Annotated in this window: 100 protein-coding genes and 1 tRNA gene (2 of these 101 cut by a window edge); 54 read left to right on the forward strand and 47 right to left on the reverse strand. The window is 69.3% G+C overall.

What is annotated here, in order from left to right; all coding sequences use genetic code 11:
- The 9 genes from VES41_RS09635 to VES41_RS09675 form a co-directional block, all read right to left on the reverse strand.
- Positions 1–200: the start of a histidine phosphatase family protein gene (locus VES41_RS09635; RefSeq protein WP_324816072.1), read on the reverse strand. The gene continues 430 nt to the left of window position 1, outside the view; the window shows 200 of its 630 coding nt (coding positions 1–200); its start codon is at positions 198–200; its stop codon lies off the left edge, out of view.
- Positions 201–203: 3 nt separating this feature from the next.
- Entirely contained in the window at positions 204–842 is a 639-nt protein-coding gene (locus VES41_RS09640; protein WP_324816075.1) for a CDP-alcohol phosphatidyltransferase family protein, read from the reverse strand.
- 467 nt (positions 843–1,309) lie between these two features.
- Positions 1,310–2,773, reverse strand: a complete 1,464-nt coding sequence (locus VES41_RS09645; protein WP_324816078.1) for a GTPase/DUF3482 domain-containing protein — start codon at positions 2,771–2,773, stop codon at positions 1,310–1,312.
- A complete protein-coding gene (locus VES41_RS09650; RefSeq protein ID WP_324816080.1) occupies positions 2,770–4,122 on the reverse strand; it encodes a DUF2868 domain-containing protein in 1,353 nt (450 codons plus the stop codon). The genes VES41_RS09645 and VES41_RS09650 overlap by 4 nt, the downstream gene beginning before the upstream one ends.
- Positions 4,123–4,151: 29 nt before the next feature.
- On the reverse strand, positions 4,152–5,492 hold the full coding sequence (gene argG / locus VES41_RS09655) for an argininosuccinate synthase (RefSeq protein ID WP_324816083.1): 1,341 nt from the start codon (positions 5,490–5,492) through the stop codon (positions 4,152–4,154).
- Between the two features lie 147 nt (positions 5,493–5,639).
- The gene (locus tag VES41_RS09660; RefSeq protein WP_324816086.1) at positions 5,640–6,641 is read right to left on the reverse strand and encodes a Bug family tripartite tricarboxylate transporter substrate binding protein; all 1,002 of its coding nucleotides are present in this window, start codon (positions 6,639–6,641) and stop codon (positions 5,640–5,642) included.
- Between the two features lie 50 nt (positions 6,642–6,691).
- On the reverse strand, positions 6,692–7,846 hold the full coding sequence (locus VES41_RS09665; protein WP_324816089.1) for a mandelate racemase/muconate lactonizing enzyme family protein: 1,155 nt from the start codon (positions 7,844–7,846) through the stop codon (positions 6,692–6,694).
- A gap of 114 nt (positions 7,847–7,960) precedes the next feature.
- The gene (locus VES41_RS09670; RefSeq protein WP_324816091.1) at positions 7,961–8,848 is read right to left on the reverse strand and encodes a LysR family transcriptional regulator; all 888 of its coding nucleotides are present in this window, start codon (positions 8,846–8,848) and stop codon (positions 7,961–7,963) included.
- Between the two features lie 7 nt (positions 8,849–8,855).
- A complete protein-coding gene (locus VES41_RS09675; RefSeq protein ID WP_324816093.1) occupies positions 8,856–10,718 on the reverse strand; it encodes an ABC transporter ATP-binding protein in 1,863 nt (620 codons plus the stop codon).
- Between the two features lie 509 nt (positions 10,719–11,227).
- Here VES41_RS09675 and VES41_RS09680 point away from each other — a divergent pair.
- From VES41_RS09680 to VES41_RS09705, 6 genes are all read left to right on the forward strand, one after another.
- On the forward strand, positions 11,228–13,111 hold the full coding sequence (locus VES41_RS09680; protein WP_324816470.1) for a nucleoside-diphosphate sugar epimerase/dehydratase: 1,884 nt from the start codon (positions 11,228–11,230) through the stop codon (positions 13,109–13,111).
- Between the two features lie 79 nt (positions 13,112–13,190).
- Positions 13,191–13,997, forward strand: coding sequence for a translesion DNA synthesis-associated protein ImuA (imuA, locus tag VES41_RS09685; RefSeq protein ID WP_324816096.1), 807 nt, complete (start codon positions 13,191–13,193; stop codon positions 13,995–13,997).
- Positions 13,966–15,387: a DNA polymerase Y family protein gene (locus VES41_RS09690; RefSeq protein ID WP_324816098.1), complete on the forward strand. Its 1,422-nt coding sequence runs from the start codon at positions 13,966–13,968 to the stop codon at positions 15,385–15,387. Before imuA ends, VES41_RS09690 begins: the two co-directional genes overlap by 32 nt.
- Positions 15,380–18,736, forward strand: a complete 3,357-nt coding sequence (locus VES41_RS09695; protein WP_324816100.1) for an error-prone DNA polymerase — start codon at positions 15,380–15,382, stop codon at positions 18,734–18,736. Before VES41_RS09690 ends, VES41_RS09695 begins: the two co-directional genes overlap by 8 nt.
- 21 nt (positions 18,737–18,757) lie before the next feature.
- Positions 18,758–19,531: a hypothetical protein gene (locus tag VES41_RS09700; protein ID WP_324816103.1), complete on the forward strand. Its 774-nt coding sequence runs from the start codon at positions 18,758–18,760 to the stop codon at positions 19,529–19,531.
- Between the two features lie 45 nt (positions 19,532–19,576).
- Positions 19,577–19,771 (forward strand): hypothetical protein, encoded by a 195-nt coding sequence (locus tag VES41_RS09705; RefSeq protein WP_324816105.1) that lies wholly within the window; start codon positions 19,577–19,579, stop codon positions 19,769–19,771.
- A gap of 25 nt (positions 19,772–19,796) precedes the next feature.
- Here VES41_RS09705 and VES41_RS09710 read toward each other — a convergent pair whose 3' ends face one another.
- From VES41_RS09710 to VES41_RS09730, 5 genes are all read right to left on the reverse strand, one after another.
- Positions 19,797–20,288, reverse strand: a complete 492-nt coding sequence (locus VES41_RS09710; RefSeq protein ID WP_324816108.1) for a hypothetical protein — start codon at positions 20,286–20,288, stop codon at positions 19,797–19,799.
- Positions 20,289–20,475: 187 nt separating this feature from the next.
- Positions 20,476–21,648, reverse strand: coding sequence for a non-hydrolyzing UDP-N-acetylglucosamine 2-epimerase (gene wecB / locus VES41_RS09715; RefSeq protein WP_324816111.1), 1,173 nt, complete (start codon positions 21,646–21,648; stop codon positions 20,476–20,478).
- Positions 21,649–21,972: 324 nt separating this feature from the next.
- On the reverse strand, positions 21,973–24,027 hold the full coding sequence (gene fusA, locus VES41_RS09720) for an elongation factor G (protein ID WP_324816113.1): 2,055 nt from the start codon (positions 24,025–24,027) through the stop codon (positions 21,973–21,975).
- A gap of 76 nt (positions 24,028–24,103) precedes the next feature.
- The gene (locus VES41_RS09725; RefSeq protein ID WP_324816115.1) at positions 24,104–24,727 is read right to left on the reverse strand and encodes a class I SAM-dependent methyltransferase; all 624 of its coding nucleotides are present in this window, start codon (positions 24,725–24,727) and stop codon (positions 24,104–24,106) included.
- Positions 24,728–24,756: 29 nt separating this feature from the next.
- Entirely contained in the window at positions 24,757–25,638 is an 882-nt protein-coding gene (locus tag VES41_RS09730; RefSeq protein WP_324816117.1) for a LysR family transcriptional regulator, read from the reverse strand.
- A gap of 102 nt (positions 25,639–25,740) precedes the next feature.
- On the opposite strand from VES41_RS09730, the gene VES41_RS09735 reads away from it, so the two are divergent.
- Entirely contained in the window at positions 25,741–26,985 is a 1,245-nt protein-coding gene (locus VES41_RS09735) for an SGNH/GDSL hydrolase family protein (protein WP_324816121.1), read from the forward strand.
- A 37-nt stretch (positions 26,986–27,022) separates the two neighbouring features.
- On the opposite strand, the gene VES41_RS09740 is transcribed toward VES41_RS09735, so the two are convergent.
- Positions 27,023–28,078, reverse strand: a complete 1,056-nt coding sequence (locus VES41_RS09740) for a glycosyltransferase family 2 protein (RefSeq protein WP_324816124.1) — start codon at positions 28,076–28,078, stop codon at positions 27,023–27,025.
- A gap of 259 nt (positions 28,079–28,337) precedes the next feature.
- Here VES41_RS09740 and VES41_RS09745 point away from each other — a divergent pair, with 259 nt between their 5' ends.
- Positions 28,338–28,751: a GtrA family protein gene (locus tag VES41_RS09745; protein WP_324816126.1), complete on the forward strand. Its 414-nt coding sequence runs from the start codon at positions 28,338–28,340 to the stop codon at positions 28,749–28,751.
- Positions 28,752–28,790: 39 nt separating this feature from the next.
- Here the strand turns inward: VES41_RS09745 and VES41_RS09750 are convergent.
- Positions 28,791–28,864, reverse strand: a tRNA-Gly gene (locus VES41_RS09750).
- A 208-nt stretch (positions 28,865–29,072) separates the two neighbouring features.
- On the opposite strand from VES41_RS09750, the gene VES41_RS09755 reads away from it, so the two are divergent.
- Positions 29,073–29,762 (forward strand): AroM family protein, encoded by a 690-nt coding sequence (locus tag VES41_RS09755; RefSeq protein WP_324816128.1) that lies wholly within the window; start codon positions 29,073–29,075, stop codon positions 29,760–29,762.
- Positions 29,763–29,775: 13 nt separating this feature from the next.
- Here VES41_RS09755 and VES41_RS09760 read toward each other — a convergent pair whose 3' ends face one another.
- Positions 29,776–30,576 carry an IclR family transcriptional regulator gene (locus tag VES41_RS09760; protein ID WP_324816131.1) on the reverse strand — a complete coding sequence of 267 codons (801 nt, stop codon included), beginning with the start codon at positions 30,574–30,576 and terminating at the stop codon, positions 29,776–29,778.
- A 186-nt stretch (positions 30,577–30,762) separates the two neighbouring features.
- Here VES41_RS09760 and VES41_RS09765 point away from each other — a divergent pair, with 186 nt between their 5' ends.
- The 4 genes from VES41_RS09765 (at position 30,763) to VES41_RS09780 (ending at position 36,660) form a co-directional block, all read left to right on the forward strand.
- Complete coding sequence (locus VES41_RS09765) at positions 30,763–32,382, forward strand: OPT/YSL family transporter (RefSeq protein WP_324816133.1); 1,620 nt, start codon at positions 30,763–30,765, stop codon at positions 32,380–32,382.
- 29 nt (positions 32,383–32,411) lie between these two features.
- Positions 32,412–33,485: a DUF917 family protein gene (locus VES41_RS09770; protein ID WP_324816136.1), complete on the forward strand. Its 1,074-nt coding sequence runs from the start codon at positions 32,412–32,414 to the stop codon at positions 33,483–33,485.
- A complete protein-coding gene (locus VES41_RS09775) occupies positions 33,478–34,986 on the forward strand; it encodes a M20/M25/M40 family metallo-hydrolase (RefSeq protein ID WP_324816139.1) in 1,509 nt (502 codons plus the stop codon). Before VES41_RS09770 ends, VES41_RS09775 begins: the two co-directional genes overlap by 8 nt.
- Before the next feature lie 138 nt (positions 34,987–35,124).
- Complete coding sequence (locus tag VES41_RS09780; RefSeq protein WP_324816142.1) at positions 35,125–36,660, forward strand: hypothetical protein; 1,536 nt, start codon at positions 35,125–35,127, stop codon at positions 36,658–36,660.
- A 30-nt stretch (positions 36,661–36,690) separates the two neighbouring features.
- Here the strand turns inward: VES41_RS09780 and VES41_RS09785 are convergent, their stop codons facing one another.
- Together VES41_RS09785 and VES41_RS09790 are read right to left on the reverse strand one after the other, a co-directional pair.
- Positions 36,691–38,502, reverse strand: coding sequence for a hybrid sensor histidine kinase/response regulator (locus tag VES41_RS09785; protein WP_324816143.1), 1,812 nt, complete (start codon positions 38,500–38,502; stop codon positions 36,691–36,693).
- Positions 38,502–39,104: a response regulator transcription factor gene (locus VES41_RS09790; RefSeq protein ID WP_324816146.1), complete on the reverse strand. Its 603-nt coding sequence runs from the start codon at positions 39,102–39,104 to the stop codon at positions 38,502–38,504. Before VES41_RS09790 ends, VES41_RS09785 begins: the two co-directional genes overlap by 1 nt.
- Positions 39,105–39,259: 155 nt before the next feature.
- On the opposite strand from VES41_RS09790, the gene VES41_RS09795 reads away from it, so the two are divergent.
- Together VES41_RS09795 and VES41_RS09800 are read left to right on the forward strand one after the other, a co-directional pair.
- On the forward strand, positions 39,260–39,526 hold the full coding sequence (locus VES41_RS09795) for a hypothetical protein (protein WP_324816148.1): 267 nt from the start codon (positions 39,260–39,262) through the stop codon (positions 39,524–39,526).
- Between the two features lie 203 nt (positions 39,527–39,729).
- Positions 39,730–40,812, forward strand: coding sequence for an acyltransferase (locus VES41_RS09800; protein WP_324816151.1), 1,083 nt, complete (start codon positions 39,730–39,732; stop codon positions 40,810–40,812).
- A gap of 21 nt (positions 40,813–40,833) precedes the next feature.
- Here VES41_RS09800 and VES41_RS09805 read toward each other — a convergent pair whose 3' ends face one another.
- Positions 40,834–41,895: an acyltransferase gene (locus tag VES41_RS09805; RefSeq protein ID WP_324816154.1), complete on the reverse strand. Its 1,062-nt coding sequence runs from the start codon at positions 41,893–41,895 to the stop codon at positions 40,834–40,836.
- A gap of 196 nt (positions 41,896–42,091) precedes the next feature.
- Between VES41_RS09805 and VES41_RS09810 the strand changes: the two genes are divergently transcribed.
- Positions 42,092–42,550, forward strand: coding sequence for a response regulator (locus VES41_RS09810; protein ID WP_324816157.1), 459 nt, complete (start codon positions 42,092–42,094; stop codon positions 42,548–42,550).
- Between the two features lie 25 nt (positions 42,551–42,575).
- Here the strand turns inward: VES41_RS09810 and VES41_RS09815 are convergent, their stop codons facing one another.
- A complete protein-coding gene (locus VES41_RS09815; RefSeq protein ID WP_324816159.1) occupies positions 42,576–44,402 on the reverse strand; it encodes a histidine kinase in 1,827 nt (608 codons plus the stop codon).
- Between the two features lie 234 nt (positions 44,403–44,636).
- Between VES41_RS09815 and oxlT the strand changes: the two genes are divergently transcribed.
- A complete protein-coding gene (gene oxlT / locus VES41_RS09820; protein ID WP_324816161.1) occupies positions 44,637–45,977 on the forward strand; it encodes an oxalate/formate MFS antiporter in 1,341 nt (446 codons plus the stop codon).
- An 85-nt stretch (positions 45,978–46,062) separates the two neighbouring features.
- Here the strand turns inward: oxlT and VES41_RS09825 are convergent, their stop codons facing one another.
- The 8 genes from VES41_RS09825 to VES41_RS09860 form a co-directional block, all read right to left on the reverse strand.
- Positions 46,063–46,818: a response regulator transcription factor gene (locus VES41_RS09825; RefSeq protein WP_324816163.1), complete on the reverse strand. Its 756-nt coding sequence runs from the start codon at positions 46,816–46,818 to the stop codon at positions 46,063–46,065.
- A gap of 66 nt (positions 46,819–46,884) precedes the next feature.
- Complete coding sequence (locus VES41_RS09830; protein ID WP_324816165.1) at positions 46,885–47,853, reverse strand: hypothetical protein; 969 nt, start codon at positions 47,851–47,853, stop codon at positions 46,885–46,887.
- A 194-nt stretch (positions 47,854–48,047) separates the two neighbouring features.
- The gene (locus tag VES41_RS09835; RefSeq protein ID WP_324816167.1) at positions 48,048–49,592 is read right to left on the reverse strand and encodes a tripartite tricarboxylate transporter permease; all 1,545 of its coding nucleotides are present in this window, start codon (positions 49,590–49,592) and stop codon (positions 48,048–48,050) included.
- A 3-nt stretch (positions 49,593–49,595) separates the two neighbouring features.
- Positions 49,596–50,096 (reverse strand): tripartite tricarboxylate transporter TctB family protein, encoded by a 501-nt coding sequence (locus VES41_RS09840; protein WP_324816169.1) that lies wholly within the window; start codon positions 50,094–50,096, stop codon positions 49,596–49,598.
- A gap of 180 nt (positions 50,097–50,276) precedes the next feature.
- Complete coding sequence (locus VES41_RS09845; protein WP_324816171.1) at positions 50,277–51,833, reverse strand: sensor histidine kinase; 1,557 nt, start codon at positions 51,831–51,833, stop codon at positions 50,277–50,279.
- The gene (locus VES41_RS09850) at positions 51,826–52,560 is read right to left on the reverse strand and encodes a response regulator (RefSeq protein ID WP_324816174.1); all 735 of its coding nucleotides are present in this window, start codon (positions 52,558–52,560) and stop codon (positions 51,826–51,828) included. Before VES41_RS09850 ends, VES41_RS09845 begins: the two co-directional genes overlap by 8 nt.
- 141 nt (positions 52,561–52,701) lie before the next feature.
- The gene (locus VES41_RS09855; protein WP_324816176.1) at positions 52,702–52,914 is read right to left on the reverse strand and encodes a DUF1059 domain-containing protein; all 213 of its coding nucleotides are present in this window, start codon (positions 52,912–52,914) and stop codon (positions 52,702–52,704) included.
- Between the two features lie 20 nt (positions 52,915–52,934).
- Entirely contained in the window at positions 52,935–53,993 is a 1,059-nt protein-coding gene (locus tag VES41_RS09860) for a class I SAM-dependent methyltransferase (RefSeq protein WP_324816178.1), read from the reverse strand.
- 185 nt (positions 53,994–54,178) lie between these two features.
- On the opposite strand from VES41_RS09860, the gene VES41_RS09865 reads away from it, so the two are divergent.
- The 6 genes from VES41_RS09865 to VES41_RS09890 all read left to right on the forward strand — a co-directional run bounded on the left by VES41_RS09865 (position 54,179) and on the right by VES41_RS09890 (position 61,305).
- Positions 54,179–54,418: a response regulator transcription factor gene (locus VES41_RS09865; RefSeq protein ID WP_414719085.1), complete on the forward strand. Its 240-nt coding sequence runs from the start codon at positions 54,179–54,181 to the stop codon at positions 54,416–54,418.
- Positions 54,419–54,543: 125 nt separating this feature from the next.
- Complete coding sequence (gene alaS, locus VES41_RS09870) at positions 54,544–57,168, forward strand: alanine--tRNA ligase (protein WP_324816180.1); 2,625 nt, start codon at positions 54,544–54,546, stop codon at positions 57,166–57,168.
- A gap of 13 nt (positions 57,169–57,181) precedes the next feature.
- Positions 57,182–58,204 (forward strand): 2-dehydropantoate 2-reductase, encoded by a 1,023-nt coding sequence (locus VES41_RS09875; protein WP_324816182.1) that lies wholly within the window; start codon positions 57,182–57,184, stop codon positions 58,202–58,204.
- Positions 58,205–58,243: 39 nt separating this feature from the next.
- Positions 58,244–59,191, forward strand: coding sequence for a LysR family transcriptional regulator (locus VES41_RS09880; protein WP_324816185.1), 948 nt, complete (start codon positions 58,244–58,246; stop codon positions 59,189–59,191).
- 90 nt (positions 59,192–59,281) lie between these two features.
- The gene (locus VES41_RS09885; protein ID WP_324816187.1) at positions 59,282–60,334 is read left to right on the forward strand and encodes an ABC transporter substrate-binding protein; all 1,053 of its coding nucleotides are present in this window, start codon (positions 59,282–59,284) and stop codon (positions 60,332–60,334) included.
- Positions 60,331–61,305, forward strand: coding sequence for an isopenicillin N synthase family dioxygenase (locus tag VES41_RS09890; protein WP_324816190.1), 975 nt, complete (start codon positions 60,331–60,333; stop codon positions 61,303–61,305). The genes VES41_RS09885 and VES41_RS09890 overlap by 4 nt, the downstream gene beginning before the upstream one ends.
- A 16-nt stretch (positions 61,306–61,321) precedes the next feature.
- On the opposite strand, the gene VES41_RS09895 is transcribed toward VES41_RS09890, so the two are convergent.
- The 3 genes from VES41_RS09895 to VES41_RS09905 form a co-directional block, all read right to left on the reverse strand.
- Entirely contained in the window at positions 61,322–62,308 is a 987-nt protein-coding gene (locus tag VES41_RS09895; RefSeq protein ID WP_324816193.1) for a tripartite tricarboxylate transporter substrate binding protein, read from the reverse strand.
- A 72-nt stretch (positions 62,309–62,380) separates the two neighbouring features.
- Positions 62,381–63,526, reverse strand: coding sequence for a CaiB/BaiF CoA-transferase family protein (locus VES41_RS09900; protein ID WP_324816196.1), 1,146 nt, complete (start codon positions 63,524–63,526; stop codon positions 62,381–62,383).
- A gap of 31 nt (positions 63,527–63,557) precedes the next feature.
- A complete protein-coding gene (locus VES41_RS09905; protein ID WP_324816198.1) occupies positions 63,558–64,496 on the reverse strand; it encodes a hydroxymethylglutaryl-CoA lyase in 939 nt (312 codons plus the stop codon).
- A 111-nt stretch (positions 64,497–64,607) separates the two neighbouring features.
- Between VES41_RS09905 and VES41_RS09910 the strand changes: the two genes are divergently transcribed.
- Together VES41_RS09910 and VES41_RS09915 are read left to right on the forward strand one after the other, a co-directional pair.
- Positions 64,608–65,513 carry a LysR family transcriptional regulator gene (locus VES41_RS09910; protein WP_324816200.1) on the forward strand — a complete coding sequence of 302 codons (906 nt, stop codon included), beginning with the start codon at positions 64,608–64,610 and terminating at the stop codon, positions 65,511–65,513.
- A gap of 146 nt (positions 65,514–65,659) precedes the next feature.
- The gene (locus VES41_RS09915) at positions 65,660–65,953 is read left to right on the forward strand and encodes a hypothetical protein (RefSeq protein WP_324816202.1); all 294 of its coding nucleotides are present in this window, start codon (positions 65,660–65,662) and stop codon (positions 65,951–65,953) included.
- Positions 65,954–65,997: 44 nt separating this feature from the next.
- Here the strand turns inward: VES41_RS09915 and VES41_RS09920 are convergent, their stop codons facing one another.
- Complete coding sequence (locus VES41_RS09920) at positions 65,998–67,245, reverse strand: MFS transporter (RefSeq protein ID WP_324816204.1); 1,248 nt, start codon at positions 67,243–67,245, stop codon at positions 65,998–66,000.
- Between the two features lie 234 nt (positions 67,246–67,479).
- Between VES41_RS09920 and VES41_RS09925 the strand changes: the two genes are divergently transcribed.
- Positions 67,480–70,908: a GAF domain-containing protein gene (locus tag VES41_RS09925; protein ID WP_324816206.1), complete on the forward strand. Its 3,429-nt coding sequence runs from the start codon at positions 67,480–67,482 to the stop codon at positions 70,906–70,908.
- Positions 70,909–70,929: 21 nt separating this feature from the next.
- On the opposite strand, the gene VES41_RS09930 is transcribed toward VES41_RS09925, so the two are convergent.
- On the reverse strand, positions 70,930–71,826 hold the full coding sequence (locus VES41_RS09930; RefSeq protein WP_324816208.1) for a LysR family transcriptional regulator ArgP: 897 nt from the start codon (positions 71,824–71,826) through the stop codon (positions 70,930–70,932).
- Positions 71,827–71,894: 68 nt separating this feature from the next.
- Between VES41_RS09930 and VES41_RS09935 the strand changes: the two genes are divergently transcribed.
- Both VES41_RS09935 and VES41_RS09940 read left to right on the forward strand, forming a co-directional pair.
- Positions 71,895–72,545, forward strand: coding sequence for a LysE/ArgO family amino acid transporter (locus VES41_RS09935; protein WP_324816210.1), 651 nt, complete (start codon positions 71,895–71,897; stop codon positions 72,543–72,545).
- 92 nt (positions 72,546–72,637) lie between these two features.
- A complete protein-coding gene (locus VES41_RS09940) occupies positions 72,638–73,507 on the forward strand; it encodes a transporter (protein WP_324816212.1) in 870 nt (289 codons plus the stop codon).
- Between the two features lie 27 nt (positions 73,508–73,534).
- Here the strand turns inward: VES41_RS09940 and VES41_RS09945 are convergent, their stop codons facing one another.
- Together VES41_RS09945 and VES41_RS09950 are read right to left on the reverse strand one after the other, a co-directional pair.
- Complete coding sequence (locus VES41_RS09945; RefSeq protein WP_324816214.1) at positions 73,535–74,449, reverse strand: response regulator transcription factor; 915 nt, start codon at positions 74,447–74,449, stop codon at positions 73,535–73,537.
- Complete coding sequence (locus VES41_RS09950; RefSeq protein ID WP_324816216.1) at positions 74,442–77,825, reverse strand: hybrid sensor histidine kinase/response regulator; 3,384 nt, start codon at positions 77,823–77,825, stop codon at positions 74,442–74,444. Before VES41_RS09950 ends, VES41_RS09945 begins: the two co-directional genes overlap by 8 nt.
- A 272-nt stretch (positions 77,826–78,097) precedes the next feature.
- Here VES41_RS09950 and urtA point away from each other — a divergent pair, with 272 nt between their 5' ends.
- From urtA to VES41_RS09985, 7 genes are all read left to right on the forward strand, one after another.
- Positions 78,098–79,360 (forward strand): urea ABC transporter substrate-binding protein, encoded by a 1,263-nt coding sequence (urtA, locus tag VES41_RS09955; protein ID WP_324816219.1) that lies wholly within the window; start codon positions 78,098–78,100, stop codon positions 79,358–79,360.
- A 161-nt stretch (positions 79,361–79,521) separates the two neighbouring features.
- On the forward strand, positions 79,522–80,436 hold the full coding sequence (gene urtB / locus VES41_RS09960) for an urea ABC transporter permease subunit UrtB (protein WP_324816222.1): 915 nt from the start codon (positions 79,522–79,524) through the stop codon (positions 80,434–80,436).
- 25 nt (positions 80,437–80,461) lie between these two features.
- Entirely contained in the window at positions 80,462–81,691 is a 1,230-nt protein-coding gene (gene urtC / locus VES41_RS09965) for an urea ABC transporter permease subunit UrtC (protein ID WP_324816224.1), read from the forward strand.
- Positions 81,692–81,709: 18 nt separating this feature from the next.
- On the forward strand, positions 81,710–82,453 hold the full coding sequence (gene urtD / locus VES41_RS09970; protein ID WP_324816226.1) for an urea ABC transporter ATP-binding protein UrtD: 744 nt from the start codon (positions 81,710–81,712) through the stop codon (positions 82,451–82,453).
- A gap of 1 nt (position 82,454) precedes the next feature.
- On the forward strand, positions 82,455–83,156 hold the full coding sequence (gene urtE / locus VES41_RS09975; RefSeq protein WP_324816229.1) for an urea ABC transporter ATP-binding subunit UrtE: 702 nt from the start codon (positions 82,455–82,457) through the stop codon (positions 83,154–83,156).
- 34 nt (positions 83,157–83,190) lie between these two features.
- Entirely contained in the window at positions 83,191–84,420 is a 1,230-nt protein-coding gene (fmdA, locus tag VES41_RS09980; RefSeq protein ID WP_324816232.1) for a formamidase, read from the forward strand.
- A 16-nt stretch (positions 84,421–84,436) separates the two neighbouring features.
- Positions 84,437–84,784, forward strand: a complete 348-nt coding sequence (locus tag VES41_RS09985) for a zinc ribbon domain-containing protein (protein ID WP_324816235.1) — start codon at positions 84,437–84,439, stop codon at positions 84,782–84,784.
- Here VES41_RS09985 and VES41_RS09990 read toward each other — a convergent pair.
- Entirely contained in the window at positions 84,774–85,250 is a 477-nt protein-coding gene (locus VES41_RS09990) for a hypothetical protein (RefSeq protein ID WP_324816238.1), read from the reverse strand. The genes VES41_RS09985 and VES41_RS09990 overlap by 11 nt on opposite strands.
- Positions 85,251–85,363: 113 nt before the next feature.
- On the opposite strand from VES41_RS09990, the gene VES41_RS09995 reads away from it, so the two are divergent.
- A complete protein-coding gene (locus VES41_RS09995) occupies positions 85,364–85,561 on the forward strand; it encodes a hypothetical protein (RefSeq protein ID WP_324816241.1) in 198 nt (65 codons plus the stop codon).
- Positions 85,562–85,574: 13 nt separating this feature from the next.
- Positions 85,575–85,808, forward strand: coding sequence for a hypothetical protein (locus VES41_RS10000; RefSeq protein ID WP_324816244.1), 234 nt, complete (start codon positions 85,575–85,577; stop codon positions 85,806–85,808).
- Positions 85,809–85,846: 38 nt separating this feature from the next.
- On the opposite strand, the gene VES41_RS10005 is transcribed toward VES41_RS10000, so the two are convergent.
- Entirely contained in the window at positions 85,847–86,506 is a 660-nt protein-coding gene (locus tag VES41_RS10005; protein WP_324816246.1) for a glutathione S-transferase family protein, read from the reverse strand.
- A 95-nt stretch (positions 86,507–86,601) separates the two neighbouring features.
- Here VES41_RS10005 and VES41_RS10010 point away from each other — a divergent pair, with 95 nt between their 5' ends.
- The 7 genes from VES41_RS10010 to VES41_RS10040 all read left to right on the forward strand — a co-directional run bounded on the left by VES41_RS10010 (position 86,602) and on the right by VES41_RS10040 (position 93,846).
- A complete protein-coding gene (locus tag VES41_RS10010) occupies positions 86,602–87,114 on the forward strand; it encodes a helix-turn-helix domain-containing protein (RefSeq protein ID WP_324816249.1) in 513 nt (170 codons plus the stop codon).
- A gap of 115 nt (positions 87,115–87,229) precedes the next feature.
- Entirely contained in the window at positions 87,230–88,192 is a 963-nt protein-coding gene (locus tag VES41_RS10015) for a TauD/TfdA family dioxygenase (RefSeq protein ID WP_324816252.1), read from the forward strand.
- A 17-nt stretch (positions 88,193–88,209) separates the two neighbouring features.
- Positions 88,210–89,559 carry an ABC transporter substrate-binding protein gene (locus VES41_RS10020; RefSeq protein ID WP_324816254.1) on the forward strand — a complete coding sequence of 450 codons (1,350 nt, stop codon included), beginning with the start codon at positions 88,210–88,212 and terminating at the stop codon, positions 89,557–89,559.
- Positions 89,560–89,562: 3 nt separating this feature from the next.
- A complete protein-coding gene (locus VES41_RS10025) occupies positions 89,563–90,486 on the forward strand; it encodes a sugar ABC transporter permease (RefSeq protein ID WP_324816257.1) in 924 nt (307 codons plus the stop codon).
- Between the two features lie 112 nt (positions 90,487–90,598).
- Entirely contained in the window at positions 90,599–91,378 is a 780-nt protein-coding gene (locus tag VES41_RS10030) for a carbohydrate ABC transporter permease (protein WP_324816472.1), read from the forward strand.
- Between the two features lie 45 nt (positions 91,379–91,423).
- A complete protein-coding gene (locus VES41_RS10035; RefSeq protein WP_324816260.1) occupies positions 91,424–92,512 on the forward strand; it encodes a sn-glycerol-3-phosphate ABC transporter ATP-binding protein UgpC in 1,089 nt (362 codons plus the stop codon).
- A 188-nt stretch (positions 92,513–92,700) separates the two neighbouring features.
- Positions 92,701–93,846 (forward strand): GAF domain-containing sensor histidine kinase, encoded by a 1,146-nt coding sequence (locus tag VES41_RS10040; protein ID WP_324816474.1) that lies wholly within the window; start codon positions 92,701–92,703, stop codon positions 93,844–93,846.
- A gap of 54 nt (positions 93,847–93,900) precedes the next feature.
- Here the strand turns inward: VES41_RS10040 and VES41_RS10045 are convergent, their stop codons facing one another.
- From VES41_RS10045 to VES41_RS10065, 5 genes are all read right to left on the reverse strand, one after another.
- Positions 93,901–94,974, reverse strand: coding sequence for an aromatic ring-hydroxylating dioxygenase subunit alpha (locus VES41_RS10045; RefSeq protein WP_324816262.1), 1,074 nt, complete (start codon positions 94,972–94,974; stop codon positions 93,901–93,903).
- 74 nt (positions 94,975–95,048) lie between these two features.
- The gene (locus tag VES41_RS10050; protein WP_324816265.1) at positions 95,049–96,098 is read right to left on the reverse strand and encodes a porin; all 1,050 of its coding nucleotides are present in this window, start codon (positions 96,096–96,098) and stop codon (positions 95,049–95,051) included.
- Positions 96,099–96,120: 22 nt separating this feature from the next.
- The gene (locus tag VES41_RS10055) at positions 96,121–97,788 is read right to left on the reverse strand and encodes an FAD-dependent oxidoreductase (RefSeq protein ID WP_324816268.1); all 1,668 of its coding nucleotides are present in this window, start codon (positions 97,786–97,788) and stop codon (positions 96,121–96,123) included.
- Positions 97,785–98,729 (reverse strand): VOC family protein, encoded by a 945-nt coding sequence (locus tag VES41_RS10060; RefSeq protein WP_324816270.1) that lies wholly within the window; start codon positions 98,727–98,729, stop codon positions 97,785–97,787. Before VES41_RS10060 ends, VES41_RS10055 begins: the two co-directional genes overlap by 4 nt.
- Before the next feature lie 16 nt (positions 98,730–98,745).
- Entirely contained in the window at positions 98,746–99,585 is an 840-nt protein-coding gene (locus tag VES41_RS10065; protein ID WP_324816273.1) for a fumarylacetoacetate hydrolase family protein, read from the reverse strand.
- Positions 99,586–99,713: 128 nt separating this feature from the next.
- Between VES41_RS10065 and VES41_RS10070 the strand changes: the two genes are divergently transcribed.
- Entirely contained in the window at positions 99,714–100,640 is a 927-nt protein-coding gene (locus VES41_RS10070) for a LysR substrate-binding domain-containing protein (RefSeq protein WP_324816275.1), read from the forward strand.
- Between the two features lie 70 nt (positions 100,641–100,710).
- Positions 100,711–101,682, forward strand: coding sequence for a tripartite tricarboxylate transporter substrate binding protein (locus tag VES41_RS10075; RefSeq protein WP_324816278.1), 972 nt, complete (start codon positions 100,711–100,713; stop codon positions 101,680–101,682).
- A gap of 73 nt (positions 101,683–101,755) precedes the next feature.
- Here the strand turns inward: VES41_RS10075 and VES41_RS10080 are convergent, their stop codons facing one another.
- Positions 101,756–102,781, reverse strand: a complete 1,026-nt coding sequence (locus tag VES41_RS10080) for a CysB family HTH-type transcriptional regulator (RefSeq protein WP_324816280.1) — start codon at positions 102,779–102,781, stop codon at positions 101,756–101,758.
- A gap of 276 nt (positions 102,782–103,057) precedes the next feature.
- Between VES41_RS10080 and VES41_RS10085 the strand changes: the two genes are divergently transcribed.
- Complete coding sequence (locus VES41_RS10085; RefSeq protein ID WP_324816281.1) at positions 103,058–104,104, forward strand: sulfate ABC transporter substrate-binding protein; 1,047 nt, start codon at positions 103,058–103,060, stop codon at positions 104,102–104,104.
- 28 nt (positions 104,105–104,132) lie between these two features.
- On the opposite strand, the gene VES41_RS10090 is transcribed toward VES41_RS10085, so the two are convergent.
- The 3 genes from VES41_RS10090 to VES41_RS10100 form a co-directional block, all read right to left on the reverse strand.
- Positions 104,133–105,917 carry a chloride channel protein gene (locus VES41_RS10090; RefSeq protein WP_324816282.1) on the reverse strand — a complete coding sequence of 595 codons (1,785 nt, stop codon included), beginning with the start codon at positions 105,915–105,917 and terminating at the stop codon, positions 104,133–104,135.
- Positions 105,914–106,333 carry a MarR family winged helix-turn-helix transcriptional regulator gene (locus tag VES41_RS10095; protein WP_324816283.1) on the reverse strand — a complete coding sequence of 140 codons (420 nt, stop codon included), beginning with the start codon at positions 106,331–106,333 and terminating at the stop codon, positions 105,914–105,916. The genes VES41_RS10090 and VES41_RS10095 overlap by 4 nt, the downstream gene beginning before the upstream one ends.
- A 69-nt stretch (positions 106,334–106,402) precedes the next feature.
- Positions 106,403–107,152 carry a transporter substrate-binding domain-containing protein gene (locus tag VES41_RS10100; RefSeq protein WP_324816284.1) on the reverse strand — a complete coding sequence of 250 codons (750 nt, stop codon included), beginning with the start codon at positions 107,150–107,152 and terminating at the stop codon, positions 106,403–106,405.
- A 200-nt stretch (positions 107,153–107,352) separates the two neighbouring features.
- On the opposite strand from VES41_RS10100, the gene VES41_RS10105 reads away from it, so the two are divergent.
- The 7 genes in view from VES41_RS10105 to VES41_RS10135 are tightly spaced (at most 37 nt apart) and all read left to right on the forward strand, a layout consistent with a single transcriptional unit that may run on beyond the window.
- The gene (locus VES41_RS10105) at positions 107,353–108,345 is read left to right on the forward strand and encodes a tripartite tricarboxylate transporter substrate binding protein (RefSeq protein ID WP_324816285.1); all 993 of its coding nucleotides are present in this window, start codon (positions 107,353–107,355) and stop codon (positions 108,343–108,345) included.
- A gap of 19 nt (positions 108,346–108,364) precedes the next feature.
- Positions 108,365–109,180 (forward strand): SDR family oxidoreductase, encoded by an 816-nt coding sequence (locus VES41_RS10110; RefSeq protein ID WP_324816286.1) that lies wholly within the window; start codon positions 108,365–108,367, stop codon positions 109,178–109,180.
- A gap of 35 nt (positions 109,181–109,215) precedes the next feature.
- Positions 109,216–109,764: a cupin domain-containing protein gene (locus VES41_RS10115; RefSeq protein WP_324816288.1), complete on the forward strand. Its 549-nt coding sequence runs from the start codon at positions 109,216–109,218 to the stop codon at positions 109,762–109,764.
- Positions 109,765–109,796: 32 nt separating this feature from the next.
- Positions 109,797–110,672 carry an alpha/beta hydrolase gene (locus tag VES41_RS10120; RefSeq protein WP_324816289.1) on the forward strand — a complete coding sequence of 292 codons (876 nt, stop codon included), beginning with the start codon at positions 109,797–109,799 and terminating at the stop codon, positions 110,670–110,672.
- A 27-nt stretch (positions 110,673–110,699) separates the two neighbouring features.
- Positions 110,700–111,536 carry an IclR family transcriptional regulator gene (locus tag VES41_RS10125; RefSeq protein WP_324816291.1) on the forward strand — a complete coding sequence of 279 codons (837 nt, stop codon included), beginning with the start codon at positions 110,700–110,702 and terminating at the stop codon, positions 111,534–111,536.
- A 22-nt stretch (positions 111,537–111,558) separates the two neighbouring features.
- Positions 111,559–112,395, forward strand: coding sequence for an SDR family oxidoreductase (locus VES41_RS10130; protein WP_324816293.1), 837 nt, complete (start codon positions 111,559–111,561; stop codon positions 112,393–112,395).
- Between the two features lie 37 nt (positions 112,396–112,432).
- Positions 112,433–113,044 carry the start of a thiamine pyrophosphate-binding protein gene (locus VES41_RS10135; protein WP_324816294.1) on the forward strand. It continues 1,092 nt past the right edge of the window, so the window shows 612 of its 1,704 coding nt (coding positions 1–612); its start codon is at positions 112,433–112,435; its stop codon lies beyond the right edge, outside the window.

Raw genomic sequence — 113,044 nt, forward strand, 5'->3', positions numbered from 1 at the left:
AGAGGCTCATCGGCCAGCCGTTCGGCAGCGGCGCGCGCCTGGGCCAGGCCGGTGGCATTGAGCGGTTCGTCAACCGCCTGGAAGATGCGCGCCAGGTTGCGCGCGGTCTGGCCGTGGCGAAGAAAGTAGAAGTGGTCGCATGGCACCGCCAGGGGCAGGCCGGCGCCGAGCTTGAGCAGCTGGTCGAGTCCGTTCGTCATGGTTCACAGCTTCGGGATGCGCAGGGTCTTGCTGACCATGAGTGTGCCCGAGAGCGCGAACAGAAGCACCAGCGGGTGGAGCAGCCACGGACCGAGCTGCCAGGCGCCGCCCCAGATGGCGTCGCCCAGCCGTTGCTGCCAGGCGGCCAGCGCGAGGACGCCGACGAGCACCACGCTGGTAGGAATGGGAGTGCCTTCGAAGTACTTGACCTTGTCGCCGCCTTCCGAGAGCGACTCAGCCGTCACGTTGTAACGCGCCAGGCGGCTGACGCCGCAGCAGACGAAGTACGCCAGCACCACGCAATCCCAGCCACCGTCGAGGCCGGCGGCAAAGGCGAGCGCGGCCGGCATCACGCCGAAGGAGATGACGTCGGCCAGCGAATCGAGTTCGCGCCCGAGCGCCGAATGCGTCTGGCGCCAGCGCGCGATGCGCCCGTCGAAAACGTCGAAGATGAAGGCCGCAGGGGCGAGTGCGGCCGCCCAATAGAACTGCGCCAGCGACTGGCTTCGCATGAAGGCCATCGCCAGCAGCACGCCCCCGACGCCGCAGGCGGCGTTGCCGAGCGTGAAGACGTCCGCCAGATGGAACCCGCGGATCATCGAGAAGTGGCGCGGCCGGGGGGAAGTGCTGGGTGTAGCCATGTATTGCGTTGGTTGGCGCGCGGCAATCACGGCACTGCGGTCAGCCCCCGAACAGAGCCCGCCGCAGGCCAGCGCTGGCAATCGCCCCAATCATGGAACGACGCGGCATCCGTGTCGCGCACCCCGAGTATCAGCGAATGAGGGATGCCGTTCCCGGAAAAGCATACGAAAAAACGACCGGGAGGCCGAGCACGGCGGGGTCCATGGTTGCCGCTGCTGCATCGGCTCTGCCGGCCCTGCCGTGCGCCAGATCAGCGCAGGCCGAAGAAGGACAGCACGGCGACGATGACGACGACCAGACCGACGACGTAGATGATGGTGTTCACGTTCAAACTCCTGCGTGTTGTTGTGAGACCGCAGTGTCGATCCGCCGGCGCTTTCGCATCGTCGGAGAGCGTAGGCGCCGGCTGTAGGACACCCGGCGCGCCAGGCGCCGAAAAAAGACCTGCGTCCCTGTGACAGGGCCTTCAGACGGGGTCGGCCGGGGCCGCGAACGCATCCGCCGCCGCGGCGAGCGAGTGCGCGACCTGGTCGACCACTTCGGCGCGCTCGCCGGACGAGCCAGCCAGCCGCTCGCGCAGCGAAGGGGCCTTGGCCCAATGGGGATGCGCGCGCGCCGTACGGGTGGCCCGCACGGCTTCGGCCAGGGCGCCGAACGCCGGATCCGAGGCCGCGGTGCGGCCCGCGGATGTTACGCCTGCCGCCGCCGCAGCGGTCGACGCGGCGCCGTGGCCCCGCCGTTCGAGCGCAAGCACCAGCCGCAGCTGGTCCTCGGCCATGGCGTAGAGGGCAGCCTCCTCGACCGACAACTCGCGCACGCCGCGCAGCAGGCCCAGCATCCGGCGGCCGAAAGGTCCCCAGCCCTGCGAGACGGCGCCACCGAGCGCGCCGCCCAGGGCCGCCCCCGCGCCAAGCGAGGCGCCTCCGACCGCGAGGTCGGCCACCACGCCCAGGGCGGCACCGACCGCAGCCCCGCCACCCAGGCGCAGGCCAGCCTGCCTGAGCACCTCGGGGTTGAACAGGTCGAGCGAATCGCGCCCGTCCAGCTGCGGCAGCGGTGCCTCGGCGGCGTCGCCGGGCCGAAAGCCGTACAGCGCCAGCAATGCATCGACGCCGCGCTGGGCGCGCGCACGAGCGCGCTGTCGCAGCCCTTCGATGGCCGACGAGCGCTGTGCCTCGTCGCCCCACGCGGCGCTGTCGACCGGCTCGCGCAAGGCCGCGTTGTCGACCAGCACTTCGGCGATGAGGCGGCAGGCCTCGGTCCGGCGTTCCGCCGCTTCGCGCTCGAGGTGGCGCACGATCGCGCGCAGATCGTCGCGCCGCTGCGGCAGCAGGGTGCCCAGGTCGTTGTACAGGTCGGCCTCGGCGCCGGTGAAGGGCGCGGCGGCGTCGAATCGCACCACCGCATGCAAGCCGGCTTCGGCCAGCATGGCGCGCCATTCGGACTCGCGGCCGGCGCCGCCGCGCACGAAGTTGAGCACCGGCATCAGCGGCCGGCCGCAGGCCGCGAGCAGTTCGATCTCGTCGCGGTACTTGGGAAGCACGGCCTCGCGCGTGTCGATCACCACGAAGGCGGCGTCGGCCTGTTCGAGCAGCGTGCGCAGCACCTTGGCCTCCTGCTCGAAGGCGCCCCGCGCCTCCGGGCCGGCGAGGAACTGGCGCACGCGTTCGAGGCGCGTCTCGCCGGGCAGGGTGGCCGCGTGCGCCAGCAGTGCCACTGCGTCCTCCAGCCCGGGCGTGTCGAGAAAGCGCACGGCCCCGTGGCCGTCGACGCGCAGGTCGATCGCCTCGACGTGGCGCGTGGTGCCGGGGCGGTCCGACACTTCGCCGAAGTCGACGCGGCGAGTCAGCGTGCGCAGCAGTGAAGTCTTGCCGGCGTTGGTGTGTCCGACGACCGCGATGCGCAGGGGCGTGTGGCCATCGCGGGTCATGGCGTACGCGCGGCGGTCGGCACCTGCAGCGCCTGTGCGTCCGTGAAGCAGGGCAGGTCGGACAGACCGATGTCGCCGAGCCAGCGCTGCCAGCGCGCCGCGCCGCGACCGGCGTCGTCGCCGAGCAGCCAGAGGCGGCAGGCACCGGCCAGCGGCAGGGCGTCGCGCAGCAGCCGCTCGGTCCCACGGTCCGGGCTGGCGGCGGCGTTGACTGCCAGCACCAGCAGGCGCGGATTGCGCTGCGACGCGGCGTCGAGGAAGGCCTGGCGCTGCGCCTGGCTGCCATCGATCGGCGCCAGCGCCTCCACGCCATGCGGCACCGGCGCCGGCGGCCAGGGCAGTTCGGGCGGCAATTCGAAACCGGCCAGCAGCACCGCATCGCTCGTGTGGCCTGCAGCGGGTGGGTGCGGCGGGCGGCCGGCCGCGCCGTGGCTGTCGGGATCGATCACCGTGGCCGGCACCAGGGCGTCCAGGCGCGCGGCCAGCCGGTGGTAGTAGGGCAGGCCGTAGTCCGGCTGCAGGCGTGCCGAACGCACACGCCACACGACGGCGCACAGGACGGCCAGCGCGACGCGTGGCAGCAGGCCGTAGACGACGACGCAGCCGACCAGCCAGATGGCCAGCGTGCGGTCCGTGGGGGCCTGCGGATCGGGCACCGGGAAGCCGAGCCACCCGGGTGCAATGGCCAGTGCCTGCACGGCGCGGCCGAAGGCGGCCGGGTCGAGCAGCGTGGTTTCCCAGCCGAGCGTGTAGGCGCGGAACGAGAGTGCAAACAACATCGCGCCCAGCGCAGCGCCCAGCGCCAGCGCCCAGACGACGTGGCTGGCCAGGCCTGCAAGCCACGGCAGCAGGCGGGCGCGCTGGAGCAGGGCCAGCGCGCCTTGCGCGACCGCGGCGGCTTCGCCGCCCCGTCCGAGGGCCAGCCGTGCCGTGGCGGAGAGCCACAGCCGGCCGAGCAGGCTGCCGCCGGAGCCGTGAGATCCGGGCCAGAGCAACGCCACGAGCCAGACCAGCAGGCTGAGCAGGTGCGCGCCCAGCAGCGCCACCAGCGCGGCCATGACGTTGATCCGGCGCTCCTGCGCATCGACCACTGCCCCGGCAAGCCCCAGGCCCGCCAGGGTCACCAGGAGCGCCAGGGCCGCCAGCACCCAGGGCGCCAGCCGGCGGGCGCGCGCCAGTCCGTCGACCAGGCCCAGCCGGGCCGCCAGCAGGCCGGCGCGGTGCGCGATGCGGGCCTCGTCGCTCGACGCCGCGCGCGCTGCAGTCCGCGCGGCCTGCGCGTCCTCGAGCGGACCGCCGGCCTCCAGCGCGCGGATCGCTTCGGTCAGCAGCGGCGAGCGGGTGGTCAAAGGTCTCGGTGTCGCGGCGCGCGTGCGCGTCAGGACTTGCGGTCGTCCTTGAGCTGCGGCAGCTCGGTGCCGGTGGACGGCAGCAGCAGCCCGGCCTTGACGTACGTCATGAGCTTGTCGCGCGTGTCGACGATGTCGAGGTTGCGCATGGTCAGCTGCCCGATGCGGTCGGCCGGGCTGAACGGTGCGTCTTCCACCTTTTCCATCGACAGGCGCTCGGGCTTGTACGTGAGGTTGGGCGACTCGGTGTTCAGCAGCGAGTAGTCGTTGCCGCGGCGCAGCTCGAGCGTCACTTCACCGGTGATGGCGCGCGCCACCCAGCGCTGGGCCGTCTCGCGCAGCATGATGGCCTGCGGGTCGAACCAGCGGCCCTGGTAGAGCAGGCGGCCCAGGCGCAGGCCGTTGATGCGGTACTGCTCGATGGTGTCCTCGTTGTGGATGCCGGTGACGAGCCGTTCGTAGGCGATGTGCAGCAGCGCCATGCCCGGGGCCTCGTAGATGCCGCGGCTCTTGGCCTCGATGATGCGGTTCTCGATCTGGTCGCTCATGCCCAGGCCGTGGCGCCCGCCGATGCGGTTGGCTTCCTCCATCAGCTCGACGGCGCTGGCGAAGGTCCTGCCGTTCAGGGCGACCGGCTGGCCTTCCTCGAAGCGCACCGTGACTTCCTCGGCCTTGACGGCGACGTCTTCCTTCCAGAAGGCCACGCCCATGATCGGGTTGACGATGCGGATGCCCGAGCCGAGCAGTTCCAGGTCCTTGGCCTCGTGGGTGGCGCCGAGCATGTTGGAGTCGGTGCTGTAGGCCTTCTCCACGCTCATCTTGTAGTCGAAGCCGTTGGCGATGAGGAACTCGCTCATTTCCTTGCGCCCGCCCAGCTCGTCGATGAACTTCTGGTCGAGCCAGGGCTTGTAGATCTTCAGCGACGGGTTGGTCAGCAGCCCGTAGCGGTAGAAGCGCTCGATGTCGTTGCCCTTGAAGGTGCTGCCGTCGCCCCAGATGTTGACGTCGTCCTCCTTCATGGCGGCCACCAGCATGGTGCCGGTCACGGCGCGGCCCAGGGGCGTGGTGTTGAAATACGTGACGCCACCGGTGGAGACGTGGAAGGCGCTGGCCTGCAGCGCGGCGATGCCCTCGGCCACCAGTTGCGCGCGGCAGTCCACCAGCCGGGCCTTGACGGCGCCGTAGGCCATGGCCTTGCGCGGAATCTCTTCGTAGTCGGGCTCGTCCGGCTGGCCCAGGTTGGCGGTATAGGCGTAGGGCTCGGCGCCCTTCTTCTTCATCCACAGCAGGGCGGCGCTGGTGTCCAGGCCGCCGGAGAAGGCGATGCCGACCTTCTGGCCGGTGGGAAGGTTTTGGAGGATGGTGCTCATGGTTCGCGACTTCGGTTGGGTGCCCCCGGGCGGCGACCTGCGCGTCACCCGGAAAGCCGAAATTGGACCACAAGCCGGGCCGGGCGGGCGAACCGGTGGTGCAGGACCCTCGGGCGGCACTCGCGCGTCCCGAGGTCCGGCAGCGCGTCAGCCCCCGTCGGGCGAGAGTTTGCGCTCGCGCACCAGCTGGCTCCAGCGCCTGTTCTCGGCCTGCATCGCCTGCTGGAGCTGGCCCGGGTCGAGGAAGGCCCGCACGGTGCCCTGCGCCTCGGCCGCCTTCGCCGTTTCCGGCTGGTCCAGCGCGATTTTCACTGCGGCGGAAAGCCTGGCCGCGACCGGCGCGGGCGTGCCGGCCGGCGCCAGCACGAACAGCCGCGGCGCCACGTCGAACCCGGGCAGGGCGTCGGCCAGCGGGCGTACGCTTTCGGCGCCCGCCACCGGGTCGCGGCTCATGACCGCCAGCGCCCGTACGCGCCCGACCTTGGCCTGCGCCACCGCCGCGGTCACGCTGACGACGCCCAGCGGCACCTGGCCGCTGATGACGTCCGGCACGATCTGCGCCGCGCCGCGATAGGGCACGTGCAGCACGAAGGTGCCGGTTTCCTGCTTGAGCATCTCGAAGCCGAGGTGGTGCACGGTGCCGACGCCCGACGTCGCGTAAGACAGCTTGCCCGGATTGCGCTTGAGCTCCTGGATGAGCTCGGCCGGCGTGCGCGCCGGGAAGTCGTTGCCGGCGATGATGACCAGCGGCGAGACGAAAGCGCCGGCGACCGGCGTGAAGGCGGTCAGCGGATCGACCGATTGCGCAGGCAGCAACGCCCGGGCGATCATCAGGGCGCTCTCGCCCAGCAGGAGCGTGTAGCCGTCCGGCGCGGCCTTGGCGACCGCGTCGGCCGCGATCTGCCCTGCCGCGCCGGCGCGGTTCTCCACGACCACCGGCTGGCCCAGTTGCTGCGAAAGCTGGTTGGCCAGCAGGCGTGCGGCACCGTCCACGCCGCCGCCGGCGGAGTAGCCCACCAGCAGCCGGATCGGCCGGGTCGGATAGTCGTCGGCCGCAGCCGCGCCGGGCGCGGACGCCACGGCGGCCAGGGCCAGCGCGGGCAGGAACGTGAGCAGGCGGCGCCGCCGGTTCAGGGGGGTCGTTGTCATCGTGTTGTCTCCATTGCCGTCGTTTCTTCCGTGCCGGCCCACGCGGCTCGTCAGGCCTTGCCCTTGCCGCCGGACAGGGGCCTGCGAGCCAGGTCCCTCACCCGTGCAGGATCGGGCGCGAAGCCCAGCCCCGCGCGCTCCGGGAGCGTGAGCCAGCCGTCCTTGGGCTCCGGCAGCCCGTCGAAGATCTGGCGCAGCATCTGCACCGCCACGTAGTGGTACTCGACCATGCCGCCGTTGGCCACGCCGGCGTGCAGGTGCATGTTGTGGAACGGCCAGGCCCCGCCGTTGTCGATGGGCACGTTGAATGCGTGCGCCATGCCGGCGATCTTGAGGCATTGCGAATAGCCGCCGGAGATGGCCACGTTCGGCTGCAGCACGTCGGCGGCCTGCGCCATCAGCAGGTCGCGAAAGCGGAACGCCAGGCCTTCGTTCTGGCCGCAGGCCAGCGGGATGCTCGTGCGGCTGCGCAACTGCGCCATCTGGCGCACGTCGTTCTGGGTCAGCGGCTCCTCGAAGAAGCTGATTCCGTAGGGCTCGATGCGCCGCGCCAGCTCGGTCGCATGGAAGAGGTCGAGCCCGCAGTTGGCATCGACGTAGAGCTTCACGTCCGGCCCCACGGCCTCGCGCACGGCCGCCACGCGCCGCACGTCCTCGGCGATCACCTCGTCGATCGGGCGCGGCTCGTCGCGGCGCGCCAGGGCGTGTCCGCCGACGGTCATCTTCAACCGCTCGAAGCCCTGCTGCACCCACAGGCGCGCGGCCGCGGCCAGCTCGTCGCGCTCGAAGAAGCCGAACCCGAACGTCGCATACACCGGCACCCGCTGGCGCGCCCCGCCCAGCAGGCGCCACAGCGGCAGGTCGAGGGCCTGCGCCTTCAGGTCCCACAGCGCGATGTCCAGCGCGGCGATGGCGTGGCTCGCGTAGCCGGTCTGACCGCGCGGCGACAGCAGCCAGTACAGGCGCTCCCACAGGCGCTCGGTGGCCATCGGGTCTTCGCCCATCAGCGCCGGGGCGGCCACGTCGCGCACGATGGTGGCCACGACTTCCTCTTCGGTGATGGCGGTCATGCCGTGGCCCACCAGGCCGTTGTCCGCTTCGACTTCGGTCAGGCACAGCGAAAGCGACGTGCTCTTGTTCAGGCCGAGCACGTCGATGGACACGGGGATGTGCAGCGGCGTGGCGCTGACGCGGACGATCTTCAAGCGTTGTCTCCTGGGATGCCTTCGCGCAAATTCTTCCATCGCGCCCGCACCGGGACAATTCGCGATTCGACCACCGAGGCTTCGCGCGTGGCGAAGGGTCCGGCCAGCGTGACGTCAGGCGGGCCGGCCCAGGTCGTCCAGCACCGAACGCGCGGCCACCGTCAGGTCGGCCACGCGGCGCACGCACAGCACGTGCTTGCGCCGCGCCCACGGCGCGTCGAGGCGCAGGCAGCGCAGGCGCATGGTCTGCAGTTGCGGACCGATCGCCGCGCGCGGCAGCAGGCCGATGCCCACGCCTTCCTCGACCATGCGGCAGACGATGTCGAAGCTGCCCACCTGCATGCGCACCTTCAGCGGAACGCGCAACTCGTCGGCCACCGTATGCAGGACGCGGTAGAGGGCCGTGCCTTCGCGCACCACGATGTGGTCGTGGCGCAGCATCTCCGCAACGTCCACCCGACGGCGGCGCGCCAGCGGATGGCGCAGGCCGACCACCACCGCGAGTTCGTCCTCGCGGTAGGGCAGACATTCGAGGCCGTCGACCGGCGTATTGCCTTCGAGCACGCCGATGTCGGCCAGGCCGCTGCCCACCGTCTTGGCCACCTCGGCGCTGGTGCGTTCCTGCAGGTCGATCTTCAGGCCCGGGTGCCGCCGCAGGAAGGAGCCGATCTGCGCCGGCAGGAACTGCGCGATGGCCGAGGCATTGGCGGTGATGCGCACCACGCCGGTGATGCCGTGCCGGAAGTCGTCCAGCTCCGCACTCATCCTGTCCATCGCCGTGAGCACCGTGCGGGCGTGGGCCAGCAGCGCATGGCCGGCCGGCGTGAGCAGCACGCCGCGCGCATGGCGCACGAGAAGCGGCAGGCGCGCCCGCGCTTCGAGCTCGGTGATGCGCTTGCTGGCGGCGGCCAGCGCGAGGTGGCAGCGCTTGGCGCCCTCGCTGATGCTGCCGCGGTCTGCCACGGCAACGAACAGGCGCAGCGATTTCAGCTCGTCGGACATGATGACGTCAGGCGGTGGCCCATTCCTCGGCCTCCTCGCCAAGGAAGCCGCCGCTCTGGTGCGCCCACAGGCGCGCGTACAGGCCGCCCTTGGCCAGCAGGGCGGCGTGGTCGCCTTCTTCCACGACGCGGCCTTCGTCGAGCACGATCAGCCGGTCCATTGCGGCGATGGTCGACAGCCGGTGCGCGATGGCGATCACCGTCTTGCCTTCCATGAGCGTGTAGAGGCTTTCCTGGATGGCGTGCTCGACCTCGGAGTCGAGCGCGCTGGTGGCCTCGTCGAGCAGGAGGATCGGTGCATCCTTGAGCATGACCCGCGCGATGGCGATGCGCTGGCGCTGCCCGCCCGAAAGCTTGACGCCGCGCTCGCCGACCTGCGCCGCATAGCCGCGGTGGCCGGCCGGATCGGTCAGCGTCTGGATGAATTCATGCGCCTCGGCGCGCCGGGCAGCCGCCTCGATCTGCGCCGGCGTGGCGTCGTCCGGGCGGCCATAGCCGATGTTGTCGGCCACCGAGCGATGCAGCAGCGACGTGTCCTGGGTCACCATGCCGATGTGCTGGCGAAGCGAGTCCTGCGTGACATGCGCGATGTCCTGGCCGTCGATCAGGATGCGGCCCGACGCCAGGTCGTGGAAGCGCAGCAGCAGGTTCACCAGCGTGGATTTGCCGGCGCCGGACCGTCCGACCAGCCCGATCTTCTCGCCGGGGCGCACGGTGAGCGTCAGGTCGTCGATCACCAGGCGGCCTTCTTCGCCATCCGCACCGTAGCGAAAGCTCACGTGGTCGAAACGCACCTCGCCGCGCGGCACCGACAGGCGGGTGGCATCCGGCGCATCCACCACCGTGCGCGGACGCGACAGTGTCTTCATGCCGTCCTGCACGGTGCCGATGTTCTCGAACAGCCCGGTCATCTCCCACATGATCCAGTGCGACATGCCCTGCAGCCGCAGCGCCATCGCCGTGGAGGCGGCCACCGCGCCAACTCCCACCGTGCCTTCGGACCACAGCCACAGCGCCATGCCGGCCATGCCGGCGGTCAGGCCCATGCTGAGCGTGTGGTTGACGATCTCGAAGGCGCTGACCAGGCGCATCTGGCCATAGCCGGTGACGATGAAATCCTGCATTGCCGAGCGTGCGAAGGCCGCCTCGCGCTGCGTGTGCGAGAACAGCTTGACGGTGGCGATGTTGGTGTAGGCGTCGGTCACGCGGCCCGTCATGAGCGAGCGCGCGTCGGCCTGCGCCTTGCCGATGTGGCCCAGGCGCGGCACGAAATAGACCATGGCGCCCACGTACAGCACCAGCCAGATCAGGAAGGGCCAGATCATCGCGCCGGCGAACACGCCGGCCAGGATGACCATGGTGGCCACGTAGACCACCATCGCCACCAGCACGTCGGCCAGCACGAACACCGTGTCGCGCACCGCCAGCGCGGTCTGCATCACCTTGGTCGTGATGCGACCGGCGAACTCGTCCTGGTAGAAGGCCATGCTCTGGCCGAGCATCAGGCGGTGGAAGTTCCAGCGCAGGCGCATCGGCAAGTTCACCGCCAGCGTCTGGTGCTTGACGATGGTCTGCAGCGCCACCACGACGATGCTGCCCACCAGCGCCAGGCCGAGCCACATCAGCGTATGGCCGCGTTGCGCCCACAAGCCCTCCGGCGACACGCCGGACAGCCAGTCCACCACGCGCCCGAGGATGGCGAACAGCAAGGCCTCGAAGCTCGACATCCCGGCGGTGAGCAGCGCCATGGCCAGGATCTTGCCGCGCACGCCGTCGGTGCAGTTCCAGAGAAAGGCAAAGAACCGTCCCGGCGGTGGCGGCGGTTCGTCGGCGGGGTAGGGGTGCAGCAGTTTTTCGAAGAATCGGAACACGTCGGGGACTCCAGGGCGTGGCGACTCTAGCGCATGGCACGGCACGGCATGGTGTCCAGGGGAATAGTCAATTCGGCAATTGAGTGACTGCTATTCGCGTCATTCAACGATTGTTTGTTCTTCTTTTCGGGATAAACGGAGCCTGAAATCCGCATTACTTCACGGCGAATTTTCTGCGCATAGAAATGCACCCTTCAAGACGAGGTGCGGCGCTAAACTGCTTGGTGGTCGCGCATTCGCAGGGCGCGATCCGATTTCTGGTCAGAGTTTTGTCGGGGAATTGTTGCTTAATTGTCTCTTTGCGGAATTGGGGTTTCTTCCGTCCGGCAATGAGCGGCACTGCTCGTCGACGTCGGGGGCGAGGCGCTTCCAGAATTTGCGTCGCCCGTTGAAGGGAGTGGGAGTTGTCAACAAGAAAAGGCCCCGAAAAGGGCCTCGGTTTTCGTCGGCGGTGCGCATTGCGAATCGTCGCCCTGCCGCGCCTGGCCAAGAGCCTGCTGGCGCTCGGAATGGATGCCCTGTTGTGCGCATTGACCGTGTGGCTGGCGATGTCGGTGCGCCTCGAGCAATGGGTGCCCTTGCACGGCCGCCCTTATCTATCGAGCGCGGGTACGGCCCTGGCCCTGGCCTTGCCGATCTTCGCGGCCTTCGGGTTGTACCGCACCATCCTTCGCTACGGCGGCTCGATGGTGCTGCGCATCACGGGGCGGGCTTGCCTGGCGTACGGCGTGCTGTTCTGCGCGGTTCTTGCGCTGGTGGGTGTGAACGGGGTGCCGCGCAGCGTCGGCCTGACGCAGCCGCTGCTGCTGTGGGCGGCCGTCAGCCTCTCGCGCGTGGCCGCCCGCCGTTGGCTGGGGCGGCCGGCGACCGGGCCGGGCGCGGGCGGCGAACGCGCCGTCACCCTGATCTATGGCGCGGGCTCCGCCGGACAGCAACTGGCGCAGGCCCTGGCCGTGCATCCCGAATGGCATGTGGCCGGCTTCCTGGACGACGACCGCCGCCTGCATGGCGGCACCATCAACGGCCTGCGCGTACATGGCACGCATGACATGGCCGCGCTGGTTCGCCGGCTGAACGTGAGCATGGTGCTGCTGGCCGTTCCGTCGGTGCCGCGCAAGCGCCGCAACGAGATCCTGCAGGCCCTCGTGTCGGCGCAGGTTCCGGTACGTACGTTGCCCGGCCTGATGGACCTGGCCCACGGCCGCATCCACACCAGCGACCTGCGCGAGCCGGACATCGACGACCTGCTCGGGCGCGACGCCGTCGCGCCGCAGCCTGAACTGCTGGCCCGCAACACCCGCGGCAAGGTGGTGCTGGTCACCGGCGCGGGCGGATCCATCGGCAGCGAGTTGTGCCGGCAGATCCTCAGGGGCGAGCCGCAGACGGTGCTGCTGGTGGAGTCGAGCGAATACGCGCTCTACGCTATCCATGCCGAGTTGCAGCAGTGGCTGGCCGTGCACGGCGGGCCCGGACCGGGCGCGCGCCTGGTGCCGCTGCTGGCGTCGGTGCGCGAGGCGCCGCGCATGCGCGAGATCATGCGCGCCTGGCGTCCGCAGACGGTCTACCACGCGGCAGCCTACAAGCACGTGCCGCTGGTCGAGCACAACGTCGCGGAAGGCGTGAAGAACAACATCTTCGGCACGCTGGTCACGGCGCAGGTGGCGAGCGAGTGCGGCGTCGACGATTTCGTGCTCGTCAGCACCGACAAGGCGGTGCGTCCCACCAACGTCATGGGCACCAGCAAGCGCGTGGCGGAAATGGCGCTGCAGGCACTGGCGGCGCATACGGACGGCTTCGGCACGTGCTTTTGCATGGTCCGCTTCGGCAACGTGCTGGGCTCGTCGGGCTCGGTGGTGCCGCTGTTCAGGCGCCAGATTCGCGAAGGCGGCCCCATCACGCTCACGCACGACGAGATGACGCGCTATTTCATGACCATCCCGGAGGCCGCACAACTGGTGATCCAGGCCGGCGCCATGGCCAGCGGCGGAGATGTGTTCGTGCTGGACATGGGCGAGCCCGTGCGCATCGGCGACCTGGCGCGCCGCATGGTGGAGCTGTCGGGCCTCACGGTGTGCGACGAGCACCATCCCGAAGGCGACATCGCGATCCGGGTCACCGGCCTGCGCCCGGGCGAGAAGCTCTACGAGGAACTGCTGATCGGCGACGACCCGCTGCCGACGCAGCATCCGCGCATCATGAAGGCGCACGAGGACTTCCTCTCGTGGGAAGAACTGGAGCGGCGCCTGGCGCGCCTGGAACATGCCCTGGCGGTCAACGACGTGTCGCGCATCCGCGAGTTGCTGCGCCAGATGGTGCACGGCTATCGGCCGGAGGGCCGGGTGGTGGACTGGGTCCACGAGGAGCAGCGCCTGAACGGGTTGCGGGCGGCTTGAACCCGGGTAAAAAGAACATTTCGAAGGGGCTTGGCGTCGGCAGCAATACTGTATAAAAATACAGTTTTGTGGTCTGCCCATGAGCCTTTCATCCTTCGACGATTCTCCGCTCGCGGCGCACCACGGCATCTGGCGCGGGGATGAACTGGGCACCGCCGAGGCGGCGGTGCTGCCCACCGGCCATGCCCCGCTCGACGCGCAGTTGCCCGGTGGTGGCTGGCCCCTGGGAGCATTGACCGAATTGCTGCAGGCACGCCCCTCGGCCCACGCCTGGCAGTTGCTGCTGCCGGGGCTGGTGCTGGCGGTGCAGCGACGGCCGGGGCCGGTGGTGCTGCTGGGCGCTCCCTGCGAGCCCTTTGCCCCGGCGCTGGCCGCCGCCGGCCTGGCACCCGAGGCATTGATGTGGGTCCGCAGCGAGGCACCGGCGGCGCGCCTGTGGGCCTGCGAACAGGCATTGCGCTGCGCCGACGTGGCGGCGGTGCTGGCCTGGCTGCCGGCCGCGCGCGTGGGCGAACTGCGCCGGCTGCAGGTGGTGGCGGCGCAGCACGAGGCGCTGCTGTTCGTCTGCCGGCCCGAGGCGCTGGCGGCATCGGCCTCGCCGGCGCGCCTGCGCCTGCGCCTGGCCGCCGCCGGGCCGCAGCAGATGGACGTCCACATTCTCAAGCGCCGTGGCCCGCCGCTGGCGGCGCCGGTCGTGCTGCCGGCGCGCAGCCAGCGCATGGCCGCGTTGCTGGCCGCCAGCCAGTTGCGGCGCAAGGCGCGCCAGCAGCAGGCCGGCGGTTCGCCCCTGGCCGGCGCGCCGGTGGTGCGCATCGCCGTACCGGCGCTGGCCGGACTACAGGAGGAGCATGGTCATGCTGTGGATCGCCTTGCAATGGCGGCCTGAACTGGTCGACGGGGCGCCGCCCGAATCCGGCACGCCGGATGCCGACCCGTTGCCCGACCGCGAGACGCTGGGTTGGTGGGCGCTGCAGTTCACGCCGCGCGTCACCTGGCTGGAAGAGGCGCTGCTGCTGGAGGTCTCGGCCTGCGAGCGCCTGTGGGGTGGGCGGCGTGGCCTGCTGCACGAACTGGCGCGCAGCAATCCGGCGCCCGGGGTGCGGCTGCTGTCGGCCCTGGGGGCCACGGCCCTGGTGGCGCTGGCACGCCTGCGCCTGCGCGCGCGCGGCGCGGCGCTGCCCGAGCCGCGTGATCTGCCCGGCGCGCTGCCGCTGGACACCCTCGATGCCGCCCGGGCCCACCTCGAACTGCTGGCGCGCATGGGCTGCCGCACCTGGGGCGAACTGGATGCGCTGCCGCGCGGCGGCCTGGCGCGCCGTTTCGGCGCCGGCCTGCGTACGGCCCTGGACGCCGCCTGGGGCCGCGTGCCCGAGCGCCACGTCTGGCTGCAGTTGCCGGAAACCTTCGACCAAGCCATCGACCTGCCGGCGCTGGCCGAGAGCGCGCCGGCGCTCATGGGTGCAGCCAACCGGCTCCTGTCGGGCCTGCAGCAGTGGCTGCGCGCGCGCCAGCGCGGCGTGCTGGCGGTCGAACTGCAATGGACGCTGGATCTGCGCCGCGTCGACGGTGTCGACCTGCCGCGCCACGAGCAGGTCAACGTACGCACCGCGCAGCCGGTGCAGGACATGGCCCACCTGCGCCGCCTGCTGAACGAGCGCCTGGCCCGCACCCGCCTGTCCGCGCCGGCCAACGCGCTGCGCCTGCATGCGCTGGAAAGCGCACCCTGGACGGCCGCCAGCACCAGCTTCCTGCCCGAGGACAACCGGCAGGGCGACCGACTGCACGAACTGGTGGAGCGCCTGGGCGCGCGCCTGGGTCCTGGCCAGGTGGTGGTGCCGGTGGCTCGGGCCGACCATCGGCCCGAGCGCATGCAGGACTGGCAGCCGGCCACGGGAAAGCTGCCGACGCCGCCCAGGCGGGCCGCGGCCAGCGGCCGGACATCCGCGCGAGGTGCCGCGGCTTCCGGCGGCGCGGCAGAGAACGCAACCCAGGGGGGCGGCGCGCCGGCTGCGCTTTATCCATCCTGGCTGCTGCGCGAACCGCTGGCGCTGGAAGTGCGCGAAGGGCATCCGCATTACCAGGGGCGGTTGTTGCGCCTGAGCGGTCCGCAACGGGTGGAAGCCGGCTGGTGGGAGCAGGGGCAACTGGCGGTGCGCGATTACTACATCGCCGAAAGCCCGGGTGCGGGCCTGGTATGGATCTACCGCGAGCGGCCGATCGCCTGGCTGGCCGCCGACACTGCGCCGCACTGGTTCCTGCAGGGCCTGTATGCCTGAACTGAGCGACAAGGAACTGCGCGCGCGCCGCGCCAGGAAGGTGCTGCAACTGCCGCCCCGCCCGGCACCGGCGCGACCCCCGGTGATGGCCTTGCCGGACTACGCCGAGCTGCATTGCGTATCCAATTTCAGCTTCCAGCGCGGCGCCTCGCATCCGGAGGAACTGGTCGAGCGGGCCTATGGCCTGGGCTACGCGGCGCTGGCCATCACCGACGAATGCTCGGTGGCCGGCGTGGTGCGCGCGCACGTGGGGCTGCGCGAGCACCTCGAGACGCTGACAGAGGACGAACGCACACATCCCGAACGGCCGCCGCATCCGCGCAACGAAGCCTTCCGCCTGCTGCCCGGCAGCGAGTTCGACTTTGGCCGCTGCCGCCTGGTGGTGCTGCCGCACGACCTGGAAGGCTGGGCGCGGCTGTGCGAGTTCATCAGCGCAGCCCGCATGCACGCCGACAAGGGCACCTACCACGTCGACTGGCTGACGAGCGACCTGGCTTCGCTCGCGCACTGCGAGGTGCTGTTCGTGCCCCGGCGCGTGGCAGGCGCGGTGCCCGACATGGCGGGCCTGTGCGCCGACCTGGCGCATGCGGCCGGCCTGTTCGGCCGGCACCTGTGGCTGGCGGTCGAGTTGCCCAACGAATTCGACGACGACCTGTGGCTGGCCGCGCTGCAGCAGGCCGGCGCCGCTACCGGCGTGCCGCTGGTGGCCAGCGGCGACGTGCACATGCACCTGCGCTCCCGCAAGGCGCTGCAGGACGCGATCACCGCGGTGCGCGAGGGCAGGCCGGTGCACGAATGCGGCTTCGCGCTGCAGGGCAATGCCGAGCGGCACCTGCGCCACCGCATGCGGCTGGCCGGCCTCTTTCCGCCCGAGCTGCTGGCCAGCACGCTGGTGGTGGCCGGGCGCTGCCGCTTCAGCCTGGACGAGATTCGCGCCCACTACCAGTACCCGCTCGAGAACGTCGGCAATGGCGAGACACCGGCCCGGACCCTGGCGCGCAAGACATGGGCCGGCGCGCAGCAGCGCTATCCCGGAGGCATTCCGCCGAAGGTCCGGGACAAGGTCGCGCACGAACTGGCGCTGATCGGCGAGATGGGCTACGAGATGTTCTTCCTCACGGTGGAAGACATCGTGCGCTTCGCCAGGGAGAGGAACATCCTGTGCCAGGGCCGCGGCTCCTCGGCCAACTCGGCGGTGTGCTATTGCCTGGGCATCACCGCCATCGACCCCGACACCGGCAACCTGCTGTTCGAGCGCTTCATGAGCCGCGAACGGCGCGAGCCGCCGGACATCGACGTCGACTTCGAGCACCAGCGGCGCGAGGAAGTCATCCAGTACATCTACGGCAAGTACGGCCGCGAGCGGGCCGCCATCGCGGCGGTGGTGATCCGCTACCGCTCGCGCAGCGCGCTGCGCGACATGGGCAAGGCGCTGGGCGTGGACGAGCGCCTGGTCGACGAGTTCGCCAAGGACCACTACTGGTTCAGCGACGCGGTCATGGCCGAGCGCCTGCAGGAGGCGCAGGCGCGGTGCGGCGTACGGGAAGATCCCTTCCGGCTGGCGCTGTGGATCGAGCTCACGCAGGCGCTCCGGGGCTTTCCGCGTCACCTGAGCCAGCACGTGGGCGGCTTCGTGCTCACCCAGGGGCGGCTCACCCGGCTGGTGCCGGTCGAGAACGCAGCCATGAAAGACCGCTCCATCATCCAGTGGGAAAAGGACGACCTGGAAGCCATGGGCATGCTCAAGGTCGACGTGCTGGCGCTGGGCATGCTCAGCGCCATCCGGCGCGCGCTCGACCTGCGCGCCCATTGGCGCGGCGTGCCGCTGGGCATGCACCACATTCCCCAGGGCGATGCCGCGGTGTACGACATGATCTGCGAGGCCGACACCATCGGCGTGTTCCAGATCGAGAGCCGCGCCCAGATGTCGATGCTGCCGCGCCTGCAGCCGCGCTGCTACGCCGACCTGGTGATCGAGGTGGCGATCGTGCGCCCCGGCCCGATCCAGGGCGGCATGGTGCATCCTTACCTGAAGAACCGAGAGAAGCTGCGGCGCGGCGAGGCGGTGCCCGAGCCGTACCCGGCGCTGCACCCCGCACTGGGGCGCACCCTGGGCGTGCCGATCTTCCAGGAGCAGGTGATGCAGATCGCCATGATCGCCGCCGCCTTCACGGCCGACCAGGCCGACCGGCTGCGCCGCTCCATGGCGGCATGGAAGCGCAAGGGCGGCATCGAGAAGTTCTACGAGCCGCTGGTCGATGGCATGGTCGCGCGCGGCTATGCGCGCGAGTTCGCCGAGGGCATCTTCCAGCAGATACTGGGCTTCGGCGAATACGGCTTTCCGGAAAGCCACGCCGCCAGCTTCGCGCTGCTGGTGTACGTGAGCGCCTGGATCAAGCAGCACGAGCCGGCCTGCTTCCTGGCGGCGCTGCTCGACTCGCAGCCCATGGGGTTCTATTCGCCCTCGCAACTGGTGCAGGACGCGCGCCGCCACGGGGTGGAAGTGCGCCCGGTGGACGTGTGCGTGAGCGAGCTCGACTGCACGCTGGAGGCGCGCGCGGCCGATGCCTCGCCGGTGCCGCAGCTCGAGCCGCGCCTGGCCGGGCGCCAGGGCGATGCCGGGCAGCCGGCGGTGCGCCTGGGCCTGCGCCGCGTGGTCGGCCTGAGCGAGGAGGGGTCAACGCGCATCGTGGAGTCGCGCGCACGCGGGCCCTTCGCCGACGCCGAGGACCTGGCCCTGCGCGCCGGGCTGGATGCCGGCGACATGGCGGCCCTGGCCGCGGCCGATGCGCTGATGTCGCTGGCCGGCCACCGGCGCCAGCAGGTGTGGGAGGCCACCGCCCAGCGGCGGGCGCCCGCGTTGCTCAAGGGCGTGCCGATCCACGAGCCGCCGCTGGCCTTGCCGGCCGCCCCCGAAGGCGAGGAGATCGTGGGCGACTACGCCTCGCTGGGCTTCACCCTGCGCCGGCATCCGCTGGCGCTGCTGCGCCCGCGGCTGGCGCGCATGCGCCTGTCGAGTGCGGCGCAGCTGCGCGACGCGCCCAGCGGGCGCACGGTGCGCGCCTGCGGCATCGTCATGGGCCGCCAGCGTCCGCAGACCGCCAACAACACGATGTTCGTCACGCTGGAGGACGAAACCGGCAACGTCAACGTGATCGTCTGGCAAGACGTGGCCGAGGCCTGGCGCGAGCCGCTGCTCAAGGCGAAGCTGCTCGCCGTGCAAGGTACCTGGCAACGCGACACCGGCAGCGGCGGCGAGGTGCGCCATGTGCTGGCCACCGGCTTCAAGGACCTGACGCCGCTGCTGGGGCGCCTGGCCGAGCAAAGCCGCAGCCGCGATTTCCATTGAAGAAGGCGCTACGCTCATTGCATGTCCGAATCCTTCATAGCCCCTGGGCACGGCATTCCGTTCGGGCGCCAGCATGCGCGGCGCTTGCGCGAGATGTACCGCTCGGCCGGCTGGCCCTGCCAGGACGGCATCGAGGTGGAATTGCTGGCGGCCGGGCTGCTGGAGCGGATGCGCTCGCCGCTGGGCCACGAGACGCTGCGCGTGACCGAGGCCGGCATCCAGCGCATTGCCGATACGCTGGTGGTCAACCGCGCCGTGATGACGGCGCACGAGGCGCTGGTCGAGCAGGTCGCGCGCGAGATGACGCGTGCCGGCCGCATCGCCTGGCGCGGCCTGGCACTGCGGGCCCGCGTGCCCGGCGCGAAGGAGGGCGAGCCGCCGCGCTGGTGCATCGCCAGGCCGGACGTCTTTTCCATCCGCAACACCAGCGTCGAAGCCTATGCCCATCCGGTGGTGCACGAGATCAAGGTGCGCCGGGCCGACCTGCTGTCGGACCTGCGCAAGCCCGACAAGCGTGCCGCCTACCTGGATCTGGGCGGCGAGTGCTGGTACGTGCTGGGCGAAGACGCGCGCGGCCGGTCGATCGCGCGGCCCGACGAGGTCCCGCCCGAGTGCGGCGTGCTGCTCGTGCAACAGGAGCGGCTGGTCGTCGCGCGGCCGGCGGCGCATCGTCCACAGGAGAGGCTGCCCTTCGGCGTGTGGATGGCGCTGGCGAAGGCACAGCCTGTGCCCGGTTTCGACGAACAGGCCCAGGGCCTTCTGGGCGATATGCCGAAAGACAGGATTGCGAAGTAGTACGGATGGATACACAATCCACAGGTAAGAACAATGTCTTACTAAATGTCCCAAGACCGCAACCCCTACTACGACTCGGTGCGCCACAAGGCCGACCGCTCCGAATTCGCTTCGCTGCGCGCTGGCCTGGAGCCGCGCCGGCGTCCCGCGGCGGGCGCGCGCAGTCCCTGGCTCGCGATCGCGCTGGCGATCGGGGCGCTCGTCGTGGTTGCCGCGCTCGTGCGGCATTACCTGGCCTGACGCGGGCACCAACCCGCGGCGCCGCCTAGCGCCTCGGCCGGCGCGCCCGGGCGGCGGCAATCCGCTGGTTGAGCGAGAAGGTCATTTCCGGCAGCCGGCCGGCGCTGCTGCACCAGATGGCGCGGCGGCGCTCCACCTCCGCGTCTTCGCTGGGCGCGAAGACCGGGCCCGTTCCGGGACCCCGCCGCTGATCGAACACCTCCAGCAGTCCGACCCATCCCGTGGGCGGCAGCGCGCGCGAGATGGCCCGCAGGTACTCCGCGGTGTCGGGTTCGCTCATCCGGTGCGTGCCGAGGCCGTCCTGGACGATCCACACGACGCCGGTCTCGCGGTGCAGGAGCGCCAGCAGGGCGGCGAACTGTTCCGGCTTGCTGGCCCTAGAGAAGAAGGCGCTGGCGTACACCGGCCGCTCGGCTTCGCCGGGGACGAGCCGCGCCAGCCCGTCACGCATGGCGGCCAGGTAGTCGCGCAGCGCCCGGTGCGGCTGCGACAGCACCTGGTAGTAGTCGGCGCCCATGTACAGCCCATGATCAGGCGCAGGCCCTGCCAGCGCGCAAGCCCCGTCTCCAGCCAGCGCGGACCGTTGGCCGGCCAGAACCTGGTGTCGCCATGGCGGATCCATTGAATGACCACGCGGGTATAGCCTACGCCCTGCGCCAAGATGCCGACGGCGAGCCAGAAGGCGGCGAGCGCGTCGATTCAGTTCACGCGGCCACCCTGTCCCAGCGCGCCAGCGCGGTGGTGATCTGCAAGGCGGCGGTGCCGTCGCCGTAGGGGTTGTGCGCCTGCGCCATGCGGCGGTAGGCGGCAGCGTCGTCCAGCAGCTCGTTGACGGCGGCCACGATGCGCGGGCAGTCGGCGCCCACCAGCGCGGCGGTGCCGGCCTCGATCGCCTCGGGCCGCTCGGTGGTCTCGCGCATCACTAGCACCGGCTTGCCCAGCACCGGCGCCTCTTCCTGCAGGCCGCCACTGTCGGTAAGCACCAGGTGGCACTGCTTGAGCAGCCACACGAACGGCAGGTAGTCCTGCGGCTCGATCAGGTGCACGTTCGGCCTTCCGGAGAGCAATGCGCGCACCGGCGCCTGCACGTTGGGATTGAGGTGCACCGGATAGACGATCTGCACGTCCGGCCGATCGGCCAGCGTGGCAAGCGCGGCGCAGATCTGCTCGAAACCGTCGCCGAAGTTCTCGCGCCGGTGGCCGGTGACGAGGATCAGCCGGCGCCCGGGGGCCAGCGCGGGCAGGGCGGCGGCCTGCCGCGCGGCGAGGGCCGTGTCTTCGTCGAGGCGCTGGCTGACGAGCTTTAGCGCGTCGATCACGGTGTTGCCGGTGATGGCGATGCGCGCCGCCGGCACGCCCTCGCCCAGCAGCGCATCGGCCGCGCGCTGCGTCGGAGCGAAATGCAGCTGCGCCACGATGCCGGTGACCCGCCGGTTGAACTCCTCCGGCCAGGGCGCGTAGAGGTTGCCGGTGCGCAGGCCGGCTTCGACGTGCCCAACGGGAATGCGCCGGTAGAAGGCAGCCAGGCCGGCGACGAAGCTGGTGGTGGTGTCGCCATGCACCAGCACGACGTCCGGCGCGTCGCGCTCGAGCACCGCGTCCAGGGCTTCGAGGGCGCGCGCGCTCAGGCCGGCCAGGCTCTGGCCGGCGCGCATCAGGTCCAGGTCGTCGTCGGGTACGAGGCCGAACAGCGCGAGCACCTGGTCGAGCATCTCGCGGTGCTGGGCGGTCACGCACAAGCGGCAGGCAAAGCGGGCATCGGCCTTCAGGGCCAGCACCAATGGCGCCATCTTGATGGCCTCCGGGCGGGTGCCGAAGACGCAAAGGACCTTCAGGGGTGGAGAGCGGTACGAGGCGGAGGTCGTCGAATCGGTCATGCGTGACTGAGGATGGCTGGAACTGCGGCGACCGGCGGATCATGCCTCATCCGGCCGCCTGTGCCGACGCATGCGCCCGCTGGCGCTCTGACATGTGGCGACATCTGTTGCACGGCCCGGCGCGTTGCCGGTGGGCAACGCACCTCAGCCGACTATTAGGCACTACGTCCTACAGCGGCGCCAAAGGACAAGGGCTGGGCCTTGTCGTCCTGCGTCCGACGCGGGGCTGGATGAGGGACTACGCGTCGCGCCAGGCGGTTGCGTGTCAATGGCACCAGCCACCGTCGCATGGCTACGCCTGCCAGTAGCTGCGAACCGGCGCGGTCAATCCTCGGCGCGGTGCTGCGCGGTCAAGGTCTGCTGGACCGATGGCGGCACCGCCTCGTAGTGCGACAGCGCCATGGTGTAGCGCCCCTGGCCGCTGGTCAGCGCATTGAGGCGCGACTGGTAGCCCGACAGCTCCGACAGCGGCACGCGGCCGCGGATCTGCACGGCGCCGCTGGTCTCGCTGGCGGTGCCGCTGACCATGCCGCGCCGGCTCGACAGATCGCCGGTGATGTCGCCGATGGTCTCCTCGGGCGCCGCGATGTCGATGTCCACCACGGGCTCGAGCACGATCGGCCGCGCCGCGCGGATCGCTTCGATGAACGCCTTGCGGCCGGCGGTGGCGAAGGCGATGTCCTTGCTGTCCACGCTGTGGTGCTTGCCGTCGTAGACGATCACGCGCACGTCCACCACCGGGTAGCCGGCGATGGCGCCATGCTGCAGCACCTCGCGCACGCCTTTTTCCACCGCCGGGATGAACTGCCCGGGGATGGTGCCGCCGCGCACCTCATCGACGAACTCGAAGCCGGCGCCGCGTTCGAGCGGCTCGATGCGCAGGAACACCTCGCCGAACTGGCCGGCGCCTCCGGTCTGCTTCTTGTGGCGGTGATGGCCTTCGGCCGGCGCCGTCACCGTCTCGCGGTAGGCGATGCGCGGCGGGCGGGTGTTGACCTCGAAGCGGTAGACCTCCTGCAGGCGCTCGAGCAGCACGCGAAGATGCAGTTCGCCCAGGCCGTAGACGACCGTCTCGTTGGTGGCCGCGACGTGCTCGAGGCGCAGGCACGGGTCTTCGTCGACCAGCTTGCCGAGAATTTCCCACATGCGCTGCTCGTCGCCATGGCGCCGGGGCTCCACGGCCAGGCCGTGCACGGGCACCGGGAAGTCCAGCGGCGCCAGGTGCACGTGGTCATCCTCCGCGGCGTCGTGCAGCACGGCGTCGAAATGGAGATCGTCCACCTTGGCTACCGCGGCGATGTCGCCCGGCAGGAGCCGGCCCGCGGGCACGTGCTCCTTGCCCTGGAGCATGAACAGGTTGCCGACCTTGAAGGGCTTGCGGCTCGAGCCGATGTACAGCTGGCCGTCGCGCGCCAGCGTGCCCTGATGCACCCGGATAATGCCCATCTTGCCCACGAATGGGTCGACCGAGACCTTGAACACGTGGGCCAGCACGTGCAGCGAAGGGTCGGGCTGCACCTTCAAGGGCCGCGCCTCGTCGCCTTCGCCGACCAGGAAGTCGGGCGGATTGGCTTCGGCCGGATTGGGCAGCAGCTTGACCATGACGTCCAGCAACTCGGCCAGGCCGGCGCCGGTGCGGGCCGAGACGAAGCACACGGGAATGAGGTGGCCCTCGCGCAGCGCCTGCTCCAGCGGCGCGTGCAGTTCGTTCGCGTCGACGTCGCCGTCGTTGAGGTAGCGGTCGACGAAGGCCGCATCGACCTCGACCACCTGCTCGACCAGCGCGCGATGCGCGGCCTCGACCGGCCCGAGGTCGCTGTCGCCTCCGCGGTTGAAGAAGCAGTCGACGACGCGCGCGCCGCCGTCGGCGGGCAGGTTCAGCGGCAGGCATTCACGGCCGAAGGCGGCCTGGATGCGTGCCAGCACGTCGCCGGGCGAGACGCCCTGCGCGTCGATCTTGTTGACGACGATGATGCGGTCGAGGTGGCGTGCCGCGGCGTACGCCATCATGCGCTCGGCCATCGGTTCGATGCCGGTGGCTGCGTTGATGACGATGGCGGCGGTCTCGACCGCCTCCAGCGCCGGCAGGCTCTGGCCCAGGAAATCGGCGCTCCCGGGCGTGTCGATCAGGTGAATTCGGGTGTCGCCATGCGTCAGGTGCATCACCGAGGCGGTGAGCGAGTGCTGCATGCGCCGTTCGATGGGATCGTGGTCGCTCACGGTGCTGCCGCGTTCGACGCTGCCGGCCGCGCCGATCATGCCGGCTGCCTGCAGCAGCGCCTCGGCCAGGGTGGTCTTGCCGCTGGCCGCCGCGCCAACCAGCGCGAGGGTGCGGATCTGTTCCATTTCGGCCGCGAGGCCGTTCGATCGGCTTGGCATGGGCGTCACCTCCGGCCGGGGTGAAGGCCCGGCCGGACCATTATTCGCCCCGCCGGCAGGCTCGCGCAACCCGGGTCTACCTGCGCCAGACACTGGCCAGCCAGGGCTGCTGTTCGCGCGGCAGTCCTTCGGGCCGGTAGAAGTGCTCCAGTTCCGCGAAGCCGGCGCCCTGCATGCGCTCGCGCCAGGCGGACAGGTCGTGGAAGCTGCCGTACCGTTCGCCTCGCCAGCCTTCCTGGCCATCGCCACGCGGGTTGGAGGCGAACAGCACGCCGCCCGGCTTGAGCGCGGCGTGCAGCTGGCGCAGCACGCGCGGCAGCTCCTGGGCCGGCACGTGGAACAGCGAGGCGTTGGCGAACACGCCGTCGAAAGCCGCGGCCGGCAGTTCGAGGGCCAGGAAGTTCTGTTGCAGCACGTCGCAGCCGCTGGCTTCGCGAGCCATGGCGGCGAGCTGCGGCGAGCCTTCGAGGCCGGTGGCGCGATGGCCGAGCCGGGTGAAGGCGATCAGGTCGCGGCCGGGGCCGCAGCCGAAGTCGAGGATCGACAAGGGCGCATCGCCTGGCAGGTGGCGCAGCAGGGCATCGATGTTCTGCCGCACGTCATGCTCCCAGGTGCGTTCCCGGAACTCGATGGCGTTGCGGTCGTAGTGCGCGAGCGTGGTGGCGGTGATGTGGGCGAGGTCGCCGGGTTCGAGGGACATGCGGCCGATGGTATGCCTTGCGGGCCGCCCTACAGCTTCGGCACCGTGGCCAGCAGGAAGTCCTTGAGGACCTGCACCCGCATTGGCTGGCGGCGCGGCGCATGGACGAGGCGCGCGGTCTGCGCGGGCCCGGTCCACTGCGGCAGCAGGCGCACCAGTTCGCCGCGGCGCAGCAGGTCATCGACCATCCAGCGTGGCTGGAGCGATATGCCGGCGCCCGAGCGCACGGCTTCGAGCAAAGCGATCGCGCTGTTGACGCGGTAGCGCACCGGCACTTCCACGGACACGTTTCGGCCGTCGCTGGCGTCCAGCACCAGGGGGGCGTCCGGACCGGCATAGCGCAGGTAGTCGTGCCCGGGCAGATCGGACGGTCGCCGGGGACGGCTCTTGCGCGCGAGGTAGCCGGGGGAGGCGACCAGATAACGCGGCCAGACGGCCAGCGGATGGGCCGCCAGATCCTGCGGCAAGACGCCGCCGATGCGTACCGCCAGGTCGATGCGCTCCTCGACCGGATCGATGAATCGGTCTTCCAGCACCAGCTCGATCCGAAGCTGCGGATGTTCCTGCAAGGCCTGCAGCATCAGCCGGTTGAGATGCAGCTCGCCCAGCGCCACAGGCGCGCTGATGCGCACCAGACCGTGCGGCACGCGCGTTTGCTGGCCGAGCTCGGCGACAGCCTCGTCGTAGTCGACCAGTAGTTGCCGCGCGCTGGCAAGAAAGCGCAGGCCCTCGTCGGTCGGCGTGGCACGCGTGCTGCTGCGTTGCAGCAGCCGTACGCCAAGGTCGCGCTCGAGCCCGGCGACCAGTTTGCTGACAGTGGGCTGCGTGGTGCGCAGCTCGCGCGCCGCGGCTGACAGGCCGCCCAGCTCGACGGCCCGCACGAAGGCGGCGATGGCTCGGAGCCTGTCCATGAGTTATTCCAATTTGTTGGTCCTGCTCTTCCATTCTGCCGTCTTCTGCATCGTTTCGGAATATCGCAAAGTGGCCCCGTTTTCAACCAACGAGGACATGAAATGCATACGAGATGGATCAAGACGAGCGTGGCGTGGCTGCTTGCCTGGCAGATGGCCGGCGCCGCGGCGCCGGCAGCAGCGCAACCGCCTGCACCCGCGCAGGCACAGTGGGCCACCAGTTGGATGGCGGCCCCCGAACCCACCTGGGGCCCGGACTACGTGCTGCCGTTGGGCATGCCCGAGACGCTGAGGGACGTGACGCTGCGCCAGTCGCTACGGTTGGCGGTGGGTGGCGACCGCCTGCGGCTCGTGCTGAGCAATGTGCATGGCGCGCAGCCGCTGCGGCTCGGTCGGGTGCAGGTGGCGGCGGAAGCTGGCGGGCGGTTCCTGCCGGTGAAGTTCGGCGGGACAGATGGCACCGTGATTGCCGCGGGCGCGCAGGCGCTGAGCGATCCGATCGACCTGCCTGTTCCCGACGGCGCCCGTCTGCGCGTGGACATCCACCTGCCCGAGGCCACCCGTCCGGCTGGATTCCATTGGGACGCGCGCGAGCGCGCGCTGCTATTGCCCGGCGACGCTGTCGGCCAGGCCGAGGCGCAGGGCAGCGTGGCGCTGGACAGCCGTGCTTTCCTGGCGGCGGTGATGGTGCTGGCGCAGAACGCGCCGTCGACCGTAGTCACCCTCGGGGACTCCATCACCGATGGCAACGGGTCCACACCCGGAACGGACAGCCGCTGGCCCGACTTTCTGGCCAGGCGCCTGGCCCCGCGCGGCGTGTCCGTGCTCAACGCCGGGATATCCGGCAACCGGCTGCTGCGCGACGGCATGGGCGAGAGCGCGCTGGCACGCCTGCAGCGCGACGTGTTGCAGCATCCCGGTGTGCGGGCGGTGATCGTGATGCTGGGCACCAACGACATCGGCTGGCCCGGCGGCCCGTTCGCGCCCGACGAGGCGCCCCCTTCGCTCGACGAACTGACGCAAGGCATGCGGCAACTCGTCGAGCAGGCCCACCTGCACGGCGTGCGAGTGACCGGCGCGACCGTCACGCCTTTCGAGGACGCGTTGAAGGGCACGCCGCTGGAAGGCCACTACAGCCCGGCCAAGGAGGCCCTGCGCCAGGCCTTCAATCGCTGGATTCGCGAGAGCGGCACCTTCGACGCCGTGGTCGACTTCGACCGCCTTCTGCGCGATCCGCAACGGCCGGCCCGCCTGCTGGCGCGCTTCGATTCGGGCGACCACTTGCATCCCGGCGACGCCGGCTACGAGGCGATGGCGGAAGCGATCGATCTGCGGGCGTTGCAATGATGCGGTCCGCCCGCTGGTCGAACCCCAGGGCGCGGAATCAGTGCGTGAGGACGGATGCCTGCGCAACGACGCGGTTGGGCATCTTGCCTTCGCCGGCCACCACCGGGCTGCGAGACATGAGCGGGCCTTCGTGATCAAAACCCAGCAGCTCCTGGACCACGTACAAGGGCCGCTGCTTGATCTCGTTGTAGATCCGGCCGACGTACTCGCCAAGTATGCCCACCGAGATCAGCTGCACGCCGCCGACGAAGAGCACGGCGATCATCAGGGCCGCCCAGCCTTCCACCCAGACGCTGGTGAATAGCCGCACGAACAGGGAATAGAAAATTCCCAGGATGGCGATCACCGCGCAACTCATGCCCATCGCCACGGAAAGCTGCAACGGCTTGGTCGAGAACGACAGGATGCCATCCATTGCGAAGCGCACCATCTTGACGAGCGGATACTTGCTCACCCCGGCGTAGCGTTCCGCACGCGCGTAGGGCAGGGCGATCTGCCGAAAGCCGGCCCAACTCACCATGCCGCGAACGAATCGATCCCGTTCCGGCATGGCGCGCAGCGTGTCGACGACGTTGCGCCCGATCAGGCGGAAGTCGCCCGTGTCCATCGGAATCTTCACGTCGGACAACTGGTTGAGCAGGCGGTAGAAGCCCCGTGCCGTGCCGCGCTTGAACGCGGATTCGCCAGCCCGTTCGGTGCGCGTGCCGTAGACGACGTCGTAGCCTTCGCGCCACTTCTCGATCATCTTCAGGACGATCTCGGGGGGATCCTGAAGGTCTGCGTCGATCAGCACCACCGCGTCGCCATTGGCCGCGTCGATGCCGGCCGTCACCGCGATCTGGTGACCGAAATTGCGCGCAAAGCCGATGACCTTGATGCGCGGGTCGTCGGCCTGGAAGTTGCGAAGGAGTTCGCGGGTGCGGTCACGGCTGCCGTCGTCCACGAAGATGAGCTCGACGTCCATCCCGCTGACCTCGCCGCTGAGCTCGCAAAGGCGCTTCACGGTCTCCCCGATCACCTCTTCCTCGTTGAAGCACGGGACGACGATCGACAGGAGAGGGGGCCGGCCAAGCAGTTCTGGGCAAGACTTCATCGCTGAGCACCTTCACCGTTGTGTGGCACAAATGTGTCATCTAAGATACATCTGCAAGATTAGCACCAAACTATTACATTGCAAATCTGCCGAAACGCATACTCCGCACGAGTCGCGGTGCCGGGGCCGCGCACTGTCCCGCACCCGGGATGAAGACGGAAATCGAGGGAAGAACGCTCATGACGTGTGGCCACACAGGTGCCATTTGGGGCTGGGCTTGCAGCCGCGGTGCGGCCGGCAACTGGCTGGAGCGATACGCATGAAGGGCCGGGTCGAGTCCATCCGGCAACTGCTCAGCTACGCGGCGGTCGGGGTCGTCAACACCCTCGTCGGCTACGGCATCATCTTCGCGTCGATGTACCTGCTGCACATGGGACCGGTGGCGAGCAATGTTCTCGGCTACGCGGTCGGCGTGGTGGTCTCGTATTTTCTGAACCGCCGCTTCACTTTTCGAAGCTCAAGGGCGGCCCGGACCGAATTTCTGCGGTTCGTGTCCGTCGTCCTGCTGGCCTGGCTGGCCAATCTGGCGGTGCTTGTGTTCCTGATCCGGCACATGCACGTGCACGAGGGACTGGCGCAAGTTCCCGCGGGCGTCGTCTACCTCGCGATCTCGTTCCTGTTGAGCAAGTTCTTCGTCTTTGCGTCGCGCGACAGCAGGGCATCGCGGGGCTGACGCTCTATGGCCGCCGACTGGAATCGAGAGAGAGGGGAGTGGAGCGGGTGAAGGGAATCGAACCCTCGTATGAAGCTTGGGAAGCTGCCGTTCTACCATTGAACTACACCCGCAACGGTTGCGGATTCTAACGGTTTCCGGATCGTCGGCCGGTGCAATGTTCCGACCCGGCACGGCCCTGCATCGGGCCTCCACGGCGTTCACGTCGACCGACCATCGAGCGCGCTCGGCTTCGGCTGTGCGTCGCGCGCGTGTCGGGCAGAACCGTTGAACATTGGTGAAAGTTCAGTATTATGGAACTGTGTTCCCGATATTCGAACCATGCCTATGTCCTCCCTCCGGCTTGCTTTCCTCACCATCGGACAGGCGCCTCGCCATGACCTGTCGGATCCCATCGAGCAGGGCCTGCCCGATCACGTCGAAGTTCGTCATGCCGGCGTGCTCGACGGACTGGACCTGGCTGCGGTCGACGCTCGCTTCGGCCCGCAGGCCGGCGGCGCGCAATTGATCAGTCGCATGGCCGATGGCGGTGTCGTGACGCTGGGCGCTGCAGCCATCGGTGAGCAGTTGCAGCACTGCATCGATCGTCTCGAGGACGAAGGTGTGGATGTGGTGGTGTTGTTGTGCACCGGCGAATTCCCGGGCTTGCGCACGCGGCGTGCCTGGCTGGTCGAACCCGATGCGGTGGTGTGCGGCACGGTCGCAAGCCTGCTGCGCGGCGTACAGGCCGGCGTGATCGTGCCGATGCCGGGCCAGGAGCATGAGGCGCGGGCCAAGTGGCGAATGCTCGACAGGACGGCGCTCTTCGCCTCCGGCTCGCCGTACGCCGACAGCGCTCGCTCACTGGTCGCCGCAGCAACGGCGCTGCAGGCGCAAGGTGCGCAGGCGCTGGTGCTGGACTGCATGGGCTATTCACCGCGCCACAAGCAGGCGTTGCGCGAGGCAGGCTGCACGTTGCCAGTACTGGTGTCCGGCAGCGTGCTCGGTGGCGCGCTGGGCGCCTTCCTCTAGGCTCGGGCCGCGCTCAGGCGCGCTTCGACGCAGTGGCCGGCCGCGCGTCCGCAGGGAAGTCCAGCCAGTAGGCGTCGCCGATCTGCTTGCCCACCTTCATCGCTGCGTCGCGCACGCGCCGGCCGAAGCGGTGGATCAGATCGTCCGTCAGGTCTTGCGCCGGCAGGCCGATGCCGATGCCGTAGACCTGGCGATCGGCGGCGTCGACCACCGCGGCCGAGATGCCCGCCACGTTGGTCACGAACTCGCCGCGCGACAACGCCCAGCCCTGGGCGCGCGTGACCGCGAGCCGCTCGAGCAGGTCCTTGCGCGTGCGCGGAGTGTCTCCGCGACGCACCTCCAGCCGGCTGCCGATGAGCTGGTTCACCTCGGCATCGGTGAGCCTGGCGAGGATGGCGCGGCCCATCGAGCTGGCATAGGCCGGCGCGCGCGTGCCGACCGGGGTGTAGACCTGCAGCGCGCCGCCGGTGCCGGTGCGCATCTGCACCACCATGGAGTCGGCACCGTCGAGCATGTTGATGTAGCCCGTGTAGCCGGTCTCGCGCACCAGTGCGTCGAGCTCGTCCTCGAGCAGCGATGAGGCGTTGCGCGATGCACGGAAGTGATAGGACGCCTCCATGATCAGCCCGCCCGGCCGGTAGGCCCGTGTGACCGGATCGCGATCCAGGAAGCCGTACTCGGCCATCATGCTCAGCGTGCGCGAGACGGAGCTCTTGGGCGCGCCCAGCTCGGTGGCCACGTCCGTCACCGTGATGTCGCGCCGCAGCCGCGCCATCAACTTCAATACGTCCATGGCGTTGGCAAGTGTGCTCATCGTCCTTGTGTCTCCTTTTCGATCATAAACCGCGCCCATCCGCGCAATGGACCGCCCGCGCGGTCCCGCCCGGCGGACTTGACATGGGCAGAGGGTCGAATACCATAATATCGTACTCGGTTCGAAATTATGGAACTTGTGCGGTTCCTGGCCGAGGCTAGCGAGACATCGACCAGGAGACAACCCATGAACCACCCCGCAGCTGCCGGACCGATGCCGGCAACGCCCGAACCAGCCGCCAGCCATCCGCGCGCGCTGGCGCCCGGCAACCTCATCCTGACGGTGGTGCTGAGCGTGTTCGGCGCCATCGTCGGCATTCAGCTCCTGGCCAGCCTGGGCATCACGCCGAGCACCTCGCTCATCGGCGCGCTGGCGGCGATGACGCTGGCGCGTATTCCGCTGGCCATGTTCAAGGGCTTCCGCTCGGTGCATTCGCAGAATCTGGCGCAGACCAGCATTTCGTCGGCCACCTTCGGCGCAGCCAACAGCCTGTTCCTGCCGATCGGCATTCCCTTCCTGTTCGGCCTGCCGGACATGGTGATGCCGATGTTGGTGGGCGTGTCGCTGGCCATGCTGCTGGACGCCTGGCTGCTCTACCGCATGTTCGACACGCCGGCCTTTCCGGCGAAGAATCCCTGGCCGCTGGGCATCGCCGCGGCCGAGGCCATCAAGGCCGGCGACACGGGTGGCACGCAGGCCAAGCTGCTGCTGGGCGGCCTGGTCACCGGGGTCGCGGGCGCCGTCTTCGCCTTGCCGATGTCGGCCTTCGGCGTGTCGCTCATCGGTGGCCTGGGCGCCATGAGCGCATTCGGCATCGGGCTCCTGCTGCGCGGCTATTCGATGCCCATCTTCGGCCTGGACATCGCCAAGCTCTACATCCCGCACGGCATGATGATCGGCGCGGGCCTCGTCGCGCTGATGCAGGTGGCGCGCGTGGTGGTTCGGCGCAGCGCTCCGTCGCAGGCCGCGGGGACGTCGGCACAGACCGACGCCACAGCACGCCTGGGCCGCTCGCTGCGCCTGGGCACTGCGGGCTACCTTGCCATCACGCTGCTGCTGACGGTCGGCACGGGCATCTACACCGGCATGTCGGTCGGCATGCTGGTGGCCTTCGTGGTGTTCGGCACGTTCGCCGCGTTCGTGCACGAGCTCATCGTGGGCATCGCCGCCATGCATTCGGGCTGGTTCCCGGCCTTTGCGGTGGCGCTGATCACCTTGCTCATCGGCATCCTGATCGGCTTCCCGCCAGAGGCGCTGGTCGTGCTGGCGGGCTTCTCGGCAGCGACCGGCCCGGCGTTCGCCGACATGGGGTACGACCTCAAGGCCGGCTACATGCTGCGCGGCGAGGGCGCCGATCCCGCCTTCGAGATGGAAGGGCGCCGCCAGCAGATGATCGCCGGGATGATCGGCTTCGTGGTCGCCATCGTCGTGGTTCTGGCCACCTATCACATCTTCTTCGCCAACAGGCAGACCGCGCCCATCAACGCGGCTTACGTGGCCGCCATCAAGGCCGGCATCTCGATGGAGACGGCCCGAAGCCTGGCGCTGTGGGCCATTCCCGGTGCGCTGCTGCAGCTGGTAGGCGGCTCGCGCCAGCAACTCGGCGTGCTCTTCGCCACCGGCCTCCTGATCAGCTTTCCTGCTGCCGGCTGGATGGTGGCGCTGGGCATCGTGTTCCGCCTGGTCGTGCTTCGCATCGCAGGACCGGGTGCGCGCGACCGCATGGAGGTGTTTGCCGGCGGCGTCATCGCGGGTGACGCGCTCTATTCCTTCTTCTCTGGCGCATTCAAGGCAATGCGCAAGTAGGCAACCTCATTTTCCAAACGGAGATCCGCATGAAACGCAAACTGACGATCGACGACGTGAAAGCTGCCGTGATGGGCGGTGCCATCCTGGGCGGTGGCGGCGGCGGCATCATCGAAGCCGGCGAGCGCGCCGCGAGCCTGGCGCTGCAACTCGGCACGCCCGAGTTGTGGAGCGTCGACGAGTTCGATGCACGCGATCTTTCGGTGACGGTCGCGCTGGTCGGCGCGCCTGCGGCGCCGAACCCGCTCGTGCAGCCGCGCCACCTGATGCGCACGCTCGAACTGCTGCAGCGCGAACTGCCTGCCGGCAGCCGCCTGGCGGCCATGCACACCAATGAGAACGGCGCCGAGACCACCGTCAACGGCTGGGTCCACGCCGCCTTGTGCGGCCTGCCGCTCATCGACCTGGCGTGCAACGGCCGCGCCCATCCCTCGAGCGTCATGGGCGCGCTGGGCCTGCACAAGGAAAGCGACTACCTTTCCATCCAGGGCTACGCCGGTGGCGCGCCCGAGCGCTATATCGAAGGCGTGGCAAGCGGACGGCTGGAGGCGACTTCCGCCGTGGTACGCCGCGCCTCCATCGACGCCGGCGGCCTGGTGGCCGTGGCACGCAATCCGGTCACGGTCGGCTACGCGCAGCAGCATGGCGCGCCGGGCGCGATCAGCTTTGCCATCGCACTGGGCAAGGCCTACCTCGACGGCGGCATGGACGGCGCGGCCCGCCACCTGAACGGCCGCTTCATCGCACAGGGCACCGTGCGCCGCTACCGCTGCGAACAGCGCGAAGGACTGGACGTGGGCATCGTCGAACTGGACGACGACGGCGCGACCACCTTGCACTTCGTCAACGAATACATGGTGCTGGAACAGCAAGGCCGCGCAGCGGCAGCCTTCCCCGACCTCGTCATGACTTTCGGCGAAGACGGCCACCCGCTGGTTTCCGCCCGCGTGGCCGAAGGCCAACGCATCCGCGTGCTGCATGCCCCCGGTTCGAACCTGCTGCTGTCGCGCACCATGTTCATGCCCGAGTTGTACCAACCGCTGGAAGCGGCCATCGGCCAGGCCTTTGCGCCCCGGGCCGGGGCAGATGCAGTCCATGCCTGAGGGCGCAGCGACCGTCCTCGACGCCGGCCGCGTGCAGGACTTCTGCAACCGGCGCTGGGACGAGCAACTGCTGCCCCTGCTGCAGGCCTACATCCGCGTGCCCGCCAAGAGCCCGGCCTTCGACCCCGACTGGGAATCGCGCGGCCTGCTCGATCGGGTGGTGGACGATGCTGCCGCCTGGGCACGGCGCCAGCCGTTGCCCGGGCTGCAGGTGGAAGTGTTGCGCGCACCCGGGCGTACGCCGCTCATCTACTTCGAGCTTCCCGCCCGCGGGTGCGATGCGGACGATGCGGTCTTCTTCTACGGCCACCTGGACAAGCAGCCCGAGTTCGAGGGCTGGCGCGCCGGGCTTGGGCCCTGGGAGCCTGTGTACGACGGCACGCGGCTGTATGGCCGCGGCGGCGCGGACGACGGCTACGCCATCTACGCCGCCATCACAGCGCTGCAGGCCCTGCACGAACAGGGCTGCGCGCGTCCGCGCTGCGTCGGGGTGATCGAGACCTGCGAGGAATCGGGCAGTCACGACTTGCCCCACTACCTCGAAGGGCTGAAGCCGCGCATCGGACAGGTGGGGCTGGTGGTGTGCCTCGATTCCGGCGCGGGCGACTACGAGCGCCTGTGGCTCGTGAGTTCGCTGCGCGGCTACTGCGGCGGCACGCTGGAGGTGCAGGTGCTGGAAGAGGGCGCCCATTCGGGCGATGCAGGCGGCATCGTGCCGTCGAGCTTCCGTGTGCTGCGCAACGTACTCGACCGGCTGGAAGACAGTGCCACCGGACGCCTGCTGCCGCCCGCACTGCATTGCGACGTGCCGGCCGACCGGCTGGCGCAGACCCGCGAAGCCGCGCGCATCCTCGGCGAGCAGGCCTGGAAGCGCTTTCGATGGCATTGCGGCGAAGACGGCCAGCCGATGCTGCCGGTCACTACCGATCCGGAACAGGCACTGCTCAATCGCGCGTGGCGGCCGTCGCTGGCGGTGATCGGGGCCGAAGGACTGCCGCCACGGCAGACCGCAGGCAACGTCGTGCGCCCCCGCACGGCGTTCCGGCTGTCGCTGCGACTGCCCCCGCTCGTCGACAGCGCCAAGGCATTGGCCGACGTGCAGCGCGTGCTGGAAGACGCGCCGCCCTATCGCGCCGGTGTTCGTTTCGTGCCGGACCGTGGGCATGCCACGGGCTGGAATGCGCCAACTTTCGCGCCTTGGCTGGAAGAGGCATTGCATGCGGCCAGCCGGGCCTGCTTCGACGGACACGGGTTTGCCAGCATCGGCCAGGGCGGGACCATACCGCTCATGGGCCTGCTCGGCTCGGCCTACCCGGACGCGCAGTTCATGGCCTGCGGCGTGCTGGGCCCGCATGCCAACGCGCATGGACCGAACGAGTTCCTCCACGTTCCTTATGCCAGGCGGTTGACGGCCTGTCTGGCGATGACGGTGTCGGCGCACGCGCAAGCGCTTATCGCTTCGCACGCCGGGGCCCGTCCGCCGTCGAATCGCCACGCGTGAACTCGCAGACGGCTCAATTCCAAGCCATCCAGTTGTGACGGGACGTGAGTGAATGTAGGATTCAGTTAAAACCTTCGTACTCATGACTTGGCGTTGTCGGCCCCCGCGTTGACGACCAGAAAGGCATTCCACCCCGCCATGCCCGACGACGTTCACAAGTCCTCCACGGCCGGGCTCGGCCATCGCCAATCTCCGTCCGACCAGGAGGGCACGTTGCCGGTGCTGGCCGCGCTGTGGGTTCCGTCGGCGATCTGGCTCTGGATCACGCTCCAGCCCAAGGTCGCCATCGTGCTGACCATCCTGCTGGCGTACGCATTCGTCGAGGTGGGGCGCGGCGGGGTGTTCCGGGCCGCGCTGCGGCGCGAACGCCCGGCGCGCTCCGCAGCCGCGGCGATCGTGCTGTTCTCGCTGGCGTGGGCCGCCTTCACCGGCCTGCCGTTCGTCATGACGATCAACACCGACTGGTTCGTCAGGCTCGAGGCGCTCGACCAGTTCCGCGAACCCGCATGGCAGTTGCTCGATGCCGATGGACGTTCCTTCCTGTTCAGGTTTCCGGGCGCGTACTACGCGGTCGCGGCGGTGTTCGGGGGCGTTTCCGGTATCGGCACGCTGCGCACCGTGTTGTTCATCACGACCGCGCTGACATGTGCCATTGCCTTGCATTCCCTCTACAGGAAGACCGCGGGCAGGATGCTGGCGGCGTTCCTGTTCGTTCTCTTGTGCATCAACGGGCTCGATCTCGTGGGAGCGGGCCTGCTGGCGCTGCGCAAGGGCGTGGCGCTTCCGCCTTTCGGTTTTCATGTCGAGTGGTGGTCGACCTTCCAGTACTCGGGCCTGACGACGGCCATGATCTGGGTGCCGAATCATCTGCTTCCGGCCCTGCTGTTCTGCGCGGTGCTTCCGTTGACGCGGCAGGGCGGCGGCGAGTCGCCCATGGGTCGGCTCCACGTCCTCGTGCTCGCTGCCGCGGGAACCATGCTCTGGTCGCCGCTGGTGTTCCTCGGGACGATCCCGCTGATTGCGGCGCAGGCCTGGTCGGCGCTGGAAGGATCGACCTTGCGCCGGCGCCTTGGCGAGGTCAAATGGGGGTTCGCCGCGGCCATCCTGGCGATCATGCTGGTCATCAGCTGGTACCTCACGCTGGAGTCCGGCCCGATCCGCAAGGGCTTCTACTACCAGTCCTGTGGTGCGCAGTGGCTGCGTTGCAGCGGCTGGCTGGCTTTCTTCTACGTGGCCGAGGCGATTCCGCTGGCGTGGCTTTGCAGCCGGCTGCCGAACCGCCCCGTGGGCCTGGCGGCGGCGTTCACCCTCCTGGTCCTGCCCCTGCTGGTCTATGGTCCTTCCAACGACCTCACGATGCGAGCGTCACTGCCGGCGATCGTCATCGCGGGCATGAGCCTGCACCACATGCTCGAGTCGCGTGCGACCGGAAGGGCTGCGAAGGCCGCGCTCGTCCTGCTCGTCGTCGTCGCCGGCTACAGCGCCTATTCGGAGATGTGGCGCGGCCTGACCGGCTGGCGGCAGGAGCCTTGGCATCCGAAGGGTTTCATGGCGTCGTTCAAGGAGTACTTCCCCGAGGCGATCGTCGACGGCTATCCCCCGCACTACCTCATCCCGGCGGCACAGGCCTGCAGGGGATACCGCAAGCAGGTTCTGCGCGGGTGTGGTGCGTGACGCCGGCGCCGGTTGCCGGCGCGGCGCACGTCACGCGGCGAATGCGTTGAGTTCCGCGAACGACGAATCGAGCTCGCGCCCGCTCAGCAGGTATTGCATGGCGCGGTGCAGCTCGTCGGGCAGCACCGGCTTGTGCAGTAGGGGCACGCCGCTGGCGATGGCCTCGCGCAGCCGCTGCGGCGCGGTGTCGCCGGTGATCATGAGCGCGGGAAGGTCCTGGCCGAAGGCGGCGCGCAATGCGGCTACCGCGTCGGCGCCGGTGCGCTGTTCGCGCAGCCGGTAGTCGACGATGACGAGGTCGGGCCGGACGGGGCCGCCGTCGGCCAGCGCCTCCTCGACCGAATCGGCCGCCTGGCACTGGCAGCCCCACGCCCGCAAGAGCTGCTGCATGGCGGTGCGCACCGTCTCGTCGTCGTCGATCACCAGCACGCGCACGTCGTCGAAGCTGTGCGCCCCGGCGACGATGATGTCCGCGCCCGGCTGCGGCGGCACCACGCCCACGCGCGCCAGCGGCAGCGCGAGCCGGAACACGCTGCCGCGCCCGGGCCGCGACGCGAGGACGAGCTCCTGGCCCAGGGCCCGCGCCAGGCCCTGCGCAATGGCCAGCCCGAGGCCGAGGCCCTTGCGCCGGTCGCGCTCGGCATTGCCCAGCTGGTGGAACTCGCGAAAGATCGTCTGGTGGTCGGCCGGATCGATGCCGACGCCGGTGTCCCAGACTTCCAGCACGACCGAGGCGCCCCGCGCGCGGCAGGCCACGAGCACGCCGCCCTTGTCGGTGTAGCGGATCGCGTTGGATACGAGGTTGCGCAGCACCAGGCCCACCAGGGCCGGATCCGAGTGGACCACCGCCCGCGTCTCGCGCGAGCGATAGACGATGCCCTTGGTGTCGGCCAGCGGGGCGAGTTCGTTCTCGATGCGATTGAGCAGGCGCTGCAGCGGGAAGGCCTGCATCATCGGCCGGACCACGCCGGCCTCCAGGCGCGAGAAGTCCAGCAGGGTGTCGAGCATCTCCGCCGAGGCCTGCCAGGTGGCGCGCGCGTTGGCCAGCGCGGCCTGCTGTTCCACCGTCAGCGGCGTGCGCGCCAGCACTTCCAGGAACAGGCCCTGGGCATGGATGGGCTGGCGCAGGTCGTGGCTGGCGGCGGCCAGGAACTTCGATTTGGCCAGGTTGGCCTCGTCGGCGGCGCGGTGCGCCTGCCGCGCGTGCCCGCTCTCGACGCGCAGGCGCTCGATCAGTTCCAGGTTCTCGAAGCGCAGGCCGATGGCGCGGCGCGCCGCGCTCGCGCCGTTGCGCGCCTGCCCGATCAGCGCGACCACGTAGAGCACGACCGCCCCGGCCAGCGTCCGGTAGGCCGGATCGTCCATGAGCCACAGCTTGCTTGCCAGCACCGCGGCCTCGGACAGGCCGAAGACCACGAACACCGGAAACACCGGCGCCAGCGACGACATGGAGCTGCCCGCCACCCCGGCCAGCACCGCCACCACCAGCACGGTGCCGGCCACGGACGTCGTGCCCAGCGCCGCCCACGCCAGGGCGCCCCACAGCGCGCCGTCGACAAGGTTGAGCGCCATCTTGCGCCGGAGGATGCCGCGGGCGCTGTCGGGCGTGATGACCGACGCCAGCAGCCGCCGCGCATCCCAGGCCAGGAAGAGCTTGAAGGCGACGATGGCCCCGCACCACGCGCCCAGTGCGAAGCCGTTGTGCTCGTTGGCCAGCACGAAGACCAGGATCGGCGCCACCAGCAGGGTGGGGATCACCGAGCTGCCGATGTTTCCCAGTTGCAGCCGCAGCTGCTCGACCAGCATGCGGTCTTCGGGCAGGCGCTGGGTGTCGGCCGCCATCAGGCCACGATGCCGCGCTGGCGCGCCGCGAAGCTGGCCTCGGAGCGGCTCGATACCTGCAGCGCGGCCAGCACCGCCTGGACATGGCCGCGCACGGTGTTCTCGGAAAGCTGCAGGCGGCGCCCGATCAGCTTGTTGGAAAGGCCCTGGCACATCAGGTCCAGCACCTCGCTTTGCCGGGGCGTCAGCAGCGGCGCCTGCGGCGCGGGCTGTTGCTGCGCGGTCACAGTGCGGCCGAGGCGGACCTGCTGGATCACGGCCAGGATCCGGTCGGCCGGATCGGCCTTCGAGACGAAGGCGGCAGCGCCGCGCTCGATGGCCGTGGCGATCTTCTGCGGCGCGACTTCCGACGACAGGATGATCACCGCCGCCTGCGGCCAGCGCCGCTTGACCAGCGCGATCCCTTCGAGCCCGTTGAGGCCGTGCAGCTGGATGTCCAGCAGCACCAGCGTCGGGTCGTGCGGCAGCGGCATGCGCATGGCCTCCTCGAGCGAGGCGGCTTCTGCGGCCTCGAGCTCGGGGATGGCGGCGCTGAGCACCATGCGCAGTCCGCAGCGGAACAGCGAATGGTCGTCGATGAGCAGGATTCTGGGCGGCAGCATGGCTGCGTGGATTTTGCCCAAGGCGGCGCTGGCCCGGCCGGTCCAAATGGACTATTTACCTGACTGGCCCCCGCGGCGAGGATCGGCACCGAGATTCGCATTCGCCTGACCCTCGCCACCCAGTGCCCTTGCCCCCCAAGAAACAGCGCCCTGAAATGAAACCCCTGGTCCACATCCAGTGCGTGGCGGCGAACGCCTACACCTACCAGATCACCGCCAACGGCGCCCAGGCGGCCGGCGACAGCGGCACCTTCGATTCGCTGGAGCATTGCCTGTTCGATGCCGGCGCGTCGCTGGACCAGTATTTCGCCAACGTCGAGCTCAAGCTCGACGGCCGGCACATCGGGCAGTACGCCACCTGCGCCTTGCGGCGCGACCCCTGCGTCGTCGCCCAGCGCATGCGCCGGCACGTCCAGCGCTAGGCGGGTGCGGCGTTCGCCGGGCGCCCGCCAACTCGATCGCCTCCGATGACCGCTGCCGGCTGCTCCGGGCACGGTGCGCCGCGGCTCGTCCTTTCGTCATATCCGCTTGCACTGCGCATTGGATTGTGACAATGTAAACAAAGGTTTAAATATCGGCGCCCACCTGGGCGCAGCGCACGGTCCTGTTCTCGCCGCGAGCCCACATGTACCAGTCCATCCAAGCCTGCCGCGCGGTGGCCGCCGTGCTGGTCCTGTTCTTCCACGCCGGCGGCAACCTGGCCAAGGAGAAGTACTTCGGGGCAGCGGCCGAGCCGCTGGCGCGCCTGTTCATTTCCGGCGGCTCCGCCGGCGTGGCCTTCTTCTTCGTTCTCAGCGGCTTCATCATCGTGCTGGTGCACGGCGGAGACTTCGGGCACCCGGAGCGGCTCGGACGTTACGTGCGGCGGCGCGTCACGCGCATCTATCCGACCTATCTGGTGATCTTCCTTGGCGTCTATGCGGGCGCGCTGCTGGTGCCGGCCCTGCGCGATGCCATGCCGACGGATGCCGCGGTGCTGCTGCGTTCGATGCTGCTGCTGCCGCAGGACCCGGCCGTGGTCGGCGGCACCGGGGCGCCGGTGATCGTCGTGGCCTGGTCGCTCCAGTACGAACTGGTGTTCTACGCGCTGATCGGCCTGGCCATCGTGAACCCGGCGCTCGGCTGGGCGGCCGTGGCGGCGCTGGCCGTGGTGGTCGCCGCGCGGCCGATGGGCTGGGCCTGGGCGGAGCAGTTCCCGCTGTCGTTTCTCGCCAACCCGCTGATGATCCTCTTCGGCATGGGCGCCGCCGTCGGCGGCCTGGAACGCGCGGGCTGGCGCATGCCCCGCCCGGTGCCGGTGGCGATCGGGGCCGGCGTTCTCTTTCTTGCCCTGTGCGCGTTGGCAACCTGGCGCAACGAGGCGCACGGCACCTGGTTTGCCCTCGGGTACGGCCTGTCCGGAGCGATTGCGATCGCGGCGCTGATTCAGGCCGAGCGCGAGCGGCCGGCGCAAATGCGCACGCGCGCGGGCGCGTTGCTTGGCGACGCGTCCTATGCGCTCTACCTCATCCACTTTCCGCTCATCGCCGTGCTGTGCAAGCTGGCCGTGGCGGCAGGCCTGCAGGGCAGGGCGGGCGCGGTCGTGGCTTTCGTGGCGATCAGCCTGGTGTGCGTCGGCGTCTCCGTACTTTTCTACCTGTGGGTCGAGCGCCCGATGCTCGCGGCGCTGGCGCCGGCGCCCAGGCGCAGCGCTCCGCGCGCGGTGTGAGGTTTCGGGCCGGCGGCCGCGTCAGGGCCGGCTGCCCGAGCGGCGCGCTTCGGGGACCGCCTGCCGGTCGAACAGCCATCGCGCCAGTTGGCGCGCCAGTCGCATCAGCGGCTTGTCGACCAACCGGTAGAGCAGCGACCCCACGGCCAGGCAGCATGCCAGGGTGAAAAGCGCGGTCGCGGTGTTCTTGTCGATATGCAGCCGCGCGAAGACGATGCGCTCGACGAAGCCGATCACGAACATGTGCGAAAGATAGGTTGCGTAGCTGGCATCGCCGATGTGGACGATGAAACGCAGCGCAGCCGCGTCGAGACGGCGGATGGCGCCTTCGAGCTGCAGGCTGAACAGCAGCATGAAGAAGCTCGGAATACCGGCGGTGAAGAGCCGGTCGGCCGTGCCCTCGAACCTGACCATCGCCACGTAGGCCAGCACGGCACCTACCAGTGCCACCGACTTGGGCAGGCGCTCCAGCAGCCGGTGCCGATGGATCTGGTAGCAGCCGATGCCCAGGACGAACTCCAGCCACAGCGTCTGGTGGAGAAACTGCCCGCTGGCGCTCGACGGATCCAGCCAGGCCCCGTTGGACAAGGCGTAGACGGCGATCAGTGCCAGCGCAAGGGGGCGCTTGTAGTGCCGGCGGTCGAGCACCAGCACCATGGCGATGATCGCGTAGTACAGCATCTCGTAGTTCAGCGACCAGCCGGGCATCAGCATCGGGAAGAGCTGCCCGTCGTCGCGGAAGTGCGGGATGAACATCAGCGACAGCAGGTAGTGCGGCACGTTGGCCACCGTGGTGCCCATCACGCTCGGCGCCAGCCAGGCCACCAGCAGCACCATCGTCGTCACGGCCCAGTACAAGGGCACGATGCGCGTCACCCGATCGATCATGAAGGCGCCCGGGCTCGGCTCCTTGTGGTCGATCACCAGGCACATCACGAAGCCGCTGATGAGGAAGAACAGGTCGACGCCGAACAGCCCGAACGACGGCGGCGTGAACGTGTGCAGGTAGACCACCGTGCTGGCGGCGATCGCGCGCAGGATCTGCACCGAGTAGCGCTGTTCGGGTCCGCTTCTTCCTTGCATGGGGAGCTGCCGGCCGCTGGCAGGTGAGTAAAAAGTATCGATTTTGTTATTGCAGCATGTTGCAAACGTGAATACAAGCGTCCGGCAGCATGTCTGTCGCGGTAGCCCGTTCGGCTGAAGACGGCTCGGTCCAACGGCTCGTAACGCTCTGTCCTACACGCGGTCACGCCATACGCCGAGCGCGACGGCTGGACAAATGAAACATCATGTAGGCATGGACATCGAGGGTGCAGTTACAGGATCCGACGGGCGCAGCAACAACAACCGGCCCGGGCGATTGCGTATCCTGCTGGTCGAGGACGATCCCCAGGCACTGGCCACCACCATCGAGGCACTCGAGGCGCTGGGGCATTTCACGGCCGGCACGAGCAGCGCCGAAGTGGCACGCGCGCGATTCCTCGACGGCGCGTTCGACGTGCTGATCACCGACCTCAACCTGCCTGGCCTGTCCGGCAGCGAACTGGCGGACGAAATTTCCCGCCACGCCACGCAGCCGCTCCAGGTCATTTTCGCGACCGGCAAGCCCCGCCCGCCCGGCAGCACGGCGCTGTGGCTGCAGAAGCCCTACCTGCTGGAAGACCTGGCACGGGCGCTGGACGAGGCGGCCAGTCGCCTCTGCGCCCCCGGCAACGACACCGCCTGCGACCTGGCTTGACCGCCACGGCGCGCGGGCAGGGTGCTCACGCCGTCGCCGGGCGTTCGCCGGGCGACCAGCGCAGTTGCACCCGCGTGCCGGTGCCGGGCCGGCTGTCGATGGACAACTGCGCGCCGATCGCGTCGGCCTGTTCGCGCAAGCCCACCAGGCCGTAGTGCCCCGGGGCGTCGGCGTCCGGTTCGAAGCCGACCCCGTCGTCGACGATCTCCAGCGCGATGCCGGCGTCCGCGTCGCGCCCCAGCCTCAAGCACAAACGCTGCGCGCCCGCGTGACGTTCGACGTTGCGCAGGACTTCCTCGGACATGCGGAACAACGTTTCCGCAGGTTCGGCCGCCAGCGAATTCAGGGCCGGGTCGATCTCGCCCTCGAAGGCGATGCCGGTGCGCTCTGACAGACTCCGGCCCAGGTCGGCCAGTGCCGCGCCCAGCCCGATGTCGCGCACCGGGTTGCTGCGCAACTGGTCGATGGCGCGGCGCGCTTCGTCCAGTCCGTCGCGGGCCGCCTGCTCGGCGCGCAGCAGCTCGTCGGGCAAGGCCTCGGGCCGGCTGGTGGCCAGTCGCTTGAGCACGCGGATCTCGGTGAGCATGGCCATCATCGAGTGGGCAAGCGTGTCGTGCAGTTCGCGTGCCAGGCGCAGGCGTTCGCGCACCACGGCGGCGTCGCGCGACTCATGGGCCAGCCGGCTGATCTCGGCCGTGCGCTGGCGCACCCGTTCGTCCAGTTCGGCGTTGAGCCGGCGCAACTCGTCGCGCTCGCGGCGCAGCGAGTCGAGCAGGCGGTCGAGCGCGGTGCCCAGCCGGGCCGCCTCGTCGCTGCCCTGCGGCACCTCGATGCGGTGTGCGTTGCCGGCCACCACTGCGTCGGCCGAACGGGCGATCACACTGATGCGGCGGGTCAGCCGGCGCGCCACCGCGACGCCGCTCACGGCCGCAGCCAGGCCGAGCAGGCTCAGCACCAACGTGATGCGCCACTCGATCGCGGTGGCGAAGGCGGCCAGCGATTCCACCGGCTGGATCACGGCCACCTGCCAGCCGAGCCGGCGCAGCGTGCCGTCGGCGGCCACGGGGGGCGTGGCGATCAGGTAGGGCCGGTTGTCGAGCAGGCGCCGTACCTGGATGCGCGCGGGCAGGTCGGAGCCGTCGTTGCCCAGCCCGGCCATGCGCGGGTCGAACGGGGTGAGTGCCTCGCCGGCTTCGCGCCAGCGCTGCCCGACCAGCGCCGCCGGGCCTTCGCGCACCACGCCGTCGCGGTCGATCAGCAGCCATTCGCCCGGCGAGGCGCGGATGCCGGTGACCATCTGCTGCACCCAGCGCCAGTTGAGCTGGGCCGCCACCACGCCGACGATGGCGCCATCGGCGTTGCTCACCGGCGCGGTCAGCTTGAGGAAATGCTCGCGTGGCGAGCGGCCTTCCTCGATCCAGGCGGCATCCAGCCCTTGGGAGACCCAGGTGTGCTGGTAGACGTTCTGGCCCAGCACGGCCGGATCGGTGGCGCCGACGATGAAGCCGTCGGCATCGGTGACGGCCAGCCAGATCAGGTCGGGGACGCCGCGGCGCACTGCTTCGAGCGAGCGGCGCAGGCGGTCGCTGTCGCTGCGCTGCACGTCCTCGGACAGCATGGTCGCCACCACGCTGACCGATTGCAGGCGCAGCAGCAGGGCGGTGTCCAGCTCGGCGCTGACATGCTCGCCGGCGCTCTCCAGCCGCTGGCTGTGCTGCTCCAGCAGCGTCGAGCGCACGAATCCGCGCAGCCAGAGGTTGGCCGCCAGCGCCAGGCACATGGTCAAGGCGATCAACAGCCAGCCGACGGCAGCGGCCAGGCTGCGGCGGGGGTCGATGCGGCGCAAGTTCATGGGCGGCGCATTGTCGCAAAGCAGGCGTGTGCCGGCACTGGCTCCTTACCCGCATGCGCGCTTTCCCGGACATGACTTTCGGCATGGGCACTTTCCCGCGGTGATTGGGGTTTGTCTCGACCCGGCGCGTGACTTCCGGCAGGCGCACCGAGGCGTGCAAGCGCGGACAGTTGCAACCCATCATCAACCCGTCAGCCCCACGAAGCCGACGACAACGCACGGAGACAAGCGCGCATGAACACCGCCCCCCTCAGGAACGGCCCGACCGGTGCCGCCTCCGGCCAGCCACAGCGCTGGTCGGAGAACCGCTGGCTGCAGTTGGCCGTCGGCATCGTCTGCATGATCGCCACCGCCAACATCCAGTACGCCTGGACGCTGTTCGTGCCCGAGATCCAGGGCAAGTTCGGCTGGGAGCGCGCGTCGATCCAGATCGCGTTCACCATCTTCGTGCTGGTGCAGACCTGGCTGGCCCCGATCGAGGGCTACTTCATCGACAAGTTCGGCCCGCGCTTGATCGTCGCCTTCGGGGCGGTGTTCATCGGCGTGGCCTGGGTCATCAACTCGCAGGCCACGTCGCTGCTGGGCTTCTACATCGGCGCGGCCATCGGCGGCATCGGGGTCGGTTCGATCTACGCAACCTGCATCAACAACGCGCTCAAGTGGTTCCCGGACCGCCGCGGCCTGGCAGTGGGCCTGACGGCCGGCGGCTACGGTGCCGGCTCGGCCGCCACCATCCTGCCGATCGCCGCGATGATCGAGTCGTCCGGCTTCCAGCAGGCGTTCATGTTCTTCGGCATCCTGCAAGGCTCGCTGGCCTTCGCCGCGGCCTGGTTCCTGCGTGCGCCCACCGGCAAGGAAGTGCGCGCCTCGGCCAAGCTGACGCAAAGCCGGCGCGACTACACGCTCAAGGAGGCGCTGCACACCAGGCTGTTCTGGCTGATGCTGGTGATGTTCTCCTGCGTGGTCACCGGCGGCATGATGGCCGTGGCGCAACTGGGCGTGATCGCGCAGGACCTGGGCGTGAAGAACTTCAAGGTCGACCTGTACTTCGTCACCATGGCCGCGCTGCCGCTGGCCCTGATGCTCGACCGCATCATGAACGGCATCTCGCGCCCGATGTTCGGCTGGATCTCCGACCACATCGGCCGCGAGAAGACGATGGTGATCGCCTTCACGCTGGAAGGGATCGGCATCATCGCGCTGGGCTACTTCGGCCACAACCCGTGGGCCTTCCTGATCCTCTCGGGCGTGGTGTTCCTGGCCTGGGGCGAGGTGTACTCGCTGTTCTCGGCGCTGGCCGGCGACGCTTTCGGCACCAAGCACATCGGCAAGATCTACGGCGTGCTGTATTGCGCCAAGGGCATCGGCGCGCTGTTCGTGCCGCTGGGCAACCTGCTGATGGAAGCCACCGGCACCTGGTCGACCGTGCTCTACACGGTGGCGGGGCTGGACCTGTTCGCGGCGTTCCTGGCCATCGTCGCGCTGCGGCCCATGCTGGCAGCGCACGTCGCCCAGACGCAGCTGCCGCCCGAGCCGCCGCGCACCCCGATGCAGGGCCTGGCTTCCGCCGGCTGATACGTCCATTCGCTTGTCCGCCCGGCCGGGGCGGTGGCGGCGCGCAGCGACAAGGCTGCGCGCCGTTTTTTTTCGTTGGCGCGACTCAGCCCTTGGCTTCCTTGCGCGCCAGCACCAGCACCGCCAGCTCGGTGCGGGTATTGGCGTGCAGCTTCTGCATGATGCGGCTGACGTGGTTCTTGACCGTGCCTTCGGCCAGGTGAAGCGTGGCGGCGATCTGCCGGTTGCTCTGCCCCTTGGCGATCTGCTCGAGCACGGCGGCCTCGCGGTCTGTCAGCGGGTCCGGGGCTTCGGCCGCGCCTGGCGCCGGCGGCGCGGCCGGCGCCGCGCCGGCCGGTGCATCCGGTGCCTGTGCGGCGGCGTCGCTGGCGATGCGGTTGGCCAGCAGGCGGAACTGGTCCATCACCTTGCGCGCAATCTGCGGCGTCAGGCGCGACTCGCCCCGATGCACCGCGCGGACGGTGTCGAGCACCTCGTCTTCCGAGGCGTCCTTGAGCAGGTAGGCCTGGGCGCCGGCGCGCACCGCGTCGAACACCAGGTCGTCCCGGTCGAAGGTGGTGAGCACCATCACCCGCGTGTGCGGCAGGGCGGCGGCGATCTCGCGGGTGGCCAGCACGCCGCCCTTGCGCGGCATGTGCAGGTCCATCAGCACCACGTCGGGCAGCAGGCGGCGGGCCATGTCCACCGCCTCGAGGCCGTCGGCCGCCTGGCCCACCACGTCGATGTCGGGCGCGGCGCCGAGCAGCATGGCCATGCCGCGGCGGATCAGCGACTGGTCATCGGCGATGAGCACGCGGATCTTCGGCGCGGAGGCAGGCGAGGCAGTGTCGGTGGCATTCATGGGCAGGCGGGCAGGGGAGGACCTGCGCCCGATTGTGCCGGTTGCGTCCCGGGTGGGGCGCGCCGTTCAGAAGCTCACCGCGAGCCCCAGCGAAACGCCGTCGACGTTGTTGCCGAAGACGTAGCGCATCACCGCCCGTGCACGCGTGACCAGGTGGCTGTAGCGGCTCGTGTCCAGCTCCAGTCCGAGGCCGACGGTGCTCAGGTAGTCGAAGCCGAGGATGTCGGCCTGGCTGCCCAGGTAGCGCGAGTGCGAGAACTCCAGCACGTAGCGCAGCGGCCGGTCGAGCGTGTAGAGGCCCGTGGGCGCCCGGTAGCGCGCATAGAGGTTGGCCGTGCGGGCGGACGACTCGCCCTGCACCCCGGCGCTGGTGCTGCCGAAGGTGCGCAGGCGGATGTCGGTGTAGCGCAACTCGAGGTCGATCTGGTAGTTGGGCCGCACATGGTCCCAGTCGAGCATCACGGCGCCGCCCAGCCCATAGGCGTTGAGCGTGCCGCCATCGAGAAAGTCGAGGTCGAGGTCGGTCTTGCGGTTGACGAAGAACTGCGCCAGGCGCAGGTCGCTGGCGACCTTGCCCAGCGCGATGTCGAATATCGGCCGGAACACCAGTTCGTCCGTGATGTAGAAATCCCACCCGATGCCCCCGGTGCCGGTCACGGTGTTCCATCGCGTAGGAATCCGGCGCGCCTGTTCGCCCTCGGAGGCGACGAAGGTCGGGTCGTAGCGGCTGAAGGCGATGGCGCCCTCGAGATACAACGGTATCGACCTGCTGATGCTGTCGCCGCCGCCCAGCTGGGTCATGAACACCGACGGGTTCTGCGTGTTGCCGTTCTTGATCGACAGGTTGCTGGAGGTCAGGTCGGGCACCACGGAGTAGGCCATCAGCGCCAGGATGCCGTTGGCATGGTCCTTGATGCGGGCCCCGCGCAAATCGAGATTCTGTGCCTCGGCACCGCCTGCTGCCAGCAGGCCGGCCAGCAGCGCCGGCGCGAAGGGGTGGAATCGGTGGCGCGGCGGGCTGGGGCAGGGCGGCATGGTGTCGCTGGATCTCCGGGGCCGGTTGTAGGGCTGGCGAAATCCTAGCGGCAACTCGCGTGCGCCGCACGACAAAGGGCGCGTGCGCCGGGGGCTTTGGGAGGGCGTACCCCCTGTTTAGGCGGTGCGCCGGGGTGCCGCACCCCGTTGCGGCGGCGCAACCCCGATGTCGATCGGGGCTGCGCGTGGCGACGTCAGGCCTCGGAGACGGCCTCCGCCCCCAGCCGGTCGGTCTGGCGCTCGACGCGCTTGAGCGCACGGCCGCGCATGTGCGACCAGGTCACGCCGATCAGCAGGAGCGCCGACAGCACGATGAATGCGCAGCTGATCGGCCGCTCGACGAAGATGGCGAAGTCACCGCGCGAGAGCAGCAGCGCTCGGCGGAAGTTCTCCTCGACCATCGGCCCCAGCACATAGCCCAGCAGGATCGGGGCCACCGGGAAGCGCAGCCAGATCAGCAGCGAGCCGATGATGCCGAACGCCAGCACTTCCCAGATCTGGAACAGGCTGTTCTGCGTGCTGAACACCCCGACCGCGATGAAGAAAAGCGCCGAAGGATAGAGGTAGCGGTAGGGCACCTGCAGCATCTTCACCCAAACGCCGATCATCGGCACGTTCAGGATGATCAGGAGCGCATTGCCGATCCAGAAGCTGGCGATCAGGCCCCAGAAGATGTCCGGATGCTCGGTGATCAGCTGCGGCCCCGGGGTGATGCCCTGGATCATCAGGGCGCCGAGGATCAGCGCCATGACCGCATCGCCCGGAATGCCCAGGCTCATGGTCGGCACGAAGTCCACCTGCGTCTTCGAGTGCGACGAGGCCTCGGGCGAGGCCACGCCAGCGATCATGCCGGTGCCGAACTTCTCCGGCGTCTTCGAGATCTTGCGCTCGAGCGCGTAGGCGATGAACGTGGTGATGGTCGGGCCGGTGCCGGGCATGGCGCCGAAGATCGTGCCCACCATGGTGCCGCGCACCATCGGCCAGAAGGCCTCCTTGAGCTCCTGCGCGCTCGGGCGCATGTCCCGGATGCGCAGCGTGGTGTTGGTGGTCACCACCGCCATGCGGTTGACGTTGAGCAGGAAGTCGGCGATGCCGAACAGGCCCATCGCGATCGCCACGAGCTCGAGGCCGTCGCTGAGTTCAGGGATGCCGAAGGAGAAGCGGAAGCTGCCCGAGTTCACGTCGGTGCCGACGGCGCCGCACAGCAGGCCGAACAGCGTCATGGCCACGCCCTTGAGAGGCGAGCCGCGCGACATGGTCGAGCCGGCCAGCAGGCCCAGCAGCATGATCGAGAAGATCTCGGCCGGGCCGAACTTGAAGGCGATCGACACCAGCAGCGGCGAGGCGAAGATCATCACCAGGATGCCCACCGACGCGGCGAAGAACGACGAGATCATCGTGATGCCCAGCGCCGTGCCGCCCTTGCCGGCCTTGGTCATCGGGTAGCCGTCCAGGCAGGTCACCGCGTGCGGAGGGTGCGAGGGCAGGTTCAGCAGGATGGCGCCGATCGCGCCGCCGTACTGCGAGCCGTAGAAGATGCCGGCCAGCATCAGGATGGCCGGAACCGGGTGCATCGCGTAGGTCAGCGGCAGCAGGATCGAGATGGCCGACAGCGCGCCCATGCCGGGCAGCACGCCGATCAGGTTGCCCACCAGCACGCCGAAGAAGGACCACATCAGGTTCGTGCCCTGGAACGCGATGCCGAAGCCGAACCACAGGTCATGAAGTGCTTGCGACATGGCCTACATCCCCCACTGGAACAGGGGCAGCTGCAACTGCAGGCCCCACCAGAACACCACCACCGCCACCATGCACATGGCCAGGGCCAGCAGCACCGACTGCACCACCGTGTTGGTGCGGTCGCCCAGGGCGGAGATGAAGACGATGGCGAAGGTCGCGGGCACCAGGCCGCCGTACACGCCGAACAGCAGGAAGGCCAGCACGCCGAGGATGATGCAGATGCTGCCGCGCAGGTCGGGCAGCGCATCGCCGTGGCCGTGTCCGCCGGCCTCGCCCGCGCCGTCCTGGGACTGCGAACGGCCGCCCAGCGCGACCAGCGCGCCGGTGATGGCCAGCAGCACGCCGACGGCCACCGGGAAGAAGCCGGGGCCCATGCGCGAGGGCGTGCCGACGTGGTAGTTCCATGCGGCGAAAGCGGCGGCCAGGCCAACGACGATCATCAGGGCGCCGCCGTAGTAGTCCTTGCGGGCGGCACTGGAGGAAGGGGAGGCGGGGCGCGTCATGGCTGACCTCCCGCCGGGCGGCCGGACGGCCGTGTGTGGCTCTGCATTGCGAATGTCTCCAGCAGGCGCACGAAGCCGCGCGCCGGTCGAATTGCGGACGCGCGACGTGCGCGCCCTTCGCAATGCAGTCTAGGAAGGCAGGCTTCCAATCATCTTTCAGCGCGCGGCCGCGTTGGCAAATTACGTAATATCACGAACCGGGTCAGACCCTATACGAGGCAGGCGCAGCACCGCTTGCAGGCCGCCACGCATGCCGTCGATGTCGGGAGCGTCGCCCAGCAGCACGTCGCCGCCCATGCGCCGCGCGTAGGTGCGCGCGATGGCAAGGCCGAGCCCGGCGCCGCCGCCGGTGCCATGGCCTGCGGCCGACACCGCGCCGTGCTGAAAGCGCTCGAACACCGCCTCGCGGCGCTCCGGCGCAATGCCCGGGCCGGTGTCGCACACCTCCGCCTGCGCGGTGTCGGCCGTCAGCGTCACGCTCACCGTGATGCGACCGCGGCGCGGCGTGTAGCGGATGGCGTTGTGCACCAGGTTCGACAGCAGCTCGTGCAGCTGAGCGGGATCGGCGGCGACGGGGGCCACTTCGTTCTCGCCAGCGGCCCCGGTGCTGTCAATGCCGTCGGTGTCGGGCTCGGCCGCCTCCGCCGCGGCTTCGCCGCGTGCATCCACCCAGCCCAGGTCCTGCTGCTTCTCGAGCGCCAGCGGCAGGTGCTGCAGCACCACTTCGCGGGCCACGGCGTTGAGGTCCGCATGCGTGACGGGCGAGGCGCCGGCGCCGGTCGATTCGGTGGCGTGGGCCAGCGCCAGCAGCTGCTCGCTCAGGCGCCGGGCCCGCGCGAGCTGCTCGAGGATGGCGCGCAGCGTCTCGCGCAGCGGCGCGGTGTCCGGCTCGCGCAGCGCATAGCCGGCCTGTGCCGACATGATGGCCAGCGGCGTGCGCAGCTGGTGCGATGCGTCCGCGAGGAAGCGCGTCTGCTCGGCCAGCAGTTGGCTCTGCCGTGCAATGTGGTGGTTGACCGCCTCCACCAGCGGCGCCACCTCGCGGGGCACGCCACGCGTGTCCAGCGGCGCCAGCTCGCCCGGGCGCCGCGCGGCAAGGGCGCGCCGCAGGCGTTCCAGCGGCCGCAGCGACAGCCACACGCCCAGCCACACCAGCAGCACCATGAGCACGACGATGCGGGTGTCGTTCCACAGCGCCTGGTGCCAGGAGGCTGCCAGCGCCTGCTCGCGCACGTTGCTGCTCTCGGCGGCCTGGATCAGCAGTTCCTGGCGCGTGCCGGGCGGGCCTTCGTAGATCTGCCGCAGGGCGGCGACGCGGACGCGGTAGCCGCGGTACTCGGCGTCGTAGAACACCAGCGCCCCGGGCTCGCTCGGCGGCGGCGCCGGCAGGTCGTCCACGCCCAGCAGGGTCCGCTGCGGCGCCTCCGGCGCGCCCGCAGCGCCGGGCAAGGCGCGCAGTCCGACGTGCAGGTGCTTGTGACGCGAGCCGGTCGATTGCTCGAACATCGATTGCACGGAGAACGCCGGCGCCAGCCGCGGCTGGCCCGCCGCATCGAGCGTAACGCTGTCGGCCAGTGCCTGCACCGGCTCCATCAGGACCTGGTCGTAGGCGTCGGCGGCCACGCGGGAGATGGTGCGGTAGTCGCTCCAGGCGTCGATGGCCAGCAGCACCACCAGCACCGGCAGGAGCAGCGCCAGAAGCAGCGCCCGGATGCCCAGGCGCCGCGCTTCAGCCATGGTCGGTATCGGTCGCCGGGGCGTCGGCCGCGGGTGCCTCGTCGGGCTCGCCGCTGCCTGCGGTGCCGCGCTCGAGCATGTAGCCGAGCCCGCGCACGGTGGTGATGCGGACATCGCTGCCGGCCAGCTTGCGCCGCAGGCGGTGCAGCACCAGCTCGATCGCGGCCGGCCCGACGTCGCGGTCGTGCGGGAACACCTTGCCGGCCAGGCGCTGCTTGCCCACCGGCATGCCGCCGCTCATCAGCAGGGCCGTCAGCGCGGCGTGCTCGCGCGGCGTCAGCGCCAGCAGCTGTTCGTCGAGCATGAAAGCGCGGCTGGCGCTGTCGTAGCTGAGCGAGCCAAGCTGCAGGCGCGGCGTGGCCACGCCGCGGCTGCGCCGCACCAGGGCGGTCAGGCGCGCCTCGACTTCCTCGATGGCGAAGGGCTTGGACAGGAAGTCGTCGGCGCCGAGGTTCAGCCCGCGGACCCGGTCCTGCAGCGCACCTTCGGCCGTGAGCACGAGCACGGGGGTGCGGTCGCCGGCGTTGCGCATCTGGCCGAGCACGGTCAGGCCGTGGCGATCGGGCAGGCGCAGGTCGAGCAGCACCGCGTCGTATTCGTTGGCGGCCAGCAGCGCCTCGGCGGTGCGGGCATCGGGGGCGAGGTCCGGCACGAAGCCGCTTTGCTTGAGGGCACGGGCGAGCCAGGCCGCGAGTTCGGCTTCGTCTTCGACCAGGAGGATGCGCATGGGGCTTGGAGCGTGGTCATGGCGACCGGTTCCCGCCGACGGCGGCCATGCCGGGATCGCCAGGCCGCGTTATACGCCAGCGCGGCATGCACCCCTTTCAATGCGCTTTCGGCGCGCGCCAGGCGCGCGGCGCAGGCAAGGTCAGTCTGCCGCCGGTGCCAGCAGCGGCGGCGTGCCCGTCTTGAACATGCCGCTGAGCTGTTCGCGCAGTTGCGGCGTGTCCTCGTGGCCATGCACCGCCACGGCGTGCTGCACCGCTGCCTCCAGCAATTCCTTCGGGGTGTCGGCCGACAGCGCGACGCTGCAGTTCATTTCGCTCGGGTATTCGCGGCAATCGATGTACTGGCGTGGCATGGCAAGCTCCGTGTGGACGTTCAGGGCCTGGCTTCGTAGACCAGGTTGAAGGGCGTTTCCGTGGCGCGCCGGAAACGGCTGAAGCCGCCGGCGCGGGCGACTTCGCCGGTGCGCTTCTCGCCAGCCTGCGCGCCCAGGCACATCGCCCCCTTCTGCGCGCGCGACGCCGGGGTGCAGATGAAGGTGGAGGCGGAGTAGTAGACCCGGCCCACCGGGTTGAGGTTGTCCTCGAGCCGGTCGTTGGCGAATGGCTCGACGATCAGCCAGGTTCCGTCCGGGCGCAGGCGCTGCCGGACGTTCGCGGCTGCGGCAACGGGGTCGCCCATGTCGTGCAGGCAGTCGAAGAAGGCCACCAGGTCGAGGTCCTGGCCCGGAAAGTCCTGCGCGCTGGCGACCTCGAAGTGAAGCCGCTCCGGCGGCACGCCGGCGTCGGAGGCCATCTTGCGGGCGTACTCGACCGAGGGCGCGTGATAGTCGTAGCCGGTGAACGTGGACGCCGGATAGGCCTGCGCCATGAGCAGCGTCGAGGCGCCGTGGCCGCAGCCGACGTCCGCCACGCGGGCGCCCTGCTGCAGCCGCTCGGCCACGCCCTCGAGCGCCGGAATCCACTGGCTGACGAGGTTGGCCGCGTACCCGGGCCGGAAGAAACGCTCGGTGCCGTGGAACAGGGCCGCGTCATGCTCGTGCCAGCCCAGCCCCAGGCCGGTGCGCATGGCCTGCATCATCTTCGGGACAGTCTTGAACTGGTCGACCGCGATCTGGAACGCGCCGGGAATGAAAGCCGGACTGCCTTCCTCGGCCAGGGCGAACGCCTGTTCCTCGGACAACGAGAAGCGTTCGCTGGCCGGGTCGTATTCCACGTAGCCGCTGGCCGCCTGCGCACTGAGCCATTCGCGCAGGTAGCGCGCATCGACTTCGGCGCGGCGCGCCAGCTCTTCGGCGGTGCCGGGGCCCTGCGCCAGCGACTTGTAGAGCCCCAGCTGGTCGCCCACCACGACGGTGGCCGCGTGCATGACGGCGCCGATGTCGTGCACGAAGTTGCCCATGAACGCGTTGAGCTTTTCTTCCGAGATGGCCATGGTTACCTCCGTTTCCATTGGCGGACTGGAGCGGCGCGCGTTCGCTGCCTATACTGGACAAGCAGGGGCGGGCGGCGTTCGCGACCAATGCCGATCGTCCCTCGAACCCCGTGCGTGGCCCATACGCAGCATTGCGTAGCCCGCCGGCCATGCGGTCGCAACCCGGCGCATCAGGAGCCGACGGCATGCCGCAAGCACAGTTGCACCAGCTCACGAGCACGGGATGCGCCGCGGCGCTGACCCCGCGCGAGCGGGAAATGCTGCAGTGGCTGGCCACCGGCAAGACCGACGCCGACATCGCCCAACTGATCGGCATCAGCCGGCGCACGGTGCAAAAGCACCTGGAGCACGTGTACGTCAAGCTGGGCGTGGAGACGCGCACCGCGGCGGTCATGCGCGGCCTCGACCTTCGGCCGGGGCCGTAGCGGATTCGCGCCTTGGTCGGGCGATGCCCGTACCGCGCGTACGCCGCGGGGCCAAACCTATAATCGAATGTTCGGCCGGGCCCGGTCGATTTCAAATCAAATCAAGCACTTAGCAAGCATCTGGCATGAGCAGCCCCACCTTCACCGTCGCCGAGATCCGCAAGACCTTCCTCGATTTCTTCGCCTCCAAGGGCCACACGGTGGTGGCATCGAGCCCGCTGGTGCCGGGCAACGACCCGACCTTGATGTTCACCAACTCCGGCATGGTGCAGTTCAAGGACGTGTTCCTGGGCACGGACAAGCGCTCGTACGTGCGCGCCACCTCGGTGCAGGCCTGCCTGCGCGCCGGCGGCAAGCACAACGACCTGGAGAACGTGGGCTACACCGCGCGGCATCACACCTTCTTCGAGATGCTGGGCAACTGGAGCTTCGGCGACTACTTCAAGCGAGAGTCGCTCAAGTGGGCCTGGGAACTGCTCACCGAGGTCTACAAGCTGCCCGCGCAGCGCCTGCTGGCCACGGTGTACGAGGAAGACGACGAGGCCTACGACATCTGGACCAAGGAGATCGGCCTGCCGCCCGAGCGCGTCATCCGCATCGGCGACAACAAGGGCGGGCGCTACAAGTCCGACAACTTCTGGATGATGGCCGACACCGGCCCGTGCGGGCCTTGCAGCGAGATCTTCTACGACCACGGACCGGAAATCCCGGGCGGCCCGCCGGGCAGCCCCGATGAGGACGGCGACCGCTTCATCGAAATCTGGAACAACGTGTTCATGCAGTTCGACATGGCCGAGGATGGCTCGGTCACCCGGCTGCCGGCGCCGTGCGTCGACACCGGCATGGGGCTCGAGCGCCTGGCGGCCATCCTGCAGCACGTGCACAGCAACTACGAGATCGACCTGTTCGACACCCTGGTCAAGGCGGCCGCGCGCGAGACCGGCGCGACCGACCTGCACAACGGCAGCCTGCGCGTGATCGCCGATCACATCCGCGCCACCTCGTTCCTGGTGGCCGACGGCGTCATCCCGAGCAACGAGGGCCGCGGCTACGTGCAGCGCCGCATCGTGCGCCGGGCCATCCGCCACGGCTACAAGCTCGGCTGCAAGAAGCCGTTCTTCCACAAGCTGGTCAAGGACCTGGTGGCGCTGATGGGCGAGGCCTATCCCAAGCTGGTGGCCGACGAGCAGCGCATCACCGAGGTGCTCAAGGCCGAGGAAGAGCGTTTCTTCGAGACGCTGGCCAACGGCATGGAGATCCTCGACGGCGCGCTGGCCGGGGGCCAGAAGACGCTGCCGGGCGAGGTCGCCTTCAAGCTGCACGACACCTACGGCTTTCCGCTCGACCTCACGCAGGACGTGTGCCGCGAACGCGACGTGCAGGTGGACGTCGCCGGCTTCGACGCCGCCATGCAGCGGCAGAAGGCGGCTGGCCGCGCGGCCGGCAAGTTCAAGATGGAACGCGCCGTGGAATACGGCGGCGCCGGCAACGCGTTCACCGGCTACGAGCACCTGCAGGAAGACGCCACCGTGCTCGCGCTCTACCACGAGGGCGCGGCAGTGCAGCAGCTGACCGAGGGGCAGGCGGGCATCGTGGTGCTGGACACCACGCCCTTCTATTCGGAAAGCGGCGGCCAGGTCGGCGACGCCGGCGTGATCACCGCCGAGGGCATGCAGTTCGGCGTGGAGGACACGCAGAAGATCAAGGCCGACGTGTTCGGCCACCATGGCGTGCAGACCCAGGGCACGCTGAGCGTGGGCGACAAGGTCAAGGCCAGCGTCGACGCCGAGCGCCGCGCCGCCACCATGCGCAACCACTCGGTCACCCACCTGATGCACAAGGCGCTGCGCGAGGTGCTCGGCGGCCATGTGCAGCAGAAGGGCTCGCTGGTCGACGCCGACAAGACGCGCTTCGACTTCGCGCACAACGCCTCGGTCACGCCCGCGCAGATCACCGAGATCGAGCGTCGCGTCAACGCCGAGATCCTGGCCAACGAGGCGACGCAGGCGCGGGTGATGGACATGGAGGCCGCGCAGAAGACCGGCGCCATGATGCTGTTCGGCGAGAAGTACGGCGACACGGTGCGCGTGCTCGACATCGGCAGCAGCCGCGAACTGTGCGGGGGCACGCACGTGGCGCGCACCGGCGACATCGGGCTGTTCAAGATCGTCAGCGAAGGCGGCGTCGCCGCCGGCGTGCGCCGCGTGGAAGCGATCACCGGCGCCAATGCGCTGGCCTACGTGCAGCAGCTGGAGTCGGCCGTGCATGGCGCCGCCGCCACCCTCAAGGCGCCGGCCGCTGAACTGCAGCCGCGCCTGGCGCAGGTGCTCGAGCAGGTGCGCGCGCTGGAGCGCGAAGTCGGTGCGCTCAAGGGCAAGCTGGCCTCGTCGCAAGGCAACGACCTCGCCGGGCAGGCGGTCGACGTCAAGGGCATCAAGGTGCTGGCCGCGCGCCTCGACGGCGCCGACGCCAAGACCTTGCGCGACACGCTCGACCAGCTCAAGAACAAGCTCAAGACCGCCGCCATCGTGCTGGCCGCGGTGGACGGCGCCAAGGTGCAACTGGCCGCCGGCGCCACCGCCGACGTGATGGGCAAGGTCAAGGCTGGCGAACTGGTCAACTTCGTCGCCCAGCAGGTGGGCGGCAAGGGCGGCGGCAAGCCCGACATGGCCATGGCCGGCGGCAGCGATGCGGCGGCGCTGCCGCAGGCGCTGGCATCGGTCGCCGGCTGGGTCGCGGAACGCGCGTGATCCGCCGGTTGCCATGACCGGCGCATCGCTTCCCGGCGAAGTGCTGGTCATGGGCGCCGGCACCATTGGCTGTTACCTGGGCGGCTGCCTAGCCGCCGCGGGCGTGCCGGTCACGATGATCGGCCGGCCCCGGGTGCTCGATGCGCTGGCCGGCGCCGGATTGACGGTGACCGACCTGGATGGCCTCAGGCGCCACATCCCAGCGGGGCAGCTTCGCCTGGCGACCGAGGTGCCGGCCGGCGCCAGGCCCGCGCTGGTCCTGCTGTGCGTCAAGAGCGGCGGCACCGGCACGGCAGCCGCCCAGCTCGCGGCGGCGGGTCTGCCGCCGGGCACGCCGGTGGTGTCGATGCAGAACGGCATCGGCAATGCGCAGGTCGCCGCGCAGGCCGCGCCCGGGCTGGTGGTGTTGCCGGGCATGGTGCCGTACAACGTTGCCGAACTGGCCCCGGGCGTCTATCACCGCGGCACTGCCGGGCGGCTGGCGGCCCGGCAGCACGAATCGCTGGCGGCCTGGACTGCCGTGTTCGCGCAGGCCGGCATCTCGCTGGACCTGGTGGCCGACCTCCTGCCGATCCAGTGGGGCAAGCTGCTGCTCAACCTCAACAACCCGGTCAATGCGCTGTCCGGCCTGCCGCTGCGCGCCGAGCTGATGGACCGCGGCTACCGGCGCTGCTTCGCCGCACTGATGGAGGAGGCGCTGCAGGTGCTGGCGCGCGCCGGCATCACGCCGGCGCAGGTGACGCCGTTGCCGTGGCGCCGGCTGATCGCCATTCTGCGGCTGCCGACGCCGCTGTTCCGACTGGTGGCCGCGCGCATGCTCAGGATCGACGCCAAGGCGCGGTCGAGCATGGCCGACGATCTCGCCCTGGGCCGGCGCACCGAGATCGATGCGCTCAGCGGCGAGGTCGTCCGGTTGGCGCAGGCGCACGGCACCGGCGCGCCGCGCAACGCGAAGATGGTCGAACTGCTCGATGTGTGGCCCGACAAGCCGCAGGCGCTCGCGCCGGCGTCGATGCTTCGGGTGCTCGGGCTGTAGGCGGAACGGCCCCGCGCAAGGCCGGCAACATAATTGCGGATGCACGCGTTCTCGCACTCGATCCGCTACTTCGAAGAGGTCGCCGCGCAGAAGTCGATCCGCCGCGCGGCCGAACGCCTGAACATCGCGCCTTCGGCCGTCGCCCGGCAGATCGCCCGCCTCGAGGAACAGCTGGGCGTGCCGGTCTTCGAGCGCCTGCCGCGTGGCGTACGCCTGACTGCCGCCGGCGAGATGATGCTCGCGCAGGTCCGGCGCATGCAGCGCGAGTTCGGCGCTGCGCTCGCCCAGGTGGACGCGCTCAAGGGAACCCGGCGCGGCCACATCGGCATCGGCGTGCTGCAGTACATGAGCGCGCAGTTCGTCCCGCAGCTGATCGTCGACGTCGCCAAGGACCATCCGGGCCTGTCGTACACCGTCCAGACCGGCAACTCGCCGGAGATCGTCGACGCCGTGGTCCGGGGCGACCTGGACATCGGCTTGTGCTGGCAGCCGGCGGCGTCGATGCCGGTGCGCAATGTGCGCGCGGTGCAGGTCCCGGTCGGCGTGGTCGTGGCGGCCGACCACGAGTTGGCGCAGCGCAGGACGATGCGGGTGGCCGAGTGCCTGACCTATCCGCTGATCATCCAGTCGCAGGACACGGCGCTGCGGCGCATGGTGGAAGACGTGACGCGGGGCGCCTCGACGCGGGTCATGCCATTCGTCGAGACCAATTCCATCGCCGCCATGGTTGCGCTGCTGGTCGCCGGGGCGGGCATCGCGATCATGACGCGGGCGACAGTGCATGGCGAGCTCGCGCGCGGTGTTTTGCGGCACATCCCGATTTCCGACCGCGGCGTGGGCAGCGTGTCGCTGGCGCTGTTCGTGCGGGCCGACAGGGCGCTGTCGCCGCCGGTGGCGCTGCTGCTCGAACTGCTCGAATCGCGCTTCGACGCCTTTGCCGGCGGCGCGCCCCCGGCCCGGCGTGCGGCCCGGTCTGCGTTGCCTTGATTAGAACGCAGGGACCGAAAAACGGTGCTTGTGGGGTGTCGCTGCGCGGCCTAGATTCAGGCCGTCCCACCAGCTCATCACACCCCACCAATGTCCTGTCTTTCCACCTGTTCCCGGCGCCGCTTCGTCATGCGCGGCGGCGCGGCCGCCCTGGCGGTCATCGGGGCGCCCGCCCTGGCGCAGTCGGCGCCGACCCGGATCCGCTACCAGCTCGACTGGCGTTTCGAGGCGGGCACTGCCGCGCACGTCCTGGCGCTGCGAAAGGGCTACTTCGCCGAAGAGGGCCTGGACGTCAGCCTGAACGTCGGCGCCGGTGCCGCGGCCACCGTCACGCGCCTGGCGTCGGGCAACTTCGACATGGGGACCGGCGATCTCAGTTCGCTGGCCGAGTTCGCCGGCAACAACGGCACTTCGCCGGCGCTTGCCGTGATGGCGCTGTACGAGACCACGCCAGCGGCCGTGATCTCGCTCAAGAAAAGCGCGATCGCCCGGCCCGCCGACCTCAAGGGCAAGGTGCTGGCCGCGCCCGCGAACGACGGCGCGCGGCGCATCTTTCCCCTGTTCGCGAATGCGAACGGCCTGGATGCGCAGTCGGACGTCAAGTGGATGTCCGTCGAGCCGGCGATCCGCGAGACGCTGCTGGCCAGGGGCCAGGTGGACGCGATCACGGGCTATGTCGCCTCGGGCTTCGTTTCCCTGCAGCGGCTGGGCGTGAGCCCCGACGACATCTCGATGATGCGCTTCGCCGATTTCGGCGTGCCGCTCTACGGCAACGCCGTGCTCGCCAGCAAGCCATTCCTCCAGGAAAAGCCGGCGGCAGTGGCGGCCTACCTGCGCGCCCTGACGCGCGGCTACAGGGATGCGGCCGCCGACCGGGCCGGGGCGGTGGCCGCGCTCAAGGCCCACGAACCGCTGGTCGACGAGAAGATCGAGGCGCTGCGCCTTGACGTGATCCTGGACCAGGAAATCGGCACGCCGAAAGTGCGCAAGGCAGGCATCGGAGGGATCGATGCTGCGCGCTACCAGCGCGGCATCGACGCGCTGGCCGCCGCGCTCGCCTTCAAGAGCGTTCCGCAGGCGTCGGCGCTGATCGACATGCGGCACCTGCCGGCCGCATCGGCGCGAAGGATCTTTCCGTCGTGAGCACCCTGCACGCACCCCCACGCATGTCTGCCGAGACCATCCCGGCGATCGACTTCTCGCAATACCTGTACGGAACGCGCCAGGAGCGCGCGGATGTCAGCCGCGACATCCACCAGGCCTGCCGCCGCTACGGCTTCTTCTACCTCGACCAGCACGGCATCGCGGACGACCTGATCGACAACGCCTTCGATGCCGCGCGGGAGTTCTTCGACCTGCCGCTGCCCGAGCGCATTGCCTGCAAGGCCGCGACCGGGCTTCAGAACCGCGGCTACCAGGCCATGTTCGACACGCAGCGCGAGGGCGAGGCGCCGGACGTCAAGGAATCTTTCGACATGGGCTTTCCGCTCGCGGACGACGCGTTGGCGGCGCTGTCGCATCTGCCTTTCTACTCGCGCAATGCCTGGCCGCGGGATCCCGCGTTCCGCTCGCGTGTCGAGAGCCTCTACTTCGCGATGCTCGACTGCGGCCACCAGGTGCTGCGGGCAATGGCCGACTCGCTGGGCATCGACACCAACTTCTTCGTGGCGCGATGCAGGCAGCCGTTCACCAACATGCGGCTGGTGCACTACCCGCCCCAGCCGAAAGCGCAAGAGGAGGGCATCGGCGCACGGGCGCACACCGACAAGGGGTTGATCACGCTTCTGCTCAACGATGCCAACGGCGGGCTGCACGTCGAATCGGACAGCGGGGCATGGATCGACGCACCGCCGCGCCCGGGCGCGCTGATCATCAACGTGGGCGACCTTCTGACGCGCTGGACCAACGGGCGCTTCCGCTCGGCGGTCCATCGCGTGGTCAACGCCTCGGGCAACGAGCGCTTCTCGATTCCGCAGTTCCATCACCTGAACTACTTCGCCGAAGTGAACCCGTCGGACATTCCCGGCGGCGGCGAATCGGTCTATCCGGCCATCACTGCCGGAGAGTTCGTGTCGGCCGGGTTCCGCAGGGACCGCAAGTCCTGGCGCACCTGAGCCCGGGTGTCGCCGTTCAGTCGAGCGTGACGTTGGCCTTCTTGACGAGCTTGGCGTAGCGCGCCTGCTCGTCCTTGAGGAAAGTGCCCGCCTCGGTCGGCGAGGACAGCGTCAGCATGTCGTCGCGCCGTGCGAACCCGGCCTTGACCTCCGGATCGTTGAAGGCCGCCACGATCGCGTCATGCAGGCGGCTGACCTGCGCCGGCGGCAAGCCCTTGGGGCCGATGGCGGCGAACCAGCCGGCCACGTCGACGCCGGGGAAGCCCTGTTCCGCGAAGGTCGGCACGTCCGGCAGCGATGCCACGCGCGTGTGGCCCATCACGCCGATGGGACGCAGCGTGCCGCCCTTGATCTGGCCTTGCACCGCCGCGACCGCGGCTGCGCCCATCTCCACCTGTCCCCCCATCATGTCGGTGACCATCTGGCCGGTGCCCTTGTAGGGGATGTGGCGCGCCGTCGCGCCCAGTTCCTCGATGACCATCTCGCCGGCCAGATGGATGATGGTGCCGTTGCCCGACGAGGCGAAGTTGAAATCACCCGGCCGCGATTTCAACAGCGCCTGCAGCTCCTTCGCGTTCTTCGCGGGCACCTTGTCCGGATTGACGACGAACACGAAGGGCGAGCCGCCGATGACGCTGATGGGCGTGATGTCGGCCAGGCTGTCGTAGGGCAGCTTCCTGTACACGCTCGGGTTGACGGCGTGGTTGTTCGACACGATGGCGATGGTGTTGCCGTCCGGCGCCGCCCTGAGCAGCGCCTGCGTGCCGGTGATGCCCCCCGCGCCGGGCAGGTTGTCGATGACGACGGCCTGGCCGCCGAGCGCCTTCGACAACGCGACCTGGGCGGTGCGGACGATGACGTCGACGCCCGAGCCGGCGCTGACGGGCAGGATCACGCGCAATGGCGCACTGCCTTGCGCATGCGCCGCGCCGGCGGCAGAGGCGGCCAGTGCGACGCCGGCCAGCGCCAGCAGGGCGCGCCGGCGAATATTCGTGGGTTGCATGTTGTCTCCTTGTGGTGGTGTGTCCGTGTGCGTGTGTCCGTGTCTGCGTTCAGGCGCGACCGGGCGGGGGCGTCAGGCGGCGCGCGGCAGGCCGGCAAGTACTTCCTCGGTGTGTTCGCCCACCTTCGGCAGCGGCATGCGCACCCCGGGCCGGCGCCCGCCCATCAGCAGCGGCAGCAGTACCACTTCGGTGGTGCCCCCGTCGTCGGTGGTCATGGGCACGAGGCCGCCGCTTTGCTTCAGGTGCGGATCGTCGACCAGCTGCTCGGGCCGCGAGATCGGAGCGTAGGGAATGCCGGCGGCCTCCAGCCGGGGCGCCAGTTCGTCGAGTCTCTGGTCGACCATGATCGCGCCGAGATCGGCCAGCAGCTGCGGCCGCACGGCCACGCGTGCGGCGTTGTCGGCGTATTCGGGGCGATCCAGCAGATCGGTGCGGCCGAGCACCCGGCACAGTGTCGCGAACTGCTTGTCGCTCACTGCGCCAATGAACAGCTGCTCGCCGCCGGCCAGCGTGAAGACGTCGTACACGCTCCAGGCCGAAACACGCGCGGGCATCGGCGGCGGCGGCTCGCCGGTCATCAGGAACTGCTGCATGTGCTGGGACGACAGGAACACGCAGTTCTCGAATAGCGCGCTCTGCACTTCCTGTCCGCGCCCGGTGCGGTCGCGCTCGCGCAGCGCGGCCAGCACGCCGATGGCGCCGAACATGCCGCCCATGATGTCGTTGACGCTGGTGCCCGCGCGCAGCGGCCGGCCGACGGGGCCTGTCATGTACGACAGGCCGCCCATCATCTGTACCACCTCGTCCAGCGCCAGGCGCTTCTCGTACGGCCCCGGCAGGAACCCCTTGTGGCTCACGTAGATGAGGCGTGGAAAGCGCTGGGACAAGGTGGCGTAGTCGAGCCCGAGTTCCTTCATCAGCCCGGGGCGGAAGTTCTCGAGCACCACGTCGCAGCTGCCGGCCAGCTCGGCCGCCGTCTGGCGTCCGGCCTGGCTGGTGATGTCGAGCACCACGCTCTTCTTGTTGCGGTTGAAGCTGCGGAAGAAGCCGATGCCCAGGCCCGGCAGCTTGCGCGTCCTGTCGCCCCCGGGCGGCTCGACCTTGATGACTTCGGCGCCGAGGTCGGCCAGGATCATTCCGCAGGTGGGGCCCATCACCATGTGGGTGAATTCGACGACGCGGATGCCGGCGAGCGGCAGGGTGGAATCTTGGGGCATGGCTTGCTTGCGAGGAAAAGGTGAAGAGGGGTCAGGCCGCGGCGGCGAAGGTGCGGGGCAGGCCGGCGCGCCAGAGGGCGCCGTGAGTGGGTTCGCCCTCGATCCACTTCGCCACCCTGGCGCGCAGTGCCAGCAGGGCCGGGATGTCAAGGCCGGTCTCGATGCCCATCGCGGCCAGCATGAAAGCGAGGTCTTCGGTCGATGCGTTGCCGCTCGCGCCCGGCGCGTGCGGGCAGCCGCCGATGCCGGCGAGCGAAGCGTCGAACCGGTACACACCCAGCTGCAGCGCGGCGTGCACATTGACCAGCGCCAGGCCGCGCGTGTCGTGGAAGTGGCCGCACCAGAAGCGGTCGCCGGCGATCTTCAGCGCCTTCTCGAACAGGCGGGCGACCGAGGACGGGTCGGCGTAGCCGACGGTGTCCGCCAGGCTCACGCGATCGGCGCCGGCGTCGAGCAGGGCCTGCATCAACCGCAGGACTTCGTCTTCCTCGACCCGTCCCTGGATCGTGCATCCGAATGCGGTGCCCACGCCGCCCTCGATGAGCGTCTTGCGCCCCGACGCATCGCGAGCCGCGCGGATGCGGCCGAGTTCGGCCACCACCTCGTCGGGCGTCTTGCGCAGGTTGGCCAGGCTGTGCGCATGGCTGGCCGACAGCGGCAGGATCATCAGGTCGGCATTGCCCTCGAGCGCCCGTTCGGCGCCGCGCAGGTTGGGGACCAGCACCGATGCGAACAGGCCCGGCAGCGTCTTGGCGAAGGCCAGCACTTCTGGCGTGTCGGCCAGCTGCGGCATCAACCTGGGCGGCACGAACGAGCCCACCTCGATCTCGGTCTGGCCGGCATCCACCGCCGCGCGCAGCCATTCGCACTTGTGCGCCGTCGAGACCACCGTGGCGATGCTCTGCAGGCCATCGCGCAGGCCGACTTCGCGGATGACGGCCTGGCGCGGGATTCGGTTGTTCGAGGTCATGGAGATCCGGTCGGGGGAGGGTGTGCTGCGAAGTGGCAACTTTAGGGTTGCCGGATGAGAGGGTGAAGCGATAATTTTTCGATGTAGAGATTCCGAAATGGAAAGGCACGCATGTACGACCTGGACCTCACCTCGCTGCGCCTGTTCGTTGCTGCCTGCGACCTGCGCAACATCGCGCGCGCCGGCGAGCAGGAACACATCGGCGCCTCGGCCATCAGCAAGCGGCTCGCGCAACTGGAGGCCCAGGTGCATGCACCGCTGCTCGAACGCCACCGGCGCGGCGTGGTGCCCACGGCGGCCGGCGAAATCCTGCTGGAGCATGCCCGCGCCATGCTGGCCACCGCCGACCGGGTGGCGCGCGACATGACCGCTTACCGGCGCGGCGTGAAGGGACAGGTACGGGTGCTGGCCTCGGTCTCGTCGATCACCGAGTCGTTGCCGGACGACATCGCCGCCTTCCTGCAACTGGACGCGCATGCGCACATACGGGTCGACATCGAGGAGCGCAACAGCTCGGACCTAGTTGCCGCCGTGCGCGAAGGCCTTGCGCCGCTCGGCGTGTGCTGGGACGCGGCCGACCTGGAGGGCCTGCGCACCCGGCCCTACCGTGGCGACGAACTGAGCGTGGTCGTGCACCCGAGCCATCCGTTGGCGGCGCGCAAGTCGTGCACGCTGTCCCAGACGCTCGACTTCGACCATGTCGGCCTGCCTGCCAACACCGCCGTGCACACCATGCTGGCGCGCGCCGCGGCGATCATCGGAAAGCCGATCTACTACCGCGCGGTGGTGTCCACCTTCGACGCGTCGCTGCGCTGCGTCGGCGCGGGGCTCGGGCTCGCGGTGGTGCCCAGGGAGATCGTCGGCAGGGCCGTCGATCCCGGCCGCATCCGGATCGTTGCGCTCAAGGAGCCGTGGGCGCGGCGCCGCTTCGCGATCTGCTACCGGGACGACGCCCAGCTGTCGCCGGCGGCCAAGCTGCTGGTGGAGCATCTGGCGCTGATGCCAACCCGCCACTGACGTCCCTGCGGTGCCGCCGGCAAAACGTGATGCGGTGTCAGCGCTTGTAAGAATTTGTCTGGCAGGCAAACGATCCATCGCCCTGCGCGGCCGGGTGGTGGCCGACGGTACGGTTGCGCCTTTCTGGCAGCAACACCATCCGGACCATGGATTTCTCGTCCACCGCATCGACCGCAACGCCGTCCTCGTTCCTGGCGCTCGACGACGTCGACGGCGCGCCGGCCGGGTCCGGGCAATCGAAGGCCCACATTCTTTCCAGCGCGCAGTTGCGCGCATTGGCTGTCCAGTGGCGCATCGGCGCGACAGGCGAGGACCTGGCGCGAGCCGAGCGCATCGCCGTCACGCTGGAATGGGTGGCTGCCCAGCGCGACCGGCGCTCCGCCCTGGGCGCGTCCGGGCTGGCGTCCCGGCTTGCCGGGTGGCTTCGGCGCGTCGCTTGAACGCCGCCGCGGCCGCGACCGGCACGAGCCGTCCGGTCGCTGCCCTACGGCGACTTCTGGCGGGCCGTTGGCCCCGCCGTCGCCCGGCGCGAGGGAATCCAGTACGCCAGCGCCCCGGCCGCAACGAAGGCGATGAGCCCGGTGGCGGCAATGCCTGCGCCCAGCGACAGTGCGCCGGCCAGGAAGGAGAGCAGCACCGGGCCGCACGTGGAACCGATGTCGGACATGAGCCGCCACACGCCCAGGAAATGCGCGCGGCCATGCCGTGGCGAGTGGTCCGCGCCCAGCGTCATGATGATTCCGGAGCCGATGCCGTTGCCGAACCCGATCGCCATGGCGGCGATCAGCAGTGTCACGAAGCCGGAGGTCAGCGGCATCAGCACCATCGCCGTGCCCATGATCAGCATGGACGGCACCGCGACCCAGCGCCTGCCCTTGCGGTCCATCACCTTGCCGGCGGGGTAGAACACCAGCATGTCGATGCCCCCGGCCAGCCCATACACCAGCGAGGCGACGGCCGGCGCCAGCGCCAGGTGCTCGGCCCACAGCGGGATGACGGCCTGGCGCGAGGCCCGCACCGCGCTGATCAGCACGACGCCCACGCCCAGCGTCAGGAAAGTGCGCCGGTGCGCCCTGAGCGTCGAGGCGAGCGTGACGGCGGCCGGCGTGGCCTGCCCCGGCGGCAGCGGCGGCGCTACCAGGTCGGGCAGCCGGGCGCCGACGGCCGCGGCGCCCAGCACGCCGGCGATGCCCACCGCGTAGGCCGCCCACAGGCCGAACGCATGGACCGCGGCCGCCGCGAGAAACGGGCCGATGAACATGCCGATGCGCATGACGCCGCCGAGCGTCGACAACGCCCGGGCCCGGTACATGATGGGAACCGCCTCCGTCATGTAGCTCTGGCGCGCGAGGTTGTAGACGGCCTGCGACATGCCCACCATGAGGCAACCCGCGGCAAACAGCCCCAGGTGCGACGTCCATATGCACAGCGCCATGCCCAGGCCGCTCCAGATGCCGGCGGCGACGATGGCCCATCGCTCGCCCCAGCGCATGGTGATGAGCGAGGCGGGAATGTTGTTGAGCAGCGAGCCGATGCTGATCAGGGCGACGATCAGCGCCGCCATGGACACCGAGGCGCCCAGGTCGCGCGCCGTCAGCGGGATGATGGGCAGGATGGCGCCTTCGCCCAACCCGAACAGCAGCGAGGGCCCGAAGGCGGGAATGGCGATCCGGCGCAGGGAAAAGGTGCTGTCGGCGGAAGACGTAGGCGGAGTTGGGCTGGCGCGGACCATTCCGGCAGTCTAGAAGAACCGGGCCATGCCGCGGGTGTGGCGAACCACAGGCGCTTGCGCATTGCGAGCCCCCGCCTGCGCGCCAGCCCGCCGCATAGAATCGCCCGGCGCCGGCGGGCGGCGCGCGGCGCCGGACGCCACGGATTCCGCGGATTCCATTCAGACAGGTGACACGTGCCCGATGCAACAAGGCGCCACGAGCCGGCGCGCTCCTTTCTCCACGGTGGCGCCGGCATGGCGGCCCTGATTCGCCAGTTCGACTGGTCTTCCTCCCTGGGCCCGATCGAGCAATGGCCCGCCAGCCTGAAGACCACCGTCGGGCTTCTCGTGCACTCGCCCATCCCGATCGTGCTGCTGTGGGGCCCGGACGGCATCATGATCTACAACGATGCCTACGCCGAATTCGCCGGGCGCCGGCATCCCGGCATCCTGGGTGCCCGCGTCCTGCAGGCCTGGCCGGAAGTGGCGGACTTCAACGCCAACATCATGAAGGTGGTGATGGCCGGCGGCACGCTCACCTATCACGACCGCGAGCTCGTGCTCGACCGCCGTGGCGTGATGGAACGCGGCTGGATGGACCTGGGCTATTCCCCCGTGATCGCCGAGGACGGGAAGCCCGGCGGCGTGATCGCGATCGTGGTGGAGACCACCGAGCGCGTGCTCGCGCAGCGGCGCGCGGCAAGCGAGCGCGATCGCCTGGCGCAGATGTTCGCGCAGGCGCCGAGCTTCATGGCCCTGCTGGAGGGCCCGGAGCACCGCTTCGGCCTGAGCAACCCGGGCTATGACCGCCTGGTCGGCGGCCGCCAGCTGCTCGGACGCACCGTGGCCGAGGCCCTGCCCGAAGTGGTCGAGCAGGGTTTCATCCGCATCCTCGACCAGGTGCGCGAGACCGGCACGCCGTACGCGGCGCTGGGCGCCAAGCTTGCCTTGCTCAACCCGGCGACGGCGCACCGCGACGACTTCTACCTCGACTTCGTCTACCAGCCGGTGACCGACGAACAGGGCCGCACCACGGCCATCTTCGTGCAGGGCGTGGACGTCACGGCGCGCGTGCGCGCCGAGCAGCGCCGCGAAGTCCTGGCCGGGCTGTCCGAAGCGTTCGCCGGCCTCGATGATCCCGCCGAGATAGGCCTTTGCGCGGCCGCGGCGCTGGGCAATGCGTTGTCGGCAAGCCGGGTCGGCTATGCCACCATCGAAGCGGACACCGGCGCCGTTCGCATCGACCGCGACTGGCATGCCGCCGGCATTGCCGCGCTGTCGGGCACCTTCGCCGTGCGCGAGTACGGCACCTTCATCGACGAACTGAAGAACGGGCATACCGTTGTCGTCGCCGACGTGCGCGCCGATGCGCGCACCCGCTCGCACGTGAAGGCGCTGGAGGCGCTGCAGGTGGGCGCCTTCATCAACGTGCCGGTGATCGAGCGCCAGCGCCTGGTTGCCCTGCTGTTCGTGCACGACGAGCGGCCGCGCGAGCATGCCGAGCACGACGTCGCCCTGGCGCGGGAGGTTGCCGCGCGCACCCGCACGGCCGTCGAGCGGGTGCGCGCAGCCCACGCGCTGCGGCTGAGCGACGCGCGCTTCCGCTTCCTGGACGAGCTCAACCGCCGCGTCGGCGCCTCGTCCGATGCCGACCGGATCCTGGCGTTGACGGCGCGCATGACCGGCCAGTACATGAACGTGTCGATCTGCGCCTATGCCGACATGGACGAGGACGAGGACGGGTTCACCATCCGCGGCGACTGGGCGGCACCGGGCTCGTCGAGCATCGTCGGCCGCTACCGGCTGGCCGACTTCGGCACGCTGGCGGTGAGCCTCCTGCGCGCCGGCCGCCCGCTGGTGATCGCGGACAACCTGCGCGAGATCGCGCCGCACGAGGCGGCCACCTTCCAGGCGATCGGCGTGGCGGCCACGATCTGCATGCCGCTCGTGAAGGCCGGCAGGCTCCGGGCCCTGATGGCCGTCCACGACAAGGCGCCGCGCCACTGGACCGACGCCGAAATCGCCCTCATCCGTGCCGTGACCGAGCGGTCATGGGCGCACGTGGAGCGGGTCGCGGCCGAGGCGGAGGTCAAGGCGAGCGAGCAGAACTTCCGCACCCTGGCGCGCGCATTGCCCAACCAGGTGTGGACGGCGCGCGGAGATGGAACGCTGGACTGGTTCAACGACACGACCTACGCTTACACCGGCGTGCCGCACGGCCGGCTCGACGGCGACGCCTGGGCCCGTGTCGTCCATCCTGACGACGTGGGCGCGGCCCGCGAGCGCTGGACGCAGGCGCTGGCCAGCGGTCGCAGTTACGAGACCGAGTTCCGCCTGCGCCGCCACGACGGCGCCTATCGCTGGCACCTGGGCCGCGCCGAGCCACTGGTCGCGCACGGGCGCATCGTCCGCTGGATCGGGTCGAACACCGACATCGAGGACCAGAAGGAGACGCAGCGCGCGCTGGCCGACCTCAATGCGGTGCTCGAGCAGCGGGTGCATGAGCGCACCAGCCAGTTGCTGCGCGCCGAGGAGGCGTTGCGCCAGGCGCAGAAGATGGAGGCGGTCGGGCAGCTGACCGGCGGGCTGGCGCACGACTTCAACAACCTGCTCGGGGCCATCGGCGGCAGCCTGGAACTGATCAAGCGCCACAGCCCGGAAGGCTCGGCGCGGATGGAGCGCTACATCGATACCGCGCAGGGGGCGGTACGCCGGGCCGCGTCGCTCACGCACCGCTTGCTGGCCTTCTCGCGCCGGCAGGCGCTCGATCCCAAGCCGACCAACGTCAACCGACTCATTGCCGGCATGGAGGAGTTGATTCGCCGCAGCGTCGGGCCCGACGTGGCGGTGGCGGTGGCCGGCGCGCCCGGCCTGTGGATCACGCGGATCGATCCCTCCCAGCTCGAGAGCGCGCTGCTCAACCTGTGCATCAATGCGCGCGATGCCATGGCGCCGGACGGCGGCAGGCTGACCATCGAGACGGCCAACATGTCGATGGACGAGCAGGCCGCACGAGAGCGCGACCTCGCGCCGGGCCAGTACATCTCGCTGCGCGTGACCGACACCGGCGCGGGCATGGCGCCCGAGGTCATGCGGCGAGCCTTCGACCCGTTCTTCACCACCAAGCCGATCGGGCAGGGCACGGGGCTGGGCCTGTCCATGGTGTATGGCTTCGTGCGGCAGTCGGGCGGGCAGGTGCACATCCAGTCGGAGATGGGCAAGGGCACCACCTTGTGCCTGTACTTCCCGCGCTTCGCCGACAGCATGGAAGATCCGGGGCCGCAGCCGCCGGCGCCCGAAGGCGGGCCCGGGGCGGGCGAGACCATCGTGCTGATCGACGACGAACCGGCCATCCGGATGCTCGTGTCGGAGGTGCTGCGCCACGCCGGCTACGTCGTGCTCGAAGCGGGGACCGGCGCCGAAGGGCTGCGGCTGCTCGATCCGGCTCAGCGGGTCGACCTGCTCATCACCGACGTCGGCCTGCCTGGCGGCATGAACGGCCGCCAGGTGGCCGACGCGGCCCGCACCACGCGGCCGGATCTCAAGGTGCTGTTCATCACCGGCTACGCCGAGAACGCCGCCGTGGGCAACGGACAGCTGTTGCCGGGCATGGACATCATGACGAAGCCGTTCGAGATCGCGGCACTGGCGACCAAGGTGCGGGGGATTCTCGACCGCGTGTAAGGCCCGCGGCGGGCGCATGCATCACGGCGGGAGCAGGGCCTTGCGGGCGGCGGCCTCGACACGCCGCGTCAACCCGGCGAGCACGTCGGATGCCGCGCGCGCCTGCTGCCAGTAGAGTGCAACGTTCAGGGCGCTTCCGGGCACCAGCTCGACGAGCGAGCCGTCCTCGAGATGCTGAGCGGCCAGTGCCTGCGGCTGCAGGCCCCATCCCATTCCGGCCACCGCGGCGGTGACGAACGCCTGCGGGGAAGGCAGTGTGTGCCGGGGCAGTTCCACGTGGCGGCGGCACAGCCGCCGCGCCCATTGCAGTTGCAGCTCGTCCTTCGGATTGAACACCAGGCTGGGTGCGCGCGCGAGGCTGGCGGCGTTCACGCCGTGCGGGAAATGGCGCGCCACGAAGTCCGGGCTGGCGGCGGCGCAATACCGCATGGCGCCCAGGGGCTGGCTGTTGCAGCCGGCGGCGGGGCGGGCGGAAGCGGTCACGGCGGCCAGAACCGCGCCGCTGCGCAGCCACTCGGCGGTGTGGTCCTGGTCGTCGATTGCAATGTCCATGAGCACGGGCGCCTCGGCCGCAAAGGCGGCCACGGCCGGAGCAAACCATGTCGCCAGGCTGTCGGCGTTGACGGCCACCGGCAACGGCACCCGCGCGACGCCCTCGGGCGCCAGTGCCGGCACGGTGCCTTCCAGCGCCTGCTCCAGAAGGCGCACCCGGTCCGCGTGCTGGCACAGGCGCCGGCCGGTTTCCGTCGGCCGGCAAGGTTGATCGCGCACGACCAGCGCGCAGCCGACGCGTTCCTCCAGCGAGCGGATGCGCTGCGACACGGCGGACGGCGTCACGTGCAGGCTGCGGGCGGCGCGGTCGAAGCTGCCTTCGCGAACCACCGCGGAGAGCGCGGCGAGCGCGGCGTAGTCGAGCATTAGTTTCTCTAAGGCTGTGTTAGAGAAAGTAGTTTGCCTTCATCATTCTCCGCCGGCAAGCTCGGCCCATGATGAAGCTTGACGACACCTTCTCGCTGGGGCTTGCGGTCTTCGTGCACGGGCTCGCCCTGAGCTTCGGCCTGATCGTCGCCATCGGAGCGCAGAACGCCTTCGTGCTGCGCCAGGGCTTGCGCCGCGAGCACGTCGGCAGCATCGTGCTCTTCTGCGCGGCGGCCGACGGACTGCTGGTTACCGCCGGCGTGTTCGGCATGGCGCAGGCGCTGGCCCGGTGCCCGGGCCTGGCGCGCGCGCTGGCGCTGGCGGGTGCACTGTTTCTGGCGGTCTACGGTGCGCGGGCACTTTGGCGTGCGCGCCGGGTGCAGCGGTTGCAGCCCGACGCGTCGCATGCGAAGCCCGGCCGGCTGGCAACGCTGGCGCAGGCCGCGGCCTTCACCCTGTTCAATCCGCATGTCTACATCGACACGGTGATGCTGGCGGGCAGCATCGGCGCGCAGCAGCCCGGCCCGCTGCGTGGCTGGTTCATCGCCGGCACCAGCGCGGCCAGCCTGTCGTGGTTCCTGATGCTCGGTTTCGGCGCCCGGTGGCTGGCACCCTGGTTCGCGCGGCCGCGGGCCTGGCGCCTGCTCGACGGCCTCGTCGGCTCGACCATGCTCGTCTTGTCGGCACTGCTGATGCGTCAAGCCCTGTCGGATGCCTGATCGGCGTCGCGATGTGGCGCATCCGCCCGCATGCACTTGCCCCGCCCCGTCGATGCGATGATGATTGCAGCCTTCAATCAGAGTGGATGCCGATGAAAAAACAGGTCCTCAACCTCCGCCCCGGCACCGGGACGATCTCCGCCTCGATCGACTCGCTTGCAGCCCGGGCATCGACCGCCGTGCTGACCGTCGCGGCGCTGGGCACGGCCCCGACGCTGGCCCAGGCGCAGGACGACGCTCAGGATCTGGCCAAGAAGCTCAGCAACCCGGTGGCGGCGCTGATCAGCGTGCCGCTGCAGTTCAACTACGACGAAGGCTTCGGCCCCAATCGCGAGGGCCACAAGACCTACGTCAACTTCCAGCCGGTGGTGCCCATGTCGCTCAATGCCGACTGGAACGTCATCTCGCGCACCATCGTGCCGCTGATCGACCAGCAGAACGTGGTGCCGGGCACGAGCCAGTCCGGCATCGGCGACATCACCCAGAGCTTCTTCTTCTCGCCCAAGGCGCCCACGGCGGGCGGCATGATCTGGGGCATCGGCCCGGCGCTGCTGCTGCCCACCGGCTCCGACCCGCTCCTGAGCGCACGAAAGTGGGGGGCCGGCCCGACGGTCGTGGTGCTCAAGCAGGACCATGGCTGGACCTACGGCGCGCTCGCCAACCACATCTGGGGCTTCGGCGGCGTCGAGACGCGCCAGGACGTGAGCAGCACCTTCCTGCAGCCCTTCCTGTCCTACACCACGCCCGACGCATGGACCTATACGGTCAACAGCGAATCCACCTACGACTGGAAGAACAAGGAGTGGACGGTGCCGGTGAACATGATGGTGTCGAAGCTGCTCAAGTTCGGCGGCCAGCCTGTGAGCCTGGGCGTCGGCGCGCGCTATTGGGCCGACAGCCCCGAGAGCGGGCCGCACGGCTGGGGCGCGCGCATGCTGGTGACCTTCCTGTTTCCGAAGTAGGGCATGCGCCGGCTACGGCCATGAACCTCAGCCGAGCTGGCCGCTGGCCAGTGCGGCCGCTGCCGCCCGCGTCTCGACGCCGAGCTTCTCGAAGATGTGCTCGAGATGCTTGTTCACCGTGCGCGGGCTCATGCCTAGGATGTCGGCGATGTCGCGGTTGGTCTTTCCCTTGGCCAGCCAGGACAGCACCTCGGTCTCGCGAGGTGTGAGGGCGGCCTCTGCCAGACGGCCGGCATTGCCGCCGCGCTCCTGCGCCAGCAGGAGCATGGTCTCGCCCAGCGTGGAGCTGCCCAGGTTGCGCACCGACAGGCGCACGCCGCTGCTGGTGCCGGCGTGCATCGCCGCGCCGGGCCGCAATGCCGGCGCCAGCGCGCGCGGCAGATGGCCGGCATGCGCCACCGGGCCGAGCTGGGGCAGCCATTGCGCGGCCTGGGGCGACCGCCAGGCAATACGGCCGTGCGCGTCCACGAACACCGCGCCCATGCCGGCCACGTCCACGGCGTCGCGTGCCATGCGGGTGATGCGCGCATTGCGCGTGTGCGTGTGCAGCCGGGCCAGCACTTCCTGCACGCGGATCGGCTTGACGACATAGTCCACGCCGCCGCAGGCGAAGCCCTCGACCACGTCGGGTGTCTCGGACAGGCCGGTCATGAACAGCACCGGGATGTGTGCATGCGCCGGATCGGCCTTGATGCGCCGGCAGGTCTCGAAGCCGGACAGGCCGGGCATCATCCCGTCGAGCAGGATCGCGTCCGGCGCGACGATGTCCAGCCGCTCCAGCGCCGATTCCCCATCGGCGGCCACCAGCACCGTGTAGCCGGCGCCCTCGAGCGCATCGCACAGCAGGCCTAGGCTGCTCGGGGCATCGTCCACCACCAGCACCACGGGGCGGTCGGCAGTGCCTTCGTCGTGCGGCACGTCGTCTTCTCGTTCTTCAGGCATTGAGCGTGTCCGAGTCTTCGGCCAGGGAGGCTCGCAGGCGGTCGAGTTCGAATCGCGCCACCATGCCGCGCAGGTGGCTGCAGGTGGCCGCCAGCGGCGGGTGCGCCTGCGCAAGGCGGTCCAGCGCTTGCTTCAGGCCGCGCACGTGGCCCAGCTGCGCCAGCCGCATCAGTTCGGCCCGCGCATCGTCGGGAAGGCGTTGGAGCGGAGCCGATGCGGGGGCCGTCGTGCCGGCCAGGGGCTGCGTGGGATGGGCCAGCCATTCCAGGCCCAGGTGGCGCTCGAGCACCGCGGTCAGTTCCGATTCGATCACCGGCTTGCCGATGAAAGCCTGGCAGTGCGCGGCCTGCAGGCGTTCGGCCTGGTTCTCGAACACGTTGGCCGAGACGATCAGGATGGGCACCTCGGTGAAGCCGGCTGCGCGCACGCGCACGGCGGCGTCCCAGCCGTCCATGTCGTCCATGCTGATGTCCATGAGGATGGCGGCGGGCAGGTGCTCGCGCAGGCTGTCGAGGCATTCGGTGCCGCTGGCAGCCTCGCGCACGTCGAAGCCGAGCGGCATCAGCATGCCCGCCAGCATCTGCCGCTGCACAGGCTGGTCGTCCACCACCAGCAACGATCGGCGCGGCCCGAAGTAGCCGGAGATGGGGCGGCGCGGCTCGATCTGCGGGCCGGGGTCCGCGACCTTGCGCAGATAGATGCGCACGCTGAACGTGCTGCCGCGCGGCGAACTGTCGGCCAGCGTGAGTTCGCCGCCCATCAACGACGTCAGCAGGCCGGTGATGGTCAGGCCCAGGCCGGTGCCCGGCACGCCGGCCCGGCGTCCGCCGGCGCCGCGTTCGAAAGGCAGGAAGATGCGCTGCCGGTCCTGTGGCGCGACCCCGATCCCCGTGTCCACCACGTCGAAGCGCAGCACCTCGCGGCGGGCATCCACCAGCAGCGTGACGGTCCCGGAGTCGGTGAAGCGCACGGCGTTGGCCAGCAGGTTGATCAGGATCTGGCGCAGCCGCTTGGCATCGGCCAGCACCCATTGCGGCACCTCGCCCGCCGTGGTGTAGACGAACGCCAGGCCCTTGTCCTCGGCCTGCGGCCGCACCATGTGCACGATCTCGCCCAGGAACTGCGGCAGCGCAAGCGGCGAAGGCTCCAGTTGAAGGCGACCGGCCTCGATGCGGGCCAGGTCGAGCAGGCCGTCGATCAGGCCCAGCATGTGCTCGCCGCTCTTGTGGATGGTCGACAGCGCCTCGCGCGGCGGCGGCGAGGCGGCGCCGCCCTTGAGCAGGATCTGCGAATAGCCCAGGATGCTGTTGAGCGGCGTGCGCAGTTCGTGCGTCATGCCGGCCACGTAGCGCGTCTTGGCCTGGTTGGCGCCCTCGGCGACTTCCTTGGCGGCCTGCAGCGCCGCGTCGGTGCGCCGGTGGGCTTCGATCTCGGCCGACAGCAGGTGGTTGTGCCGGTTCGATTCGTCCTGCGCCATGTGCCGGCTTTCGCTGGCGAGCACCACCCACCAGGCGGCCACCACCGCCACCAGTGACAGCAGCGCGAACACTTTGAGGAAGGGCGAGCGCAGCAACTGCGCTCCGCCGCCGGTGATGGTCTCCTGCGCGTACACGATGGCCAGGATGCTGGCGAGCAGCGCCACCAGCGAGCTGGCCACCACCAGGTAGTGGGCGACGCGGAAGTTCAGTCGCGTGGCCAGGCGCTGCGGCAGCAATGCCTTGAGCCAGCCGCTGATCTGCTCGGCCGCGCGCGAGTCGCGCTTGCAACTGTCGTGGCAGCGCGACTCCAGTGTGCAGCACAGCGAGCAGATCGGTGCGCCGTAGGCCGGGCACCAGGCCATGTCCTCCGATTCGAACGGGTTCTCGCACACCGAGCAACGCACGGCCTCGCCCGGCGCCCAGCGCGGCGGATCGGTTCGCGCGAGGTAGTAGCGCCCGCGCGTGTACCAGGCCAGCAGCGGCGAGACCACCATTGCCACCGCCAGCGCGATGAAGGACGAGAACGCCGCCGCCCATTCCCCCAGCAGTCCGGCATAGGCCACGATGGCGACACCGGCGGCCACCACCATCGCGACCAGTCCCACCGGGTTGAGGTCGTACAGGTAGGCTCGCTTGAACTCGATGGTCTTCGGCGAGAAGCCCAGCGGCTTGTTGATCACCAGGTCGGCCACCAGCGCGCCGACCCATGCGATGGCGATGTTGCTGTAGAGCCCGAGCACGCGCTCGAGCGCGCCGAACACGCCCAGCGTCATCAGCAGCACGGCGATCAGCACGTTGAACACCAGCCACACCACGCGCCCCGGGTGGCTGTGGGTGAGTCGCGCGAAGAAGTTCGACCACGCCAGCGAGCCCGCGTACGCGTTGGTCAGGTTGATCTTCAGCTGCGAGACCACCACGAAGACGGTGGTGATGGCCAGCACCCAGGTCGGGTCGTGCAGCACGTAGGCAAAGCCGGCCAGGTACATGCGCGTGGGCTCCACCGCGTGCTCGGCCGGGATCTCGTGCTGCAGGGCCAGGAACGCCAGGAAGGCGCCGCCCATCATCTTGAGCATGCCCGGGCCGATCCAGCCCGGTCCGGCCACCAGCACGGCCGTCCACCAGCGCACGCGGCTCTCCCTCGTCTTCTCCGGCAGGAAGCGCAGGTAGTCCACCTGCTCGCCAATCTGCACCACCAGCGAGAACGCCACCGTGGCGCCGGCGCCGAACATCAGCGGATCGAAGCCGCTGCTGCCGGACGCGCGGCCCACCAGCGAGGTGAAATCGGCGTACAGCTGCGGGTTCTTGGCCAGCACCGCGAGGAAGGGCAGGAAGAACAGCAGGATCCACACGGGCTGCGTCCACAGCTGCAGGCCAGAGATCATGGTGATGCCGCGCATCACCAGTGGAATGATGACCACCGAGGACACCAGGTACAGCACCGGCAGCGGCCAGTCGACGTACATCTGCAGCGCCAGCGACAGTATGGCCGCTTCCAGCGCAAAGAAGATGAAGGTGAAGCTCGCGTAGATGAGCGACGTGATCGTCGAGCCCAGGTAGCCGAAGCCGGCGCCGCGGGTGAGCAGGTCCATGTCGACGCCGTCGCGGGCGGCGTAGTAGCAGATCGGCAGGCCGGTCAGGAATGTGATGAAGCCGACCACCAGGATCGCCCACAGCGCGTTGGTGAAACCGTACGACAGCGCCAGCGACCCGCCGATGGCCTCGAGCGCCAGGAACGAGGTGGCCCCGAACGCGGCGTTGGCGACGCGGAACTCCGACCACTTGCGAAAGCTGCGCGGTGTGTAGCGCAGGGCGTAGTCCTCCAGCGTCTCGTTGGCGACCCAGGCGTTGTAGTCGCGCCGGATGCGGAAGATCTTCTGGCCGGGCAGGGTGGAGGACATGGCGTGGAGCGAAGCAGGGGCGCAGCAGGTGTGTCCTCGGGCTCTGCAAGAACCGGTCCTTCCTTTTCGACGGAGAGCCCGGGGCAACGTTGGCGGCTGGCGCTGCGAGGGAAGGAGTCTCGCGGCGGCGGCGCCGCGCGCCGCTACGTTGAATGACGTATTCGGGTTGCGCAGGACCATTCCTACATTGACGGACATGGTGCTTGACCGCACCGACGACCGCACTGCGATGGTGCAGCGCGACCCTTACGTAGAACTGCCTGGAGTCCTCGATGCCTCGTTCCTCCGACCCTTCCGACCCACTCGACCTGCGTCGCCGACGCCTGCTGCAGGGCGCCGCCGCCCTGCCGGCCCTTGGCCTGGGCGGGCTGGCGCTGGCGCAGACCCCGCCCACGGCGCAGGTCAACACCACCAAGCTGGCGGTGACCGACACCGAGGTGACGGTGGGCCAGCTGCATTCGTCCAGCGGCACCATGGCCATCTCGGAAACCGGCTCGATCCAGGCCGAACAGCTGGCCATCGACCAGATCAACGCCATGGGCGGCATCCTCGGGCGCAAGATCAAGGTCATCAAGGAAGATGGTGCGTCCGACTGGCCCACGTTCGCCGAGAAGAGCAAGAAGCTGCTGGTCAACGACAAGGTGGCCTGCGTCTTCGGCTGCTGGACCAGCGCCTCGCGCAAGGCGGTGCTGCCGATCTTCGAGAAGGAGAACGGCCTGCTGTACTACCCGACCTTCTACGAGGGCCTGGAGCAGAGCAAGAACGTGATCTACACCGGCCAGGAGGCCACGCAGCAGATCATCTGGGGCCTGGACTGGGGCGCCAAGGAGAAGAAGGCCAAGACGTTCTTCCTGGTGGGCTCGGACTACATCTGGCCGCGCACCTCGATGAAGATCGCACGCAAGCACATAGAGACGGTGGGCAAGCTCGGTTCGGTCAAGGGCGAGGAGTACTACCCGCTGGGTCACACCAACTTCAATTCGCTCATCAACAAGATCAAGATCGCCAAGCCCGACTGCATCTTCGCCGCAGTGGTGGGCGGCTCCAACGTGGCCTTCTACAAGCAGCTCAAGGCGGCCGGCATCACCGGCGACAAGCAATTCCTGCTGACGCTGTCGGTCACCGAGGACGAGATGACCGGCGTGGGCGGCGAGAACTTCGCCGGCTTCTACTCGTCGATGAAGTACTTCCAGACGCTGGACAACGCGAACAACAAGAAGTTCGTGGAAGCGTTCAAGGCCAAGTACGGCAAGGACGCGGTGATCGGCGACGTGACGCAGGCCGGCTACCTCGGCCCCTGGCTGTGGAAGGCCGCGGTGGAGAAGGCCGGCAGCTTCGACATCGACAAGGTCGTGGCCGCGTCGCCCGGCATCGAGCTCAAGACCGCGCCCGAAGGCTACGTGAAGCTCGACGCGAACCATCACCTGTGGAGCAAGTCGCGCATCGCGCAGGGCCAGCCCGACGGCACCTTCAAGGTGGTGGCCGAGTCGCCCGAACTGATCAAACCCGATCCGTTTCCCAAGGGATATCAGTAGCCCTTTCCCGTATCGGCTCACGTCGTTCAGCCGAGTACTTCCTCGACGGGGCAACACCTGCGGCCCGGCAATGCCGGGTCCGCGGTGTTCCCGAGGGGGCGTCGCTTCGCCTGCCGCGTGAAGTCCGTGCCATCCCAAGTTAGTTGCGAGAGATCCATGCCATGACTTTTTCGGACATGCTCAACATCGGGCTGATGCAGGGCTTCGCGGGGCTGTCGCTGTTCGCGGTGCTGCTGCTCATGGGGCTCGGCCTGGCCATCATCTTCGGGCAGATGGGGGTCATCAACATGGCCCACGGCGAGTTCATGGCCATCGGCGCCTACACCGTCTACATGTCGGCGCTGTTCACCGAGCACATGGCACCGGGCGCGATGGCCTATTACTTCCCGCTTGCCATCGCGCTGGCCTTCGGCGTCGCCTTCGTGTTCGGCTGGATCATGGAATGGGCATTGATCCGGCACCTGTACAGCCGGCCGCTCGACACGCTGCTGGCCACCTGGGGCGTCAGCCTGGGCCTGCAGCAGTGCTTCCGCACGTTCATCAATCCCAAGGAAGTGAGCCCGACGCTACCCGAGTGGCTGATGGGTTCCTGGGCGCCGGCCGAGGGGCTGGACATCCCGATCAACGGACTGTTCGTGCTGACCCTCACGGGCTTCGTCACCGCCGGCGTGCTGCTGGCCCTGCACCGCAGCCGCTGGGGCCTGCGCGTTCGCGCCACCGTCGCCAACCGCACCATGGCCAATGCCATCGGCATCGACACGAAGAAGACCGACCGCCTGACGTTCGCCATCGGCTGCGGCATCGCCGGCGTGGCGGGCGCCGCCTTCACCACCATCGGCTCGACCGGGCCGACGTCCGGTCAGCTGTACATCGTCGATTCGTTCCTGGTCGTCACCTTCGGCGGCGCTGCCAGCCTGCTCGGCACGGTGGTCTCGGCCTTCGGCATCGCCCAGACGCAGTCGATCTCGGAGTTCTTCATGACCGGCTCGATGGCGAAGGTGCTGACGCTGTCGCTGATCGTCCTCATCCTGATGATGCGGCCGCAAGGGCTCTTCGCCTCCAAGGTCCGCCGCTGATTTCACGCACCGGGAGCAGTTACCCATGAATGCCTTGAAGGCCCTGATCAAGCGATACCAGCTCGGCAGCCTGCTGCTGCTGACCCTCCTTCTGGCGGTGGTGCTGCCGCTCACGCTGGACATCTTCCGTCTCAACCTGGTGGGCAAGTACCTGTGCTACGCCTTCGTGGCCGTCGGCCTGGTGATGGTGTGGGGCTACGGCGGCGTGCTCAGCCTCGGGCAGGGCGTGTTCTTCGGCCTCGGCGGGTACGCCATGGCCATGTTCCTCAAGCTGGAGGCATCGGACCCGCAGAGCACGAAGATCCAGTCCACGCCGGGCATTCCCGACTTCATGGACTGGAACCAGATCACCGAGCTGCCGGCCATCTGGCTGCCCTTCAAGAGCCTGCCGCTGACGCTGCTGGCGGTGGTGGCAGCGCCGATGGCGCTGGCCTGGCTGATCAGCTTCGCGATGTTCAAGCGGCGCGTCGGCGGCGTGTACTTCGCCATCATCACCCAGGCGGTGGCGCTGATCCTCACCGTGCTGATCATCGGCCAGCAGGGCTACACCGGCGGGGTCAACGGCATGACCGACCTGAAGACGATGCTGGGCTGGGACACCCGCACCGACAGCGCCAAGTACATCCTCTACTTCGCCTGCGTCGCGCTGCTGATCGGCTCGATCGTGCTGTGCCGCTGGGTACAGACCAGCAAGCTCGGCACCTTGCTCCTTGCCATGCGCGACAAGGAGGACCGGGTGCGCTTCTCGGGCTACGACGTGTCCAACTTCAAGGTTTTCACGTTCTGCCTGGCCGCCGGGCTTTCCGGTATCGGCGGCGCCATGTTCGCGCTGCAGGTTGGCTTCATGTCGCCCAGCTTCGTGGGCATCGTGCCCTCGATCGAGATGGTGATCTTCGCCGCGGTGGGCGGGCGCATGAGCCTGGTCGGCGCGGTCTACGGCACGCTGCTGGTGAACGCGGGCAAGACGCTGTTCTCGGAGAGTTTTCCGGACCTGTGGCTGTTTCTCATGGCGGCGCTGTTCATCGGCGTGACCATGGCCTTCCCGATGGGGCTGGCCGGCCTGTGGGAAGAAAGGATCAAGCCCTGGTGGCGCCAGCGCGGCGTCACTCGCCGGGCCGAGGCCGAGCGCCTGGCGGCCGCGCACGCCGCCTATCCGGACGTGCTGCCGCCGCGCGCGACCGGCAAGCCGGGCGCCGGCGCGCCGACGACCGCGCACGGCGGCCTGCACGAAGGCATGAGCGGCCAGAGCGCCTGAAACCCAAGGAAAGCCTGCATGAGCAATACCGACTTCGCCCTGGCCGTGGAAGACCTCACGGTGTCCTTCGACGGCTTCAAGGCCATCGACCAGCTGACGCTCTACGTCGACCGCAACGAGCTGCGCGTGATCATCGGGCCGAACGGCGCCGGCAAGACCACGCTGCTCGACCTGATCTGCGGCAAGACCCGGGCCAGTGCCGGCTCCATCAAGTTCAAGAACACCGAACTGACCGGCATGGCCGAGCACAAGCGGGTGCGCCTGGGCATCGGCCGCAAGTTCCAGACGCCGTCCATCTACGAGAACCTGTCGGTGTTCCAGAACCTGGAGGTCTCGTACCCCGCCGGCCGCTCGGTGCTGGGCGCGCTGGCCTTCAAGTGCACCGACGAGGTCAAGGCGCGCGTGCAGGTGGTGGCCGAGGACATCGGCCTGGCCGACAAGCTCGGCACCGAGGCGGGCCTGCTCAGCCACGGCCAGAAGCAGTGGCTGGAGATCGGCATGCTGCTGATGCAGGAGCCCGAGCTGCTGATGCTGGACGAGCCCATTGCCGGCATGAGCGCCAGGGAGCGCGAGCTGACGGCCGAGCTGCTCAAGCGCATCTGCCAGAACCGCGCGGTGATCGTGATCGAGCACGACATGGACTTCGTCAAGCGCATCGCACACAAGGTCACGGTGATGCACCAGGGAAAGATCCTCGCCGAAGGGCCGATGGAGAAGGTGCAGGCCGACCCCAAGGTGATCGACGTCTATCTGGGGCACTGACATGAGCAACATCAACCTGTCGGTCAACGATCTGTTCGTCGCCTACGGCCAGAGCGAGGCACTGCACGGCGTGTCGTTCGACGCCATGGCCAACGAGACGGTGGCCATCATGGGGCGCAACGGAATGGGCAAGACGACGCTGTTCAAGGCGTTGATGGGCATCCTGCCGGCCAGAAGCGGCCGCATCGAGGTGGCCGGCCAGGACGTGACGAAGGACGAGAGCTTTCGCCGCGTGGCCAAGGGCATCGCCTACGTGCCGCAAGGCCGGATGATCTTTCCCACGCTGACGGTGGAGGAGAACATCCAGACGGGCCTGGAGAACAGCGCCACCCGCCGCATCCCCGAGGAAATCTATGCGCTGTTCCCGGTGCTGTTCGACATGCGCAGGCGCCGCGGCGGCAACCTCTCGGGCGGGCAGCAGCAGCAGCTGGCCATCGCCCGCGCGCTGGTCACCGAGCCCAAGGTGCTGTTGCTGGACGAGCCGACCGAGGGCATCCAGCCTTCCATCATCAAGGACATCGCCAAGGCGTTGAACGAGATCCGCAAGATGAAGGGCATCACCATCGTCGTCTCGGAGCAGGTGCTGTCGTTCGCCATGGACGTGGCCGACCGCCTGTTCGTCATCGAGGGCGGCCGGCTCGTCCACGAGACCGCCCGCGACAAGACCGACGAAGCCCACATCAAGGCATACCTGTCCGTCTGAAGTTCCCCGAATCCCAACCCAGGAGAAAGTGAAAATGCCCGATACCCTGATCAAGGTCGACCTGAGCAAGCCCGCACCCAGCAACGAGATGGTGCACAACCGCTGGCATCCGGACATTCCGATGGCCTGCTGGGTCAACCCCGGCGACGATTTCGTGCTCGAGACCTACGACTGGACCGGCGGCTTCATCAAGAACAACGACAGCGCCGACGACGTGCGCGACATCGACCTGACGACCGTGCACTACCTCTCGGGCCCGGTCGGCGTCAAGGGCGCCGAGCCGGGCGACCTGCTGGTGGTGGACCTGCTGGACATCGGCGCCAAGGACGACAGCCTGTGGGGCTTCAACGGTTTCTTCAGCAAGAAGAACGGGGGCGGCTTCCTGACCGAGCACTTCCCGCAGGCACAGAAGTCGATCTGGGACTTCCACGGCATGTTCACCACGTCGCGCCACGTGCCGGGCGTGAAATACGCCGGCCTGATCCACCCCGGCCTGATCGGCTGCCTGCCCGACCCGAAGATGCTGGAGATGTGGAACACGCGCGAGCAGGCGCTGATCGACTCCGACCCCGCCACCAGCGGCCTGGCCAATCCGCCCTTCGCCGGCACGGCCCACATGGGCAAGCTCACCGGCGACGCCAAGGACAGGGCCGCGGCCGCCGGTGCGCGCACGGTGCCGCCGCGCGAGCACGGCGGCAACTGCGACATCAAGGACCTGTCGCGCGGCTCGAAGGTGTTTTTCCCCGTCTACGTGGACGGCGCCGGCCTGTCGGTCGGGGACCTGCACTTCAGCCAGGGCGACGGCGAGATTACGTTCTGCGGCGCCATCGAGATGGCCGGCTGGGTGCACATGAAGGTCAGCCTGATCAAGGGCGGGATGGCCAAGTACGGCATCAAGAACCCGATCTTCAAGCCCAGCCCGATCGTGCCGACCTACAACGACTACGTGATCTTCGAGGGCATCAGCGTCGACGAGAGCGGCAAGCAGTACTACCTGGACGTGAACGTGGCCTACCGCCAGGCCTGCCTGAACGCCATCGAATACCTGAAGAAGTTCGGCTACTCGGGCGCGCAGGCCTATTCGATCCTGGGCACCGCGCCGGTGCAAGGGCACATCAGCGGCGTGGTGGACGTGCCGAACGCGTGCGCCACGCTGTGGCTGCCCACGCAGATCTTCGACTTCGACATCAACCCCAGCGCCGCCGGGCCGACGAAGTTCCTCGACGGAAGCATCGACATGCCGCTGTCGCCCGACCTGCTCTGAGACGAGGACGACGCGCATGCCGACCTACGACTACGAATGCCGCGACTGCGGCGGCTTCGACGCGCTGCGCCCGCTGGCCGAGCGCAACGAGCCCGCGGCCTGCCCGGATTGCGGCGCCGCGGCGCCCCGCGTTTTCGCCAGCGCGCCGCGCCTGGGCCTGCTCGAAGAGGGCACCCGGCGCGCCATGGACGTGAACGAGCGCGCCCGGCATGAGCCGAAGTCGTCGCGGGACTACCAGCGCCTGCGGCACCCGGCGGGTTGCGGCTGTTGCAGCACGTCGGCCCGTTCGCGCAAGGCGACCGTGACGGCGCCCAACGGTGCCAAGTCGTTTCCGGGCAAGCGGCCCTGGATGATCAGCCACTGACAGCGCCGGCGCGCCGTACCGGCACGGTGACGATCACCGTGCTGTGCTGGCCGAGTTCGCGCAGGCTGCCGTGGGCTTCGATGCGCAGGCCCAACTGGCCTTCGCCGCCGTCCAGGTCGGCCAGCAGGTCGGCGACCGGGATGGCGCAGTCCCACGAGCCGGCATCGCGCGGGCCGCATGCCACCTGCGTGCGCATGCGGGCAGCGGCGACGGGCGACGCACGCACGAAGGGGAAAACGTTAACCTGCTCGAGGCGGTCGGTGGCGACGAATGTCAGCACCAGGCGCCCGGCCTGGGCGTCGAGCCGCGTGGGCGTGACGCCGAAGACGACGAACGGCGCATCGTTCGACAGGTAGCGCGTGCGCGAAGGGTAGCCGTCGAGCGTCGAACTCGCACCCGCCGGCGCCGCCGGCAGCAATGCCGTGAGGCCGAGCGCGCTTGCCACGATCATGTCCGGAATTCGCATGATGGGTGTCTCCTGGGATGTAATGCCAAATAGTTCACACTTTTGGGTCCCCTAGTCTGTCCGAATGTAAAAGTACATACCAAAGTATTAGGTCGTGATTAAAGATCGCGGCCATGGAAAGCGATCACGACACCAACCTGGGCTGGTGGACAGACAAGCCCGAACGCCCGACCCGCAGCAGTTCATTTGCGCCGATCCACAGCCGCCCCGCGCCCAAGGCCGAACCGGTATGGCTGAAGGCGGCAGTCGTCGTCACCATCATGGTGGTGTTCGGCTACTCGGTGCTTCGCCTTTTCGGCCTCGTTGCCTGAGCAGGTGCGCGCGATGAAGGAGCAGGGACTGCCGGCCGCCGCGGGCGCGGGCACAAGCAAGCTGCGGCTCAATGCCGAGCAGTGGAGCGTGCTGCAGCGACTGGCCCGCGACGGAGCCTGCGCCGCCGGCGACAGGCCGATTGCCGCCTCGTGGCGGCTCACTTCCCATGGCCTGGTGGCAACCGACCGCAAAGGCTGCGCCTATGTGACGCTGTCGGGCTGGCACCGCTTGCGCCAGGGGCGCTGAGCCATTCCGGCACTGCCGCAGGCGAGCCTGGGCTCCGCTCAGTCGCGGTCGGGTGCGCCCAGAGGGAAAAGGTGCCGGTACGGCCGCGCCTCGTCCACCGCACGTGCGAACGCCGGGCGGGCCAGCAGGCGTGCGCGGTAGGCGCGCAGGTTCGCAAAGGCCGGATCGATCGGGTGGCACCAGTCGGCGTAGAACAGGAACGGCCCGGCGGCGCAGTCGGCCAGGCTGAACATGCCGCCGGCGGCCCATTCGCGGTCCGACATCACGCCGTCGAGCCATGCGTAGGCGGTGTCCAGCATGGCGCGCGCGTCGGCCACGCCCTTGGGGTCGCGTTCGCCGGGGGCGCGCAGGACGTCGAAGACCAGCTTCTGCTGCGGCGTGGAGACGTAGTTGTCGAAGACGCGGTCCATCATCCGCACCTCCACCGCGGCCTGCGCGTCCTGCGGAATCAGCCGCACGGCGCCGGGGCGGGTCGCTTCGAGGTATTCGATGATGGTCGTCGCCTCCATCAGCGTGCGGGTGCCGTCGACCAGCAGCGGGAACCGTCGCATGGGCCAGCGCCGTGCGAACTCGGCGAAGGTGTCCGGCGCGTCGGGCGCCAGCACGCGAGGGGTGAAGGCCACGTCTTTCTCGTAGAAGGCCGTCAATGCCTTCTGGCTGTACGAGGAGAACGGATGAAAGAAGAGTTGCAGGGCCATGCGGTTTCCTTTTCTTCAACTGCTTGTTGTTTGCAAGCAGCGCGTTTCTACCGCTTCCGGTTGCATATTGCAAGCGGTCTCGCGAGAATGGCTTCATGGAAACCGCGCAACGGTCGGGCTGCCCGATCAACCTGACGCTCGAGGTGCTGGGCGATCGCTGGAGCCTGATCGTCATCCGCGACCTGATGTTCGGCAATCGCCGCCACTATCGCGAACTGCAGACGCTTTCCGAGGAAGGCATTGCCACCAACATCCTGGCCGACCGGCTGCGCCGCCTGGTCGAATGCGGCCTGGTCACCCGCGCCGATGATCCCGAACACAGGCAGAAGGCGATCTACAGCCTGACCGAGCCCGCCATCGAGCTCGTTCCGTTGCTGGTCCAGATGGGCGCCTGGGGCCGGCGCCACCTGCCAGCTTCCGAAGAACTGTCCATCCGAGCCGAGCTGCTTGAAAAAGGCGGGCAGCCGCTGTGGGACGAGTTGATGGACGAGTTGCGCTTTCTGCATCTTGGCGCGCCGCGGCCGGCCGACTCCGTACTGGGCAAGCTGCAGGCCGCCTACGAGGCGGTCGTGGCCCGGCGCAGGCGGCGTGCAAGGCGCACCGGCTGAGGCACCGCGACCCGCCGCCGGCGCGTATCGATATGCGCATTCCTTCCAACGCGGATGCGCGCGCGTTCCTAGCATCAGGCTCCTTTCGTGAATCAACTTTCGCAGGAGCTTCAACTTGTCAGCCAGCCCAATCCATCCCGACAGCATCGACAGCCGTTTCGGTGATCTACGCATCCGGCGCGTGGCCGGCCACATCGGCGGCGAGGTGCTCGACCTGCAACTCGGCGCCGACCTTTCGGACGAACGCTTCGGCCATCTGAAGGCGGCGCTGCTGGCGCACAAGGTGCTGTTCGTGCGCGGCCAGTCGCACCTGGACGACGCGTCGCACCAGGCGTTCGGCGAGCGCTTCGGGCGCATCGTGGCGCACCCCACGGTCCCGGCGCCGGGTGGCACGCGGCTGCTCGAGCTCGACGCATCAAAAGGCGGCGGGCGGGCCGATTCGTGGCATACCGACGTGACCTTCGTCGACGCCTTTCCCCGGATATCCATCCTGCGCGGCGTGACGATCCCGGCCTTCGGCGGCGACACCGTGTGGGCCAACACCGCGCGCGCCTACGAACTGCTGCCCGAGCCGCTCAAGCGCCTGGCCGAATCGCTGTGGGCAGTGCACGGCAACGACTACGACTACGCGGCCGACCGGACGAACCTGTCGGCCGAGCGCGTGCGCCATCACCGCGAGGTGTTCGTGTCGGCGCTGTACGAGGCCGAGCACCCGCTGGTGCACGTACACCCGGAGACGGGCGAGCGCGCGCTGATCCTGGGCCACTTCCTCAAGAAGATCGAGGGCCTGGCCAGCGGCGAGTCGCAGCGTCTGTTCGAGCTGTTGCAGGCGCGCACGGTGCGGCTGGACAACACGGTGCGCTGGCAGTGGCGGCAGGACGACGTGGCGATCTGGGACAACCGCGCCACGCAGCACTACGCGGTCAACGACTACGGCGACCAGGCGCGCGTGGTGCGCCGCGTCACCGTGCACGGCGAGACCGCGGTGTCGGTCGATGGACGGCGCAGCCGCACGCGGCGCCGCCCGGAGGCGAGCAACGACGCGACGGTCGATGCCGTGATCGCCGCCAGCGCCTGAGCGGGAGAACGCAAGCCATGAACCACACCGATCAGGGTATCGGCAGGCGCCGCCTGCTGGCCGCCGGCGCCGCATTGGGCGCGGGCGCGCTGCTGCCGGGTCGCGCTCCGGCGCAGGGCGGGGCGAAGAAGTACCAGGGGGTGACGCTCAACGTGTCGACCTTCAGCGCCGCCTATCCGAAGCTGCTGCAGCAATGGCTGCCGGAATTCGAGCAGCTCAGCGGCGCCCGCGTCAACTTCGATGCGCCGTCATTTCCGATCTACAACCAGCGCGCGGACCTGGAGCTGTCGACGCACGGTGCGGCGTACGACGTGGTCAACGTCACCTTCATCTACTCCAGTCGCTGGATCGGCTCGGGCTGGCTGACGCCGCTGGACGACTACATCCGCAACCCGAACCTGACGCCGTCCGACTTCGACCTGCAGGACTTCCTGCCCGGCGCCCTCGCGCCCGAGTCCGGGGCGGACGGCAAGCTCTACGGCATTCCGTGGACGGCCGAGGCGCTGCTGTCGGTGTCGTCGCGCTTCGACCTGGTGCAGCAGGCCGGCCTGGCGTACCCGGAGACCACCGACGACCTGGTGAAGGTGTTGCGCGCGGTCAACAGGAAGGAGCGGGTGGCCGGCTTCGTCTCGGACAGCCACTACGGCTGGACCTTCGTGCCCTATCTGCATGCCTTCGGCGGCGACGTGTTCCGCAAGGCGCCGGACGACCTCTTTCCCACGCTGGACACGCCCGAGGCCGTGGCCGCGGCCGACTACTACGCCAACCTGCTGCGCGAGTTCGGCCCGGACGGTGCCATCACCTACCAGCCGGACCAGGTCACGCAGGCGCTCAAGCAGGGGCGGGTGAACTTCTCCGACGCCGGGCAACTGCACCTGGCGCAACTGGGCGATCCGGCGTCCAGCAGGACGATCGGGACGCTGAAGTTCGGCCAGGTCCCCAAGGGACCGGCGGGCCGCTTTCCGGGAACCTCGGTCCACGGCCTGGGCATCCCGGCCGGCTCGAAGAACAAGGAGGCGGCCTGGGCCTTCATCCAGTGGGCGTTGTCGAAGAAGACGACGGCGCGCGCCGTGGCGGCCGGCTACGGATCGCCGGCGCGGCGCAGCGACATCGACTCGCAGGCCTACCGCACGCGTCAGGTCATCAACGGCAGCGACCTCGCCCGGCTGGCGCTCGACTCGATCGAGCAGGCCTCGAAGTCGGGCCACATGAAATACCGCACCGTGGCCGTCTATCCGCAGGTGGACCAGCAACTGAACAAGGCCATCGCGCTCATCGCCAGCGGGCAGGCGGGCGCGAAGCAGGCGATGCAGCAGGCCCAGGCGCAGTCGATTGCCGAGCTCAAGCGCTCGGGGCTGAGCCTGTAAGCCATGGCAACGCTCTCCTGGACTGCTGCCGGCGCCGGCTGGCAGGCGCAGCGCAGCCGCGCGTTCGCCTTCGGCCTGGCGCCGTCGCTGGCGGTGCTGCTGGTCATCACGCTGGTGCCGGCGGCGGCGCTGCTGGTGGGCAGCCTCACGCCGCTGTCGCTGACCGATCCGGCCGCGACGTTCCGCTTCGACGATCCGCTGGTGAACTATCGGCACCTGCTCGAAGACGGGCGCTTCCTGGACTCCATCGGCACGCAGCTCAAGCTGTCGGTGGCCAGCGTGGCGCTGCAACTGGGCGTCGGCCTGGGCCTTGCACTGCTGCTGGATGGGCGTTCGCGCATCCTGCAGGCGAGCCGCACGGCCTTCCTGATCCCGATGGTGCTGCCGCCGATCGTCGTGGCGCTGATCTGGAAGATCCTCTACACACCCGACATCAGCCCGATGCACCGGGCCCTGGAGGCGATCGGGCTGCCGGTGCATTCGCTCATCGCCAACGCCGACACCGCGCTGTGGGCGATCGCCGTGGCCGACACCTGGCAGTGGTTCCCCTTCACCATGCTGATGGTGCTGGCCGCGCTGCAGACGCTGCCGGCCGATCCGGTGGAGGCGGCGAGCCTGGACGGTGCCAGCCGCTGGCAGCTGTTTCGCTATATCGTCCTTCCCCACATCCGGCCGGTGCTGGTGGTGTGCGGCCTGTTCCGGCTGATCGACAGCTTCAAGGCCTTCCCCCTCATCTACGTCCTCACCGACGGCGGGCCGGGCACCGTGACCGAGGTCACCAACTACTACGGCTTCATCCAGGCCTTCAACTTCTCGTACTGGGGCTACGGCAGCGCGATCGCCGTTGTGATCCTGGCCGGGGTCTTCCTGTTGAGCTGGGGCGTGGGCAAGCTGGGATGGAACAGTCATGAGCACCCTGGGCATTGAAGTTTCGCTGCAGGCGCCGGCATCGGCCGCACCGCCCCCCGAGATCCGCCTTGCGCCACCGCGCGCGGCGCGCCCGGCGCGAGCCGGCTGGCTGCGGCGCAACGTGCGCGGCATGGCGGCGCTCGTGGTGCTGGTGGCGGTGCTGGCGCCCTTCCTGTGGCTGGTGCAACTGGCCTTCCGGCCGGCAGACCGGATCTTCGACGAGGCGCTCGGGTTCACGCCGACGCTGGCCGGCTTCACCAGCCTGCTGCAGGGCAACTTCGTGCGCTCGTTCGCCAACAGCCTGGTGGTGAGCACGCTGTCGACCGTGCTGTCGCTGGCGATCGGCGTGCCGGCGGCGTATGCGCTTACGCGCTGGAACTTCCCCGGTCGCCGGCACGTGGCACTGTGGATCCTGGTCACGCGCATGGCGCCGCCGATCGCCTTCACCATTCCGTTCTTCCTGGCCTATCGCTGGCTGGGCCTGCAGGACACGGTGGTCGGGCTGGCGCTGGTGTACCTCACCTTCAACCTGGCGATCGTCATCTGGCTGATGCAGACGTTCTTCGAGTCGGTGCCGGCCTCGCTGGAAGAGGCCGCCTGGATCGACGGCTGCGGCATCTGGCAGGCCTTCTGGCGCATCACGCTGCCGCTGGCGGCGCCCGGGCTCGCAGCCACGGCGGTGCTGTGCTTCGTGTTCTCGTGGAACGACTTCTTCTACGCGCTGATCCTGACCCGGACACAGGCGGTCACCGCGCCGGTGGCGATCGTCAACTTCCTCCAGTACGAGGGCTGGGAGTGGGCCAAGATCGCCGCCGCCGGCACCCTGGTGGCGCTGCCCGTGGTGATCTTCACGGTGCTGGTGCGCCGCTACCTGGTGCACGGCCTGACGGCCGGCAGTGTGAAGGACTGAAAGAAGACTGGCCCCGGAGGGGCTTCATTGCACAACGGACAAGACATGGCTTCACTTCATCTCAAACAGGTCTTCAAGCACTACGACCAGACGCCGGTGATCCACGGCGTGGACATCGACATCGACGACGGCGAGTTCGTCGCGCTGGTGGGCCCGTCGGGCTGCGGCAAGTCCACGCTGCTGCGCGCGGTCGCCGGGCTCGAATCCATCAGCGCTGGCGAGATCCGCCTGGGCGGACGCGTCATCAACGACGTGGCGCCGCGCGACCGCGGCATCGCCATGGTGTTCCAGAACTACGCGCTGTATCCGCACATGTCCGTGCGCGACAACCTGGGCTTCGCGATGAAGCTGCAGGGCGTGGCCAAGGGCGAGATTGCCCGGCGCGTGCTGGAGGTGGCGCACGTGCTGGGGCTTGGCGCGCTGCTCGACCGCAAGCCGCGCCAGCTCTCCGGCGGCCAGCGCCAGCGCGTCGCCATGGGCCGGGCCATCGTGCGCCGGCCCGACGCCTTCCTGTTCGACGAGCCGCTGTCCAACCTCGACGCCAAGCTGCGCGTGCGGATGCGAACCGAGATCCGCGCGCTGCACCAGCGGCTGGGCACGACCACGGTCTACGTCACGCACGACCAAGTCGAGGCCATGACCATGGCCGACCGCATCGTCGTGCTCCAGGGAGGGCGGGTGGAGCAGGCTGGCACGCCACTGGAACTCTACGACCGGCCGTGCAACGCCTTCGTCGCCGGCTTCATCGGCTCGCCGGCGATGAACCTGCTGCCCGGACGGGTCGTGTTCGGCGACGGTGGTGCGCGGGTGGTGACCGATGACGGGCTGCACCTGCCGCTGCCGCCAGGCAGCGCGCCGGCGGCGCGCGAGGGCACGGAGGTGCTCTACGGCGCGCGGCCCGAGCATTTCGAGATCGGCCCGCCCGATGCCGGCGGCGGCGGCCTGCCGGCCGAGGTGATCGTGGTGGAACCCACCGGCGCCGAAACCCAGGTGGCACTGCGCGTGGGCCGCCACGAAGTGCTGGCGGCCTTGCGCGAGCGGGTGCGCGCCCGGCCCGGCGAAGCGCTGGCACTGCGCCCGCAGGCGGCGCATGCGCATCTGTTCGACGCGGGCAGCGGGCTGCGGCTGAACTGACCTGTGCCGGTGCCGGTGCCGGTGCCGGTGCGCGGCAGGACCGGCGCCGGGCGACGGCGCCGGATTGCGCGCGCTTGCCCCATCTCCCGGGCGGGGTTGTAATCTGCACTTTCCAGGGAGATCCGAAAGTGGACGACAGCCCCGAAGCCATTGGCCGTGACATTGCAGCAATAGGCCGTATCAGTGCCGTGCCGGCGCTGTTGCGGATCGTCTGCGACAACACCGGAATGCGGTTCGCCGCCGTGGCGCGAGTCACGGACGGAACCTGGACCGCCTGCGCGGTCGAGGACGGTATCGACTTCGGGCTTCTGCCGGGCGGGCAACTCGACGTCCACACCACGCTGTGCAAGGAGGCCCGGGCCGCACGCCAGCCGGTCGTCTTCGACCATGCAAGCGAAGACCCGACCTATCGCGACCATCACACGCCGAGGATCTACGGCATCGAGAGCTACATCTCGGTGCCGATCATCCGGCCGGACGGGGAATACTTCGGAAACCTGTGCGCAATCGATCCGCGGCCCAACATGGTCTCCGGCGTCAAGACGGTGGCCATGTTCCAGAGCTTCGCGGAACTCATCGGGCGCCAGCTCGCGCTCGAACAGCGCCGTGAGGCCACCGAGGTGGCATTGCTCGACGCGCGGCAGACCGCCGAGCTGCGAGAGCAGTTCATCGCGGTGCTCGGTCACGACCTGCGCAACCCGTTGGCGTCGGTAGGCGCCATCGGCGAAATCCTGGTCAGGCGCCCGGAACCGGATGTCGCGAAGTACGGAGACCGCCTTCGCGCCAACACGCGCCGCATGTCGAAGCTCATCGACGATGTGCTGGACCTCGCCCGCGGACGGATGGGATCGGGCATCGGCGTTTGCATCGAGGCGGTCGCGCAACTCGAGGCGGCGTTGCGCGACGTCGTGGCCGAGCTGCGCGACTCGCATCCGCAATGGCATATCCGGGAAACCTATCGCATGCGCGGGCACGTGGAGTGCGACCTGGGCCGGGTGCAGCAGTTGCTCTCCAACCTCGTGGGCAATGCGTTTGCCTACGGCGACCCTGCCCGGCCGGTGGTGGTCGAAGCGACGCTCGACGCCGAATGGCTCGAGATCGGCGTTCGCAACTGGGGCGAGCCCATTCCTCCGGCCAACCTCGAGAAGATATTCGAGCCGTACTGGCGACCGGCGCAGAGCAAGCCGGGCGGCGGACTCGGCCTCGGCCTGCACATCTGCTCGCAGATCGTCAAGGCACACGGCGGCACCCTGCACGTGAGTTCGTCCAGGGAAAGCGGCACCTGCTTCACGGCTCGGCTGCCGGCGCGCCGCGGATCGACGGCGATTGCGTAGCGGCGCCGCGCTGGCACAAAAGCCTGCCGGGTTCGACGCACTACGCCCAAAGCCCTAGTCGAGCGCCGCCGGCGCAGAGGCGGGAGCAGGCTCGACGGGCGCCACCGTCTCGGCCTCGGCCCGCAGCATCGCGGCCACGCGGCGCCTGGCTGCGACCATGCCACCGTCGGAGGCGATCATGACCAACGGCTCGGGCTGCCGGTTGAGCGACGCCTGCTGCGCCTCGACGATGTCCTTGTCCTCCGAGAACGTGATCCTCAGGCTGTCGAGACGCTGCTCTCCGATGGACCTGCCGGCCACGTGGCTGCGCGCCCCCGACCAGAAGTAGTGGGTCGTCGTCTCCGTTTCGGGGGTCTGCGCGTTGAAACCCCAGAACAGCAGCGCATCGTCGCGCAAGCCTTCGCGCGCGCCGGTGCCGGTGTCCATGGCGCCGGTGTGAATCCTCACGACGGCCGGCGCGAAGAACTCGATCTCCATCCATCGATCGATCCGCGGCGTGCGGAATTCGTGCACCGCGATATACGAAGGCGGCGGCACCGAATCCGGCATCCATCGCTCGACGCGCACGCCGTGCTCCGTGGCCCGGGTCCTGCTCACGGCCTCCGAATGGGCTTGTGGGGTGCCGCCGATCGTGCGGTTGTGAACGTAGCCGACGTGTGTCAGATCCATTAGGTTGTCGGTGATCAACTGGTAGTTCGCCTGGACCAGGTACCTGTCCTTGAGGAACGTCCACTCCGGGCTCTGCGCGAACGGGTGGGAAACGATGAGGGTGTCGTCGGCGCTGGCCGGGTCGCCCATCCATACCCACACCATGTTGTCGCGCTCGCGTACGGGGTAGGACCGCACGCGCGCCGCCGGAGGTATCCGCTCCTGGCCCGGCACACGCACGCAGGCGCCCGTGCGGTCGAACGTCAGCCCGTGGTAGCCGCACGTGACGCAGTCGTCCTGCACGCGCCCATGGGACAACGGCAGCCCGCGGTGGCAGCAGCGGTCCGCAAGTGCGGCCGGGCTGCCGTCCGCGAGCCGATAGAACAGGACAGGGTCGCCCAGCAGTGTGCGCGACAGCATTGCGCCGGCGGCGATCTCGTCCGACCAGGCGCCCACATACCATGCGTTTCTTACGAACATGCGCTCGATCCTTTCATTCGATTGAAGGGGCGATGCCCGCTCGCCGCTGCCAGCGGGCGGGACACCTTTCCCGATCAGAACCTGTGCATCAGGCCAACGACGATGCCGCGCTGGTCCTGGCCCGCGATGGCCGTGGCCGGAGCGACAACACCCTGTGTGCTTGCGGCGTCGTTGTCGGAGAAGCCCACGTTCGCATACAGCGTGCTGCGCTTGGACAGGGCATAGAGCACCGACAGGGCATACAGGTTGCTGTCGGCGTCCTGCGCGCGCGCATCGTGGTGATAGATGGCACCGCCGACGGACAACGCCGGCGTCGCCTTGAACCCGACGCCGGCCCAGTAGGTGCGCCGCTCCAGCGCCGGGGTGATCGAGCGGTCCAGGTCGATCAGTCCGAGGTAGCCCTTCCAGCGGCTCCATTCGTAGGTGCCGGCGGCCACCCAGCGCCGTTCGTCCTGGTCGGCGCTGACGGCCGTCACGCCCTGGCGCTGGTCGTAGGCCAGCATGGCCGAGAGCCCGTTGGTGGCATAGACGATCGACGCGCCCATCTCGCGGCCGATCTTGCTGTCGCCGGGGACTTCGGAGCCGTTCGGAATCTGCGAGTCGTAGCCGAAGCTGTATTGCGCCGACACGCTCACGGGCCCGAACGACTTCAGGTAGCGCACGGCGTTGTCCACGCGTCCGCCGACGACCGGATCCGCACTGAAGAGCGAATAGCGGTTGTAGACCATCGGATCGAAGGGGATGGCGACGTCGAAGATCGCATTGCGGTGGCGGCCCAGGGACACCGCGCCGAGGTCGCTTTCCAGCCCGACGTAGGCCAGGCGGCCGAACATCCGGCCGCCTTGCTGCAACTCGCCCGAGTCGATGCTGATGCCCGACTCGAGCGCAAGGAAGGCCTTTGCGCCGCCGCCAAGATCTTCGGTGCCGCGGAAGCCTAGTCGTGAGCCCGCCTGGCCACCGGAGATCACGCGCGAAACATTCCCTCCCGGCGCCGGGGGCAGCTTGTCGACGTACTCGATGCCGACGTCGGCAATGCCGTAGATGGTGACGGAACTCTGTGCCGCTGCGACGTGGCAGGCGCACAGGGCCACGCTGGCCAGCGCGATTTGGCCGGTTATCTTCATTTGATGTCTCCGTGGAGGGTTTCTAGTGGTTTGCGGCGGCGTGCCCAGGCGGGTTGCCGTCGTCTTTCGCCCATGGGCGTCCTGTCACCTGCGCCATCAAGGCGTCAGGTGACGGGAGGTGGTCGCCGCGCCAGGCGATGTGCTGGTCGGGGCGGATCAGTGCATACCGGCAGCCATACAGCGCATGGACTTGCGCGTCGTCGATGCGAAGCAGCGTCAGCGGCACGCCGGTCCGACCGGCGCGGTCGATCCAGGCTTTCTCGGTGTCGTCATCGGGCTCGCCGAGCGCGAGCAGCGTGAAATCGCGCCCCAGGCGATCGAAGAGCGAAGCTCCCGGTTCGTCACGCGCGGCCAGCCAGGCATGTGGTGCCCTGCAGCCGGGAAAGGAAGATGGCACATAGGCGGACGGATCCTCGGGCGGCGGCGTGCCGTCGTCGTATGCGATCACGGGCGAGGCCTGGTAGCGGCATCCGAGCACGATCCCGAGCGAATGGAACTCCCGCGTCTTGTGCTCGGCCACCAGCCGTGCGGTTCGAGCGCGCGCTGCATCGCCTTGCGCGCCGGACTCTTCGAGTCGCGGATCGGCCAGGTCCGCGGTTCTCACCGAATGGTTGAGCACTGCCTCGTCCATGACGCGGCGATGCACGGGGCGGCGCTCTGCTTCGTAGCTTTCGAGCAAGGTGGGCGAGCCCCAGCCCTTGATCTCGGCTGCCAGCTTCCAGCCCAGGTCCACGGCGTCGCCGATTCCCAGGTTCATGCCGTAGCCGCCGTAGGGGGGATGCAGGTGGCATGCGTCGCCCGCCAGGAAGACGCGGCCGCGCCGGTAGGTGTCCGCCAGCAGATGGTGCGCCTGCCAGTCCCCCACCGAGAGGATTTCCGGGTCGAGGTCATCGAAGCCGGATGCCAGGCGAATGGCGTCTTCGGGCGACAGGCGTTCGGCGGCCTGAACCCCCAGGCCGAGGTACCACACGTCGTCCCGATCCATGGGGCCGAGGACAGCGGGAATCTGCGCGTTGACGAGCCAGTACATGACCGCCGGGCGCAGCTGTGCTCGCGCGAGCAGCCCCGGCTGCCGGAAGATGATCATGCGGTTGAACGACAGGCCGCCGGTGCCATGCATTGCGATGCCGACCAAGCCCCGCACCGTGCTGCGAGCACCATCGGCGCCGATCACGTAGCGTGCGCGAATGGTCTCGCGCCTGCCACCGGCCTCCAGGGTTGCTTCTACAGCATCCGGGTGTTCGTTCAGTCCGGTCAGCCGCGTGGAGAAGCGCACGCACACATCCTCGAGGCCGGCGACATGCTGGGCGAGGACGCACTCGAGAACGTACTGGGGAACCCACTGTGCGTGCGCAGCGTACAGCGGGTTCTGACCCGGCGCACAGTAGAAGGCGTTTGGCACGCGCGCAATCTCGATGCCGTTCAGCCGCGTGGCAAAGCAGATGTCGGACGGGTAGTCCACGCCCAGTGGTGCCTGTTCCCGCAACCGTTCGAGAATGCCCCAGCGGCGCAGATGCTCGCAGGTGCGCACGTTGGTCGTCTTGGCACGCGGCGCGTTGCCGCCGCGAGGTTCTGCCTCGACCACCATGACGCGAACGCCGCGGTGGGCCAGTTCGATCGCGGCCGCCAGGCCCACCGGTCCGGCGCCGACGATCAGCACCTCGGTATCGAGCGAATCGCGCGCGCTCATCGGGCCTGGCCCCCCGCGTCCCGAGCCTGGGGCAGGGGTGGCGCCCACTGGGCCAGGATGTCGGGCGAGTTCAGATGGCGGCCGGCCGCGGCGCCTTCGTTGAACACGTCGCCGTCGGCATAGTGCTCCACGATGTTGCCCTCGGGGTCGTACCAGTAGTCGAATATCTGGCTTCCCAGGACATGGCGGCCGATTCCCCATCGGTGCGTCCAGCCGCGGCGCTGCAGCACCTGGTGCGCGCTGCCCAGCGCGTCGAACGATGCCATCTCGAACGATGCATGGTGCGCCGTGCCGGGACTGGAGAGCGATTGCACGAAACCGATGCTGTGATGGTCCACGTATTCGTCACCGCGCGACAGCCGGTAGAAAGCGCCGACCAGTTCGCCGGCGGCCTCGGCATGCAGGCTGTCGGACAGCCGCAGGCCGAGGTGTCTTGCATACCACTGCCCGCTGGCATGCACATCGCGCACGTTGAGCAGCACGTGGCCGAGGCGGAAGACCTCGGACCGTTCGCTGCCTACGCGCACTGGGACGCCCAGGCGTTGCCGTTGCCAAGGCAGGTTCGGCGCCGGCGCGGGTGTCGCCGCGTAACCGGCCCGGCTCGGCCGAGTCCAGTGCACCAGCCGCACCTCGACACCGTCAGGATCGATCAGCCGCACGCAGGCCCCTTCGGCTGGTCCGGCGACCGGTTCGATCGACGAAGCGCCTTCCAGGCAGGCGGCTTCGGCAAGGTCCTGCCGCGATTCGACCTCGAAGGCGATCCAGGCCAGTCCCGTCCGGTGCGACGGCACGCAGACATGCACGAAGGGCGCGGCGTCCGTGCCGCCCATGTAGAGGCGCCCATCGTCCAGCGCGACTGGGCGCATGCCGAAATCGGCCAGGAACTCCGACATCCGCGCCACATGCGTCGCGAAGTAGGCCACGTGGGAGATCGACTTCACGCGCATGCCATCTCCCTCACGCTTCGGCTGCAACCGGGTTGCGCAGGACGCCGATGCGCTCGATCTCCACTTCGACGACGTCGCCGGCCTTCATCCACAGCGGCGGGGTGCGCTTGGCGCCTACGCCGCCCGGCGTCCCGGTAGCGATCACGTCACCGGGCTCCAGCGGCATGAACGTCGACACGTACGCGATGATCCGGGGAATGTCGAAGATCAGGAGGTCGGTGCTGCTGCGCTGCACCTCTTCGCCGTTGAGGCGGGTCACCAGTGACAGTGCCCGGGCGGGGTCGATCTCGTCGGCCGTCACCATGCAAGGGCCGAAGGCACCCGTGGCAGGAAAGTTCTTTCCGGGCGCCCATTGCGACGTGTGCGTCTGCCAGTCGCGAACCGAGCCGTCGTTGTAGCAGCTGTAGCCGGCGATGTGGTCCCACGCCGCGGCCTGCGCGATGCGTCGTCCAGGCTTGCCGATCACCACCGCCAGTTCGCCTTCGTAGTCGAAGCGCGCCGACTCCCGCGGCACCAGCATGGGTTTGCCATGAGCCAGCTGGGAGGAGGCCACGCGCAGGAAGATGACTGGCTGCGCGCCTTGTTCCTTTCCGGTCTCCTCGAGGTGGGTGCGGTAGTTGAGCCCCACGCAGATGATCTTCGAAGGGTTGGGGATGACCGGCAGCAGTTCCACCGCTGACAGCGGGTGCCGCGTGCCTGCCGTGGCGGGCGCCGGTGGCATGCCGGCGGCAATGTAGGCCCGGAGATCGTCGAAGCGGCCTTCGAACGCCGCATGAAGGTCGACGACGTGATCGCCCTGGACGGCGCCGAAGGCCGCCCGGCCATCGACCAGGAATGAAGCAAGTTGCATGGCGAATTCCCGCGACGCGGGATGTGGAAGTGATGCCGGCAGCTTAGGAGTCCGGTTTGCGCCATGCCAGATGGCGTATGGTCAATGCTGATTGCCAACGGTTATCGCTTTGGTGCACGCTCGCGGCCATGAAGCTGCACCAACTTCGCGATTTCGTCACCACCGCCCGCAGCGGGAGCCTGCGCGCCGCCGCGCGCCAGTTGGGGCTGACGCAGCCGTCGCTGACCAAGAGCATCCAGCAACTGGAAAAGGAACTGGGCTGCGCACTGTTCGAAAGAAGCGCCCGGGGTGCCGTGCTCAGTTCCGCCGGGCGGACCTTCCTTCCGCGCGCCGAGGCCGCCATCAATGAACTCCAGCGCGGTGCCAGCGAACTCAAGCAGGGCGGAGGCAGCGTCAACGTCGCACTGTCCGCGGCCATCACCCTCATCGGACTGCCCGACTCCGTCAGCGCATTCCAGAAGAAGTTTCCCGACGTCGCGCTGCGCGTGATCTCGGGAAGCTATTCGGTGATGTTCCCCGAGTTGAGGTCCGGCGCGGTCGACTTCGCGATCGGCCCGCGTCCGACCCATCCGCTGGGCGACGAATACGTCATCGAGGACCTGTTCCGCAACTCCCGCTCCGTCATCTGCCGCAAGGGACACCCGCTGCAGCGTTGCCGTTCACTGGCCGAGCTGACGCAGGCGCAGTGGATCGTCTCGGGCGTCACCGGCGTGGCCGCGGACGAACATGATCGCATGTTCATCGAGCTGGGCCTGCCGGTGCCCCGTGCCGCCATTCAGTGCGAGTACGGCACGGCGCTCCTGACGCTGCTGGCGTCCACGGACATGCTGGCGATCATGCCGAGGCAATGGGCCGAGTCGCCGGTCATGTCGACGCTGCTGTCCCAGATCCGGATACAGGAGCAGTTGCCGGGACCGGACATCGTCCTGATCCGTCGCGCCGGCCTGCCGCTGACCCCGGCCGCGGACTGGATGCTGACCCTGCTGCGCCGCCACGTCGAATACGACCGCAGGCGCCGCGAGCCCGGCGCCGCCGCGAGTTCGGCCAAGCGATAACTGTGGGCTATCAAGTCGAGCGTTGCGCCATCTCTTCAGCGAGCACCTGCCTGCCTAGACTGGCCCGCCTATGAAACGCTTCATCAATCGACGTCTCTTCATCGCGGCCCTCGCGCTGTCCATCGGCCCCCTGGCACATGCCGCCGACTGGCCGCACAAGCCGATTCGCCTGATCGTTCCGTCGTCGGCCGGCAGCCCGCCCGACGTCATTGCACGCGTGCTGGCCGACAGCCTCGGGCGGCGCTGGAGCGCGCAGATCGTGGTGGAGAACAAGCCGGGCGCCAGCGGCATCATCGGCATGAACGCCATCAAGGCCGCGCCAGCGGACGACCATGTCTTCATCCTGGCGCAGGCAGCGACCGTGACGGTGACGCCGCACGTCAACGCGAGCGCGCACTACGACGTCGACAAGGACCTCGTGCCGGCCGCGCTGGTCGGCGCGGGGCCTCTGATGGTCGTGGCCGCGCCAGGCAGCGCCAGCGCCTCTCTCGGCGAATTCCTGCAACAGGCGGCGGCCACGGGCAAGACCGTCAATGTGGCGGTGACGGGCAATTATTCGCTTCCGCACCTTACGGCCGAACTCATCAAGCGCAGGGCGAAGGCAAAGCTCAACATCGTCCCGTTCTCGAGCAGCGGCAGCGCGCTCACGGCCGTCGTCAACGGCGACGCGGACCTGTTGATCGACGGGATTCCCGGGGTGGAATCGATGCTCAAGTCGGACCGCATCAAGCCACTCGCCGTCACGTCCCTCCAGCGTCTCGTCACCTATCCGGACGTCGCGCCGCTGTCCGACGCTTTTCCCGGCGTCGAAGTCGAAGGCTGGTTCGTGCTCTTCGGCAAGCGGCCGACGTCGCCGGCAGTGGTCGCGAAGGTCAACCACGACGTCAACGACGCAGTCCAGGAAAAGCGCCTGACCGACAAGCTCCTGGAGCTGGGCGTGGTCACGCGCCCGTTGTCGCAGGACCAGGTCCAGGACTTCGTGGATGGCGAGCGCAAACGCTGGGCAGCATCGATAGCTGAACTGGGAATCAAGGCTCAGTAGGCGGGCAGCGCAGAGTCGAACGACGGAGGACATCGACGCCCGAGCTGCAACAGGGCAGGCTGCGACTGCGGCATCAAGCCGCCTGCACAAGCGCCAGCGCCTCGTCGAGGCGCTCGCCCCGCGCCTCCGGCGCATCGCCGTCGCGCCGGTCGGCAGGCGGCTTCACTTGCGCGCCGGCGGCATCCTCCGCCAGCGCCGCGTCCACCACCTCGCGCGTGAGCGTCGGCGCGAACGACTCGATGAATGCATACACGTAGCGCCGCAGATAGTTGCCGCGCAGGATGGCCAGGCGTGTGTGGTTGATGCCGAACAGCGCACCGGCATCGATCGAGCGCAGGTCCGTGTCGCGCTCGGCCTCGAACGCCATGCCGGCGACGATGCCAACGCCCATGCCGAGCGCCACGTACGTCTTGATCACGTCGGCATCCATTGCGGCCAGCGCGATCTCGGGCGTGATGCCGGCCTGCGCGAAGGCGGTGTCGATGCGCGTGCGGCCGGTCAGTCCGGCGTCGTAGGTGATGAGCGGGTAGCGCGCCAGCAGTTCCAGCGTGAGCGGTTCGTCGAACACCGGGTGGCCGGCCGGTGCGATGACCGCGTGCGTCCAGCGGTAGCTGGGCAGCGCGACGAATTGCGGATACTCGGCCAGCGCCTCGGTGGCGATGGCGACGTCGACCTCGCCGTCGATGAGCATTTGCGCCACCTGGCGCGGCGATCCCTGGTGCAGGCGCAGGCGCACGTCGGGGAACTGCGCACGAAAGTCCTGCACGGCCTCGGGCAGCGCGTAGCGCGCCTGGGTGTGCGTGGCGGCAATGGCGAGCTCGCCCTGCGTCTGCAGCGCGAAGTCCTCGCCCGCCTTGCGCAGGTTGCCCGACTCGAGCAGCACGCGCTCGATGATGGGCAGCACGTGCGCGCCCGGCGCCGTCAGTCCGGTAAGGCGCTTGCCGGCGCGCACGAAAAGCTCGATGCCCAGTTCCTGCTCGAGCTCGCGGATCTGCCGGCTCACGCCTGGCTGCGACGTGTGCAGCGCCTCGGCCGCGTCGGTGAGGTTGAAGTGGCAGCGCACCGCCTCGCGGACCGAGCGCAATTGCTGGAAGTTCATGGCGAAGTGGCGCGGCCCGCAACGGTGCCGCGACGGGCTGGAAAGGTGGTGTAGCGGCGGATTCTGTGTCCCGTGGGCAGCGCTGCCAACGACAGAGTTCTCGGTTGCTTATGGGTTGTTTGCTTATGAGAAGAGGGTGGAAGGGCGCCAGGCCCCTTATCCGGTTTGCGCATATCGAAGCCGGAACTCCGTCGTTCCAGCCTGCGCCGCGGCTCCCCAGAATCCGGCGGATCGCTTCTTCTCTACCCAACACACGCAAGGACCCGAGGGACTTCCATGAACGGACGCCGCAACTTCTTCAAGCAAACCGCAGGGCTGGCCGCCGTGGCCGGCGCCGCGCTGGCCGCGCCGGCGGCTGTCTTCGCGCAGCAGGCAGCGCCGGCGCCGGTGACGCTGCTCAACGTGTCCTACGACCCGACCCGCGAGCTCTACGCCGACTTCAACAAGGCGTTTGCCGCCCACTGGAAGGACAAGACCGGACAAGCGGTGACGATCAAGCAGTCGCACGGCGGCTCGGGCAAGCAGGCGCGCTCGATCATCGACGGGCTGGAGGCCGACGTCGCCACGCTGGCGCTGGCCGGCGACACCGACGCGCTGGTCGAGCACGGCCAATGGGTCAGGCCCGACTGGCAGAAGCGCCTGCCGCTCAATTCGTCTCCCTACACGTCGACCATCGTGTTCCTGGTCAAGAAGGGCAACCCCAAGGGCGTGAAAGACTGGGACGACCTGGTCAAGCCGGGGCTGCAGGTCATCACGCCCAACCCCAAGACTTCGGGCGGGGCGCGCTGGAACTACCTGGCGGCGTGGGAGTTCGCCAGGCGCAAGTACGGCGGCGACGCGCAGGCCAGGGACTACGTGACGAAGTTGCTGCGCAACGTGCCGGTGCTCGACACCGGCGCGCGCGGCAGCACCAATACTTTCGTGCAGCGCGGCGTGGGCGACGTGCTGCTGGCCTGGGAGAACGAGGCCTTCCTCGCGATCCAGGAATTCGGCCCGGAGAAGTTCGACATCGTCGTGCCGTCGCTGTCGATCCTGGCCGAGCCGGCGGTGACGGTGGTCGACAAGGTGGTGGACAAGCGCGGCACGCGCGCCGTATCCGAGGCGTACCTCGAGTACCTGTACAGCGACGAGGGCCAGGACATCGCCGGCAAGCACTTCTACCGGCCGACGTCGGAGAAGGCCAAGGCCAAGTACGCCGCGCGGTTCCCCAAGCTGGCGCTGTTCACCATCGACGAGGCCTTCGGCGGCTGGACGCAGGCGACCAAGGCGCACTTCGCCGACGGCGGCAGCTTCGACCAGGTCTACACGCAGAACCAGAAGTAGCCGCGCGCCGTCGGCGCTGGCTTGCCGCTCAGTGGCCGATCGCTTCCTTGCGCGGCCGCGGCCCGGGCGACCGGCGCAGGCCGCGGCTGCGCTCGCGCACTTCTTCCTCGTGGTGGTGCGACAGCGTCGGCTCGACCAGGTCGCTGCGCGACAGCAGGCCGACCAGCCGCAGCGACGCGGCGTCGTCCACCACCGCCAGGCGCTCCACGCCCAGCCGCGCCATGCGGGTGGCGGCGGTGCGGCAGTGTTCGCCGCCGAGCGTGAAGGCCGGCGGGGCGGCACCGGCGAACGCCTCGGCGCAGGTCTCGTGCGCCGGCCGCGCCAGCAGCATGGCCCGGTCGGCCATGCCCAGCAGGCGGCCGTCGTCGTCCACCACCGGGCAGGCGCGGTGGCGCTGCGCGGCGCCGAAGGGGCCCGCCAGCGCCTGTGCCACGGTCATCGACGCCGGCAGCGTCTGCACCTCGCGCGTCATCCATTCCTCGACGAAGTGGCGCTCGAGCGGGTCGACGCTGATCTCGCGCCAGACATGGCGCCCGCGCCGCGCGATCTTCTCGGTGAGGATGGAGCGACGCATCAGCAGTACCGTGCAGCCGTAGGACACCGCGGTGGTGGCCAGCAGCGGCAGCAGCACCGACGGATCGCCTGTCACGCCGAAGGCAAACACCGCCGCCATCAGCGGCGCATGCATCACGCCGCCGAGCACGCCGGCCATGCACAGCAGGGGCAGCAGCGCGCCGTCGTGTCCCGGCAGCACCGCCGCGAGCAGGGCGCCGAGCCCGGCCCCGATGGTCATGACCGGCGCCAGCACGCCGCCGGAGGTGAGCGAGCCCAGGGCGATGATCCAGATCACCGTCTTGACCAGGACGATCGCAAGCACCGTCGCGCTGCCGATCTGCAGGTGCAGCAGGTCGCTGATGACGTCGTAGCCCACGCCGAAGGTGCGCGGCTCCAGGAAGCCGCCGATGCCCACCGCGATGCCGCCAAGTGCAGGCCACCACATCCAGTGCACCGGCAGCCGGTTGAACAGGTCCTCGACGGCATAGAGCGTGCGCGACAGCCCGGTGGCCAGCAGGCCCGACAGCAGCCCCGCGAGCAGGCAGACCGGCAGCGCCCAGCCGTCGGTCGGGCCGACGTGCAGCGCGAACAGCGGCCCGGGCTCGAGCACCCAGGGCCGAACGAAGCCGGCCACCGCGCAGGCCAGTGCCACCGGCAGCAGGCTGCGCGGGCGCAGCTCGAACAGCAGCACCTCGATGGCCAGCAGCACGGCCGCCAGCGGCGTGCCGAACACGGCCGTCATGCCGGCCGCGGCACCGGCCACCAGCAGCGCCTTTCGCTCGGCGGCGCTGAGGTGGAAGTGCTGCGCCAGCAGAGAACCGATGGCACCGCCGGTCATGATGATCGGCCCTTCGGCGCCGAACGGCCCCCCGCTGCCGATGGCAATGCCGGACGACACCGGCTTGAGGACCGCCACTTTGGGCGACATCAGGCTTTTGTTGAACAGGATCGCCTCGATCGCCTCCGGGATGCCGTGGCCGCGGATCTTGTCGGTACCGAAGCGCGCGATCAGCCCCACGATCAGCCCGCCCAGCACGGGCAGCGCGATCACTGCGGCGCCCAGCGCGTGGCCGGCCGGCGAGCGGCTTTCCAGCGACAGGGTCTGGAAGAAGAAGAGGTTGGTGAACAGGCGGATCATGGCCAGCAGCACCCAGGCGCCGCCGGTGGCCAGCAGGCCGATCAGGCAGGCCAGCAAGGCCATCGGCAGCAGCCGGCGGTTGAGGTCGAAGTCGCCGCGTTCGGCGTGTGCGTGGGTCATGGGGAAGGAAGATCGATCTGTGGCACTTCGAATACGCCGCGCAGAGACTCGAGCTCGGCGCGGTGCAGGTTGGCCAGGCGCTGCAGCAACTGCCCGCCCTGCGCGGTCAGGTGGACCTGCACCTTGCGCCGGTCCGCCGCGTCGGCGTGGCGCACCACCAGGCCCAGCCCTTCGCAGCGGGAGACCAGCGTCACCGCCCCGTGATGCGTCATCTGCAGGCGCTCGGCCAGTTCGCCGACGCTGGCCCAGTCGCGCCCGGGCGTGCCCTTGACCTGCAGCATGAGCAGGTACTGCTGCGGCGTGATGCCCTCGCCCTGGGCGGCGAGTTCGGAGAACCGCTCGAAGCGGCGCATCTGGTAGCGGAACTCGGCCAAGACCTCGAAATGGTGCTTGGCCAGGGGCGGGGAGGCGGGCATGCGGCGGGCAGGGGAAAGCCGCCAATTATATCTCGACGTGATATTTATGGTCGAGACCGCGGATGGCCGTCAGGCCGCTGGCGGCGCCACGCTGGCCCCTTGCACCTGGTGGCGCGCGAGCGCGTCGGCGACGCTGCCGCTGTCCTTCATCGACTCCACGAACGATCTCAGCGCCTGCGCCGCTTGCGGCCCGCGCGAGGCGGGAAGGCCCATCGCCTGCTGGATCACCATGAAGCGTCCTGGCAGCATGCGCAGGCCGGCAGCCGATGCCTCGGCCTCGGCCTCCAGCACCTGGCGGATGCCGGCGGCAACCTCGGCCTGGCCGGCGCGCAAGGCCTGCATGACGCCGCTGGCGCCAGCCACGCGGACGATGCTCGCGGCCTTCAGTTCGCGCGTGAGGAACAGGTCGTAGGCGCTGCCCTGGCCGACCGCGACGCGCACGCCATCCCGGTCCACGTCCTGGTTGGCCTGGAAGGCCGAGCCCGCGGGCACCAGGTAGCTGCCCTCGATCAGCACATAGGGTGCGCTGAACGACAGCCCCTCGCTGCGCGCGGGGTCGATGGCGAAGAAGCCGACGTCCGCCACTTCGCTTCGCACCGCCTCGACCGAGGCGGCCGCCTTCTCGAACACCTTCAGTTCCACCTCCACGCCCAGCGCCGCGGCCAGCGCCCGGGCCAGGTCCACCGACACGCCGAAGGGCGCCGAGTCGGCGGCGCGCCGCCCCGCGAGGATCGGATTGCCCAGGTTGATGGAGGCGCGCAGCACCCCGGTGGGGGCAAACGCGGCACGCAATTCGGGGGTCTGGAAAACAGGGCTCATGGCGGACTCCGGACTGGTATGGCGCAAGGCAGCAGAGCGTAGCGGACCGGGCGCGTTTCAGGGTTTTCACCTAGTTTTAACAATCCGATCGGCGCTATCCTTCGCGTGTTCCACAAATAAAACGTGGATTCACAGGTGAAACAAACCCGGTTCGGGTCCGATACACCAGGCGGATCCGGGCCCAGCGCAAGGCTCACACGATGAAGATCACCCGTCGCCGCACGCTTGCCGTCGGCCTTTCGTTGGCTGCCGCCGCAACGGCCGGCCTGTCCGCGCCGGCATTCGGCCAGGGTGCCTACCCGGCCAGGCCGGTCACCATCGTGGTGGCCTATCCGGCCGGTGGCGACACCGATGCGCTGGCGCGCATGTTTGCCGAGAAGCTGCAGGAGCGCCTGGGCCAGCCGGTGCTGGTGGACAACCGGCCCGGCGCGAGCGGTGTGATCGGCAGCGCCTACGTGTCGAAGGCGGCGCCGGACGGCTACACGCTGCTGCTGGCACCCAATACCTTCGCCATCGCGCAGTTCGTGCTCAAGACCAGCGGCTCCAGCAGCTACGACGTGCTGGGCGGCTTCGCGCCCATCATCGAGGCGGACACGCTGCCGATGTTCCTGGTGGCCTCCAGCGCCAGCCCCTACAAGAGCGTCAAGGAGGTCGTCGAAGCCTCAAAGAAGACCGAGCTCGCCTATGCCACGCCGGGCAGCGGGTCGCCCATGCACATCCTGGGCGAGATGGCCAACAAGGCCACCGGCGCCCGGCTGATGCACGTGCCGTACCGCGGCGTGGCGCCGGCCATCAACGACGTGCTGGGTGGCCAGGTGCCGCTGACCTACATCACGCTCGGCCCGGTGGCGCCGCACCTGCCCGGGGGCAAGCTGCGCCTGCTGGCGGTCGCCTCCAAGGCCCGCTCGCCGCTGGCGCCGGACGTGCCGACCTTCGCCGAACTGGGCTACCAGGGCCTGGACGTGCAGGGCTTCCACGGCCTGTTCGCGCCCAAGGGCACACCGGCCGAGGTCGTGAACCTGCTCAACCGCCACATGAACGAGATCGTGCAGTTGCCCGACATCAAGCCGCGCATGAACACCTGGGGCGCGATCCCGACCGGCGGCACGCCCGCGCAACTGCAGGCCACCGTGGCCGACACCTACAACCGCTTCGGCCAACTGATCAAGGAATTCGGCATCACCGCCGAATGACCGCCCGGAAACCGCAACCATGACCGACGCCACCTACCTGCCCGACAACGAGAGCCTGCGCGCGCTGCTGGCCGAACTGCCGGCCAACCTGCTGGCCGGCCGGCGCGTGCTGGTGACCGGCGCCGCGCGCGGCCTGGGGCTGGCGTTCGCGCGCACCATCGCGCAGGCCGGCGGCCGCGTCGTGCTGGCCGACATCCTGTCGGAGCTGGCGCTGAAGGAGGCGCAGGGGTTGCGTGAAGCTGGCTTCGACGCGCAGGCGCTGGCGTTGGACCTGTCCGACCCGGCCTCCATCGACGCCTGCGCCGCCGAGGCGGCCCGCCTGCTCGGTGGCCTGGACGGCCTGGTCAACAACGCGGCCATCACCAATTCCGGCGGGCGCGATGCGCATGCGCTGGACATCGACACCTGGGACCGCGTCATGCAGGTCAACGTGCGCGGCACCTGGCTCATGAGCCGCGCCTGCCACGGCGCGCTCAAGGCATCCGGCCGCGGCGCGGTGGTCAACCTGGCCTCCGACACCGCGCTGTGGGGCGCCCCCAAGCTGCTGGCATATGCATCGAGCAAGGGCGCGGTCATCTCGCTGACCCGCTCGCTTTCGCGCGAATGGGGCGGCGAGCACATCACCGTCAACGCGGTCGCGCCGGGACTGACGCTGGTCGAGGCCACCGAATACGTGCCCGCCGCGCGCCACCAGTACTACCTCGAAGGCCGGGCCATCCCGCGCGAGCAGCAGGCGGCCGACGTCTGCGGCGCCGTGCTGTTCGCCCTGTCGGGCCTGTCGCGCTTCGTCACCGGACAGCTGCTTGCCGTCAACGGCGGCTTCGTCATGCATTGAACCCTCGTCACCCCGCATCCTCAGGAGAAACTGGAATGAGCGACCTTTCCGATCAGAAGAACATCACCCCGGCCGCGGCGAGCTACGACCGCCCCGAGGGCGCGAGCCTGGAGCAGTGGATGAACACGCGCATCGCGCGCTATTCCACCCGCAAGTACGACTGGGACGCGTTGAAGTTCCAGGCCGACTTCGACCCCAAGTACCGCCGTGCGCAGATGCGCTACGTCGGCACCGGCGGCACCGGCGTGGCCAGCGATGCGAACACCGTTCCCTCGGAGCACTTCACCTTCTCGACCATGGTGATTCCGGCCGGCCATGAAGGCCCGCCGCACCTGCACACCGACGTGGAAGAAGTGTTCTTCCTCATCCGCGGCAAGCTCAAGGTGGTCCTGGTCACGCCCGAAGGCGAGCGCTTCGAGACCGTGATGACCGACCGCGACCTGATCTCGGTGCCGCCCGGCGTCTACCGCGAGGAAATCAACATCGGCGACGAGGACGCGCTGATGTGCGTGATGCTGGGCGCCAAGAAGCCGATCACGCCGACCTATCCGGCCGATCACCCGCTCGCAAAGATCAAGCGGTAGGACCACGCAGTTTCCTGCTCCCGAGACCTGCCATGAACCTTGCGCCTGCCATGGATGTGCCTGCCGCCGAGCTCGATCGGCTGCAATCGCGCTTTGCCGCGCGCCGCGTGCTGCTCGATGACGGCGCGGTGGTGTCGGTGCGCGAGTGCGGCACGGCCGGCGGGCAGGGCGGCGAGGTGTTCGTCTGCCTGCACGGCATCGGCTCGGGTGCGGCCTCGTGGCTGGAGACGGCGCTGCTGCTGGCGCAGGCGGGCGACCGCGTGATCGCCTGGGACATGCCGGGCTATGGCGCATCGACGCCGGTGGCCGCCGCGCGGCCCGTGGCCGCCGACTATGCGCTGCGCCTGCATGGGCTGCTGGAGGCGCTGGACATCGGGCGCTGCGTGCTGGTGGGCCATTCCCTGGGCGCCATCACCGCGGCCCATGCGGCTCGCGCGGGCGCGCCCGCCGCCGGCCGCATCGCGCGGCTGGTGCTGCTCAGCCCGGCCATCGGCTACGGCGCGGCGGGCAAGGAAGAGCAGGCCGAGCGGGTGCGCACCCAGCGCCTGGACACATTGGCGCGCGACGGCGTCGCCGGCATGGCGGCCAAGGCCGACCAGCGCCTGCTGTCGGCACACGCCGGCGAACTGGCCCGCCAATGGGTGCGCTGGAACATGGGCCGGCTCGATCCGGCCGGCTATTCGCAGGCCGTGCAACTGCTGGCCGGTGCGGTCGTGCTGGCCGATCTGCCGCCGGCCATGCCGGTGCAGGTGGCCTGCGGCGCGCTCGACGTCGTCACGACGCCGGACGCGTGCGCCCAGGTCGCACACGCCTGCGGCGTGCCCCTGCAACTTCTGCCCGAGGCCGGCCACGCCTGCTACGTGGAGCAGCCGCAGGCCACCGCGCGGCTGCTGCGCGCGGCGACCTGAAGACAAGACAAGAACAGAGGACGAGACATGAGCGACATCGACATCACGGCCGAAGGCAGCGAGCGCTACACCGTGCCCGCGCTGGAGCGCGGCCTGCGCCTGCTGTGCGAGTTCAGCCGCGACGACCGGCAGCTGTCGGCGCCCGAGCTGGCGCGCCGGCTCGACCTGCCGCGCTCGACGGTGTTCCGGCTGCTCGCCACGCTCGAGAACATGGGCTTCCTGGAGCGCACCGACGGCGGCCGCGACTTCCGCCTCGGCCTGTCGGTGCTGCGCCTGGGTTTCGAGTACCTCGCGTCGCTCGAGCTCACGCAGATCGGCACGCCGCTGCTGCAGCGCCTCTCGGAAGAGCTGCACACCTCCTGCAACCTGGTCGTGCGCGACGGCCGCTCCATCGTCTACGTGGCCAAGGTCGCGCAGCCTTCGCCCTTCGTCAGCTCGGTCAACGTCGGCACCCGCCTGCCGGCCCACGCGACGGTGCTCGGCCGCATCCTGCTGGAAGACCTCACGCTGCCGCAGCTGCGCGCGCTCTATCCGGAAGACAAGCTCGAGACCTTCTCGCCGAGCACGCCGAAGAACGTGCACGAGCTGTTCGACATGGTGCAGTCCGACCGCCAGCGCGGGTACGTGCTGGGCGAAGGCTTCTTCGAGGCCAACATCTCCAGCATTGCCGCGCCGGTGCGCGACCACAGCGGCCACATCGTCGCCGCGCTCGGCGCGACCATTCCCTCGGGCCACATCGAAGGCCAGATCGATCACATGGTGGCCCGCGTGCGCGAGACCGCCGACCAGCTCTCGGGCCTGTTGAACTACGCGCCGGCCGCCAACGGCAAGGTCGTCGCGCTGCGCGGCGGCCAGCGCGCCTGACATCTTCGCGAACATCAAAGACATGACTCTCGACGCTTCCCGCAACCTCCTGGCCGCCGATGCGCTGGCCGGCCGCGTGGCCGTGGTCACCGGCGGCTCGTCCGGCATCGGCCTGGCCACGGTGGACCTGCTGCTGTCCTGCGGCGCCGCGGTGGCGCTGTGCGGGCGCGACGCGCAGCGCCTGGAGCGCGCCGTCACCGGCCTGCGCGAGCGGCATCCGCAGGCCCGCCTGTTCGCCCGCACCTGCGACGTGCTCGACGCCCAGGCCGTGCGCAGCTTCGCCGCCCAGAGCGAGGCCGCGCTGGGCCCGGCGTCGATGCTGGTGAACAACGCCGGCCAGGGGCGCGTGTCGACCTTCGCCAACACCGAGGACCAGGCCTGGACCGAGGAGCTGCAGCTCAAGTTCTTCTCGGTGATCCATCCGACCCGCGCCTTCCTGCCGCAGCTGGCCGCGCAGCGCGCGCAATGCGGCGACGCCTCCATCGTGTGCGCCAACTCGCTACTGGCGCGCCAGCCCGAGCCGCACATGGTCGCCACCTCCGCCGCACGCGCCGGGCTGCTCAACCTGGTGCGCTCCATGGCCACCGAGTTCGCGCCGCAGGGCGTGCGCGTCAACGGCATCCTGATCGGGCTGATCGAGTCCGGCCAGTGGCGCCGCCGCTTCGAGGCGCGCGGGGACAAGTCGCTCGACTGGCCGACCTGGACCCGCCAGCTCGCCGCCGCCAAGCACATCCCGCTGGGCCGCCTCGGCCTGCCCGAGGAAGCGGCGCGCGCCATCGTCTTCCTGGCGTCGCCGCTGTCGTCGTACACGACCGGCGCGCACCTGGACATCTCCGGCGGCCACAGCCGCCACGCCTGACCGGCATCCCCACGCAATGAATCCCGCGGAGCATTCCATGAGCAACCAAGTCACCGCCGGCGCCGTCGTCGCCGCCTTCCTCGAACAATGCGGCGTCAAGGCCGCCTTCGGGGTCATCTCGATCCACAACATGCCGATCCTGGACGCCATGGCGCAGCGCGGCGCGATCCGCTTCGTGCCGGCGCGCGGCGAGGCCGGGGCCGGCAACATGGCCGACGCCTATGCCCGCTCCACCGCCAGCCTGGGCGTGTGCCTGACCAGCACCGGACCGGCGGCGGGCAATATCGCCGGCAGCCTGGTCGAGGCGCTGACCGCTGGCGCGCCGCTGCTGCACATCACCGGCCAGATCGAGACGCCCTACCTCGACAAGGGCATGTCGTACATCCACGAGGCGCCGGACCAGCTCACCATGCTCAAGGCGGTGTCGAAGGCGGCGCTGCGCGTGCGCAGCACCGACAACCTGCTGGGCACGCTCAAGCGCGCCGTGCAGCTGGCGCTGTCGGCGCCGTCGGGGCCGGTCAGCGTGGAGATCCCGATCGACATCCAGTCGTCGCTGATGGACATGCCGGCCGACTTGTCGCCGCTGCCGGTCGAGGTGCCGGTGCCGTCGGCCGCCGCGCTGGACCGCCTGGCCGAAAGCCTGCGTCGC

The sequence above is a fragment of the Variovorax sp. genome (genome assembly GCF_035634955.1).
Lineage (GTDB): Bacteria > Pseudomonadota > Gammaproteobacteria > Burkholderiales > Burkholderiaceae_C > Variovorax.

Coding starts and splice junctions, on each gene's coding strand:
- VES41_RS10000 (WP_324816244.1), top strand. CDS start 85,575: ATGAAGGAGCAGGGACTGCCGGCCGCCGCGGGCGCGGGCACAAGCAAG.
- VES41_RS09920 (WP_324816204.1), bottom strand. CDS start 67,245: ATGGTCCGCGCCAGCCCAACTCCGCCTACGTCTTCCGCCGACAGCACC.
- VES41_RS10095 (WP_324816283.1), bottom strand. CDS start 106,333: ATGCCCGCCTCCCCGCCCCTGGCCAAGCACCATTTCGAGGTCTTGGCC.
- VES41_RS10100 (WP_324816284.1), bottom strand. CDS start 107,152: ATGAGCCCTGTTTTCCAGACCCCCGAATTGCGTGCCGCGTTTGCCCCC.
- VES41_RS09900 (WP_324816196.1), bottom strand. CDS start 63,526: ATGCCCCAAGATTCCACCCTGCCGCTCGCCGGCATCCGCGTCGTCGAA.
- VES41_RS09790 (WP_324816146.1), bottom strand. CDS start 39,104: ATGCTGCCGCCCAGAATCCTGCTCATCGACGACCATTCGCTGTTCCGC.
- VES41_RS09765 (WP_324816133.1), top strand. CDS start 30,763: ATGAACCACCCCGCAGCTGCCGGACCGATGCCGGCAACGCCCGAACCA.
- VES41_RS09735 (WP_324816121.1), top strand. CDS start 25,741: ATGCATACGAGATGGATCAAGACGAGCGTGGCGTGGCTGCTTGCCTGG.
- VES41_RS10075 (WP_324816278.1), top strand. CDS start 100,711: ATGAAACGCTTCATCAATCGACGTCTCTTCATCGCGGCCCTCGCGCTG.
- VES41_RS10055 (WP_324816268.1), bottom strand. CDS start 97,788: ATGAGCGCGCGCGATTCGCTCGATACCGAGGTGCTGATCGTCGGCGCC.
- VES41_RS09995 (WP_324816241.1), top strand. CDS start 85,364: ATGGAAAGCGATCACGACACCAACCTGGGCTGGTGGACAGACAAGCCC.
- VES41_RS10035 (WP_324816260.1), top strand. CDS start 91,424: ATGGCTTCACTTCATCTCAAACAGGTCTTCAAGCACTACGACCAGACG.
- VES41_RS09780 (WP_324816142.1), top strand. CDS start 35,125: ATGCCCGACGACGTTCACAAGTCCTCCACGGCCGGGCTCGGCCATCGC.
- urtD (WP_324816226.1), top strand. CDS start 81,710: ATGAGCAATACCGACTTCGCCCTGGCCGTGGAAGACCTCACGGTGTCC.
- VES41_RS09730 (WP_324816117.1), bottom strand. CDS start 25,638: ATGGACAGGCTCCGAGCCATCGCCGCCTTCGTGCGGGCCGTCGAGCTG.
- VES41_RS10005 (WP_324816246.1), bottom strand. CDS start 86,506: ATGGCCCTGCAACTCTTCTTTCATCCGTTCTCCTCGTACAGCCAGAAG.
- VES41_RS09935 (WP_324816210.1), top strand. CDS start 71,895: ATGATGAAGCTTGACGACACCTTCTCGCTGGGGCTTGCGGTCTTCGTG.
- VES41_RS09855 (WP_324816176.1), bottom strand. CDS start 52,914: ATGCCACGCCAGTACATCGATTGCCGCGAATACCCGAGCGAAATGAAC.
- VES41_RS10080 (WP_324816280.1), bottom strand. CDS start 102,781: ATGAACTTCCAGCAATTGCGCTCGGTCCGCGAGGCGGTGCGCTGCCAC.
- VES41_RS09705 (WP_324816105.1), top strand. CDS start 19,577: ATGTCCCAAGACCGCAACCCCTACTACGACTCGGTGCGCCACAAGGCC.
- VES41_RS10065 (WP_324816273.1), bottom strand. CDS start 99,585: ATGCAACTTGCTTCATTCCTGGTCGATGGCCGGGCGGCCTTCGGCGCC.
- VES41_RS10125 (WP_324816291.1), top strand. CDS start 110,700: ATGAGCGACATCGACATCACGGCCGAAGGCAGCGAGCGCTACACCGTG.
- VES41_RS09905 (WP_324816198.1), bottom strand. CDS start 64,496: ATGACCTCGAACAACCGAATCCCGCGCCAGGCCGTCATCCGCGAAGTC.
- VES41_RS10110 (WP_324816286.1), top strand. CDS start 108,365: ATGACCGACGCCACCTACCTGCCCGACAACGAGAGCCTGCGCGCGCTG.
- VES41_RS09830 (WP_324816165.1), bottom strand. CDS start 47,853: ATGCCGCCCTGCCCCAGCCCGCCGCGCCACCGATTCCACCCCTTCGCG.
- VES41_RS09695 (WP_324816100.1), top strand. CDS start 15,380: ATGCCTGAACTGAGCGACAAGGAACTGCGCGCGCGCCGCGCCAGGAAG.
- VES41_RS09865 (WP_414719085.1), top strand. CDS start 54,179: ATGCCGCAAGCACAGTTGCACCAGCTCACGAGCACGGGATGCGCCGCG.
- VES41_RS09640 (WP_324816075.1), bottom strand. CDS start 842: ATGGCTACACCCAGCACTTCCCCCCGGCCGCGCCACTTCTCGATGATC.
- VES41_RS09805 (WP_324816154.1), bottom strand. CDS start 41,895: ATGCAAGGAAGAAGCGGACCCGAACAGCGCTACTCGGTGCAGATCCTG.
- VES41_RS09880 (WP_324816185.1), top strand. CDS start 58,244: ATGCACGCGTTCTCGCACTCGATCCGCTACTTCGAAGAGGTCGCCGCG.
- VES41_RS09740 (WP_324816124.1), bottom strand. CDS start 28,078: ATGAAGTCTTGCCCAGAACTGCTTGGCCGGCCCCCTCTCCTGTCGATC.
- VES41_RS09775 (WP_324816139.1), top strand. CDS start 33,478: ATGCCTGAGGGCGCAGCGACCGTCCTCGACGCCGGCCGCGTGCAGGAC.
- VES41_RS09745 (WP_324816126.1), top strand. CDS start 28,338: ATGAAGGGCCGGGTCGAGTCCATCCGGCAACTGCTCAGCTACGCGGCG.
- VES41_RS09925 (WP_324816206.1), top strand. CDS start 67,480: ATGGCGGCCCTGATTCGCCAGTTCGACTGGTCTTCCTCCCTGGGCCCG.
- urtB (WP_324816222.1), top strand. CDS start 79,522: ATGACTTTTTCGGACATGCTCAACATCGGGCTGATGCAGGGCTTCGCG.
- VES41_RS10010 (WP_324816249.1), top strand. CDS start 86,602: ATGGAAACCGCGCAACGGTCGGGCTGCCCGATCAACCTGACGCTCGAG.
- alaS (WP_324816180.1), top strand. CDS start 54,544: ATGAGCAGCCCCACCTTCACCGTCGCCGAGATCCGCAAGACCTTCCTC.
- VES41_RS09915 (WP_324816202.1), top strand. CDS start 65,660: ATGGATTTCTCGTCCACCGCATCGACCGCAACGCCGTCCTCGTTCCTG.
- urtA (WP_324816219.1), top strand. CDS start 78,098: ATGCCTCGTTCCTCCGACCCTTCCGACCCACTCGACCTGCGTCGCCGA.
- VES41_RS10045 (WP_324816262.1), bottom strand. CDS start 94,974: ATGTTCGTAAGAAACGCATGGTATGTGGGCGCCTGGTCGGACGAGATC.
- VES41_RS10050 (WP_324816265.1), bottom strand. CDS start 96,098: ATGAAGATAACCGGCCAAATCGCGCTGGCCAGCGTGGCCCTGTGCGCC.
- VES41_RS10070 (WP_324816275.1), top strand. CDS start 99,714: ATGAAGCTGCACCAACTTCGCGATTTCGTCACCACCGCCCGCAGCGGG.
- VES41_RS09670 (WP_324816091.1), bottom strand. CDS start 8,848: ATGTCCGACGAGCTGAAATCGCTGCGCCTGTTCGTTGCCGTGGCAGAC.
- VES41_RS09860 (WP_324816178.1), bottom strand. CDS start 53,993: ATGGCCATCTCGGAAGAAAAGCTCAACGCGTTCATGGGCAACTTCGTG.
- VES41_RS09795 (WP_324816148.1), top strand. CDS start 39,260: ATGAAACCCCTGGTCCACATCCAGTGCGTGGCGGCGAACGCCTACACC.
- VES41_RS09930 (WP_324816208.1), bottom strand. CDS start 71,826: ATGCTCGACTACGCCGCGCTCGCCGCGCTCTCCGCGGTGGTTCGCGAA.
- VES41_RS09985 (WP_324816235.1), top strand. CDS start 84,437: ATGCCGACCTACGACTACGAATGCCGCGACTGCGGCGGCTTCGACGCG.
- VES41_RS09950 (WP_324816216.1), bottom strand. CDS start 77,825: ATGTCCTCCACCCTGCCCGGCCAGAAGATCTTCCGCATCCGGCGCGAC.
- VES41_RS09875 (WP_324816182.1), top strand. CDS start 57,182: ATGACCGGCGCATCGCTTCCCGGCGAAGTGCTGGTCATGGGCGCCGGC.
- VES41_RS10105 (WP_324816285.1), top strand. CDS start 107,353: ATGAAGATCACCCGTCGCCGCACGCTTGCCGTCGGCCTTTCGTTGGCT.
- VES41_RS10085 (WP_324816281.1), top strand. CDS start 103,058: ATGAACGGACGCCGCAACTTCTTCAAGCAAACCGCAGGGCTGGCCGCC.
- VES41_RS09910 (WP_324816200.1), top strand. CDS start 64,608: ATGTACGACCTGGACCTCACCTCGCTGCGCCTGTTCGTTGCTGCCTGC.
- fmdA (WP_324816232.1), top strand. CDS start 83,191: ATGCCCGATACCCTGATCAAGGTCGACCTGAGCAAGCCCGCACCCAGC.
- VES41_RS09810 (WP_324816157.1), top strand. CDS start 42,092: ATGAAACATCATGTAGGCATGGACATCGAGGGTGCAGTTACAGGATCC.
- VES41_RS09940 (WP_324816212.1), top strand. CDS start 72,638: ATGAAAAAACAGGTCCTCAACCTCCGCCCCGGCACCGGGACGATCTCC.
- VES41_RS09835 (WP_324816167.1), bottom strand. CDS start 49,592: ATGTCGCAAGCACTTCATGACCTGTGGTTCGGCTTCGGCATCGCGTTC.
- VES41_RS09710 (WP_324816108.1), bottom strand. CDS start 20,288: ATGGGCGCCGACTACTACCAGGTGCTGTCGCAGCCGCACCGGGCGCTG.
- VES41_RS09785 (WP_324816143.1), bottom strand. CDS start 38,502: ATGGCGGCCGACACCCAGCGCCTGCCCGAAGACCGCATGCTGGTCGAG.
- VES41_RS09660 (WP_324816086.1), bottom strand. CDS start 6,641: ATGACAACGACCCCCCTGAACCGGCGGCGCCGCCTGCTCACGTTCCTG.
- VES41_RS09825 (WP_324816163.1), bottom strand. CDS start 46,818: ATGAATGCCACCGACACTGCCTCGCCTGCCTCCGCGCCGAAGATCCGC.
- VES41_RS09845 (WP_324816171.1), bottom strand. CDS start 51,833: ATGGCTGAAGCGCGGCGCCTGGGCATCCGGGCGCTGCTTCTGGCGCTG.
- VES41_RS10025 (WP_324816257.1), top strand. CDS start 89,563: ATGGCAACGCTCTCCTGGACTGCTGCCGGCGCCGGCTGGCAGGCGCAG.
- urtE (WP_324816229.1), top strand. CDS start 82,455: ATGAGCAACATCAACCTGTCGGTCAACGATCTGTTCGTCGCCTACGGC.
- fusA (WP_324816113.1), bottom strand. CDS start 24,027: ATGCCAAGCCGATCGAACGGCCTCGCGGCCGAAATGGAACAGATCCGC.
- imuA (WP_324816096.1), top strand. CDS start 13,191: ATGAGCCTTTCATCCTTCGACGATTCTCCGCTCGCGGCGCACCACGGC.
- VES41_RS09850 (WP_324816174.1), bottom strand. CDS start 52,560: ATGCGCATCCTCCTGGTCGAAGACGAAGCCGAACTCGCGGCCTGGCTC.
- oxlT (WP_324816161.1), top strand. CDS start 44,637: ATGAACACCGCCCCCCTCAGGAACGGCCCGACCGGTGCCGCCTCCGGC.
- VES41_RS10030 (WP_324816472.1), top strand. CDS start 90,599: ATGGCGGCGCTCGTGGTGCTGGTGGCGGTGCTGGCGCCCTTCCTGTGG.
- VES41_RS09690 (WP_324816098.1), top strand. CDS start 13,966: ATGCTGTGGATCGCCTTGCAATGGCGGCCTGAACTGGTCGACGGGGCG.
- VES41_RS10120 (WP_324816289.1), top strand. CDS start 109,797: ATGAACCTTGCGCCTGCCATGGATGTGCCTGCCGCCGAGCTCGATCGG.
- VES41_RS09895 (WP_324816193.1), bottom strand. CDS start 62,308: ATGCAACCCACGAATATTCGCCGGCGCGCCCTGCTGGCGCTGGCCGGC.
- VES41_RS09645 (WP_324816078.1), bottom strand. CDS start 2,773: ATGACCCGCGATGGCCACACGCCCCTGCGCATCGCGGTCGTCGGACAC.
- VES41_RS09770 (WP_324816136.1), top strand. CDS start 32,412: ATGAAACGCAAACTGACGATCGACGACGTGAAAGCTGCCGTGATGGGC.
- VES41_RS09815 (WP_324816159.1), bottom strand. CDS start 44,402: ATGAACTTGCGCCGCATCGACCCCCGCCGCAGCCTGGCCGCTGCCGTC.
- VES41_RS09800 (WP_324816151.1), top strand. CDS start 39,730: ATGTACCAGTCCATCCAAGCCTGCCGCGCGGTGGCCGCCGTGCTGGTC.
- VES41_RS09680 (WP_324816470.1), top strand. CDS start 11,228: ATGGATGCCCTGTTGTGCGCATTGACCGTGTGGCTGGCGATGTCGGTG.
- VES41_RS09990 (WP_324816238.1), bottom strand. CDS start 85,250: ATGCGAATTCCGGACATGATCGTGGCAAGCGCGCTCGGCCTCACGGCA.
- VES41_RS10020 (WP_324816254.1), top strand. CDS start 88,210: ATGAACCACACCGATCAGGGTATCGGCAGGCGCCGCCTGCTGGCCGCC.
- VES41_RS09885 (WP_324816187.1), top strand. CDS start 59,282: ATGTCCTGTCTTTCCACCTGTTCCCGGCGCCGCTTCGTCATGCGCGGC.
- wecB (WP_324816111.1), bottom strand. CDS start 21,648: ATGACCGATTCGACGACCTCCGCCTCGTACCGCTCTCCACCCCTGAAG.
- VES41_RS10130 (WP_324816293.1), top strand. CDS start 111,559: ATGACTCTCGACGCTTCCCGCAACCTCCTGGCCGCCGATGCGCTGGCC.
- urtC (WP_324816224.1), top strand. CDS start 80,462: ATGAATGCCTTGAAGGCCCTGATCAAGCGATACCAGCTCGGCAGCCTG.
- VES41_RS09700 (WP_324816103.1), top strand. CDS start 18,758: ATGTCCGAATCCTTCATAGCCCCTGGGCACGGCATTCCGTTCGGGCGC.
- VES41_RS10090 (WP_324816282.1), bottom strand. CDS start 105,917: ATGACCCACGCACACGCCGAACGCGGCGACTTCGACCTCAACCGCCGG.
- argG (WP_324816083.1), bottom strand. CDS start 5,492: ATGAGCACCATCCTCCAAAACCTTCCCACCGGCCAGAAGGTCGGCATC.
- VES41_RS09755 (WP_324816128.1), top strand. CDS start 29,073: ATGCCTATGTCCTCCCTCCGGCTTGCTTTCCTCACCATCGGACAGGCG.
- VES41_RS09760 (WP_324816131.1), bottom strand. CDS start 30,576: ATGAGCACACTTGCCAACGCCATGGACGTATTGAAGTTGATGGCGCGG.
- VES41_RS09725 (WP_324816115.1), bottom strand. CDS start 24,727: ATGTCCCTCGAACCCGGCGACCTCGCCCACATCACCGCCACCACGCTC.
- VES41_RS09945 (WP_324816214.1), bottom strand. CDS start 74,449: ATGCCTGAAGAACGAGAAGACGACGTGCCGCACGACGAAGGCACTGCC.
- VES41_RS09840 (WP_324816169.1), bottom strand. CDS start 50,096: ATGACGCGCCCCGCCTCCCCTTCCTCCAGTGCCGCCCGCAAGGACTAC.
- VES41_RS10115 (WP_324816288.1), top strand. CDS start 109,216: ATGAGCGACCTTTCCGATCAGAAGAACATCACCCCGGCCGCGGCGAGC.